This is a genomic window from Mesorhizobium sp. GW821-FHT07A06 (assembly GCF_059419085.1).
Window position 1 is genome coordinate 448,904 of the sequence record NZ_JBWKRC010000002.1, and the last position, 113,366, is coordinate 562,269.

Sequence of the window (113,366 nt, forward strand, 5' to 3'; positions counted from 1 at the left end):
GATCGGCTACCTCAGGCTCTGCGGCCTGCCGGTGCCGGATCACGCCGTCAGCGCGGCGCGGAAATTCCGCTATGCGCGCCGTGTCTTCATCGCGCCGCCCTGGCCGGAGATCTTTACGCAGGACAAAGAGCGCAAACAGACGCTCGACGAAGCCAGGCGCACCCATGACTCGGTGGCTGGCGTCTATGCCGAACTGGGGTACGAACTTGTGCCCCTGCCGCTCGTGCCGGTGGAGGAGCGCGTCCGCTTCATCATCGGCGAGGCCGGCCTTCGGGCATAAGGCCCCGTGGGCATGAAAAAGGCCGGGATGAACCCGGCCTTTTTCATGCGTTTGGTTTGCTTATTCCGCCGGCGCCTCGACCGCCTCGTGCGAGCGGCCAAGCGTGACCTTGGCCAGCGTGAACGAAATCACCGCGCAGAGCGTGATGCCGGCGACCATCGGCAGCGGCGTGCCGTCGAAGAACACCCCGGCGACGCCCATGGCGAGCGCGCCGATGGCGAAGTGCAGCGTGCCCATCAAGGCCGAAGCCGTGCCGGCGATCTCGCCATGTTCTTCCATGGCCAGCACCGAGGTGGTCGGGATAACCAGGCCGAGGAAGCCGTAGCCGACGAACAGCAGGGCCGCCATCACATCGAGCCGGTCGATACCCGCCGCCATCACCGCGAACAGCACCACCATCGTCGAGGCATAGCCGGTCACCGCGACGCGCACCACGCGCCGCAGCCCGAAACGCTCGGCCAGCACTCCCGTCAATTGCGACATGCCGATGAAGGCGACCGCATTGATCGAGAAGAACACGCTGTAGACCGAAGGCGACAGCCCGTAATGGTCGATCAGGATGAAGGACGAGCTCGACAGATAGACGAAGAAGCTCGCAATGCCGAAGCCGGCGATCGCCACGAGGCCAAGGAAATTGCGGTCCCCCATCAGGAAGCGGTAGCCGGCAAGCGCGGTTCCGAAGGAAGAACCGACGCGTTCTTCCGCAGGCCGCGTCTCCTTGAGCGAGGTCGCGAGCAGGATGGTGGCAAGGGCCGCCGCGCCGGTCACCGTCCAGAACACGGCACGCCAGCCGAAATTCTCGATGATCTGGCTGCCGGTCAGCGGCGCCAGGATCGGCGACACCGAAAACACCAGCATCAGCAAGGACATCAGCTTGGCCGCCTCATTGCCTGTGTGCAGGTCGCGCACGATCGCGCGCGGCACGGCCATGCCGGCGCTGGCGCCAAGGCCTTGCAGGAAGCGGAAGGCGATCAGCCACTCGATCGTCGGCGCCATTGCCGAACCGATGCCGCCGACCATGAACAGTGCAAGGCCGCCATAGAGCGGCAGCTTGCGGCCGACCATGTCGGAGATCGGCCCGACGACGATCTGGCCGAAACCCATCGACAGAAAGAAGATCAGCAGGCTCATCTGCACGGCGGCCGTGCCGGCGTGCAGATCCGCGCCGATCGACGGCAGAGCGGGAAGATACATGTCGATCGCGAACGGGCCGATGGCGGACAACAGGCCGAGCACGACCGCGATGCGGAGGAATTTGGGACTCATGATATTGGCTTCTTTCGAATCTGGCTGCCGCCGCCAGGCGACGTCTAACCCTAGGACGGTCCATACCGCGAGATTCCGACTCGCCGGGAGCGAATTCTATTCGTCTCCTCGATGCGAAATCTCTTTGCATCCTGTCCAGAAATTTAGACACTCTTGTCCAAATCGTCAATCACCTCTATATAGAATTTCATGAGACCGGGCGTTTCTCCTGACACTTTCCCGCCACGCGGCCACGAGGCCAAGCGCGTATCGATTGTCGACGCCGCCGCCAGCGTGTTCTGCCGCGAGGGCTTCGCCGGCGCCAACATCGACCTGATCGCCGCCGAGGCGGGCGTCTCGCGCCAAACCGTCTACAACCACCACGGCGACAAGGAAAAGCTCTTCATGGCCGTTGTGCGCGACCTCACCGAGCGCTGCAATGTGGGCATCTTCGCCACCATAGCCACCTTTCCCGACCAGCCAGGGGACCTCGAAGCCGATCTGATCGGCTTTGCCGTGCGCCTGAACCAGAACTGCATCTGCAACCGCGACGGAAAATTCCTGCGCAAGCTGATCCAGACCGAAGGTGAGCGCTATCCCGAATTGTTTGCCGAATGGCGCGAGCAAGGCCCGGGCAGGACATGGCCGGCAATCGCCGCCCGCCTCGCCCGCCTCGCCTATGGCGGCCATCTCGTAATCGATGATCCCGACGTCGCGGCGCGCCAGTTCCTCGGCCTCGTCAATGCCGAACTGCAGACCACCTTCATGCTCGGCGGCACACCGCGCGAGGACGAGGTGGTGCAATCGGCGACAAACGGCGTGCGCACCTTCCTGCGCGCTTTCGGCAAGCGGCCCACGGCGGCCAGCGCGAAAAAGCACGCCACGCTGGCTAACGCATAACATTTGCGGTTGCCATGAAGCCGGCTTGCCGATCAAATCGTTGGCAATAGTCCTCGCTTCGACGCGGCGGTGATCTATATGCGGTTTACGCCGCGCTCAAGCTTGATTACAGCTATGCGGACGATTCAACGGAACCCGACCACCACATGGCCGACGACCACATCCGCTACGACATTCTGGCCCAGGAGGCGTTGCGCGGCGTCATGCGCAAGGTCCTGGCCGAGGTCGCACGCACCGGCCTTCCCGGCAACCACCACTTCTTCATTACCTTCCTGACCGGTGCGCCCGGCGTGCGCGTGTCGTCGCGGTTGCGTGAGCGCTATCCCGAGCAGATGACCATCGTCATCCAGTTCCAGTATTGGGACCTGAAGGTGACGGACACCGGCTTCGAGGTCGGCTTGTCCTTCTCCGACGTGCCGGAGAAACTGGAAATCCCATTCTCGGCCGTGCGCGGCTTCTATGATCCCTCGGTCAATTTCGAACTCGAGTTCGACGTTAAGACCGACGCCCAGCCCGATGAGGAACCAGCCGCGCCCGCGCCCGAGCCGCTGACCATCGTCTCCGAGAAGAAGCCGAAGGCCGAGAAGAAGGCCGCCGCCGAAGCGGAGAAGAAGCCCGCCGCGGCTGAAGCCGGCACCAAGGGCGCCGAAGTGGTTTCGCTCGACGCCTTCCGCAAGAAATAGGCTCCCGGGCTCTCGCCATGGCCGACATCGTCAATCTCCGCCAGGCTCGCAAGCAGAGGGCGCGGGACGAGAAGCTGCGCGTCGCCGAACAGAACCGGATCCTGCACGGCCGTTCCAAGGCGGACAAGCAACGCGAACGGCAGGTCGCCGACAAGGCCGAAAAATTTGTCGAAGGCCATCGCCTCGAGCCGTTCGGCAAGGACGAGCAATGAGCGTTCGGCCGTGAGCGTCGTCGAAAAGCGCTCCGTGACCATTCGCGGCCATCGCACCAGCTATTCCCTCGAAAAACCCTTCTACGACGATCTCGTCGCGATCGCGGCGCAGAGAAAGCTGACGCTCGCAGCACTCGTGGCCGAAGTCGACGAGACCCGGCCCCGTGACACCAACCTGTCCTCGGCGCTGAGGCTGTACGTACTGCAGTGGGTGAAGCGCGGACCGATCTAGGCGCTCTCGACCGGGTCCGTCTTTTTCCCGCGCCTGGTGCCGAAGCCAAGCAAGGTTGAACGATCACGCTCCTCGGCCTGTTTTCTGGAGCGCACGCGCATCAGATCCTTCCAGCCGACATAGCCAACCAGCTTTGCGTCCTCGCGCGAGACGACCGGCAGATGCGACACGTTGGCCATCAACAGCTTGTCAGACAGACCTTCCAGATATTCGTCGGGAAAAGCGAGCGTTACCTTGGTTCCGGCGAGCAACTCGCCGAGCGTCGTGGTCCTGTGCGTGCCGGCACGGCGCCAGCGCAGGATCGCCGGCGGATCGATGAGACCGAGCACCTGCCCGTTGTCATCGATCACGGGAAAACTCGGATGGCGTGTCTCAGGCGCGGTCAGGAAGGCCGCCGCGCCATGCAGCGTCATCGTCGCCGGCACGCTCTCGACCTGCGACGTCATCACCTCGCGCACCCTGGTCAGCGCGAACGGATCGACACGATATTCGCGCACGAGGTGGTTCCCTCGCCTGGCGATCTTCTCGGTCAGGATCGAACGCTTCATCAGGAGCACCGTCACGGCATGCGCCGCCGCACAGGCCGCGATCAGCGGCACCAGCACATGCGTGTTGCCGGTCAACTCGACGGCGAAGAAAGTAGCCGTCAGCGGCGCGCGCATCGTGCCACCCATCGTGGCCGCCATGGCCAACAGCGCCCAGAATCCCGGATCCGCCGCGGGCAGTATCCCGGCAAGCACCGCGCCCATCGCGCCACCCATGATCAGCAGTGGCGCCAGCACGCCGCCGGATGTTCCCGAGCCGAGCGCCACCGACCAGATGATCGCCTTGACCACGAGCAGGAGAAGCGCCGCGGTGGCGATCGTGCGTCCATCCAGCATGTCGGCGATGTTGTCGTAGCCGACACCGAGTGCCCGTGGTTCGATCAAGCCGCCGATGCCGACCACCAGGCCGCCGATCATCGGCCACCACATCCAGTGGATCGGCAATTTCTGGAAGGCGTCCTCGCAGGCATAGACCATCTGGGTGAGCAGTCCCGACAACAGGCCGGCGCAGATGCCGACCAGAACCCAGCCGCCGAGCCCGGTGAACGACACCGCCATGCCGCCCTGGAACGGAAAGATCGGCCCGGGCAAATGCAGCACGGTGCGCTCGACCTCGGCCACGATGGCCGCCACCGCCACCGGAATGAAGCTGCGCGGCGTCCATTCGAACAGAAGCAGTTCCACCGCCAGCATGATCGCGGCGATCGGCGTGCCGAACACCGTGGTCATGCCCGCCGCCGCTCCCGCCACCAGCAGCGTCTTGCGCTCATTGTCGGTGACCGGCAGCATCTGCGCGATCAGCGAGCCGATCGCGCCGCCGGTCATGATGATCGGGCCCTCGGCGCCGAAGGGTCCGCCCGAGCCGATCGAAATCGCCGATGACAGCGGCTTCAGGATCGCAACCTTGGCATCGAGCTTCGAGCGCCCGAGTAGGATCGCCTCGATGGCCTCGGGAATGCCGTGGCCACGGATCTTCTCGCTGCCATAGCGTGCCATCAGGCCGATGATCAGTGCGCCTATCACCGGCACCACCACCGCGGCGTAACCGAGCGGCGTGTCCTGCAATTTCAGGTCGTCGAGCGTGAACTGGCCGAAATAGGCGATGTTGGTGGCGAGCCGGATCAGTTTCAAAAGCACGATGCCGGCGAACAACCCCGCCGTGGCGACCACCACGGCTATGGTGGCAATGGTCAAGACCCGCGCGTCGGTGGTGAAATCGCGCAAGTGACCGTTTTCGGAATGATGGGGCTTCATGGCTGGCTTTCTGGCGGCGGCCGGATCTCGGATATGTGGCACGGGCGAAGATGCCAGCCGGCTTTGTCGGCTCGCCATGTATCGTAATACGATATAAATTCAAGCCGGTCTGCACCAAAACCGTTTGAGCCTTTTGCCGGAATGGAACAAATGTCTGGAATGACGCAGCCCGGAAAATCTCGCCCCGCCATCAAACAGTCCGACTACCAGCGGCTGTCCGAGTTCCGCTACCTGATCCGCCGCTTCCTCGAATTCAGCCAGGTGCAGGCGGAAGACGCCGGCCTGACGCCGCGCCAGCACCAGGCCCTGCTGGCGATCAAGGGATTTCCGGGCGGCGGACCGGTGACGGTTGGCGACCTGGCGGAACGCCTGCGCATCCGCCACCACAGTGCCGTCGAACTGGTCAATCGCCTCAGCGAGGCGGGCCTGGTCACACGGGATCAGGACAAGGATGACCACCGCCGTGTACTGCTGCGGCTGACCGAGCGCGCCGACGATTGCCTGGCTGAACTGTCGGCGGCGCATCTCGACGAGCTTTCTCGCATCGAACCCATGCTGCGGCGCCTGCTCGACCAGGGTCGCGAGTGACGCGCAGGCGTCTTGCGCCGGATGGCATGGTGATTTTTTGCGGCGCCCGAATCCTTTGACCTCGCCGCAACGTCCAGGGGATGAAGGCCTCAAAGGGAGAGACGCAATCGAAAGGAAGCCCAGCGATGAAACGTCATCTGATACGCTACAAGACCAAACCCGAACGAGCCGACGAGAATGAGCGGCTGATCAAGGCGGTCTTCCAGGAATTGCATGACAAATCGCCGGACGGCGTTCGCTACATGACCTTGCGATCCGGCGACGGGACTTTCGTCCATCTGGTCGAGACGGAAACCGATGCCCATGCCGAGATCATCACCGGATTGGCCGCATTCGAGGCTTTTCAAAACGGCATCAGGGATCGCTGCAGCGAACGTCCGCAACGCGACGAGATGACCGTGGTGGGCAGCTATCGGATGCTGGATGAGTGACAGGGGCAGACGGCGTCATCGAACGGGAGGCTTATGAACATTCCCATTCCCGGCGAGCAGCATCGGCTCTTTGAGCGCCTGTCTGGGGAATTGCGCCCCAAGCTGCACCGCTATTGTGCCCGCATGACGGGCTCGGTCATCGACGGCGAGGACGTGCTGCAGGAGGCGCTGGCCAAGGCATTCGAGGCGTTGCCCAACGCCGGCCCGATCGCCAATCCGGAAGGCTGGCTGTTTCGCATCGCGCACAATACGGCGCTCGATTTCCTGCGCCGGCGCTCCCGCGAAAAGACCACCGCCGATGAGGACCCCGACATGATCGTCGACCCGGTAAACCCCACCATCGATCGTCAGGCCGCGGCCGCCGGGCTGCATACCTTCATGCGTCTTCCCGTCGCACAGCGAAGCAGCGTCGTCATGATGGACGTCCTGGGCTATTCCCTGCAGGAGATCAGCGCGATGCTCGACACCAGCATTCCTGCAACCAAGGCGGCACTGCATCGCGGCCGCGACCGGCTGCGCCGGATCGCCGACGAACCGGACGACCGCCCTCTTCCCAGGCTGGGCGCCACTGAACGACTGCTGCTCGATGCTTACATCGACCGCTTCAATGCCCGTGATTTCGACGCGGTGCGCGACATGCTGGCGCAAGAGGTGCGGTTGGAACTGGTGGCCAGGACACGGCTCAACGGCCGCAAGGACGTCGGCACCTACTTCAACAACTATTCCCGGGTGCAGGATTGGCGTCTTGTGCCGGGCTTCGTCGAAAACAGGCCGGCAATCCTTGTCCGCGATCCTGGCAACCCAATGGCGCGACCCGCCTATTTCATCCTGCTGGCCTGGCAGGACGGCAAGCTCGCCGCCATCCGCGATTTCCGCCACGCCCGCTACGTTGCCGACGGTGCCGAGTTGTTCGTTCCCTGAGACGATCGCCCTTCGGGAGAGCAACTGGGAAGGCCTGTCCTACTGCCCTACTGCAACGACTTCAGCAGATTGTCGATCGTGAACGGATTGGACTTCGGCTTGGCCGGCGGTGGATTGTCGTTGGCCTCAGGCAGCGGCGCACGCTCGACCTTGGGTGCCTGTTCCGCGGCCTTGCGTTCGGCCTCGAGCCTGGCCTTTTCCCGCGAAGCAACGCGCAGCGCTTCTTCCGCCTTCTGCCGCTCCTGTTCGGCCTGTGCCTTGGCGGCTTCGTCGGCGGCTTGCTGCTCGGCCGCGGCCTTTGCCTTGGCGTCGGCATCGGCCTGGGCTTTCGCCTCTTCGTCGGCCTTCGCCTTCGCCTCCGCTTCAGCCTGGGCCTGGGCGTCAGCCTCCGCTTTCGCCTTGGCGTCCGCCTCGGCTTTCAGCCGCGCCGCTTCCTCCTGCCGGCGCAACTCTTCGGCGGCCTTGTCGCGCGCGTCCTGCAGCGCCGCGTAGTAGCGCACCTCGCGCCGCAGCCTCTGCTTTTCGAGCAGCGCCGCCTGCATCGCCTCGACGCGCTGCTGCTCTCTTTCCAGCGCGCGCTGGGTCAGGAACTGCGCCAGCGGCTCGCTGTCGAACCGCCGCGTGACGGCGCCGAAAGGCCCTTCGGCGGTGAAATTGACGACCGGCTCCGAACCGACCAGTGCCTCGTCGCCTGGCCGATAGGTGATCGCGCCCTTGGCGGAGACCGTGCTGGTGTTGAGATCCGCCGTGATGTCGGTGGACAGGGTCGCCGCGGGATTTTCAAGGCTGATCGGCGGCGCCCGCAGCGTGCCGCCGGCAATCGTGAAGGCGATGTCGGCATCCTTGGCGGCGAAACTGCCATCGGCCGCGATCCCGGGCGCGAAGCCGGCGGTCTTTGCCACGTCGATGTCGCGCCCGATCGCATCCGCCTTGGCCAGGAAGGCGCTGAACGCATCGGGATTGACGCCGGCGATCTGCAAGCTTCTCAGCGTCGCGGTACCGGAGCCGGACAGAGCGGCGATCATCGCATCGACCGACTTGCCGCTGGTCGACAGCGTCGTCGAGAAATCGCCGATGCCGCCAACGCCGGCATCCGGCAACACGTTCGCCAGGTCGGCGCCCGCCAGTTTCATCTGGCCGGTGAAGAGCCCGGTGCCTTCATTGTTCTTCAGCTCGAACAGGCCGGTCAACGCACCACCAAGAAGCTTCGCCTTGAGGTCCGAAACCCGGATGCCTTCCTTGTCGAGCTTGAGCGAAAAGGCGGCGTCATAGGCGGTGGCGAACGGTCCGGCGGCAAGCGCTGATGTCGTCAGGTCGAGGTCGGCCGTGAACGGCAGGCTGGATTTCTGGCTGAAGGGCGAGGACGGCCAAACGCCGCCCTTGTCGCTCGCGCTCTTGTCGGCCCCGTTCTTCTTGTCGACAAGGAAAGCGGAATCGCCGAACAGCGCCACGGCCATCGGATCGAGATCGAGCTCATCGAGCGCCAGCGCGCCGGCCAGATGCGGAACGCCGTCCTTGGTGTCGATATTGACGTCGCCGGAGACCGCCGCTTCGTTGACGGCGCCGCTGACACTGTCCAGCACCAGCAGCCCGTTGCCATAGTCGCCCTGGGCCGAGAGCGACGTCGACATGCCCGCTCCCATGCCCGGCAGGCCGATGCCTGTCGTCATCAGCCAGGGTTCGATGTCGGCGGCATCGAGGTCGATCTTGCCTTTGGCGGTTGGCCCTTGCGGCGTGTCGGCGATCGTCCCTTCGAAGCCGGCCTTGAAATCGTTGCCGACAAGGCTGAAAGTCGTCGCGAGACCGCCGCCAAGCGTGCCTTTGGCCTGGATGTCGGTGTGTGCCTCGCCCAGCATGCCAAGCGGCAGCGCCGGCAGGCCGTAAAGCGCCAGCAGTGCCGTGGCATCCGGGTTCTTGGCGTTGAAGGTCAGCGTCACCGGTGCCTCAAGCAGTCTGTCCAGCGCGCCCTTCCCCGACAGCGAAGCCGAAAAGGCCGAGCCTCCGGCGTTACCCTGCCCGCTTACTGCCAATCCCGTCGTGCCGTCGCCATTGTCGGCGGCGCTCGCCACAAGGTCGACACGGGCATCCTGGAACAGGTCCGGATAAGCGGCGGCACGGCTCGACAGCCCCTTCAGCACCGCACTGTCGGGATAATGCTGCGTGGCAACGTCGATCAGCGGCTTGAGGTCGACAGCGACGACGGAAGCGTCGAGCTTGCCGGTGGGGCTGGCCGGAAAATCCTTGATCCGGCCCGTGGCGCTGATCGAGGCGCCCGCCAGCCCGCCGACCGACAACCGGTCGACTTCAAGCAAACCGTCACGCAGCCTGAGCGCGGTGTCGACCGTGTCGGCGGTCAACCCGCCGGCACTGACCGGCCCGGCCTTGATCTGGAAATCGAGATCGCGGTCGGCGAAGCGGTTGGCCCCCTTGTCGCTGACGAAGATCGAGGCGAAGGCCGCCAGCCCATCGACGTCAAGCTCGCCGCCTTCAAGCCGCATCAGCACCGATGGCCTGGCTTCGTCAGGCTGGCTGGAATCGATGCGTCCGGAAAACTTCGCCTTGCCCAGGATCAGTTCGAGGTCGCTGAAGGCCTGGCGCTTCTCGGAGAGATCGACCTTGGCCTTGAAGCCGGCGGCGGGCAGACGGCGGATCGCCTCGTCGACATCCTTCGACAGCCAGGCGGCAAAACCGGATGGCTGCGCCACAGCCAGCAGCAGCGAGCCGGTGAAGCCGAAATGGTCCTCGACGCTCAGCATGCCATTGGCCTCCAGCGTCGTGCGGCCGGGCAAGGTCGCGGCGAGTGATTTCACCGACCAGCCCCCTTCGACCGGCTCGGCGGAAAGATGGACGTCGCGGACCGTCGTATCGCCGGCCACCACCGCCGGCAGCTTCACCTCGACGGTGCCGGGTATGGTCGGCTTCGGCAGCCCGAGCAGCGCTTGCTCCAGCCCGGCAATGCGCTGTTCGAGCGTCAGGCCGGCCCCGGCCTGGGCGCCGACCGCCTCGTCGAACTGTACCTGCGCGCCATTGGCCTCGATGGCGAAGCTGGGCTTCTGGCCGAGATCGACCGAGGCCTTGCCGTCGGCTGTATAGGGGTTGTCCAGCGGCCCGGTCTCGAAGCGGAATTCGTCGACGCCGAGCTTCTGGTGGTCGAGCGAGAACTTGCCGTTCAGCCGGAAACCCGGATCGGGCTTGCCGGCGCTGACCTTCACCGGCTCGCCATCGTTGCCGCGCAGTTGGGCGCTGTTCTTGTCGGCGCCAGAAATCTTGAACTGGCCGGAATAGACGGCGGCGCCGTTGACGATGCCGGCATTGCCGTCGGTCTCGATGACCAGCGGATAAGCATCGGGATCGGCCTTCAGCCGCAGCCGCATCTGGCCATTGCCTTCGGCCTTGCCGGTCGACGCCGCCACAGTGGTGCGCAACCCGTCCAGCCGCAACGTGCCGTCCATGCGCCATGGGCCGGCCAGCGACTTGGCCGAAATGGTCGAGTTGATTTCGGAAAAGACGTGGCTGCGCCCGCCCGCTGCATGGCGCAGTTCGACCTGCCCCTCCGTCACCGTCAGCTTCTCGATCGAGATCTGGTTGAGATCGAAGGGCGAGGATGGCCGTATCGCCCAGTCGACCGTGCCGTCATTGGCAATATCGATGGTTGCCTTCGGGTGCACCAGCCGCATGTCGAAGATCAGCACCTCGCCGCGCAGGAAGGGTGCCAGTTCCGCATCCATCGAAAACGTCTCGACGGTCATGGCCGGCTGGCCGTTGGGGCCACCGGCGACGGCGACGTTGGAGAACGTCACCGAGGGGAATGGCAACAGCCTGGCCGTGGCGTCGCCCTGCACGGTCACCTTGCGGCCGAGGACGGCGCTTGCCTCGCGCTCGAACTGAGCGCGGTAGCCGGTCCAGTCGACAAAATACGGTCCCACCAGCGCCGCGCACAGCACCAGAACGAACAAGCCACCGAAGATCACGAACAGGCGTGCGAGCATCAGCTCCGAACAGGTTGATTGAAATTCTGCCGCACTCTACCCGCATCCGCGTGTCGATAAAGAGGCAATTCATCCAGTATTGCGTCATCCCGGGCGATCTGAAACAAATCCGGGAAAAGCGGAGATTATCGGATGTCGAGCAAGAATTGGGACCGTGTGCCGATCGATGCGCAGAGCGTCGATGCTCCGCTTTCGCAATCGGCGATTTTCCTCGTCGTCACGGTCGCCGCGGAACAGCCGGCCCTGGCCAAGGTTTGTTCCGTGCTCGGCGAGCTTGACGACCTGGTCAAGACTGTCGGGTTCCGCGACCTCGGCGGCCACCTGTCGTGCATTTCCGGCATCGGCCGCGATCTCTGGGACCGTCTCAGCCCGGGCCGGCGGCCGCTGGAACTGAAACCATTCGCGCCGATCAAGGGAGCGGTCCACTCGGCGCCCTCGACACCGGGGGACCTCCTCTTCCACATCCGGTCCGAACGGCCCGACATGTGCTTCGAGTTCGAGCGTATCCTGCTCGACAGGCTTGGTCCCGATGTGACCGTCGTCGACGAGGTGACGGGCTTCCGCTACTTCGATGCCCGCGACCTGCTCGGCTTCGTCGACGGCACCGCCAACCCGACCGGCCTCGACTTGCCCGCCTCGGCACTCGTGGGCGACGAAGATGGCGACTTTGCCGGCGGCAGCTATGTCGTCGTCCAGAAATATCTGCACGATATGCAGGCCTGGGCGCGCATTCCGACGCCCGAGCAGGAGGCGATCATCGGCCGAACCAAGATCGACAACATCGAGATCGATGATGACGACGCGCCACGCAAATCGCACAAGTCGCTGGCCACGATCGAGGATGCAGACGGCAATGAATACGACATATTGCGCGACAACATGCCGTTCGGCAGGCCCGGGCAGAACGAGTTCGGCACCTACTTCATCGGCTATAGCAGGTACCTCTGGGTCACCGAGAAAATGCTGCAGCGCATGTATGTCGGCGACCCGCCGGGGGCTTACGACCGGCTGCTCGACGTCTCGACACCGCAGACCGGCACGACATTCTTCGCGCCAACCCGTCCCATGCTGCAAACCCTTGTCCAGAACGCGCAGGACCAAATTCCCGCCGCACGGTAAAGCGGCGGGCCGACAGCCATTGTCCGCAGGGACCTCAGCGTGCGTCGCGCTTGGCTTGCGCCACCTTGGCTGCCTTGCGCTGCCGGCCGAGTTCGGCCGGACGGACCAGCTTTGGCGCCCGCTCATTGGCCACGGCCCGCATGCCGTTGTGAGCTGTGCGTGAATTGTGCGCGGGACCATCCGCTGCCGCACCTTGCTTCAAGGCCAGCGCCTTGCGTGCGTTCCCGACCAGGGAAACGCGGGCCGCCAGTTGGCGTCGCCGTTCGGCCTCGCCATTCAGCCGCCGCATGGCCATGGCCAGTACCGCCAGCTTCACCTGCGAGCCACCATCGGACTTTGAAGGTGTAGTGCCTTTCGGCGCACCCTTGCCACGGATCTCGCGCCGACGGCGGTGCGCTTCGGTCTGCGCCTTGTCGCGCCGCTCCCGCAGCAGCTTGACCAGACCGGAAAGGTCGGCGTCGGAAAGGTCCTGCACCGCCGGATGGTGCGACTTTTCCACCAGTTCCCTTTCATCGGCGCTCAGCGCGCGCGCTTCTTCCTTGCGTGAAATGGCCATCACGGTCCTCCTCAGCTGACGTGCCTGTTCTTTCAGGCCGCCTCGGAGCGTCGGCCCGAATGGTGGCGCGGTCAAGACGAGCCTTTTCGTGAGGCCCTACCCCATATCGGGCAATATCTTGCCGGGGTTCATGATGTTTTGCGGGTCCAGCGCCTGCTTGATGGTGCGCATGATGTCGACGCCGTGGCCGAGTTCGCGGCGCAGGAAGCCGATCTTGCCCTGGCCAATGCCGTGCTCGCCGGTGCAGGTGCCATCCATGGCGATCGCCCGCAGATTGAGCCGCGCGACGAACTTTTCCGACAGCGCGATCTCGTTCGGGTCGTTCACATCCATCAGCACCAGCACGTGGAAATTGCCGTCGCCGGCATGGCCGACGATCGGCGCGATCAGGCCCATCTCGGCGATGTCGGCTTCGGTTTCGGTGACACATTCGGCAAAGCGCGAGATCGGCACGCACACGTCGGTCGACAGGCCCTTGGCGCCCGGCCGCAGCGTCAGCGACGACCAGTAGGCATCGTGCCTGGCCTTCCACAGTTTGGTGCGCTCCTCGGCAACGCTGGTCCACAGGAACGGGCCGCCGCCATTTTCCTCGGCGATCATGCCGAACGTCTCGGCTTGCTCGGCTACGCTGGCGTCGCTGCCATGGAACTCGACGAACAGGCACGGGCTCTCGGGATAGTCGAGCTTGGAATAATTCTTCATCGCCCGCATCTGCAACCCGTTGACCAGTTCGATGCGCGCCACCGGAATACCCATCTGGATCGTCGCGATGACGGCGTTGCAGGCCGCCTCTACGCTCGGGAACGGACAGACGCCGCCCGAGATTGCCTGCGGAATGCCTTGCAGCTTCAATGTCAGCGAAGTGATGATGCCGAGTGTGCCTTCCGAGCCGACCAGCAGCCTGGTCAAATCGTAGCCGGCCGAACTCTTTTTGGCCCGCTTGCCGGTCGTCACCGTCTCGCCGTCCGCCATGACCGCCGTCAGCGACAGCACGTTCTCGCGCATCGTGCCGTAGCGCACCGCATTGGTGCCGGAAGCCCGCGTCGCCGCCATGCCGCCAAGCGAGGCATTGGCGCCCGGATCGATCGGAAAGAACAGGCCGGTGTCGCGCAGATGCCGGTTCAGATCCTCGCGTGTCACGCCAGGCTCGACCGTGCAGTCGAGATCTTGCGGGTTGACCGAAAGAATACGGTTCATGCGCGACATGTCGACCGAGATGCCGCCGCCCGGCGCGTTGGTGTGGCCTTCCAGCGAGGAGCCGACACCGAAGGCGATGACCGGCACGCGATGCGCCGCGCAGGCGCGCACGATCTCCTGCACCTCGGCCGTCGTCTCCGGGAAAGCGACGCCGTCGGGCGCCTGCGTCGGGATATAGGTGGTGGTGTGCGCGTGCTGCGAGCGGATGGCCTGCCCCGTCTGGAAGCGCTCGCCCAGCTGTTGCTTGAGGATGCCGAGCACCGCCGCGATGCCTTCCTCGTTGCGTTCGACCGGATTGAGGTCGCTCAGAGCCATGAATTCCTCCGCGAATGGACCAGCGCCCACGCTTGTTTTGCAGCTATGGATGCCTAAAGCAATTCCGGGAAAAGTGCGAAGCGCTTTTCCTGGGAAAGCCGCATGCGCATTCCCTGGGGAATTGCGTCAGAACAAAAGAGCCTCCGCAGTCACACTCTGTCCAGCACCAGAACAAGGAAGTTTCGATGCCCATCCCCGCCCCCTTCGTCTCCAGGCCCATGGACATCGAGAAAGACTGGATCGATTACAACGGCCATCTCAACATGGCCTATTACAACGTCCTGTTCGACCGCTGCTCGGATGAGGCTTTCGAGGCGATGGGCATGGGGCTGGACTATGTGAAGGGGCGCCGTCTCACCATCTACACCGCCGAGGTCCATGTCTGCTACGTCCAGGAACTGCATCTCGACCACAAGGTCACGGTCTCCTTCCAACTCATCGACCATGACGCGAAGCGGCTCAGGTCCTATCAGGAAATCCGCCATGTCGACGGCTGGCTCGCCGCCACTTCCGAGACGCTGTCGCTGCATGTCGACATGGCGGGGCCGAAGGTCGCGCCCTTCCCCGCCGATGTGCTGGCCAGGATCGAAGCCATGCGCGCCGCCCATTCGGTGCTGCCCATGCCGGAGCGCGCCGGCCGCGCGATCGGCATCAAACGCAAGTAGGGCGAAGCCGATATCCATGCGGATTCGGCACGGCGAGGCATTGGGTCTGACTTCAAAGCCACACCCTGAACTCAAAATCGCGGAGCCCCCGATATCCACCGGCAGCGGTGCTTGAAGCGGGTTTGGACCGGCATTAACCTTACCGAGGTTTTAACGGGAACAAGCCAATTGAGCCGTTGAACGACTCAGCGGAGCGGTCGAAAACCATCCGCATAGAGCTGTTTACGAGCGGCGGGGCGAAGCCGGTTCGAGGGACGTGCATGAAAACCGACATCAAGGTCGAGGTGGACAGGCTGGCCGCTGATCCGCGCATATCGGACTATGATTTCTGGCGATCGATCAAGAACGTCGACAATGAAATCTTCCATATCGCCAACAACAACGAGCCGATCCCGTTCGACATGATCCGCTGGCGCAGCATTTTGAAGCGCGCCCGCCTGAAGCGCGGCCACGCATAGCGTCCGCGAGTCGGCATCAGAAAAATCGGGCGACCGAATGGGTCGTACCGTTTCACGGCGGTCGCCTGACTGCCGCCAGCGGTGAACGTGCCGCCACCGGCGATGACTGGATGATGGCCGTATTCGTCATCGCATAGGGGATGATGCGGTCGATCACCCGTTCGAGTTCGGCCACCGAGCCGACATGGGCGAGCGCGATGAAGCAATCCTCGCCGGTCACCCGGTCGCATTGGGCGATCTCCGGCAGCTCGAGAATGATGTCGGCGACGATCGACAATTGTCCCGGCACCGGCCGGATGCGCAGCCACGCCGACAGCGTCAGGCCAAGCGCGGCGGGATTGATCCGGACGCAATAGGCTTCGATGACACCATTCTCCTGCAGCCGCTTGATGCGCTCGGCGACACTGGGCGCCGACAGGCCGACCGAGCGCGCAAGCTCCGCCGTGCTGGTGCGCGCATCCGTTTCCAGCAGGCGCAGGATTTTCACATCCGCCGCGTCGAGATCGGCATTTTCAGTTCGAAGGCGCTTCAACGAAAACTCCTTTCTTTCGGGAGCGAAATTGCCGGAGAATTCGGCCATTCGCCATATCAAGTAGAAAAACTGCCTGCGATACTGATCCGATGAACGATCAGACGCAAGCGCCAGCTGCCGGCCCTGCCATCAACGGCCCCGTGCTCGACACCCTGGCGGGAAGGTTGCCGCCGCATGTCTGGTTCGGCGTCAGCGCAATCTTCCACTATCTCGGCCCGGCCTTCGCGGTGCTGCTGTTTCCGCATGTCGGCGTTTTCGGCATGGCGTGGCTGCGCATCGCCACAGCGGCGCTGATCTTCGCGTCGCTGACGCGCCCCTGGCGAAGCTTCACTCGCGCCGATCCCGCAACGCGCCTGCTGCTGCTGGCTTTCGGCGCCTGCCTGGCGGTGATGAATTGCTCGTTCTACCTTGCGCTCGACCGCTTGCCGATCTCGCTGGTGGCGGCGATCGAATTCGTCGGCACCATCGGCGTCGCGCTCGTCGGCCTCAGGAGCGTCCGCAACCTGACTGCCCTTGCCGTCGCGGTTGCCGGCACCTTGATGCTCATCGACGTCAGATGGTCCGATGATCCCGTCGGCCTGTTCTGGGCCTTCCTCAACGGCGCGCTGTTTGTCGGCTACATCGTGCTCGGCCACCGCGTCGCCCGTTCCGGCGCCGGCGACGGCATTGCGGGCCTCGGCGCCGCCATGGCGGTCGCCTTCGTCGTCGTGCTGCCAATCGGCTTCGCGGATGCGCTGCCCGCCTTTTTCTCACCGACGCTGCTGGTCGCCGCCATCGGCGTCGGTATCTGCTCCTCGGTCATTCCCTATATCTGCGACCAGCTTGCCATGTCGCGGTTGCCGCGCTCGAGTTTCGCCCTGATGCTGTCGCTGCTGCCGGTCACGGCAACGCTGATCGGCATCGTCGTGCTGCGCCAGATTCCGAGCCTGATCGATTGCCTCGGCATCGCACTGGTGGTTGCCGGTGTCGCCTTTCACAAGCCTGCGCCCAGCGGCTAGTCGCAGGAAAGCCTTTATCTTCAACTGCTTGCAGAACTGCCGAGTCGGTTCCCGATCTCGCCTGACTGCGACAAGACGCTTAAGATTGAACCAATTTCGCCTTTAAGCCGTTGTCCCCTACGAAAACGGCTTGGAGTGACACCATGGACTGGAAACGGACCAGGGAGCCTGCCGACGCTTGGCACATGACGGATGACCTTCATGTCGAGCATGGCAAGGGCGACCCGTTCGCGGCGGCGATTCGCGCTACCCGTATGTCGATGATCATCACCGATCCTCGGCGGCCTGATAACCCGATTGTCTTTGCCAATGACGCTTTCCTGCGGCTGACCGGCTATGAGCGACAGGAAGTGCTGGGCAAGAACTGCCGCTTCCTGCAGGGGCCGAAAACCGACAAGGCCGCTGTCGAGCAAATCCGCGCGGCGATCGCGGACAACGCCGATGTCAGCGTCGACATCCTGAATTATCGCAAGGATGGTTCGACCTTTTGGAACGCGCTCTACATCAGCCCTGTCTCCAACGACAAAGGCGAGGTGCAGTTCTTTTTCGCCTCGCAACTCGATGTCTCGGATCGCAAGCGCTCGGAACATCGCATCACCGCCGACAAGGATCGCTTCGAGAAAGCGGTGAAGGAACGCACCGCCGAGCTGGAAGCAGCCCTTGAGGCGCAAACCACCTTGCTGCACGAAGTCGATCATCGGGTGAAAAACAATCTGCAGATGATCTCATCGCTCATCATCATGCAGCGCCGGACCATAAAGGATGAAGCGATCAGGCATTCGTTGACCACCATGCTGGAGCGCATCGAGGCACTCAGCACCGTGCATCGCCGGCTCTACCAGTCGAAGGATGTCAGCCGGTTCGACGTCTCGGATTTCGCCAAGGACCTGGTGACGGATCTTCTGACGGCGTCGGGGCGATCCGGGATCAAGTCGAACCTTGAACTCGAACCCATTGTGATTTCGGCAGAGAAGGCGACGCCTGTCGCGCTGATGGTCAATGAACTCGTCACCAATGCCTTGAAGCATGCTTTCAAGGAAGGGCCGGACGGGACCACGGCGGGCCGTATCGGCATCAAGATGAGCCAGCCCGACGGCCATTTCAACATCGAGGTCTCGGACGATGGCGTCGGCATGGCCGAAGCCAATGGCGATGCCTCGTTCGGCATGCGGCTGATCAAATCGCTCGCCCGCCAGTTGCACGCCGATATCGAATGGCGTGACGCCGGCCCCGGCACCAAGGTCGTGATCTCGATGCCAAACGAACCGCAGCAAAAAGGACACTCCCATGACTGAACCACTCAAGGTCCTGATCGTCGAGGACGAAGCGCTGTTGGCGATGGAACTGGAAAGCCTTGTCGAGGAAGCCGGCCATAGCGTCGTCGGCTGGGCGACGTCTTCGGCGGAAGCAAAAAGCATGGTCGAGTCCACGGATGCCGACATCGCCTTTGTCGACATCCACCTTACCGACGGTCCGACCGGCGTCGACGTGGCCCACTATATCGGCGAAAAGAAACGTTCGATGGTGGTGTTCATGACCGCCAATCCGAAGCGAATCCCCGACCATTTCGCCGGCGCTATCGGCGTCATCGCCAAGCCCTATACGATGAACGGGCTGACGTCGGCGTTGCGGTACCTGCAGGAGGGCGTGCGCCGCCCGCCTCCGGTTTCGACACGTCCAGCCGGATTCACCCTGTCGCCGGCCTACGCGGCGGTCTGGGCGCCAGCGGCCTGACGTCCTACGCCAGTTTCTCCTTCAGGAAGGCGATCGTCCTGCCCCAGGCGAGATCGGCCGCCTTCTTGTCATAACGCGCGGCCGACGTATCGTTGTTGAAGGCATGGTTGGCGCCTTCATAAACATAGACCGTGTATTCGACATGCGCGGCATCGAGCTCCTTCTTGAAGGCGTCGATGCCGGCATTGGTGCGATCGTCGAGGCCGGCATAGTGCAGCAGCAGCGCGGCCTTGATCTTCGACACATCGGCGGCCTTCGGCTGCATGCCGTAATAGGCGACGCTCGCCGCGAGATCCGGCGCTTTGACGGCCAGCATGTTGGCCGTGCCGCCGCCCCAGCAGAAGCCAATGGCGCCGACCTTGCCATTGCCGTCCTTGTCGGCCTTCAGGAAAGCGACGGTCGCGACGCCGTTGGCGACAGTCTGCGCCGGGTCGAGCTTCGTGAACATGTCACGCGCCTTGTCCTCATCGGCGGGTGTGCCGCCAAGCGGCGACAGGAAGTCCGGCGCCAGCGCCACGAACCCCTCCAGCGCCACGCGCCGGGCGACGTCGCGTATATGCGGGTTGAGCCCCCTGTTTTCATGGATGACGATGACGGAGCCGAGCTTGCCGGCCTGGTTTGCCGGTTTGACCAGATAGCCCTTCATCTCGCCGCCGCTGCCCGGATAGGTGATCTCCTCGCCTTTCACCCGCGGATCGTTGTCGGCGACGATTGCCGCGTGGGCGGAGTTCGCCGCCAGCATCGGCGCGATCGCGGCCGCCGCGGCACCCGATCCGGCAAGCCTGGTCAGCTGTTCCATGAAGCGCCGGCGGTCGAGCGTCAGATGCGTGTATTCGTCATAGGCGTCGATCATCGCCTGGGTGATGGCGGGCTTGTCGGTGGCGGTGGATTTGGTCATCGGCGCACTCCTCGGTCTCGCTATCTCGATGCGACGTCCCGTCGTTCGCAAGATAGGGGTGGGCCTTGCATCGTCCAGTCACGGAGCGGTGACGCCCCGTCTCTCCGGCAAGGCGCGGCGCCATCATCCCAATTGGCGTCATCACAATTTTGTCATCGACGACAAATCTTGATGGCACCGCCACAATAGTGGGGGAAACTGACCATACGGCCGCCCCATGGCGCGGCCACGGTCCTGAAAGGATCGATCTGAAAGGAAGCCGCCGATGACCATGCCCTCGCCGATCCTGGCAACCGCCTTTATCGTTGCCGCAGCCGCGATCCTGGCGATGCGCGCGGCCTTTGTAGCGGCGAGCCGGAAGTCCATGGTCAAGGTCCGCGTCCGCCAGCGCCATCCGGCAAACACGAAAACCAAAGGTTGAGGTGAAGTCATGGACGTACAGGATATCGTGAACACCGTTTCGCAGAAGGCCGGCCTTGACCAGGCAACGACGGAAAAGGTCGTCGGCACCATTTTCTCGGTACTGGAGCACGAGGCGGAAGGCACCAGCGCCTCATCCTTCTTCGCCAAGATTCCGGGCGCCGATGCACTGGCACAGAAATATGACGTCATGGCCGCCGCCCCTGCCGGCGGCGGTGGCGGCTTCCTGTCCTCGCTGCAAGGCGCGCTTGGCGGCGTTCTCAGCGAGAAGGCAGGCGCGCTGGTCAACGGCCTCGCTGCCCTCAAGGCATCCGGCCTCGATCTGGCGCAGATCCAGAAGGCTGGCGAGACGCTGGTCCAGCAAGCCGAAGCCGCGGCCGGCCCCGATCTGACCAACCAGGTGCTGGGCTCGGTGCCCAGCCTGAAAAGCCATCTCGGGCTCGGCTGATCGTCAATTCGCCGAGCTTGCCCCTAGGCAACCCACTGCCTACTTGGGCAGCGCGTAAGCCATCACATAATCCCCTGGCTTGGTGCCGACCGAGCCGTGGCCGCCGGCGACGATGACCACGAACTGGCGTCCGTCGGCGACCGTATAGGTCATCGGCGTCGACTGACCGCCGGCAGGCAGCCGCGCCCGCCAGAGCTGCTTGCCCGACGTCAGGTCGTAGGCGCGCAGATAATCGTCGACCGCGGCACCAAGGAAGGCGACGCCACCGGCGGTGATCATCGGCCCGCCAATGCCGGGCACCCCGACCTTCAGCGGCAGCGGCAGTGGCGTCATGTCGTAGACGGTGCCGTTGCGGTGCTTGTAGTTGATCGTGCCGGTCCTGAGATCCACCCCGGCGACATACCCCCACGGTGGCGCCTGGCAGGGAACGCCGAGGGGAGACAGGAACGGCCCCATCACAACCGCATAGGGCGCGCCTTCATTGCGGTTGAGCCCCTGCTCGCTGCCCTTGGTGTCGTCGCCCGGCGCCGGCACGTCGGCGCGCGGAACGAGCCTGGACGTGAAGGCGAGATAGGTCGGCATGCCGAACATCACCTGCCGCACCGGATCGACCGCCACGCCACCCCAGTTGAAGGTGCCGAAATTACCGGGATAGATCAGCGATCCCTGCACCGAGGGCGGCGTATAGCGGCCTTCGTAGCGCAGTTTGTGGAAGGCGATGCGGCAGGCCAGCTGGTCGAACATGGTGATCCCCCACATGTCGGCTTCGATCAGCGGCTTCGGGTTGAAGGAGAGATCGGACGAAGGCTGCGTCGGCGACGCATGGTCGCCCTCGATGGCGCCGCCGGGCGCCGGCACTTCCTTGACCGCGATCACCGGCTCGCCGGTGCGCCGGTCGAGCACATAGAGGTCGCCCTGCTTGGTCGGCCCGACCAGCGCGGGCACGATCGTGCCGTCGGCCTTGGTGATGTCGATCAGGCTCGGCTGCGCCGGCACGTCCATGTCCCACAGGTCGTGGTGCACGGTCTGCCGCACCCATTTCAACTGCCCGGTATTGAGATCGAGCGCGGTGATCGAGGAGGAGAACTTCTCGACATTGGCGCTGCGTCCGGCGCCGAGCTGGTCCGGCGTCTGGTTGCCGAGCGGCACGTAAAGCAGGCCAAGCTTCTCGTCGGCGCTCGGCGTCGACCACATGTTGGGCGAGTTGGCGGTGTAGGTCTGGCCGGCCGGCAGCGGCGTCGTCTGGTCCGGATTGCCGGAATCCCAGTTCCACAGCAGCTTGCCCGTGCTCGCATCATAGGCGCGGATAACGCCCGACGGCTCCTGCGTCGAATAATTGTCGTTGACCGCGCCGCCGACGATGATCTTGCCGCCCGCGATCAGCGGCGCCGAGGTCGAATAGTAATAGCCTGATTTCGGGTATGGCATGTTGGTCAAGAGATTGAGTGTGCCGGCCTCGGCGAAGGCGGGACAGACCTGCCCGTTGGCGGCGTCGAGCGCGATCAGCCGGGCATCCGAGGTCGGCAGGTAGACGCGGGTCGCGCAAGGCTGGCCGGCGGCGCCGGCGGCATCGGCATAATAGGACACGCCGCGGCAGGTCTGGTGCTGGCGGTCCTTGTCGAGCTTGATCTTGGGGTCGTAGCGCCATTTTTCCTTGCCGGTCGCGGCGTCGACCGCGATGGCGAAATTGTGCGGCGTGCATATATAGAGTGTGTCGCCGATCTTGAGCGGTGTCACCTGGTATGTGGTCTCGCCGACATCGTCCGGCCCCTTCACGTCGCCGGTGCGATAGGTCCAGGCCGGCTGCAGATTGGCGACATTGTCCGGCGTGATCTGGTCGAGCGGCGAATAGCGCTGGCCGAATTGCGTGCGGCCATAGAAGTGCCACTCGCCGGCCGGCACGTCGCCGCCGAGATTGGCGTTGGGGGTCACCTTGTCGGTGTCAAGCGCGCCGGCGATGTCCTTCGGGTCCGTGGTCATCGAATAGCCGGCCACCGCCAGTGAGGCCAGCACGGCCAGGATCAGCGGCGCGCGCCCGTCAGGACCGGCAAGGCCCCGCCGCGCCCACGGCGTCAGCAGCCATAGCGCCACCAGCACGATGATGCCGCCGCGCGGGCCGAGTTCCCACCAGTCGAAGCCGGTTTCCCACACCGCCCAGGCCAGCGTGCCGAGCACGATCGCCGCGTAGAGCCACAGCGCGGTGGAGCGGCGCCGGTAGAACAGCCATGCGGTGATCAGGAACGCGAGGCCCGATATGATGTAGTACCAGCTGCCGCCCAGCGAGGCCAGCCAGATGCCGCCAGCGCCAATTGTCAGACCGAGGAGAAAGAGAACAAGGGAGGTGATGGTTACAGCCAAGATGATACTCCTTCGACTGTTGCGCGCTTCTCGCGGCCATGGGCAACCCGGCATTGCGTTCCTGCCCGGCACACAACTTTCTCCCGCCCGCCTCGCCTGTCAAGCTTGTGCCACGGGCCCAGGGGCAGTGCTCGGTCTAGCTGCAAATGCGCGGCGGGTTGAGCGTCATGCGTGCCAAGGTGGCCGGATAAGCGGCTTTACCGGGAACAAAACGTAGACAGTTCTGGTCTTTCCCAACCGAATCACTACATTCGGGGACGATGTCCGGCTTTTCCGAAGACATGCCCTTTTTCGACGAACCCAATGCGCGGCCCACGGCCCCGTCGGGCATTGCCGCGCGCGCCATGGCTGCCCGCGGCGGCCACAACAATGCGCCGGACTATCTCCGGGGGCTGAATCCGGAACAAAGGCTGGCGGTGGAGACCACCGAGGGTCCTGTTCTGGTGCTGGCCGGCGCCGGCACCGGCAAGACGCGCGTGCTCACCACCCGCATCGCCCATATTCTCGCCACGGGGAAAGCCTTCCCCTCGCAGATTCTGGCCGTGACCTTCACCAACAAGGCCGCGCGCGAGATGAAACAGCGCATCGGGATTCTGATCGGCGAAGGCAATGTCGAGGGCATGCCGTGGCTGGGCACCTTCCACTCGATCGGCGTGAAGCTGCTGCGCCGCCATGCTGAGCTCGCGGGTCTGCGTTCCGACTTCACCATCCTCGACACCGACGATGTCGTGCGGCTGATCAAGCAGCTGATCCAGGCCGAGGGCCTCGACGACAAGCGCTGGCCGGCCAAACAGTTCGCGCAGATGATCGACGGCTGGAAGAACAAGGGTCTCGGCCCCGCCGAAATCCCCGAGGGCGACGCACGCAGCTTCGCCAACGGCAAGGGCCGCGAGCTCTACAAGGCCTATCAGGAGCGGCTGCAGACGCTGAACGCCTGCGACTTCGGCGACCTGCTCTGTCACCCGATCCGCATCTTCCGGGCCAATCCGGATGTGCTGAAGGACTATCACCGGCGCTTCAAATACATCCTCGTCGACGAATACCAGGACACCAACACCGCCCAGTACATGTGGCTGCGCCTGCTGGCACAGCGGTCGGACAGCGGGCGTGGGTCAACGTCGACGGATCTGCGATCGGCCGAAGGCCGCAAGCCCGACCAGGCGTCGGCCGGCCAGGCCGCCCCCGCGGAGGCCCGCGAGCGAAGCTCGCGTGCGGCCGTGAGCGAAAACAAAGTCAACATCTGCTGCGTCGGCGACGACGATCAGTCGATCTATGGCTGGCGCGGCGCCGAGGTCGACAACATCCTGCGCTTCGACAAGGATTTTCCCGGCGCCACCATCATAAGGCTCGAGCGCAACTACCGCTCGACCGCGCATATACTCGGCGCTGCTTCGCATCTCATCGCCCACAATGAGGGCCGTTTCGGCAAGACGCTGTTTACTGACCGCAACGACCCCGAGGACGGCAAGGTCAATGTCCACGCCGCCTGGGATTCCGAGGAGGAAGCCCGTGCCATCGGCGAGACCATCGAGGCCTATCAGCGCCAGAAGCATAATCTCAACGACATGGCGATCCTGGTGCGGGCGTCCTTCCAGATGCGCGCCTTCGAGGACCGCTTCATCACGCTCGGCCTGAACTACCGCGTTATCGGCGGCCCGCGCTTCTACGAGCGCATGGAAATCCGCGACGCGCTGGCCTTCTTCCGCGTCGTTGCCAACAGCGGCGACGACCTCGCCTTCGAGCGCATCGTCAATGTGCCGAAGCGCGGCCTGGGCGAAGCCACCATCCGCCAGATCCACGACACGGCGCGCGCCCTGCGCATTCCGATGCTGGAGGCCGCCGGCAATCTCGCCGAAAGCGACGAGTTGAAGCCGAAGCCGCGCGCCGCTTTGCGCGAAGTGGCCGCCAATTTCGAGCGCTGGCAGAAGGCGCTGGAAACCAAGCCGCACACCGAGCTCGCCGAGACCATTCTCGAGGAGAGCGGCTATACCGACATGTGGAAGAACGACCGCTCGGCCGAAGCGCCGGGTCGGCTGGAGAACCTGAAGGAACTGATCCGCTCCATGGAGGAATACGAGTCGCTGCGCTCGTTCCTCGAACATGTGGCGCTGGTCATGGATGCCGAGCAGAATGCCGGGCAGGACGCCGTCTCCATCATGACACTGCATTCGGCCAAGGGCCTCGAATTCGAGACGGTTTTCCTCCCCGGCTGGGAGGAAGGCCTCTTTCCCCACCAGCGCGCGCTCGATGAGGGCGGCCGCTCCGGGCTGGAGGAAGAGCGCCGGCTGGCCTATGTCGGCCTCACCCGGGCCAAGAAGAACCTGCATATCTGGTTCGTCTCCAACCGCCTCATCCACGGGCTCTGGCAATCGACCATCCCGTCGCGCTTCCTCGAGGAGCTGCCGGAGGCCCATGTCGAGGTCGCGGAAAGCGGCAACAGCTATGGCGGCTATGGCAATTCCTACGGCGGCGGCTCATTCGCCTCCGGCCGCGGCGGCCGCCAGAACCCCTACGGCGCGTCGCGCTTCGACAATGTTGGCGCCAACAATGGCGGCACCGAGAAATCCGGCGCCTTCTCCAACACCTATTCTACGCCCGGCTGGCAGCGCGCGCAGGCCAACCGCACCGAGGCGACAGACCGCAACTGGGGTTCGCGCTCCGGCCACCAGGTCGAGCGCATCGGCTATGGCGAGACAGACAGCGGCTACGGCGCCGGCCGCACGAGCGTAAAGGGCCGCACCATCGACGGCGAACTGGTCGCCAAATCCGTCTCCGACACGCCGTCCGCCTTCAGCGTCGGCGACCGCGTCTTCCACCAGAAGTTCGGCAACGGCAATATCTCGGCCATCGAGGGCAACAAGCTGACCATCGACTTCGACAAGGCAGGGCAGAAACGCGTGCTGGACGGGTTCGTCGCGGCGGTGTGAACCGAACCCTGCGGGCTTCGCGCAAAGCCGGCGAAGGCAATCAATCCACCTTCTTCTCCCCCCGCTCGCCGGCCTTGACGATATCGCCCGTCGTGAACAGGATTTCCTTCAGTTCCGCCCGCCAGTCCTTCTTCTGGCGCAGCAGGAATTCCAGATCCATGCCGAAATGCTTGAACTCCTCGCCTTGTGCGTTCTTCATGATCGCCTTGGCCTGAGGGTCCTTCTCCACCGAAATGCGCTGTTCGTACCAGCCGATCGCTTCCGCCTCCTCGATCAGCGAGGTGATCATGCGGGCAAAGGTCCGCACCTTCTGCGGCAGTTCTTCAGGCGGCTCGTGATACTGGTCGAAACCCATGTCGTCCTCCGTGGTTCACTCCATGAATGCCTGGGAATGGTGCCGGTTCCGCATCATCGCTGCAATTCGGCCAATGCCCTTTCCAGCGGCGCCGACGAAATCTGGATCGGTCCGGAGAACGCCACATCCATGTCCAGGATCAGGTAGATCGCCCCGGCGATCAGCGCGGCCGACACTATGAGGGTTCCGGCGGTGATTGTATTCTTCGGTGCCCTGAACCCGAAACTGGCGAAGATCAGCGCCAGCCAGGTGACCAGCATGGCGATCAGCGGCCAGGGAATCGTACCCTCCGACTGCTCGACAAGGACCCAGCGCAGTTCCAGCACCTTCTGCAGGCGCTGGCGTCCATCCTGCAGAAGGGAACCGCGTACAGCGTCGGGAGGGGTCAGCCCATTCAGCCGCACACCAATCTCCGTCAGCAGGCGTTCGGACAGCTGATTGGCGGCGATGGTCGTTTCGCTATCTTGCGACGAGGTCTCCACCACCCGCTGCACATAGGCGACCAATGGTTGGCGCACCGCGTCGGTTTCCGGGCCATACTGGCGCAAGGTCCTGTCGAGCAGGATCAGCTCCGTCGCATAGGCGTGCACGTTGTGATCGATCGATTCGAAGGTGTTCTTGGCCGAGTTGATCATCAGGCCGAGTATCAGCGAGGTCATGACCCCGAACAGATTGGCGGCGAGCCTAACCACCGTGTTCGTGTCGTCATCACGATGCCTGGCCGGCAATCTCGGCCAGATCGTCATGCTGGCGAACGCCGACGCCGCCAGGCACAGGAAAATCACCAATGCGATCAAGGCTTCGCGCATGAAGCGCATTTCTGCACGGGACGCACCAATTGCCAATGCCAGGGCGACCCATCGAAGGCGAAAGTCGAGGGTATTCGTGGTTCCAATGCGATATGGCAGCGCCTTGCCGGGCCAAAAGGTGGCACGCTAGTGTCCTCTTGTCCGCAAACAGGGCAATTCGAGCAGCAAGGAGGTCGGCATGTCTGGAAGATCATCCTTGCCGCTCCTCTGGCGCCGGCCGCTGCTGCCGGCCCTGCTTGTGCTGCTGGCGGCGGCGATCTTCCTCGCCGACACGATCACCAATCTGGAGATCGCGGTCGCGGTCTTCTATGTCGCCATTGTCCTGATCGCGGTGCGCTATCTCGACCAGCGCGGCGTGGCGATGGTCGCGGCGGCCTGCATGGCGCTGACCGTGCTGAGTTTTTTCCTCACGCGGGCGGGTTCGGTGCCGGCAGGCGTGATCAACTGCGCCATCAGCCTGGTGGCGATCGCCGTCACCGCCTATCTGGCGCTGCGCACCGCCGCCGCTGAGGCGTCCGCCCGCGAAGCACAGGCACAGCTCGCCCACATCACGCGGGTGACGATGCTGGGCGAGTTGACGGCCTCGATCGCCCACGAACTCAACCAGCCGCTGGCGGCGATCGTGTTGAACGGCAACGCCGCCCGGCGCTGGCTGGCGGCTGGCAACCCGGATGAGGCCGGCAAGGCGGCCGAGCGCATCGTCAGGGATGCCGAACGCGCCAGTGACCTGATCAGGCGCCTGCGCGACCTGACGCGCAAGGCAGCCGGCAAGGCCGTCCGGCTGGATGTCAATCAGCTGATAGCCGAGACGCTGACCCTGGTGGAGAACGAGGCCGGCAGAAGCCATGTCTCCTTGCGGACAGAACTCGCCGGCAAGCTGCCTCGAGCCGAGGCCGACCCGGTGCAGATCCAGCAGGTCATCCTCAACCTCATTCTCAACGCGATCGAGGCGACGAGCGGCGAGCAGGAGCGCGACGTGACAATCGTCACCAGTGCCGGCAAGCCCGGCGAGATCGTGATCGAAGTCCGCGATTCAGGCCGTGGCCTGAGCGGCGTCCAGCTCGACCATGTCTTCGACGCCTTCTACACCACCAAGCCCGAGGGCCTGGGCATGGGGCTTGCCATCAGCCGCTCGATCATCGAAAGCCATGGCGGACGCATCTGGGCCCAGCCGGCAATGCCGCGCGGTGCCGCATTCTTCTTTTTGCTGCCGGCAGGCCGGACAGGATCGCGCGGGTCGAACCAATGAAGCAAGCCAGCGGATCGGAAACGAGCAAACCGGAACAGATCGTTTTCGTCATCGACGACGATCCCGCCATGCGCGAGGCGCTCGACAGCCTGCTGCGCTCGGTCGGGCTGGATATCAGCTGCTTCGGTTCGGTCGCCGAATTCCTGGGAGCGCCGCGGCCGGACATCCCCTCCTGCCTTGTGCTGGACGTGCGCCTGCCCGGCAAAAGCGGCATGGACTTCCAGAAAGAGCTCCCTCGTTCCGATGCGCCGCTGCCCGTGATCATCATGACCGGTCACGGCGATATCGCCATGTCGGTGCAGGCGATGAAGACCGGAGCCGTCGATTTCCTGCCAAAACCGTTCCGAGAACAGGACCTGCTCGATGCCATAGCCGCCGCCCTGGACAAGGACCGGTCGCGGCGGGCGCAGAAAGCCGAGATTGATATCCTGCGCGAACGCCTGGCGACGCTGAGCGAAGGCGAGCGCGGCGTCGTCGCGCTGGTGGTCCAGGGACGGCTCAACAAGCAGGTCGCCGGCGATCTCGGCGTCAGCGAGATCACCGTCAAGGTCCGCCGCGCCCGCGCCATGCGCAAGATGCAGGCCGGCTCGCTGGCCGAACTCATCAAAATGGCCGCCAAGCTCGGAATCTGACCCCTTCAAGCCGGCGGATAAACCGTTATTTTCCAATGCGTTGCCAGCGCGTCCCTTTCCACGGGATCTGCCTCCTTATGCCTTGGTATCAAGCCATATACCTAAGATTCCGGCGCTCGCGTTGACACGCTGCAAGCCATGGGCGTAAGGCGGCGTGGCTTCGGCTGACCGAGGCATCAACTCGAGATCGAACAGGTTATGGACAGCTATCCCAGTCGCTGTCCGGATCCAGCCCCAGGCACGGTCCGGACACTGGCCCCATCAACAGATTTGGTTTCCGGCATGTGGCGCCGGTCGGGCCTCGGCAGGGCATAACCCGCCTGCGGCTCGCCCTGCCGTCCCGCCGGACCGCGAGAGGTGAGCCATGAACACCAATGTCATTCCCTTCCGCGCGCGCCCCTTCGCGCGCTCCGCTTCAACTGTACGGCCGTCTGTTGCAACAACGCGCGGCCTGGCAGGCGAGGCCGGCTTCACCATGCCGCCGACCCGGCTCGTCTGCGTCTGGCGACGCGGCACGGTGAGCGGCCGCCTGGAGTGCCGCTGGACGCAGGAGCAAAAACCCGTTTCCGAAGAGGGCGTCAGTCGTCGAACGGCCCTGCCACGGCACGCCGCCTGAGCCCCTCTTCGACGCCGTCCAAACCTCCGCGCTGACGGCCGCGCCCTGGCGCCCGGCGCGACCGCCTCCCGGTCGAAGCCTTTCGCATGCCCGCAACCATCCGGGCTTTCTCCCATACCGCAATCGGCCCATCATCCGGAGGCCCGTCATGATCTTCCTGCCTCACAACCGCAATTCCCTGGGCGAGGCCGCGGCCCTCGCGCGTGGACGCATCGCTCCCAACATCTACGACACCGTCGCCTTCGCCATGCTGGTGGCCTTGCTGGTGCTTCTGGCGCATGGCGCCGCCGGCATGCGCGCGCCAACGACACTGCTCACCACCTCGCCGGTGACGCTCGATCTCGCCAACCTGCCGGAATACGCGCTGCGCACCACGCTGCGCATGTTCGCCGCCATCATCGTGTCGCTGATCTTCACCTTCACCGTGGCGACGCTGGCCGCCAAGAGCCGCCGTGCCGAGATGGTGATCATTCCCGCGCTCGACATCCTGCAATCAGTGCCGGTGCTGGGCTTCCTGACCTTCACCGTCACCTTCTTCATGGGCCTGTTTCCCGGCAGCCAGCTCGGCGCTGAATGCGCGGCTATCTTCGCCATCTTCACCAGCCAGGCCTGGAACATGGCGTTCTCGTTCTACCAGTCGCTGCGCACGGTGCCGGGCGACCTCGACGAGGTCAGCCGTGGCTTCGGCCTGTCGGCCTGGCAGCGGTTCTGGCGGCTGGAGGCGCCGTTCGCGGCCCCCGGCCTGGTCTGGAACACGATGATGTCGATGTCCGGCGGCTGGTTCTTCGTCGTCGCCTCGGAAGCCATCACCGTCGGCAACACCACCGTGCAACTGCCTGGCATCGGCTCATGGCTGGCGCTCGCCATCGACAAGCAGGATTTCAGGGCCGTCGCCTGGGCCGTGATGGCCATGGGCGTGCTCATCCTGCTCTATGACCAATTGCTGTTCCGGCCCGTTGTCGCCTGGGCCGACAAGTTCCGTTTCGAGCAGACCGCCGGGCAGGAAAAGCCCCGCTCCTGGGTCTACGATATCCTGCGCCGGGCCCGGTTGCTGCAGACCGTGGGATTGCCGATCGTATGGCTCTGGCAGCGCGCCATGCTGCTACGACTGGGCAAGCGTGCCATGCCGGCAGCGTCCGCCGCATCGCGCCGCTTCTCGCGCGCGCTCGACATCGCCTGGCTGGGACTGGTGCTGATTGTGGCCCTGTGGGGCGTGGTCGAGACGGTCCTGTATCTCAGGCAGACCCTTGGCTGGAACGATGTGGCCGAAGCCTTCAGCGGTGGCCTGCTCACCTTGCTGCGCGTGGTCGTGCTGATCGCCGTGGCCAGCGTGATCTGGGTGCCGATCGGCGTCTGGATCGGCTTGCGGCCGGCGGTCGCCGAACGCGTACAGCCGCTGGCGCAATTCCTCGCCGCCTTCCCCGCCAACGTACTGTTCCCGTTCGCGGTGATCGCCATCGTTGCCACCGGCGCCAACCCCAGCATCTGGCTGTCGCCGCTGATGGTGCTGGGCACGCAATGGTACATCCTGTTCAACGTCATCGCCGGCGCCAGCGCCTTCCCTTCCGATCTCAAGGAGGCAGCCAGGGTCTTCAAGATACGGTCCTGGTCGTGGTGGAAGAACGTCATGCTGCCGGGGATTTTCCCCTATTACATCACTGGCGCGCTGACCGCCTCCGGCGGTTCGTGGAACGCCTCGATCGTCGCCGAACTGGCAAGCTGGGGCAACACCAGGCTCGAAGCCTTCGGGCTCGGCTCCTACATCGCCAAGGCCACCGAGGCCGGCGATTTTCCGCGCGTCATCCTCGGCATCGCCGTGATGTCGCTCTTCGTCACCCTCTTCAACCGCACCCTCTGGCGTCCGCTCTATGTCTACGCCGAACGCCGCATGCGGCTCGACTGACCCCCACTCTTTCAGGAGACTGATCATGAACCAGGCTGTCATCACCCAAGCTGTCATCACCAAGGACCGGCCGCTCGTCGAAGTCCATGGCGTCTGCCAGACCTATGACAAGGGCAGCGCCGGCAAGCTCATCGTCCTCGATCAGGTCGGGCTGACGCTGGGTTCCGGCGAGATCGTCGGCCTGCTTGGCCGCTCCGGGTCCGGCAAGTCTACTTTGCTGCGCTCGATCGCCGGCCTGATCCGGCCGAGCCAGGGCGCCATCACCTTCGAGGGCAAGGCTGTCTCCGGCACGCCGGACGGCATCGCCATGGTCTTTCAGAGTTTTGCGTTGTTTCCCTGGCTGACGGTCCTGCAGAATGTCGAACTCGGGCTCGAGGCACAGGGCGTCTCGCCGGCAGTGCGCCGCAAGCGCGCGCTGTCGGCCATCGACCTGATCGGCCTCGACGGTTTCGAGAACGCCTATCCGAAGGAGCTGTCGGGCGGCATGCGCCAGCGCGTCGGGCTCGCCCGCGCCCTCGTGGTGCATCCCAAGGTGCTGTTGATGGACGAGCCGTTCTCGGCGCTCGACGTGCTGACGGCCGAGACGCTGCGCACCGACCTGCTCGACCTCTGGTCGGAAGGCCGCATGCCGATCGAGTCGATCCTGATGGTGACGCACAACATCGAGGAGGCGGTGCTGATGTGCGACCGCGTGCTGATCTTCTCGTCCAATCCGGGCCGCGTCGTCGCCGAGCTCAGGATCGACCTACCGCAGCCGCGCAACCGGCTGGATCCGGCGTTCCGCGCGCTGGTCGAGGACATCTATGCCCGCATGACCGCCAGGAAGGAGCCGGGCAGCCCTGCCCGCGACGGCGTCTTCCCGGGTTCGGGCATCGCCATGGTGCTGCCGCGCGTTTCGACCAACCTGCTCGCGGGCCTGATCGAGGCGGTCGCGGCGGCGCCTTACAAGGGGCATGCCGATCTGCCGCCGCTGGCCGCCAGCCTGCAGCTCGAAATCGATGACCTGTTCCCAATCGCCGAAACGCTTCAGTTGCTGCGCTTTGCCGAACTGGCCGAGGGCGACATCCAATTGACCCTGGCCGGCAAACGCTTCGCCGAAAGCGAGGTCGACGCGCGAAAGCAATTGTTCGCGCAGCAGCTCGCGACCTATGTGCCGCTGGCCGGCCACATCCGCCGCGTGCTCGACGAACGCGCCAACCACAAGGCGCCAGCCCGCCGCTTCCGCGACCAACTGGAGGACCACATGTCCGAGGGCTATGCCGACCAGACGGTGCGCGCCGTCATCAGCTGGGCTCGCTATGCCGAATATTTTGCCTATGACGAGGAGAGCGATCTTTTCACGCTCGACAACCCGACATGAGCAATCCCAGGATAAGTGCGAAGCGGTTTTCCAGGGAAAGCGCATTTCTCTTGCTTTGCGCAATTCCCAAAGGTGTCGCGGCTACCGCTCACGAAACCGGTGCCGCGCCGCCCTCTTCGGTGCGCCGCGCGATGAATTCGTCGAGCACGCCTGATGTGGCCGCAGCCGATGCCGGCGGCTCGAAATCGGCAACCGCGCGCCGCCAGACCCCGGTGGCGCGTTCGCTCGCCGTCTTCGATCCACTTTGCGTCCAGTTGCCGAAGTTCGACCAGTCGGCCACCAGCGGTTCGTAGAAGGCGGTGCGGTAGCGCGCCATGGTGTGGCCAGCCGAGAAGAAATGGCCGCCCGGTTGCACTTCGGCGATCGCCTCGAAGCCGATCGCATCCTCGTCGCCCGGCGTCGCGGCGCAGAGTTCGGCGACCGTCTGCAGCGCCTCGATGTCGGTGATCATCTTCTCGAAGGAGACGCTCAAGCCGCCTTCCAGCCAGCCGGCGGCATGGATGCACATCGTCGCTCCGGCCAGCACCGAGCCCCACAGCGCGAACTGCGTTTCGTGTGCTGCCTGCGCGTCCGAGATGTTGGCGGCACTGCCGCCGCCGGACCGCCAGGGCAGTCCGGTGAAGCGCGCCAGCTGGCCGGCACCCAGCGTTGCCTTGACATGCTCCGGCGTGCCGAAGGCCGGCGCTCCGGATTTCATGTCGACATTGGAGGAGAAGGAGCCGTAGACGACCGGCGCGCCGGGCCGCACGATCTGCGCCAGCGTCAGGCCCGCCAGCGCCTCGGCATGCTGCAGCGCCAGCGCGCCGGCGACCGTGATCGGCGCCATTGCACCCGCTAGGCAGAACGGCGTGATGACGGAGACCTGGCCGGCCCTGGCGAAATCGATGATGCCTTGCGCCATTGGAATGTCGAGCTGGCGCGGCGAGTTGGTGTTGATGACGGTGTAGCAATGCGCGTTTGCCAGGAACTCGTCCTGCGACAGGCCACGCGCCAGCCGGATCATCTCGAAACCGTCCTCGACCTGCGGCGTGCCGCGCGCGAAGACGAACGGGAACTTGTCGGACAGCGTCAGTTGCGCGCGGTTGACGGCATAGTGGCGAAAGCGGTTGTCGACATCCTGCGGTTCGATGCAGGGGCCTAGCATGTGCAATACGTCGAAATGCTGCACCAGCCGCAGCAGATCCTCGAAATCGGCCAGCGTGCCCGGCCGCCGGCCACGTTCGAGATCGGTGACGTTGGGCGCGCCGCACCCGGCCAGGAAGGTCATCGACCCGAGTTCCAGCGTCAGGTCGCGGGAACGGTCGCCGGCTTGGGCATGGATCGACTTCGGCGCCGAGGCGAGAGCCGCCACCACCATGTCGCGGCCGATGCGTACCATGTCGGTATCCGGGTCGACCAGCGCGCCGGCACTGGCGAAATGGTCACGCGCCTGCGGCAGCAGCACCTTGATGCCGAGCTCCTCCAGAACGCGCAGCGCCGTGTCGTGGATCGAAGCCACCTGGTCATCCGAAAAGACCGGCTGCGGCAGGAACGGGTTCTTCAGCGACCGGTAATTGGGCCGGCGGCTGCTCTCGCTGCCGGCCTCGCCGGTGCGTCCACGCCGGCGCTCGCGCCTGCTGTCTCGTGCCGCGTCATCGACCATCGAAAATCCTCCTCATTGCCGCATCGCCTTGCCCGAGGGATCGTAGGGCGAGGCCGCGATAATCCGTGCCGGTCGTTCGACGCCGACAATGTGCACCGAAAGTGCGGCCCCCTCCTCGGCAAAATCGTCGTCGACCAACGCCAGCGCGACGCTCTTGCCGATCGTGTAGCCAAAACCGCCCGAAGTGACGAAGCCGACGCGCCGGCCGTCGCGCCAGACCGGCTCGAAGCCGCTGGCGTCGGCATCGAGCGCATCGATCTCCAGCGTCACGATCCGCCGCGAGGTGCCTGCCTGGCGTTCCGTCAGTGCCGCCTCGCGACCGACGAAATCGCCCTTGTCGAAGGCGATGAAGCGGTCGAGGCCGGTCTCGCCTGGCGTGTAGCCCTGCGTGAATTCGCGTGACCAGATGCCGAAGCTTTTCTCCAACCTGAGCGCATTGAGCGCGTAGTAGCCGACCTCGGCCAGGCCAAGATCTTCACCGGCCGCAAGCAGCGTGTCGCGCAGCGTGGCATGCATGGTTACCGGGCAACTGATCTCGAAGCCGAGCTCGCCGGCGATAGAGAGGCGGGCAACCCGCGCCCGCACCATGCCGATGTCGAACGTGCCGCAAGCCATGAACGGCAGTGCGGCGGCGGAGACGTCCTGATGTGTTGTACGCTCCAGGATTTTCCGCGCATTCGGCCCGGTCAGCAGGAAGCCGCCCGTTGCGTCGGAAATGTCGGTAACCGCGACGCCCTCTCCTGCCTGGCTCTCGAACCAGCGCATGTGGAATTCCCTGAGATAGTAGGAACCCATCAGCCAATAATCGTCGCCGCCCCAGTTGATTACCGTGAGGTCGCCCTTCAGCCGCCCGTCCGGCCCGAGCATCGGCGCCAGCCGCGCCTGTCCCGCCTTCGGCAGCTTGCATGCCAGCAGCCGGTCGAGCCATGCCTCCGCATTCGCGCCGGACACCGCATAACGTGAATAGGCCGAGATATCGACGAGGCCAGCGGCACGCCGGACCTGCAGCGCCTCGTCGCCGACGATGTCGAAGGCGTTGGACCGCTTGAGCGTGGTGTTTTCGCGAAACCCCATCGGCGCGAAATAGGCCGGGATCTCCAGCCCCCACGATGCGGTCCACTCGCAACCCGCGGCACTCATGCCGTCATAGGCGCCGGGGCGTTTCATGGGCCTGCCGGCTGGCAGACGCTCATTGGGAAAGGTCATGACGAAACGGCGCGAATAGAACTGCCGCGTCGTCTGCTTCAGATATTCGCGATTGGCGGCGAAGGCGCCATAGCGGGCGATGTCCATGCCGAAAATGTCGGCCTGCGGCTCGCCGTAAATCATCCATTCGGCCAGCGATTTGCCGACGCCGCCGCCCTGGCTGAAGCCGGCCATGACGCCGCAGGCGACCCAGTAGTTTTTCAGGCCGCGCACCGGTCCGACGATAGGGTTGCCGTCCGGCGTGAAGGTGAAGGCGCCGTTGACCCATTTGCGGATGCCGGCGCTCGCCAGGCAGGGAAAGCGCTCATGCGCCTTGGCGAGTTCGGGACTGATCCGGTCGATGTCTTCCGGGATCAGCTCGATCCCGTAGTCCCAAGGCGCGCCGTCCATGTTCCAGTGCTTCGGGTTCTGCTCGTAGACGCCAAGCAGCACGCCCTTGCGTTCCTGGCGCAGGTAGGAGAAGCCGTCGAGGTCGACGGCGATGCCGATCTCCCGGTCAAGTGCCGCGATCTCCGGAATGTCCTCGGTGACGAAATAATGGTGCTCCATCGGCGTCACCGGCAGGTCGACGCCGGCCATGCGTCCGAGCTGCTTGGCCCAGAGCCCGCCGGCGTTGACGACATGCTCGGCGACGATGGTGCCCTGTTCGGTGACGACGTCCCAGCGACCGTCCGCGCGGGACTTCAATTCGACGACACGGTTGCGCAGGATCACCTCGGCCCCGCGCTTCTTCGCGGCGCCCGCATAGGCATGCGTGGTGCCGTAGGGGTCGAGATGGCCTTCGTTGGAATCATGCAGGCCGCCGAGCACGCCGGAGACATCGACGATCGGGCAGATCGCCTTGATCTCTTCGGGGGTCACCAGCCGCGCGGTTTCGATGCCGACCGACTGGAACACCGCCCAGGCCGATTTCAGCCACTCCCAACGCTGGGGGTCGCTGGCGATGTTGACGCCGCCGGTCATGTGCAGGCCGATGTCCTGGCCGGACTCGGCCTCGATCTCGCGATAGAGCTTGATGGTGTAATCCTGCAGCGCCGCGACGTTGGGATCGGCATTGAGCGCATGAAACCCGGCCGCCGCGTGCCAGGTCGAACCGGCCGTCAATTCGGCGCGCTCGATCAGTGCGACATCGGACCAGCCGAACCGCGTCAGATGGTAGAGCACCGAGGCGCCGACCACCCCACCCCCGATGACGACTGCGCGGTAGTGCGGCTTCAAGGCTTCCCTCCCGGTCTGTCAGAAGCCGCACCATATACGCGCTGTACATAAGTGTCTAGTGATGCGCCTGCTGACTCAAAATGGATTCGGGGTGATCTAATTCTCGCCCCGAGCGCACGTCCTCGCAGGGCAATGAACAAGCGGGCGGCATACGTGCCGCGCTGTCACGCAAGCATCATGTTCGCGCCGTAGACCGCTTTCGGGGAGCGGCGCGCGGCATCATCGATGTGCCGCCTCCTTGAGCTTTTTTCGTTCTTCGGCCGCTCCGTCACATCCGTCACCAAGAGGTCCATCCATGATACACCTGCACCGAACCGTCGCGCTCGGCGTCGCGCTGACCTTGTTCACCGCCTTGACGCCGGCGCTCGCCGACAGCACCGCGACCGTCGGCGCCACCAGCTTTGTCAACAAGGGCCTGGTGGGCGTTGGCCGCATTCCTGCCGCCCAGCGCGACAAGTTCGGCGAGACGTTCGGCTCAGGCTCCGGCATGTCGATCGACGTCGCCGGCTGGACGCATGACGCGGGCACCTACAAGGGTTCGCTCTGGTTGCTGCCGGACCGCGGTTACAACGTCGCCGGCACCACGGACTACCGGCCGCGCCTCAACACCATCGGCATCGAGTTCACGCCGGCGGCACCGGGTGCTGCTGGCCAGGAACAGACAGGCGTGAAGGCAACGCTTGCCGACACCTTGCTGCTCACCGACGACAAGGGCACTGATGCCACCGGCCTCGATCCGCTGTCGGATGTGCGCGCCGCGGCTGGCGACATGCCGATGCTGCCCGCCGCCACCAACGGCAAGCTCGCCCTCGACAACGAGGCGGTCGTGCGGCTGCCCGACGGTTCGATGTTCGTCTCCGATGAATATGGCCCGAATATCTACCGGTTCTCGGCGCAAGGCCGCCTGATGTCGGCGACCCAGCCGCCGGCGGCCCTGGTGCCGATGCGCAAGGGCGCACCGAACTTCTCCTCTGACAATCCCGGTCCAGGTGCCGCCGACCCCGATCCGAAGGATCCCGATACCGGGCGCCAGAACAACCAGGGCCTGGAAGGCATGGCGATGACGCCGGACGGCAAGTTCCTGATCGCCGTGCTGCAATCGGCGACCAGGCAGGACGGTGGCGATTCAGCTTCGACCCGGCAGAACACACGGGCGCTGGTCTATGACGCCTCCGACCTCGCCCATCTCAAGCTGGCGCACGAATATGTCGTGCCGCTGCCTGTGTTCAAGGACGCCAAGGGCAAGACCAAGGTCGCCGCCCAGAGCGAGATCGTGGCGTTGTCGGATACGGCGTTCCTGATGCTGGCGCGCGACAGCGGCAACGGCCAGGGCCTGAAGGGCGATACGTCGCTCTACCGCGAAATCAGCATCGTCGATGTCTCGTCCGCCACCGACATTGCCGGCGGTCCTTTCGATGCCGCTGACAAGCCGCTCGCCCCCAAGGGCGTACTCGACCCGTCGGTGACGCCGGCCAAGCTGACGCCGTTCATCGACATCAACGACAATGCCGAGCTTGGCCGCTTCGGCCTGCACAATGGCGCCCCCAACGACCAAAACAACCTGTCCGAGAAGTGGGAAGCGATGTCGCTGGCCAGCGTGCTCGATCCGAAGCTGCCCGACGATTATTTCCTGTTCGTCGCCAATGACAACGACTTCCTTGCCCAGGACGGTTTCCAGGTCGGGGCGCCCTACAAGGCCGACGACGGCGCCGATGTCGACACCATGTTCCTGGTCTATCAGGTCACGCTTCCCGGCCTCGCCAAGAAGTAACGCCTGAAAAGGCGGGCGCCCAGCGCGCCCGCCTCAACGACGTCAAACGGCTGACCGTGAGGACGCCTATTTCAAGAACTCCGCGTCCTTCGGCACGCCCGCGTCGATCGGCTCTGCCGTCCTGCTCGACACAGCCATGATCTTGCCGGCAGCCGACAGGTTCGGTCGAACGAAGACCTGTGCGGGGCCGTTGACGCGGCTGTAGAGGTCGATGATGTCCTGGTTCATGAAGCGCACGCAGCCCGGCGACGCGTTCTTCCCGATGGAATCCCACTCTGGCGTGCCATGCAGCCGGTACATCGTGTCCTTGCCGTCGCGGAAGAGATAGAGGGCGCGGGCGCCCAGCGGGCTCTGCGGGCCGGGCGGCATGCCGTCCTTGTATTTCGCCAGTTCCGGCCGGCGCTGGATCATTTCCGGCGGCGGCGTCCACACCGGCCACTTCTTCCGCGCCTGCACCACCGCGCTGCCGGTCCATCCAAAACCGGCCTTGCCGAGGCTGACACCGTAGCGATGGCCTTGCCGCCGTCGCGCACCAGATACAGGCACCAGATACAGGAAGTGCTCGGAGACATCGACGACGATGGTGCCGGGTTTCTCTCCGGTCGGGTCGGCCACGATCTGGCGCACGAACTTCGGATCGAGCCTGGCCACCGGGATTGCCGGCAGCTGATAACCCTCATCGGTGCGCGCCGCGTACATGCTTGCGGCATCGCCGAACGCCGCATCGGGCGGCGCCGCGGCCACCGGTGGCGGTGGCGTCGCCACATCCGTCGTGGTGCAGGCCGAAAGAGCCATGGAGGCCGCGCTCAAAGCGGACGCACCCAGAAAAGCGCGCCGGCTCAGGCGCTCGGAAAACAGCGGAATATCGGACATGATCCCCCCGGCTTGTCCATATTTGATAAGGATATGCGGATCCCACGCCTGGGGATCAATACCCATTCCGGGAGCTTTGAGAACATGATCGGACCAAGGCAAGTCCAGGAAGATGCGTTCGGTCTGCCGGGCAGAGCGCATAGCGCTTTCCCCCTTTGTAATTGCGTCGAACAGGGCGATTGAGCGGTTCGCCGCTTCGTGAAGCTGTGAACCGCTCAAGATACGCCAAGCGGAATTTTCCGACGCCGCATCGACCTGTGCCGTTGAATCGGCAATCATCGCGGACCGAGTTGGGATAAGCCTCCAGCCATGACCGAAAAAATGCCCACGCGCCGGCGCACCGGCGACCTGACCAGCGGCCCGATCCCACGCACGCTGCTGCTGTTTGCCTTGCCGGTGTTGGGCTCCAACGTGCTGCAGTCGCTCAACGGGTCCATCAATGCCGTCTGGGTCGGCCGTTTCCTTGGCGAATCGGCGCTGACGGCCACCTCCAACGCCAACCTCGTCCTGTTCCTGATCCTGGGCACGGTGTTCGGCATCGGCATGGCGGCGACCATCCTGGTGGCGCAGTCGGTCGGTGCCCGCGATCTGCCCGAGGCGCGCCGCATCGTCGGCACCAGCGCCACCTTCTTCTTCCTCGTTTCCATAGTCTTCGCGGTATGCGGCTGGATCTGGGTCGACGCCATCCTCAACACGCTTGGCACACCGGCGGACGCCTTGCCGCTGGCGCGGTCCTATCTGCGCATCATCTTCATCGCCGTGCCGATGATGAACCTTCTGTCCTTCGTCATGACCGTGCTGCGCGGCGCCGGCGATTCGCGTACGCCCTTCTTCTTCATGGCGCTGGCGGTCGTGCTCGATATCGTGCTCAACCCCCTGCTGATCCGCGGCATCGGCCCCTTCCCCGAACTCGGCATCGCCGGATCGGCGACTTCGACGCTGATCGGTCAGACCGTGAGCGTCATCGCCATCCTTGTCGTGCTCTATGCGCGCAAGCATCCGCTGCGGCTGGCCGGCGCCAATCTCACGCTGCTGTGGCCCGACCCCGCCTTGCTGCGCATTGTCGTCTTCAAGGGCGTGCCGATGGGGCTGCAGATGATCGTCATCTCGGCGGCGGCGCTGACGGTGATGGGCATCGTCAATTCCTACGGCTCGCAAGTAGCCGCCGCCTACGGCATCGCCGCGCAGCTGTGGACCTACATCCAGATGCCGGCGCTCGCCATCGGTGCCGCGGTCTCCTCGATGGCGGCGCAGAATGTCGGCGCCGGCCGCTGGGACCGGATCGGCCGCGTCGCCGCCTCCGGCGTCGGCTTCAACCTTGTCCTGACCGGCGCTCTCGTTGCGCTGTTGTGGCTCTTCGACCGCTCGATCCTCAGCCTGTTCCTGAGCAGCGACAGCGCGGCGATTGATATCGCCGCCCATATCAACACCGTGGCGTCCTGGTCGTTCATCCTGTTCGGCGTCACCATCGTGCTGTTCGCCACGGTGCGCGCCACCGGTGCGGTAATGCCGCCGCTGATCATCCTGGTGATCTCGGTGCTCGTCATACGCACCGGCTTTGCCTATTTCATGCGCGGCGTGATCGGCGAGGAAGCGTTGTGGTGGAGTTTTCCGGCTGGCTCGATCACCTCGCTGGTTCTGGCCGCGGCCTATTACCGCTTCGGCGGCTGGCGCACCATGCACATGATCGAGGACAGGCCGGCCGCCGGCGAGCCGCCGGATACCGGGCTTGGCGTGCCGCGTGAGCGCGCGAACATGGCGCCTGAAACGCCGAACGGCTGATCACCGACAAGGAAAAAAGGGCCGCGGATGACGCAGCCCTTTTTCGTTACGGCATTCGAGATCTGCCCTATTTGCAGGGAAAGCCGGGCGCGATCTTGCACTTGCCGGGCCGCGGCTTGTGCGGCGGGCGATGGTGCGGAGGACGGTGATGGGGCGGCTTGTGCCAGTGCGGCGGCCGATGATGCGGCGGACGAACGATGACGATCGGCGGACGAACGACATGGGCGCGCGAAAGATAACCGGAACTGGCCCAGCCGCTGACACCACCGCCATGGATCCGGCACCAACCCGGCTGGCAGCCGGCCACGTCGACCCTGAAGCCAGCCGGCAACGTCCCGACCCTGGCGTATCCGGCGCCGGGCCCGCTACGCACGTTGAGATTTGTCGTGGTGTGGGCGCTGTAGGCGAAGGCCGCGGCGGATGTTCCGAAGACGGCGGCCAGAATGGTCGCTATCGCAAGCAGAAATCGAAATCTCATCAGTCCCTCCATTCGGTCCCCGGCCGTTCGACGGCTCGACCAAGGGTTGCATTAAAAGGGAGAGAAAACAGCGGGAAAGTCAACAACCGGCCAAGGCCGATCATCACATCGGCAACTTCGGCAAGGGAGTTTTCCCGGACATGGTTGAGGAATTTCCCGAGTGCCGTTTATCGGCCCGGAAACTTCCGCTAACAGTTTACTGTCTTTCGACAATTCATTGCGGGCGGAGGCGGTGAGCATGGGCAAAGGCAGGGTCGAGGCATTCACCGACGGCGTGGTGGCCATCATCATCACCATCATGGTGCTGGACCTCAAGGTGCCGGAGGGCGAGGACTTTTCCGCCCTGGCGCCGCAATTGCCGATCTTCCTGTGCTACGTGCTCTCATTCATCAATGTCGGCATCTACTGGAACAATCTGCACAACATGTTCCACACCGTGCAGCGCGTCGATGGTGGCGTGCTGTGGGCAAACCTGCATCTGTTGTTCTGGTTGTCCCTGATGCCGGTAACGACGGCTTTCATGGGCGAGAACCATTTCGCCACGGTTCCGGTCGCGGTCTACGGTTTCGATCTTGCAATGTGTGCGACCGCCTACGGCATCCTGGTCATCGCCCTGCACCGTCTGCATGGGCCGGATACCGCCTTCGCCAAGGCAATCGGCAGTGACCGCAAGGGAAGGCTTTCGCTTGCCGGCTACCTGGCGGCGATCGCGCTTGCCTTCCTCAACCGGTGGATCGGCGTGGGCCTCTATGTTGCCATCGCCCTGGTGTGGCTGGTGCCGGACACGCGCTTTTCGCGCGTTCTCGAGAAATAGCGCGGGAAACCAGCCTTATTTACGCATCGCCTTTAGCTTTTCCGCCACCGAAGCGGCAAGGTCGGCATAGCGCTCCTCCAGCCGTTCGGCTGCCTTGATGATCGAGAAATCATGGCCGAATTTCTCCAGCGCCATACGCAGTTTCTCGACGAATTCGGCCTGCTTTTCCAACGCCGAGAACAGCGTCTTCACCTGGGCTTCGCTGATATCGGGGTTGGCCAGCATCTGCGGCACCTCTCGCCCCATCTGATCGCCGGTGGCGGTCTGTTCCTTCAGAATTGCGACCCAATCCGTCAATAGAAAATCTCCATTACCAAGATAGCATGCGCAGCCTCGACCAGCCCGGTCAACCCGGACACGTGCCGACGCAGGCTTGCGCAAGCCTGTTCCGGCACTAAGTTCTGCGCCATCGAGAAAAGGATCCCGTTGCTCATGATCACCGACGCCGAAATCCAGACCGCCCTGCCCGCGCTCAGCCCCGGCAACACCGCCGTCATCACCGGCGCCGCGAGCGGCATTGGGCTGGCGGCCGCCAAACGACTTGCGTTGATGGGCATGAGGATCGTGCTCGCGGACATCGCCGGGACCCGCCTTGACGATGCCTCCCGGGCAGTCTCGGCCATTGCCGGCGACGACGCCGTGCTTGCCGTTGCATCGGACGTTTCGAAGGCCGATGAGGTCGATCGTCTCGCCGACCGGGCATTCGGCGCCTTCGGCGAGATTTCGCTGCTGATGAACAATGCCGGTGTCGGCGATAACCCGGGCAAGCCCTGGGAAAACCGTGATGCGTGGAAGCGGCTGCTCGACATCAATTTCTGGGGTGTCGTGCATGGCGTGGAGGCCTTCGCGCCACGCATGCTGGCATCGGCCAGACCGGGCCTGATCCTCAACACCGGCTCCAAACAAGGCATCACCACGCCGCCCGGCAACCTTGCCTACAATGTCTCCAAGGCAGGCGTGAAGACATTCACCGAAGGCCTGGCGCATGCGCTACGCAACGAGCCTGGTGCCCGCCTGTCGGCGCATCTGCTCATCCCCGGCTTCACCTATACCGGCCTCACCGAGGGTGCTACGGAAAAACCGGCCGGTGCCTGGACCGGCGAGCAGGTTGTTGATTTCATGTTGGAATCGCTGGTCAGCGGCGATTTCTACATCCTGTGTCCGGACAATGACGTGGCGCGCCCCGTGGACGAAAAGCGCATGGCCTGGGCGATCGGCGACATCATCGAAAACCGCCCCGCCTTGTCGCGCTGGCACCCGGACCACAAGGATGCCTTCGCGGCCTTCATGAAAAACTGATCTTCACGTCCTCAGGCCGCACGCTTCTTCGGAGCTCGTTTTTGCGCCACGGCCTTCTTCGCGGCCATGGCGGCGATCTTTTCGTCATGCCGTCGCGCCGCCCGTTCGCATTTGTCGCGGATCTCCTCGACCTCGGATTCCGTCAGGTGCTCGATGCCGATGAAGCGGTTGTGGCCCTCGCTGACGCGGATCAGTTCATCGAGCTTGGCCTGGATCGCCGCGCCGTCGCGGTTCTGGGTGTTCTGGATGAGAAACACCATCAGGAAGGTGATGATGGTCGTGCCGGTGTTGATCACCAATTGCCAGGTGTCCGAGAAGCCGAAGAACGGCCCGCTTGCCGCCCAGACGACGACGATCAGGCCACAGGCGGCGAAGGTCAGCGGTAGGCCGGCTATGTGGGCGACCCAGTTGGCGACCTTGGTGAAAAGCTTTTCCATCTGTCGAGAACCCTCAATGGCTGCCGCGATGAGAAACAACCGACGACCGTTCCAGGTTCCCACCGGCAACAAATACGTCAGGCGCAATTGAATGCACGCAATGGGAGCATTCTACGGAAAACACACCTTATCGGTTTAATGTCATGGTAACCATGCAGGCAGAGAGCCTGTTCCTTCCGCTTCACGGCGGTTTAACTCCAGCCCCTTCCGCCGCGCCACCCCCGCATGGCGGAAGGGGTTTCCAGAAAAGCGCCGACCGGCACACTGACAGACGGTCGACTCCGCCTCCCGCAACTTGCTTCGCAGCCTGTGCGCCATGAGTGGTTCGCCGCTTCCTTGAGACGGTGACTCTTCTAAGCGGCGTCGTTTTCCCAACGGTCGAGGAAGGCCTCGATCGGCATTGCCTGGATGTCGGGAACCGCCCTGGCGAGTTTCTCGACCGGCCAGTCCCACCAGGCGAGCGCTTCGATCCGTGCCGCGACAGCCGGGGGAAAGCGCCGTCGCAGCGGCTTCGCCGGCACGCCGACGACGATCATGTAGGACGGTACGTCCTGCGTCACCACCGCGTTGGCTCCGATGACAGCACCATTGCCGACAGTGATGCCAGGCATGATCACCGCGCCGTGGCCGACCCAGACGTCATGGCCGATGGTCACGGCATTCGCTCGCCGCCGCTCGCGGAACGCGGCATCGACGCCCAGCCAACGAAAATACTCGTTCGGCCGATAGCTGACCTTGTGCTGCGTCAGCCGCTCGATCGGATGTTCCAGCGCATTGATGCGGCTGTTGGCGGCGATCGAGCAGAATTTGCCGATGCTCGTATAGATCGCCTCGGCATGGCGCTCGAAATAGGAGAAGTCGCCGACGCTCACTTCGCGCAGCACCACCCGCTCGCCGATCGAGGCGTAGCGGCCAAGCTTGCATGCCTTGAGTTCCGCGGTCGGATGGATGCGCGGCTCGGGGTCCTTGAGGACGAGGTCTTCGGAACGGTCCATGCGGCGGCTTTACGTCAGAGCAATTGCTCCCGCAAGGCAGGAGCAATTGCCCGAGGGGCAATCAGCACGAATGACGTCCACCCCGCCTAGTTCGGCTTGCCCTTGCTCCACACCACGTTCTGGCCGTAGAGCGGCACTGTCGTGACCGACATTTTCGCCGAGCCGTTCTGCACCTGGCGGGAATGCGAGAGGTAGATCAACGTCTCGTTGGCCTTGTCGTAGATGCGGTTCACCACCTGTTTCTTCCAGATCAGGCTGAGGCCTTGCTTGAACACCTCCTCGCCACCCTCGCTCATGTCGATGTCGCCGATCGTAATAGGGCCGGTCTGGCGGCAGGAGATCGAGGAATCGCTGGGATCCTCGAACCAGTTGCCCTTGTGCAGGCGGTCGATGACGCTGCGGTCGAAATAGGCGACATGGCAGGTCACGCCATCCACCTTGGGGTCCTTGATCGCGTCGATCTTGATGTCGTTGCCGACCCAGTCGACGCCCACCTTGCCGACCTCCTCGGCGACGGCGCCGCCGGCGCCGAGCGCAAGGCATGCGGCCAAGGCGCCGCCGATCACTTTTCGCCCAATCAGTTTGCGCAAAGGAGGTCTCCCGCGGTTCGAGTTGCCGGTGTCAGGTGGGGCGCGTTGTGCCGCTTTGCAAGCAAACGCGTCAACACCACCACGGTTGCGGCAACGCGGCACTTTGCCTGCGCGGGGCCGAACCGCTAAGACTGTCGCACCGGCGCGGCATTGAGCCGGCGCGATGATTTCTGCGGACGGACTTTTCTGATGATGCGTTCTATCCTGGTCGGTATTCTCGTCCTGATGGCGGCCGGCATCGGCTGGCTGACCTTCGACTGGTATCGCGGCCACTATGGCGGCGAACCGTTCGGCGCACCCTTCACCCTGGTCGACCAGAAGGGCGCGCCGATAACCGAGGCGGCATTCAGGGGCCAGCCGAGTGTCGTCTTCTTCGGCTTCACCCACTGCCCCGAGGTTTGCCCGACCACGCTGTTCGAGCTCTCCGGCTGGCTGAAGACGCTCGGCGACGACGGCAAGACCCTGCACGCCTATTTCGTCTCGGTCGACCCGGAGCGTGATACGCCGGCGGTGATGAATGCCTATGTCAGCAACTTCTCCGACCGCATCACCGGCATCACAGGCGACCCGGACAAGGTCCATGCCATGGCAAAGTCGTTCGGCATCTACTGGAAGAAGGTTGATACCGGCGACGGCGACTATACGATGGACCACACCGCCTCGGTGCTGCTGCTCAACGGCAAGGGCGACTTCGCCGGCACGATCGCCTATGGCGAAAGCGCCAGCACCGCGGTCGAAAAGCTGAAGCGTCTTGCCGCGAAGGGCTAGAGTTTGATCCCGAAAAGTGGAAACCCGTTTTCTCGGACAAACGGTTCCGGTTGAAGATCAAACTCGAAGAAGAAACTCCCGATGACCCAGACGCGGCTCCATTTCACCACCGGAAAGATCGAGGCGGAGCGCGTCTTCGCGGCGCTTGAGTTAGCCTTCGAGGATGAAGGCTTGCCGATTGCCGTGCTCGAAGTCGACGAGGACAAGGACATCCACGAGGTCTCGCTCTACGCCGATGGCGATGTCGACGCCGTCGAGGCGCGGGTGAAGGACATTCTTGCCGGCCTCGCTTTGTCGAAGCCGGTCGAGCGCGAGGCACTGCCCGACATCGACTGGGTGGCGCGTTCGCTGGAAGGCCTGAAACCGGTGCGTGCCGGCCGTTTCTTCGTCCACGGTGGACATGATCGCACAAAGCGTCACAGCGGCGAACTCGCCATCGAGATCGAGGCAGGCCTCGCCTTCGGCACCGGCCACCATGGCACCACCGCCGGCTGCCTGGAAATGCTGGAGAAGGTGGTGCGGCGCGAGCATCCCCGCAATGCGCTCGACCTCGGCACCGGAAGCGCGGTGCTGGCCATCGCCGTCGCCAAGCTGGCGCATATACCGGTGCTCGCCACCGACATCGATCCTGTGGCGGTGAAGGTCGCCGCCGCCAATGCGCGGCTCAACCATGTCAAGACGCTTGTCGAAACGGTGACCGCGCCGGGCTTTCACCACCCGATCTTCGGCAAGCGTGCTCCCTTCGATCTCATCGTCGCCAACATATTGGCGCGGCCGCTGATGCGGCTGGCGCCGCAAATGGCCAGGCATATCGCGCCCGGCGGCTCGATCGTGCTGTCAGGCATTCTCGATCGCCAGCGCGACGCCGTCATCTCGGCCTATGTCGGCCAGAATTTCAGGCACGTGCGCACCTTGCACCGCGAAGGCTGGGTGACGATCCATCTCAAGCATTGAGACAGGGCGAGCACCGCAGCGCCTGCAATCGCAAGATCCATTTCCCAAATTGTTGCCAAAAGCCAAAACTCCGCCGACCGGAGTCGGCGGAGCCTTGAATGCTGTTTTCTACCAGCTTCAGACGCCTGTGAGGGAAACAGGCCTTTCAGAACTTCGCCACGGCATGGATGTTCCACCCCAACAGCAAAAAGCCCGGTCGCCGCTTAGAACTTAATGCCCAAATTGGCCTTGAAGCCGTTGTCGAAGGCATCCGGCCCGAACTGGCCGGCATAGGACAAGCCGAGTGTCGCGTTTCGGGCCAGTTGCACGTCGAAGCCGGCTTCGACCAACATCGCATCCCTGGCGATCGGCGCACCGGCGATTGTGAAGTCGTCGCCGCCGGCAAAGGCGACGGTCGACAGCGGTGTCACATCGCCGAAGGCATGGCGCCAGCCGAACATGCCGCGCGCGGTCGCCGCTACGCCGCCAATGGTGATGTCGGTGGACGCTCTGACGCCGAGCGTGGTGAAGGTCGCATCCGACGACGAACTGCCGCTGGTCAGCGCCGCGGCGCCGCCGCTCTCCGCGAAGCCGTCTGTGTGCAGGTTCGCGTAAGCGAGATTGGCGAAGGGCTCGAAGGCAAATGGCCCTGCATCGGTCTTGTAGGCCAGCTCGCCGAAGGCTTGCGCAGTCGCGGCGTCGTAGTCGGCCGACAGGCCGTCGGTGAAGCCCTGGAACGCGACTGAACGTGACGTCGAGATCCGGTGCCAGGTGTAGGCGGCGCCGGTGCGGAAGGCGATGGCGCCCCAATTGGTCCCGCCATAGAGGCCAAGATGGTAATTGTAGCTGTCGCCCGACGAGGCCCTGTCGTCGGCATTGAAGCTGGTGCGGCTGTAGCCGCCGACCACGCCGATGCGCCAGTCGCCGGCCAAGCCGTCGGCACCGACCAGCAGGCCGCCCGTCGACCGGTCGAAGGCGGCCGCATTGCCGTCGCCGTCGGCACCGCCCCAGGAGCCGAATCCCTGCGACCAGACGGCGAAGCGGTCTGTGTCGGCGGCGACCGGCTGAACACCGTCCTCGCCATAGGCCATGACCGGCAGCGAAGCGGTCTTGCCGCTGTCGCCAAAGGCACCACGCAGGCGCCCCGTCACCGCGTCCTGCAGGAAGTGGCTGTCCTGGAGGAGCATGCCCTTGGCCGAGGCATGGACCTCGCCCGAAAGCTGGTCGAAAGCGGCCTGCGCCGCAGCGTCGCTTGGCAAGCCAAGCACCGCGCTGACCAAGGCGCTGCTGGCTGCACCGTCCAGCCCCGCGCCGGTGGCGATCTGGTTCGGCGTCAGGCCGGCGGAGCCGAAGCTTTTTGTCTGGTTGACGTCGACATAGGCATGGGTTGCGTCGGATGTGGTGCTCAAACTGACGAAGGCGGAGACCTGTGGATCACCCACCAGGGTGAACGCTCCGCTGACGCTGGCGGCCCGGAGCACCGTGTAGCGGGTGCCTGCGACCAGGCCACTCAGCCCGATATTGGTCACCGTCAAGCCGGCGCCACTGGCAATGGTAGCGGCACCGGATGCGTCGATCAGATCCGAAAGACCAGCCGAATTGAGTTCCACCGCATAGGTCGAGCCGGCCTCGAACTTGGCGGTCCCGTTGACGGTCAGCGTGCCGATCGCATTGTTGCCGGGCGCGACCGTACCGGAAGCATCGAATGAGGCAACCGTGCCGCCGCCGGCAAGCGTGGCGCCACTGTCGACTGTAACGGCAGAACTGGCCAGCGAACCTGAGACCAGCAAGGTGCCGGCCTTCACCTTGGTCCCGCCCGACAACGCGTTCGTACCCGACAGCTCGAACGCACCCGTCCCGTCCTTGATCAGCCCGCCGCTGCCGGTGATGTTGCCGGAAAATACCGTCGAGCCATTGTTGCCTCCGGTCGTCAGCTTGCCTGTTCCGCCGTCAACCGTTCCCGCGCCGGCAAGCGAACCGATCACCTGGCTGAAATTGTTGAGATCAAGCGTTGCGCCGCTTGCCACCGTATAGGCGCTGTTCGCGCTGAAGATGTTGGTCGTGGCCGCCTTCAGCGTGCCTTGGGCGACATCGGTGGCCGTAGCGTAATTGTTGTTGCCGGCGTAACCGTCAACCGTCAGCGTTCCCGCGCCGGTTTTGGTGAATGTCCCGCTTGGCGTATCATTGTCCCCCATGCTGGCGGTCGTGTTGACGTCGAAGCCGTTCGTGTCGATGGTACCGCCCGCAGCGCCAAAAAGGATCGAGACGTTCGCAAGGTTGAGGTTTGCACCCGCCTGCAACGTGCCGCCATCCAGTGTGGTCGGACCCGTGCCCAGCGCGTGATCGGCCGTGACCCGGATCGTTCCCTCATCGATGATGGCGCCGGAGCTGAAACTGTTGCCGTTGTTGGTCAAAACAAGCGTGCCGGCGCCGGTCTTGACGATCGCGGTTGGATCGCTGAATTCCGAAATCTGACCGGCATAGGTTCCGGTTGCCCCCGAGCCGACATTCAGGTTCATGCCGGCATACATGGTCAGGTCGTTGTTGATCGTGATGCCGTTCTGGATGTCGATGGTCGTGCCGCCGTTGGCGTAGACAGCCCCCGTCCCAAGCGCCGCATTGTTGCCCAGGCTGAGCGTACCACCATAGAGGTTGGTGCCGCCAGTGTAGGTGTTTGCGCCATTCAAGGTCAGCAAGCCGTCACCGCTCTTGGTGAGGCTTGCGCCGGAGATCACTCCATCGGCCGTAAAATGAGCACCGGCATCGACCGTGACGACAGTGTCGGAAACGAAATTGAAACTGGCGCCGGCGTCCAGGTCGGAAATGAAATTGTTCGTCTGCACGTTGATCGAGGCCTGCCCAGAGGCCTGGAAATTCAAAACGCCGCTTGAAAACCGGTAACCGCCGGAGGTGCTCGTGGCATTCAAGTTCAGCGTGCCGACCGTATAGGGTCCACCAGTCAGGAGAACGGTATAGCCGAGCCCCTGGTCCGGCGCATCATGGTTGAAGTTCGCGACCGCCTCGACGCCGTCGGGAACCGTTGCGGGAGTCCAGTTCGCAGCCGAACCCCAATCGCCGCTGTTGTGAGCGAAATCCTCGGCCGAGGCGCCACCTGACATGATCGGCGTTACAGCGGCCGCAATCAGCCCGGCCATCAGCAGAGCCGGAAGCGACGTGGACGACCGAAGCGAGCCCGCAAGCCGCGCATTCACCTCGCCATCGCCTTTGGCACGCGCTGCGGAAACAGAATATCTCATCCACAATCCCCCCGACCAACCATCCATTGGCTGAATCGACCCTTTAAGCCCGTGGCGACGCTACGAAACCCGCTGCCGAGAGACAAGCGAATGTAAGCCGTATAGATTACCGGAACCAAGCAACACGGAGCCCAGACAAGAAATCAGAGCAAATCCGTCGCGAATTTGCATCGATCAACAGTTGGCCACACCAGACGCCAGACCGCGAACAAGCACGGTTTTTGCCGACTGACTGGCTCAAGACATAGTCCTCATTTTCAACATCGACCCTGCAAACGGCGCGCGGCCGGCATCATCACTTTCAACAGCGTGCCGGAACTGGCCCCGAAACCAACCTTGACCGGAAGGCCCCCACCCCCGGCTGTCAAGACAAGAAAACCCGAACCAGATAACTTGCCATGCGAAGTGACGCACGCTCAAAAAGCAGGCGTTGCTGACTTTTTCTGGTTACAATTCCCGTGTGCTGGCGGGCAGCGCAGCAAAGCCGCGTTGTGTCGGGGATGAACAACGACAAGCCAGCCCTCGTACTGCGGCTGGACCAGCCCCATCTGGTTGTCAGCCAGGCGGCGCTGTAGCAGTTTTCGCCGGTCGGGAAATCGATTCCGCTTTCCCGACCCATAGGCTACGGTCGCGCGACTACCAAGGAGGCCCACCATGTTCCAGACCTTCGATTCCGCCGGCGACCCGGCAGTCGGAAAGCCGCGCGTGGCGCTGCTGCGCCAATGGTTGGCCGCGAATGGCCTTGATGGTTTTATCGTGCCACGCGCGGACGAGCATCAGGGCGAATATGTCGCCGATCGTTCGGCACGGCTGAAATGGCTGACCGGCTTCAGCGGCTCGGCCGGTGTCGCCATCGTGCTTCGCGACCGCGCCTTCGTCTTCGTCGACGGGCGCTACACGCTGCAGGTGCGCAATGAGGTCGATCTCGACATTTTTTCGATCGAAAGCCTGGTCGACAACCCGCCCGCCGTCTGGCTCAAGGATAATATCGGCAAAGGCGCGCGGCTCGGCTTCGATCCATGGCTGCACACGATCGGCGAGGTCAAGGCGCTGCAGGCCTCGGCCGACAAGACCGGCGCCGTGCTGGTGCCGCTCGACAAAAACCCGATCGACATCATCTGGAAGGATCAGCCCACCGCACCCGTGACCCCGGTCGAGCTGCACCCGATCGGCTTTGCCGGCGAGCTCGCCAAGGACAAGCTGGCGCGGCTGGCAACGGCGATCGGCAGGGACGGCGCCACCCATGCGGTGCTGACCGACCCCTCTTCCATCGCCTGGGTCTTCAACATCCGCGGCGGCGACGTGCCGCACACGCCGCTGGCGCTCGGCTTCGCCATCCTGGCCGCCGACGGGTCGCACCAGCTGTTCATGGACAAGCGCAAATTCTCGCGCCAGGTCGCGGCCTATCTCACCCAGCTCGCCGATCCGCATGAGCCCGGCGAATTCGAGGCGGCGATCGCAGCGCTTGCCAAGGGCGGCGCCAAGATCGCGCTCGACCCGGTGCTTGCGGCCGACAGGCTGCGCATGCTGGTCGAGGACAATGGCGGTACGGTGATTGCCGCGCCCGACCCGGCCCGCATCCCGCGCGCCACCAAGAACCAGGCCGAGATCGCCGGCTCGCGCGCCGCCCATCGTCGGGACGGCGCGGCGGTGGCGAAGCTTTTGTGCTGGCTGGAGCGGCAGAAGCCCGGCTCGCTCGACGAGATCGCGGTGGTCACCCGGCTGGAAGAGAGCCGCCGGCAGACCGGCGAGGAAACACAGATGCCGCTGCGCGACATCTCCTTCGATACCATTTCCGGCGCCGGCCCGAATGGCGCCATCATGCACTACCGCGTGTCGCGCGCCACCAGCCGCAAGCTCCAGGCCGGCGAGCTGTTCCTGCTCGATTCCGGCGCGCAATATCAGGACGGCACCACCGACATCACCCGCACCGTGCCGATCGGCCAACCGACCGAGGAGATGCGCGAGCGCTTCACGCTGGTGCTGAAAGGCATGATCGGCATTTCCACGTTGCGGTTCCCCGCCGGCACGCGCGGTTCGGAGATCGACGCCGTCGCCCGCATGGCGCTGTGGAAGCATGGCTGCGACTTCGCCCACGGCACCGGCCATGGCGTCGGCTCGTATCTGGCCGTGCATGAAGGACCCCAGCGCATTGCCCGCACCGGCACAGAAAAGCTGCTCGAAGGCATGATGCTGTCCAACGAGCCGGGTTACTACAAGGAAGGCGCCTATGGCATCCGCATCGAGAATCTCATCCTGGTGACGCCGCCTGAACAGATCGAGGGCGGCGACATCGCCATGCACGGCTTCGAGACGCTGACGCTGGCGCCGATCGACATCAGGCTGGTGCGCTCAGACCTGCTGACGCGCGAGGAACTGCATTGGCTCGACGCCTACCATGCCCGTGTGCTGGCCGAGATCGGACCGATGCTCGACGGCGAAACCCTGGCCTGGCTGGAAAAGGCGACAGCACCGCTGCCCCATGACGCGAAGATTTGAGGCGGCCTATATTCAGCTTGGAAGGCTGGCGCTGCCAACGGCCCAAACCGATCGCGCCAACGAGATCATCCCACGAATTGCCGCGCCACGATCAGCACCGCGGCGCCAGCCAAAAACATCGCCATTAGCCCGCCGCGCAGCGAGACCACGGCGGTAACCACCAGTGCGGCCCATTCCGCCGGTCCGGCATTCAACAGTTCAGGCGCCACCAGCGTCGTCAGAACCGCCGCCGGCACCGCATTGAGGCCTGCTTCCACGCGCGGATGAATGTTCTCGAAGCGGGAGATGACCAGATGTCCGCCGACGCGCGTGAGATAAGTGGCGATCGCGCCCGCGATGATGATCCAGAACGTCGTGCTCATGGCCGCTCTCCAACGCCGCTATGGTGCGGCGGCAGGATGACGGCGAGCAGAACGCCGGCAACAGCGCCGATCGAGACATGCCAGGGCGAGCCAACCGTCTTGTAGGCGATGATGGACGCCGCGGCGCTGGCGATGACCACCGGCAGCCACAGCGGCCGTTTGCGAAAGCCCATGACGAGGCCAAGAAAATAGATCGGCAGCAGGAAATCGATACCCAGCGCGTGCGTATCGGGGATCAGCTTTCCGAACACCGCGCCAAGCGCGCTTTCGACGATCCAGAACAGATAGACCGGCAGGCCGAGCCCCAGATACCAGGCAAAGCTGACGGTCTGGCCCGATTGCGCCCGCGCTTCTGTCACGGCGTATTGCGGATCGGTGAGGATGAAGTAGCCGAGAGCTTGGCTGATGACGGGCCAGTGCGCGATGCGCCGGCCGATGCCGGCCGAGTAGAGCACATGGCGGAAGTTGACGGCGAAGATCGACAGCACGATCAGCCACGGCGCGACATGCTGGCCGAACAGCTGGATGCCGACCATCTGGCTGGCGCCGCCGAAGACAAGCGCGCTCATCAGGAAGGCTTCGAAGACAGAGAAACCCTGGTCAACGGCAAGCGCCCCGAACAGCACCGCGAACGGCGCCGACGCCACCACGACAGGCATGGAGAGCCGCACGCCTTGCCAGAAGTCGCTCTTGCCGCCGCTCTGCGAGATCACGTCCGTCGCCATCGACCACTCCTGATGCATCTCGCCCAAAGTGCGTAGCGTTTTGGGAATACGACATGCACAACAACAAGGAGTGGCGGTATGTAGGTGGCACTCCGTGCCTTGTCACACGAATTCGCTTGAGCCAAACGATCAGCGGAAATGATCGTCACCGCGGGATCAGTCTTTCGCCGCGCCACCCTCTATCTCCCTGCCCCAGTCGAGCAGCGGCTTGGAACGCATGACGAAATCGACGAGTTCCTCGACCAGCGCGGACGTATGGATTCCCGCTGGATCGATGACGTGCTGGACCACGAAATGCCGGTTGCGGATGGCCTCGGCCAAATCGGGATCGCTTATATGCTCGAAGCCGCGCGGCGTCCGCTTCATGCGACCCTCCGCCTCCAGCCCAAGCCGGTCCTTCTTCAAGGCGGCCGCCAGGCCGCGAAATGTATCCGGCCGCGTTGCGATCGCCTTGCGCATGGCGAGCAGCAAGGCCGGCTCCGGGTTCCACCAGGCGACGTCGGCAAAACAACGCTCCAGCCCGATATGAACATAAAAGACGCCTTGCGACATCTTGGTGCCGTCCGGTGACAGGATGGCCGAGACATGCCGGTTGTAGGGCCGTTTGTCCTTGGCGAAGCGCACATCGCGATTGATGCGGAACAGCGATTTCTTGCGGTCGCCGCGCAGGCCAAGTCCGGCATCGGCGAAACGCTGCGTCAGCGTGTCGACGAGATCGCCCAGGGGATCGCGCAGTTCCTGTTCGAACAAATCGCGGTTTTCCAGGAACCACTCCCGGCTCTGATGGAAATCCAGTGCCTTCAGGAACGGAATGGCCTTCGGGCCGAACCCTTTGAACGCTCCGTCCATCACGCCTTGCCGACCCGCTGCAGCCAGGTGTCCTCGTCGATCACTTCGACGCCGAGTTCACCGGCAAGCTTGAGCTTGGAGCCGGCACCCGGTCCCGCCACCACCAGATCGGTCTTGGCCGAAACCGAACCGGCGACCTTGGCGCCGAGACGCTCGGCCATCGCCTTGGCTTCGGAACGGGTCATCTTTTCCAGCGAGCCGGTAAAGACGATGGTCTTGCCCGCGACCTCGCTGTCGGCCGAGACGGTGACGATATACGGCTTCGGCTTGACCTGTTCGAGCAGCTTGTCGAGCACGTCGTCATTGCGCTCATTGCCGAAGAAGTCGCGCAGCGCGTCGATCACCGTGTCGCCAATGCCGTTGATCGACGGGAAAACGGCATGCGGATCCTCCGCCGCCGCCGTCTCCTTGCCGACGCGGATCAGTTCCTCGATGGTCGAGAAGGTCTTTGCAAGCACGGCCGCCGTCGTCTCGCCGATATGGCGGATGCCGAGCGCGAAGATGAAGCGGTCGAGCTCCGGTTCGCGGCGCGAATCGATCGCCGCGAACAGCTTGTCGAGGCCCTCATAGTTGCGATCCTCGACGCTGCGCACATTCTTGCGCGTCTTGCCGGACGCCGCCTCGCGCTGCCTGGCCTGCTCCTCTCGCCGCTCGGCAAGCGCCTTGGTGACGGCGGGTCGACGGTCCCGGAGCGTGAAGATATCGGCGGCTGTCTTGATCAGTCCGGCATTGAAGAAGGTGTCGATGTTCTCCGCGCCCAGACCCTCGATATCCAGGGCGCCACGTGACACGAAATGGCGCAATCGCTCCACGGCTTGTGCCGCGCAGATCAGCTCGCCCGTACAGCGCCGCCGGGAATCCTCCTTGCCGGTCTTCTCGTTGATCTCGCGCGTCGCCGGTGATCCGCAAACCGGACAGGTGTGCGGGAACTCGTAAGGCACGGCATTGGCAGGACGCTTGTCGACGACGACGCTGACGATCTGCGGGATGACGTCCCCTGCGCGCTGGATCACCACCGTGTCGCCGATGCGCACATCGATGCCGTCGCGGATCGGCAGGCCGTTGCTGTCGAAACCCTTGATGTAATCCTCATTGTGCAGCGTGACGTTCTCGACCACGACACCGCCGACGGTGACAGGGGCCAGCCGCGCGACCGGCGCCAGCGTGCCGGTGCGGCCGACCTGTATGTCGATCTTCTCGACCGTCGTCATTGCCTGTTCGGCCGGGAATTTATGGGCGACGGCCCAGCGCGGCTCGCCGGTGACGAAACCCCAGCGGCGCTGCAGCTCCAACTGGTCGACCTTGTAGACGACGCCGTCAATGTCATAGCCGAGCGACGAGCGCTGCTCCTCGATCAGATGATAATGCGCCACCAGTTCCTCGACCGACTTCGCCCGCACCATCAAGGGGCTGATCTTGAACCCCCAGTCGGCGAATTTTTGCACCGATTCGTACTGGGTCGGCGCCGGATCCGCCGTCGTGAAGCCCCAGGCATAGGCGAAGAACTTGAGGTTGCGGGTGGCGGTGACGGAGGGATCCTTCTGGCGCAGCGAGCCGGCCGCCGTGTTGCGCGGATTGACGTAATCCTGGCCGCCGGCCGCCGCCGAACGCTGCTTCAGCGCCTCGAATTCCGCATAGGTCATGTAGACCTCGCCGCGTATCTCGATGATTTCGGGCCAGCCCGAGCCTTTCAGCCTGGCGGGGATGTCGGCGATGGTCCTGAGATTGGCGGTGATATCCTCGCCCACGGCACCATCGCCGCGCGTCGCGCCTTGCACGAACACGCCCTTTTCGTAGCGCAGCGACGCCGACAGCCCGTCGATCTTCGGCTCGGCGGTGAAAGCGATGTCGAGATCCTTGTCGCGGTCGAAGAAGCGCCGGCCGCGCTCGATGAAATCAGCGACGTCCTCGTCGGTATAGGCCTTGGCGAGGCTGAGCATCGGCACGGCATGGCGCACCTTGGCAAAACCCTCCGCCGGCGGTGCGCCCACCCTGCGCGACGGCGAATCCTCGCGCACCAGCCCCGGAAAGCGCTGTTCGATGGCAAGATTGCGTCGCGTAAGCGCGTCATATTCGGCATCCGTGATGATCGGCGCGTCCTCGGTATGGTAGCGCCGGTCGTGCTCGGCGATCTCCTCCGCAAGGCGCTTCAGCTCTGCTTCAGCCTCGCTTTCGCTGAGCGAATCGACAGGTTTTTCCGACATGCTTTTGTCCCCGAACGGTGGCGCGTCACAATAGATCAGGATTTTGGGAAAATCATTCCCGACCAGCAGCATGGAGCCATATCCTGACTCGATCCGTGACGCCGGATATTGTTACGCCGCGTTTGTGTTTTCGCGCAGCAGCCGCTCGGCGGCCGCGCGTGCCTCGTCGGTGATCGTTGCGCCGGCCAGCATGCGGGCGATCTCTTCCTGCCGTGCCGTCCTGTCCATCTCGGCGATGCCGGTCGCCACACGATCGGCGCCGCCCGATTTGGAGATCAGGAAATGCGTCGCCGCGCGCGCCGCCACCTGCGGCGCGTGGGTCACCGACAGCACCTGCACGCGCTTCGACAGCCGCGCCAGCCTCTGGCCGATGGCGTCTGCCACGGCGCCACCGACGCCGGTGTCGATTTCGTCGAAAACCAGTGTCGGCGCCGAGCCACGGTCGGCCAGCGCCACCTTCAACGCCAGCAGGAAGCGCGACAGCTCGCCGCCGGACGCCACCTTCATCATCGGCCCGGGCCGCGTGCCGGGATTGGTGCGCACCCAGAACTCGATCTGGTCTATGCCCTCTTCCATGCGGGTCTCGGCCTCGCTCTTCATCTCGACGATGAAGGCTGCGCGTTCGAGCTTCAGCGCGGGCAATTCGGCCATCACGGCCTTGGTCAGGCCAACGGCCGCCGCGTGACGAAGCGAGGAAAGCTGCGCGGCGGCGATGTCATAGGCTTCACGCGCCGCGGCGGCCTGCTTTTCCAGCCCATGCAGCCGCTCCTCGCCAGCGTCGAGATCGGCGAGGTCCGCCACCATCGTGTCGCGCAATTGCGCCAGATCGTCGACCGCAACGCTGTGCTTGCGTGAAGCCGCGCGCAGCGAAAACAGCCGTTCCTCCGCCTTCTCCAGTCGCTGCGGGTCATATTCGGTGGCTCGAAGTGCTGCCTCGACGCCAGACTGTGCCGCGTCGAGAGACAACATGGCTTCGTCGAGCGACTTGACCACGTCCTCGAGCAGGCCCGGCGCCTCCGTCGCCTTGCGCTGCAGGCGCCTCAGCAGGCTGGCGAGTTGCGGCAAGGGTGACGACGGACCGGACAGCACATCCTGCGCATCATGGATTTCGGAAGCGATCTTCTCGGCGCGCATCATGTGGGCGCGCAGTTCGGCAAGTTCCGTTTCCTCGCCGGGCTGCGGATCGAGCCTGGTCAGTTCCGCGACCGCGGCGCGCAGATAGTCGGCCTCGCGGGCCGCCGCCGCCACCTTGGCGCGGTGGCGCGTAAGTTCCTGCTCGCAGCCGCGCCAGTGCCGCCAGGCCTCGCCGGTCGACCGAACCGCGCCAAGATGGCCGCCGAAGGCGTCGAGCACATCCCGGTGCGCTCCGGGATCGACCAAGGCGCGCTCATCGTGCTGGCCGTGGATTTCGACCAGCGCGCGGCCGACATCGCGCATCAGGGTCACGCTGGATGGCTGGTCGTTGACGAAGACGCGGGTGCGGCCGTCCGCCGTCTGCACGCGGCGCAGGATGATGTCGCCGTCATCCTCGATGGCGTTTTCGACGAGCAGCGCGCGCACCGGATGGTTTCGCGGCACATCGAACACGGCAATGACCTGGCCTTGTGCCGCGCCATGGCGCACCAGCGAGGCGTCGCCACGCGCGCCAAGCGCCAGCGACAGGGCATCGAGCAGGATGGATTTGCCGGCGCCGGTTTCGCCCGTCAGCACGGAAAGGCCCGGCTGGAAGTCGATATCCAGCTTCTCGATCAGGACGATATCGCGGATCGACAGTCTGGAAAGCATCAGAACCCGGACCTCAAGCAATTCCAGGAAAAGTGCGTAACGGCTTTCCGTCCGGAATCGCGTCAACAAGAGATAGAACGGTTCAGCGGCTCAATCAAACCACAGAACCGCCCGTGGAGCGGCACGCGACCAACCGGAGTCGCAGCGCCGCACTATCTTTTTGTTTCAGCGTCGGATCAATCCGAAAATGCGCTTCGCCGCGACGCGCTCTAGAGCAATTCCAAGAAAAGTGTGAAACGGGGAATTGCGTCAAAAACAAAGAGATAGAGCGGGTCGCCGTCTCCGTTAATCGGCGAACCGCTCCAGTATCAGGCGCCGGTGATCAGCTTTCCGGCCTTGGATATCCACGATCCGGCATTCTCGCGCGGCGCCAGTCCGTTGCTCTGCAGGAGCTTGTAGGAATCCTTGTACCATGGGCTGTCGGGATAGTTGGTGCCGAGCACGGCGGCTGCCGTCTGGGCCTCCGAGGTCAGCCCCATCGCGTAATAGCTTTCGGTCAGGCGGGCGAGTGCTTCCTCGACATGGCGCGTGTTGGAATAGTTCTCCACCACGGTGCGGAAGCGCTTGACGGCGGCGATGTATTCACGGCGCTCCAGATAATAGCGCCCGATCTGCATTTCCTTGCCGGCGAGCTGGTCGTTGGCGAAGCGCATCTTCTCCTTGGCGTCGTCGACATATTCCGAATTCGGCCAGCGCGTCACGAGATCCTGCATCGTCTGCAGGGTCTGGCGTGCTTCCTTTTGATCCTGCGTCACGTCCTTGATCTGGCGATAGTAGCTCAGGCCGATGATGTACTGCGCATAGGGCGCGTCATCGGTGGACGGATAAAGCGCCAGATAGCGCTTGGCCGACGAAATAGCGTCGTCGTAGCTGCCCTTTCGATAGTCGGCGAAAGCGCCCATGACCATCGATTTACGGGCCCATTCCGAATAAGGATGCTGGCGATCGACGGCGTCGAACTTCTTGCTCGCCTCATCCAGGCGCCCCGCGTTCATGTTGGCGAGGCCCTGATTGTAGAGGACGTCGGCCGGCTCGGTTTGGTCGACATAGGTCGACAGGTCGATGTCTTTCTCCGACGACATGCAGGCCGACAGGAAGAGCGATGGAACAACCAGCGAAAGCGCCAGGAGAACAGACCGCTGGGGCGCTTTCGATTGACCGACTCGCTTGAAGAACATGATTGGATTGCGCCCTTTCGGCGTTATTTTAATGCCTCTTGCATGCTGCTGTCCCAAAATTGGTCCCCACTTTTGAGCGACATGCACTAATCGACGGCAGCAGCCATAAACCATAACCGCCTTGCCCGGCAACGCTATGTCTAGCCAATCGCGCATTTTTGTGGCGGCCGGCCTGCGCCGAGACATCCCTGCAATTTCGCCTGCTTGTGATGCATTCCTGCAACACTCGGCTCCCCCGTCACCGGGGCGAAAACGTCGCGGGCTCAGATCATCCAGGGCGCGTAGAGCGGCGCATTGACGGCGCTCATCTCCGCCGCGCGGCCACGCTCGCGGCGTGTGGTCTCGACGATCTCGAAGGCCGTGCGGTCCGACAGCAGGCGGCGCAGCGCGGCCGCGTTCAGCCTGTGGCCGCCGCGATAGGAGCGGAAACAGCCTATGAAACGGGCTCCGGCCAGCGCCAGGTCGCCCATGGCGTCGAGCGTCTTGTGACGCACGAATTCGTTGGGATAACGCAGGCCGCCCATGTTGATGACCCGGTTGTCGTCGCCAATCACCAGCGAGTTCTCGAGCGACGAGCCAAGCGCATAGCCGGCGGCCCACAGCCGTTCGACATCCTTCATGAAGCCGAAGGTGCGCGCGCGCGCGATATCACGGCGGAAAATGTCCGCATTGATATCCGAGGCGAAGAGCTGGCGGCCGATGGCCGGGCTTTCGAAATCGATCTCGATCTCGAAGCGGGTGCCGTCATAGGGCCTGAACTCGGCCCAGGATGCACCGTTCTCGATGCGGACCGGCTTGACGACCCTGATGTAGCGCCGCTTGACCTGCAACGTCTCGATGCCCGCCTGGTCTATGGCTTCCACGAAGGCGATGGCGCTGCCATCGAGGATCGGAACCTCGTGGCCATCGATTTCGATGAGGACATTGTCGATGCCGAGCCCGAGCAGCGCGGCCATGATGTGCTCGACAGTGGCGATGTGCTCGCCCGAGGGATCCCCAAGCATGGTGCAAAGGTCGGTGGCGCCGATCTCGGAAAACAGAGCGCGGAACTCGCGGCCCTGCCCTTCTCCACCGATCAGCTGGAACACGATGCCGGTATCGGCATCCGCGGGCAGGAAACTGATGGAAACTTCTTTGCCGCTGTGAACGCCGGTGCCTGTAAGCGACGCGCGCGTCTTCACTGTCGTCTGGTAGTCGTGCAAGACAATCCCCATAAGCCCGAAATGCCTAGGTCCGCTTCTCCAGCCCGAGGGCGCGGCTCTTGTGAAATCGGCAGGCAGGGCCACTTCCCCGAAATCCCGGCAGACCGACTATGGTAGGCAGCGAAGATAATGTCCCGGTCGGGAGACTCCAAATCACGGTTTCTTACTCTTTGTAACCGCGAACCGGAACATGTACGGAGCCATAACCGATTGATTTTACAGCATTTAAAACGTTAACAGGCAAGCAATTCCTTGCTTGCCTGTTAACGATTGTTACAGTCCGTTAACGGTTCAGTTGGCCTGGCGGCGCAGGAACGCCGGAATCTCCAGCTGATCGTCGTCCTGAGTCGCCCTGGTCTGCGGCGTCAGGCGGCCCTGGTCATCCAGCTGGCCGCGGCGCGGCGCGTAGAGCTGCGCGTCCTGGCTGGCAAGACGGCGCACTTCGGGAGCCGCCTGGCGCAGCTTGGGCTCGCGCGGCTGGGCTGGCTGCAGCCGTGCCGGCTCCTCTTCGCGGCGGGTCAGGCCATTGGTCAGGCGCTTCAACAGACCCATCGGTCCGCTGTTGTTCTCGTGGTCCGCCGGACGGCTCTTGGCGTCCACCTCGGCCTTGACCACCGGCGGGAAGTCCTCGACGCGCGGCATGCGCTGCGGCGCCATCGCCACCGGCTGCGGGACCTCACGCAGTATTTCGCGCGGCTGCGGGGCCGGCTGCATCATCTGCTGGACGACCGGCTGCGGCATGGGCTGCGGCTGTGCCGGGGGCGCCTGGAAGATCTTGCTCTGCGGGCGGAAATCATCCGCATGGGCGACCGGGGCCGGGCGAGCCTGCGCCATGGCCGCGGCGTTCGCCTCGGCCAGCTGGATGGCCTCGGCGACCGGGTCGGCGGCACGCGGCTCATAGACAGGCTGCTGGACTGGTGCCGGGCGGCTTTCCACCGCGGCCACGGCCGGACGGGCGGCCGGCTTCTGCGGCGCCGTACGGATCGAGATCGGCGCGGCTGCAATTTCAGCCGCCGACTTGTCGATGCCGGTGGCGACGACCGAGACTCGGATGACGCCTTCGAGTTCCTCGTCGAAGGTGGCGCCCAGGATGATGTTGGCGTCCTGGTCGACTTCCTCGCGGATGCGGGTCGCCGCTTCGTCGACTTCGAACAGGGTCAGGTCGCGGCCGCCGGTGATCGAGATCAGCAGGCCCTTGGCGCCCTTCATCGAGGTCTCGTCGAGCAGCGGGTTGGCGATCGCGGCTTCGGCGGCGGCCATCGCGCGGCCCTCGCCCGAAGCCTCGCCGGTGCCCATCATCGCCTTGCCCATCTCGCGCATCACCGAGCGCACGTCGGCGAAGTCGAGGTTGATCAGGCCTTCCTTGACCATCAGGTCGGTGATGCAGGCAACACCGGAATAGAGCACCTGGTCGGCCATGGCGAAGGCATCGGCGAAGGTGGTCTTGTCATTGGCCAGCCGGAACAGGTTCTGGTTGGGGATGACGATCAGCGTGTCGACGCATTTCTGCAGTTCCTCGATGCCCATGTCGGCCGTCTTCATGCGGCGCTGGCCCTCGAAGTGGAACGGCTTGGTGACGACGCCGACGGTGAGGATACCCTTCTCGCGCGCGGCGCGGGCAACAACCGGAGCAGCACCGGTGCCGGTGCCGCCGCCCATGCCGGCGGTGACGAAGCACATATGGGTGTTGGACAGGTGATCGATGATCTCGTCGATGCATTCTTCCGCCGCCGCGCGACCGACTTCCGGCTGCGAGCCGGCGCCGAGGCCTTCGGTGACATGCGCGCCAAGCTGGATCAGCCGGTCGGCCTTCGACATGGTCAGCGCCTGCGCGTCGGTGTTGGCCACGACGAACTCGACACCGCGCAAGCCCGCGGTGATCATGTTGTTCACGGCATTGCCGCCGCCGCCGCCCACACCGAACACGGTGATGCGCGGCTTAAGCTCGGTGATGTCCGGCTTCTGCAGATTGATGGTCATTGTCTCCGTCCTTTGCCTTTCACGCCGCTTCGCCGCCGCGGCCGCCTATGGGGCTGTCCCCGTCAATTAGAAACTGTCTCTCAACCACTGACTCATGCGATGCAGTTTTCCACCCGTTCCAGTCATCCTGAGACCGGAAATGCCTTTCGCCGGATGGCTCTCGAAACTCGCCATCTGCGGATAGATCAGAAGCCCGACGGCGGCCGAGAACGCCGGCCCCTTCGCCGCTTCGGGCAGGCCCGCCACGCCGAGCGGACGGCCGATGCGCACATTGCGCCCCAGGATGCGGCGCGCCGCTTCCGGCAGGCCGGCCAGCTGGCTGGCGCCGCCGGTAAGCACGACGCGCTTGCCGACCGCATTGCCGTAGCCGGATTTGTTCAGCCGGTCGCGCAGCAATTCGAGCGTCTCGTCGATGCGGGCGCGCACGATGCGCGTCATCACCGAACGCGGTATCTGCAGCGGCACGTCGCCGTCATCGCCGATCGGCTGGATCGAGACCAGGTCGCGGTCGTCGGCGCTGCCCGGCAACGCCGAACCATGCATCACCTTGAGCCGCTCGGCGGCATCGAGCGAGGTGGAGAGCCCCTTGGCCATGTCGAGCGTGACGTGGTTGCCACCGATCGCGATGGCATCGCCATGGACGAACTTGCCTTCCGAAAACACCGAGATCGTGGTCGTGCCGCCGCCCATGTCGATGCAGGCAGCACCCAGCTCCAGCTCGTCATCGACGAGCGCCGCCAGTCCGCTGGCATAGGGCGTCGCCACCATGCGCTCGACCGACAGATGCGAGCGGTTGATGGAGAGCTCGAGATTGCGCATTGGTGCCGCGTCCCCCGTCAGCACATGCATGTCGACGCCGAGCGCGTCGCCGACCATGCCGCGCGGATCGCGCACCCCGCGTTCGGCATCCAGCGAGAAGCCGACGGGCAACGAATGGATCACCTCGCGCTCGGCCTTGAGCGCCTGCTTGGCGCCGGCGCCGAGCACCCGCTTGATGTCGGCCTCATCCGCCTCATGGCCGCCGAGATTGATGGTCGCGGAGAAAGCTTCGCTCTTCAGCCGGCCGGCGGTCATGTTGACGATGAGCGAATCGACCGTCAGTCCCGCCATGCGCTCGGCGGCATCGACCGACAGCCGGATGGCATGCTCGGCCCGGTCGAGATCGACGACCACGCCTGACTTCACGCCTTGCGACTTCTGGTGGCCGATGCCGATCACCTGGATACGGTGCGAGCGGCCGCGCAAGAGCTTGCCGTCATCGTTCGGCTTGAGCTTGGCCACCATGCAGCAGACCTTGTTCGAGCCGACGTCCAGCACCGTGAGGGTGCCGGACCGGCGCGACGAGGCATCGCCAGAACCGCCAAGCCAGCTCATATCTTCGTCTCCGGCTTGCGCTTGAGGGTTTTCGGCTTCTCGTTGAGGGCGGCCTCGCGCTGAGTCGCCGCCTCGGGCGTCAGCTCGACGACCAGCCGGTCGGTGAGCCGCATGTCGACTGCGGCGATGTCGCGCGACAGCAGCCCCTTGTCATGATCCATCTTGATCAGTTCGGCGAGCGCCTGGTCCTCGTCATTCTCGGGCAGCTTGACCGTGATGCCATTGTCCAGCTTCAGGTCCCAGCGCCGGTCGCCGACGCGGATATAGCCTTTCACGCGGCTCGCGAAGTCGGGATATTTCTCGATCTTGGCCAGGAAGTCGGGCGCCTTGGCCGGCGCGCCCTCGCCGATCAGCAGCGGCAGCAGCACCTGCTTGCCGCCGGAGAACGGCGCGATGACGGCACCATCCCTCTCGATGACCGAGAGATCATTGCCCTGCTGCCAGAGCGCGAAGGCCTCGCGTTCCTCGACGCGCACTTCCAGCGTATGCGGGTAGACCTTGCGCACCGCCGCCATCTCGATCCAGGGCAGGCCGGAAATGCGCTCGCGCGCGGCCTCGGCATCGAAGCCGATCAGCGACGTCCAGCCATCAAGTTCGAGCCTGTCGAGAATGTCGATCTCGGAGGTCTGGCGATTGCCGACCACCTTGACTTGATCGACGGCAAAGCCGGTGCGGGCAGTGATGCTCTGGATGATGCCATCTGCGTGGCCGCCGAGATAGGCGCCATAGGCGCCACTCGAAGCGAGCAGCACCGCCGACATCATCGCCGCGGAGAAACGCGGCGCCTCGAATTCACCGTCACCAAGGCGCGCCAGGATGCGCACCGGGCGGCGAAGCACGCGCGGCAGCACGAAATGGCCCGATGACAGCGACAAGCCGAACAGCGACGGCCCAGCCGCGCCCCTCTCCTTGCCTTGTCCCCATTTCAACGCAGACACGAAGCGTCCTCCACCATCCAACTCAACAATTCACCAAACGAATGCCCGGCATGGGCTGCGATTTCAGGCACCAAAGACGTCGGCGTCATGCCCGGCTGAGTGTTGACCTCGAGCCATACAACCTCGCCATTTTCGGAGTGACGATCGTCATAACGGAAGTCCGACCGGGAAACGCCCCGACAGCCGACAGCTTGGTGAGCCTTGAGCGCCAGTGTCTGTATTTTTTGGTAAATATTCGGTGAAACTTTTGCGGGGCATTCGTGTTTTGATCCGCCCGCGACATATTTTGAATCGTAATCGTAGAAGGAATGCCCCGTCGGAATGATCTCGCAGACACCAAGCGCCACGTCACCCATGACGGCGCAGGTCAGCTCCCGCCCATGGATATAGCGCTCGACCATGACGGTATCGCCATATTTCCACTCGGACGACCCAACGACCTGCGGCGGATGAGACTGCCCCTCGGAGACGATAACGACACCGAAGCTCGACCCCTCGCTGACCGGCTTGATCACATAGGGCGGCTTCATCGGGTGCTTGTTCTGGATGGCAAAGCGATTGGCGACCTTCGATTCGGCAACGGGAACGCCGAGCGACTTGACGACCCTCTTCGCCTGCTCCTTGTTCATGGCGAGCGCCGAGGCGAGCACGCCGGAATGAGTATAGGGAATGCCGAGATATTCGAGGATACCCTGGATGGTACCATCCTCGCCGAAGGGACCATGCAACGCATTGAAGGCGACGTCAGGCTTGAGTTCGGCAAGCACGGAGCCGACATCGCGCCCCACATCGACGCGGGTGACCTGATAGCCTTCCTTCTCCAGAGCATCGGCACAGGCCTTTCCGGAAGACAGGGACACGGGCCGCTCGGACGAAAAACCTCCCAGCAGGACGGCCACATGCTTGCTTTTCATTCCCCGTCATCCCCTCTCACGGCGGACCAAAAACCAAGATTTCCGCAACATTGAGTCCGAGTCTCCCGGCAGGATGCCCCCCCCAGACGGAAAACGCGGGTAACGCGTCGAACGACTCAAATCAGGAAACGCTTTCGAGCAGAGAATCAGAGAGTTGATTCACTGGCAAGTACTTATGATTCCGAGAGATTCACTTTCTGAGAAAATGGATGCGAAAACCGCGTCACTGAGTCCCCGGAGCAACGGTTTGTGCGTTCTGGGAACGCGTTGAAGTTCATCCATCACATGAACTTCAACCGGCGCTAAAGCAGCTGGCCCAAAAATTCCTGCACTGCATGTCCGGCACGGAAATTGCCGATGCGCTTGATCTCCCACTGCAACCGGATGCCGGAATGTTCGAGCACCCGCGCACGCACCGTCTCGCCAAGATATTCGAGGTCGTAACCGGTCGCCGTGCCGGTGTTGATCATGAAATTGCAGTGCATCGGCGACATCTGCGCGCCACCGATCATCAGGCCGCGGCAGCCCGCCTTGTCGATCTCCTTCCAGGCCGACGTGCCTTCCGGGTTCTTGAAGGTCGAGCCCCCGGTCTTCTCGCGGATCGGCTGCACGGTCTCGCGATGGTTTTGCACCGCATCCATCGCCGCCTTGATCGTGGCCTTGTCCTCGGCGAAGCCCTCGAACACGGCCGATGTGAAGATCAGCCCGGCGGGCGCCGCCGAATGGCGATAGGCATAGCCCATCTCGGCATTGCTCAGCCTCTGGACATTGCCCTTGCGGTCGAGCGCGCGCACCTCGATGACGCGCTCGCGCGTCTCGACGCCATTGGCGCCGGCATTCATCCTGAGCGCGCCGCCAACGGCGCCCGGAATGCCGTGATAGAAATGGAAGCCGCCAATGCCCGCTTCCAGCGCCAGGGCGGCCACGCGCTTGTCGGGCGTCGCCGCGCCGGCCTTTATCCTGATCGGTGAAACGACCTCCGCCTCGCCAAAGCCCTTGGCCGAAAGCCTGATGACGAAGCCCGGAATGCCGCCATCCCTGACCAGCAGGTTCGAGCCGATGCCAACGACGGTGAGAGGTATCTCTTCAGGAACCGCGCGCAGGAACGCGGCAAGATCTTCTTCGTCCGCCGGCTGGAACAGCACCTCGGCCAGGCCGCCGGCGCGGAACCAGGTGATCTTGTCCATCTCGGCATTCGGCGTGAGACGGCCGCGCAGGCCGGCAAGCCGGTCGCCGAGTCCGTCGATCAGGGCCTGGCCGTGCATCATGAGGCGGCAAGCTCCTTGGGCAAGGCATAGGCCCATTGGGTGATGTTGCCGGCACCAAGAAAGACAACGAAATCACCAGGCTTGGCCAAATCGCGGATGATTGGCGCGATATCGGCCGGCCCCTCTATGTAGCGCGCGTCGCGGTGACCGCCAGCGCGGATGCGCGACACCAGTTCGTCCGACGTGACACCGTCGATCGGATCTTCGCCGGCAGCGTAGACAGGCGCGACCAGCACCGTATCGGCGTCGTTGAAGCAGGCCGAAAACTCGTTGAACAAATCATGCAGCCGGGTGAAACGGTGCGGCTGGGCGATGGCGATGACGCGGCCCTTGGTGGCGCTGCGCGCCGCCTTCAGCACCGCCGAGATCTCGACCGGATGGTGGCCGTAATCGTCGAACACGTCGACGCCGTTCCAGGACCCCGTATGGGTGAAGCGGCGCTTGACACCGGCGAAGGACGACAGGCCCTTCTTGATCGCCTCGGCGGACAGGCCGAGCTCATGCGCGACGGCGATCGCCGCGGTGGCGTTCGAGACATTGTGCCGGCCGGGCATCGGCAGGCGCAGGCCGTCTATCGTCTTCTGGCTGCCGGTCTTGCGGTCGCGGATCACCACGTCGAACTCGGAGGTCGCGCCGGCCATGCGGTGGTTGGTGAAGCGCACATCGGCCTGCGCGTTTTCGCCATAGGTGATGACGCGGCGGTCCTCGATGCGGCCGACCAGCGCCTGGACTTCCGGGTGGTCGGTGCACATCACGCCGAAGCCGTAGAAAGGTACGTTCTCGACGAACTGGCGGAACGCCTCGCGCACATTGTCGAAACTGCCATAGTGGTCGAGATGCTCGGGATCGATGTTGGTGACCACGGCGATGTCGGCGGGCAACTTGAGGAAGGTGCCGTCGCTCTCGTCGGCTTCGACCACCATCCACTCGCCATCGCCCATGCGGGCATTGGTGCCATAGGCATTGATGATGCCGCCATTGATGACGGTCGGATCGAGCCCGCCGGCTTCGAGCAAGGTCGCGACCATCGAGGTCGTCGTCGTCTTGCCGTGCGTGCCGCCGATCGCCACCGCCTGGCGGAAGCGCATCAGCTCGGCCAGCATCTCGGCGCGACGCACGATGGGGAGTAATTTTTCCCGCGCGGCCTTCAGCTCCGGATTGGATTTCTTGATCGCCGTCGAAACGACGATGACCTCGGCGTCGCCGAGATTCTCGGCCTTGTGGCCGACGAAGCATTCGATGCCCTTGTCACGCAGCCGCTGCACATTGGCGCTGTCGGCCTGGTCGGACCCTTGCACCTTGTAGCCGAGATTGTGCAGCACCTCGGCAATGCCGCTCATGCCGATGCCGCCAATGCCGATGAAATGCACAAGGCCGATGGTCTGCGGCATCTTCATGCGTGCGTCCCCTTCTTGAAATCCGATACGCTTTTGCGGGACGCAATAGCCTCTGTGAGATCGGCGAGCAACCGTGCCGCGTCGGGCCTGCCGGCCGATTTCGCGCCAGCGGCCATCGCCGCCAGCCGATCGGGATTGTCCATCAGACCGCCAACCAAGGCAGCGATACGCTCGGGCGACAGCGTCGATTGCGGATGCACCTCGCCGCCACCGGCGGCGGCAAGGGCAGCCGCGTTCGCCGCCTGATCGTGGTCGAGCGCATAGGGATAGGGCACCAGCAGCGCCGGCCGGCCGATGACGGCGATTTCCGAGACGGTCGAGGCGCCGGAGCGCGAAATCACCAGATGCGCCGCCGCCAGGCGCGCCGCCATGTCGGTGAAGAAGGGCGAGACCTCGACGGCGACGCCAAGGGCGGCATAGGCCGCCTTGACCCGCGCCACATCATCGGCGCGCGCCTGCTGGGTGATCGCAAGCCGCTTGCGCTGCGCATCCGAAAGCAGTGCGATAGCCCCCGGCATGGCATCGGAGAAGAATTGGGCGCCCTGGCTGCCGCCGAACACCAGCAGGCGGAAGGGCTGCTCCCCGGTCGACGCCACATAGGGCATCTTGGCCGCTTCCAGCACAGCCGGTCTGACGGGATTGCCTGTCGTCACCGTCTTGGCACCAGCGGCGCTCGAATCCTGCGGCAGGAAGCCGCCGGCGATGGCATCGACACGGCCGGCCAGTGCCCGGTTGGCGCGCCCCATCACCGCGTTCTGCTCGTGGATCAGCGTCGGCACCTTGCGCCGCGTCGCCGCATAGAGCGGTGGCAGGGTCGGGTAGCCGCCGAAGCCGACCACCGCGTCCGGCTTGATCCTGCCGATAATGGCGGAGGCCTGGCGCACGCCGCGCCAGATTTTCCAGAAGGCGCCGAGCACGGCGATGGGATTCTTCGAACCCATCGTCGCCGACTGGATCGGATGGATGGCGGTGGCCGGAAAGTGGCCTGCAAACCGCTCGGCGCGTTCGTCGGTCGCCAACTGCACCGTCCAGCCGCGCTCGATCAGCTCATGCGCCAGCGCCTCGGCCGGAAACAGATGTCCGCCGGTTCCGCCCGCCGCGAGAAGGATGACACCCCTCGCCATGTCACTCCGCCGGCAGGGCGCGTTGCGGCAGCGTAAAGCCCATCTGCTTGCGCTTTTCCGGCCGCTTGCGCGTCAGCGCCAGCACCATACCCATCGAGATGGCGATGGCGATCTGCGAGGAGCCGCCATAGGAGATGAAGGGCAGCGTCATGCCCTTGGCCGGAACCAGCTGCAGGTTGACGCACATGTTGATGACGGCCTGCAGGCCGAACACGGTGACGAGGCCGCCGACCGCATAGCGGGTGAAATCGTCATGTTCCTTGAGCGCTGTGTTGAGGCCGCGCAGCACGATGAAGGCAAAGATCGACATGATGAAGAAGCACATGATCAGCCCGAATTCCTCGCCCGCGACCGAGAAGACGAAGTCGGCATGGCTGTCGGGGATGACCCGCTTGACCGTACCCTCGCCCGGCCCGACGCCGAACCAGCCGCCATTGATCAGCGCGTCGCGTCCCATGTCGACCTGGAACGTGTCGCCTTCGCCGGTGAGGAACTTGTCGATGCGCAAGGCGACGTGCGGAAACACCGTGTAGGCGGCGAAGACACCGCCGACGCCGGCGGCACCCAGCACGATGATCCACAGCCAGGGCAGCCCCGCCATGAAGAACATGATGCCCCAGGTGCCGGTCGTCAGCATGGTCTGGCCCAGGTCGGGCTGCGCCACCAGCAGCGACACGACCAGCACCAGGAGCAGCATGGCGAACAGATTGCCCGGAATGTCGGGCTGGCGCTTGTGCTCGGCGAACAGCCAGGCGCACATGATGACGAAGGCCGGCTTCAGGAATTCCGACGGCTGGATCGACAGGCCGGCGAGCGAGACCCAGCGCCGCGCCCCCTTCACCTCGACGCCGACATAGAGCACCGCCACCATCAGCACCAGCATCAGGCACAGCATGATCAGCGACATGCGCCGGATCTCCCTGGAATCGAGGAAGGAGACGGCCAGCATCACACCGAGCGCCGGCACGGTGAAGATGATCTGCCTGGTGGCGAAGTGGAAACTGTCGAGGCCGATACGTTCGGCCACCGCCGGGCTGGCGGCGAAGGACAAGACGATGCCGAGCCCCATCAGCGACAGGAACGCCGCCAGGAACCAGCGATCGATCGTCCACCACCAGGTCGCGACGGGACTTTTATCGAGACGGCTCTGCATTATCGTGCCCCTCCGATGGGTTTGACGCCATCTATAGCGCTCGCAGCTTGCCTGAAGGCTTCGCCGCGAACTTCGAAATTCTTGAACTGGTCGAAACTCGCGCAGGCCGGGGACAGCAGCACCACCACCTCGCCGCTGTCGTCGCTGGCCGCATCATGCGCGGCATGCGCGACCGCGGCGGCCAGCGTGCCTGAAATCTCGTAGGGCACGGCCTCGCCCAGTGTCGCCGAAAAGGCGGGCGCCGCCTCGCCGATCAGATAGGCCTTGGCGATGCGCGGGAAGAAGCCGCGCAGCGGCTCGATGCCGCCTTCCTTGGGCAGGCCGCCCGCGATCCAGTAGATACGGGGAAAGCTCGACAGGGCGGGTGCCGCCGCGTCGGCGTTGGTTGCCTTGGAGTCGTTGACGAACAGCACATGGTCCTTGCGGCCGACCTGCTCCATGCGGTGGGCGAGACCCGGGAAGCTTTCGAGCCCCGACTGGATCTCGCCGAGGTCCAGCCCGACTTTCAGGCAAGCTGCGACGGCGGCCAGCGCGTTCTGCGCATTATGCTGGCCGCGCAGCGAGCCTATGCCTTCGAGGAAGGCGACGCGGCTATAGCGGCCGTGCACGGCTTCCATCAGATTGGTGCCGTCGGCGAAATAGCCGTCGGTCAGCGGCAACCGCTTGGAAATGCGGATGACCTGCCGCCCTGCCCGCTCCAGCCGCTCGGCGATCTGTGCGCACCAGGAATCGTCGATGCCGATGATCGCCGTCTCGCTGCCGGCCACCAGCCGCTCCTTGATCGAGGCGTAGTGCTGCATGGTGCCGTGGCGATCGAGATGGTCCGGCGTCAGGTTGAGCAGGATGCCTGCGGTCGGGTTGATCGAGGGCGCAAGGTCGATCTGGTAGGATGAGCATTCGACGACATAGTGCCGATCGGGCTTCGGCGGATCGAGCGTCATCACCGCGCGGCCGATATTGCCGCCCATCTGGGTATCGCGGCCGGAAGCCGTCAGGATATGCGCTGTCAGCGCGGTCGTGGTCGACTTGCCGTTGGTGCCGGTGATGGCGATGAAGGGCGCCGTTGGCGCGCTGAGCGTCCGCTCCCGGCAGAACAGTTCGATATCACCGATCACCTCGACGCCGGCGCCACGCGCCAATTCCACCGTCCAGTGCGGCTTGGGATGGGTCAGCGGCACGCCCGGCGACAGCACGAAGGCCGAGAATTTCGCCCAGTCGGCGCCGCGCAGGTCGGCTGTGGCGATGCCGGTGGCCGCCGCCTTGGCGACGCTGTCGGGATTATCGTCCCAGGCCAGCACCTGCGCGCCGCCCTCGATCAGCGCGCGCGCCGTCGCGATCCCCGAACCGCCGAGCCCGAAGAGCGAAACCTGCTTGCCTGCGAAGGATGCGGCGGGGATCAACGGGGGGCTCCTATCTGAGCTTCAGGGTCGACAGGCCGACCAGCGCCAGGATCACGGCGATGATCCAGAACCGGATCACCACCTGGCTTTCGGTCCAGCCGAGCTTTTCGAAATGATGGTGGATCGGCGCCATCAGGAACACCCGCTTGCCGGTCATCTTGAAGTAGCCGACCTGGATGATGACCGACAGGATTTCCACGACAAACAATCCGCCGACGATGACCAGCACGATCTCGTGCTTGGTGGCGACCGCCACCGTGCCGATCAGGCCGCCCATGGCCAGCGAACCGGTGTCGCCCATGAAGATCGCCGCCGGCGGCGCGTTGAACCAGAGGAAGCCGAGGCCGGCGCCGATGACAGCGCCCAGCACGACCGCCAGTTCACCGGTGCCGGGAACAAAATGGATCTGCAGATATTCAGCGAACACCGCATTGCCCGAGAGATAGGCGATGACGCCGAAGGAGGCCGCCGCGATCATGATAGGCACGATCGCCAGACCGTCGAGGCCATCGGTCAGGTTCACCGCATTGCCCGCGCCGACGATGACGAAGCAGGAGAACGGAATGAAGAACCAGCCGAGGTTGATGATGAATTCCTTGGCGAAGGGGAATGTCAGCGACGACGAGAACGGCGCCTGGCCGTTATGCATGATTGCCCAGGCGGCGATGCCGGCAATGACGAATTCGAGCGCCAGCCGTGCCTTGCCGGAGAAGCCGAGATGCGACTGCTTCGTCACCTTCAGATAATCGTCATAGAAGCCGATCGAACCGAAACCCAGCGTCACCAGAAGCACCACCCAGACATAGATGCTCGACAGGTTCGCCCATAAAAGCGATGAGCCGATGATGCCCGACAGGATCATCAGGCCGCCCATGGTCGGCGTGCCGGCTTTCTTGAAATGCGTTTGCGGTCCATCGGCGCGGATCGGCTGGCCCTTGCCCTGGCGCAGCCTCAGCGAATTGATGATGGTCGGCCCAAAGATGAAGACGATCAGCGCCGACGTGATCAGCGCCCCGCCGGTGCGGAAGGTGATGTAGCGGAAGACGTTGAAGACGGAGACCCTGTCCGCGAAATCAACCAGCAGTGTAAACATGCGCTTTCGTCCCCCGACTTGACCTAGGTCAGTTTGCTGGTTGTCGTTTCAGCCGGGAACTTCCCCAGCAGCGCATCGACCAGTTTTGCAAAACCGATGCCCTTCGACGATTTGATCATCACCACGTCGCCCGGCCTCAGTGCGGCAAGCAGCACCGGCTTCAGTTCCTCGACGCCGGCGCGGTATTCTGTCCTGATGTCGCTTGGCAGCGCTTCCGCCAGCGCCCGCATTTCCGGCCCGCCGAGAAAGACGGTCTGGGTGCCGGTGCCGACGATGAGATCGGCCAGTGCGGCATGCAGCTTGGCCGAATGTTCGCCGAGTTCGAGCATGTCGCCGAGCACGGCGATGCGGCGGCCCTCGCCCGTCACCGGCGTTGCGTTGAGCAGTGCCATGGCCGCCGCCATCGAGGCCGGATTGGCGTTATAGCTCTCGTCGATCAGCGTGATCGAGCCACCGGGGTGACCCGAAGCCGAGCCACCGGGGTGGCGCAGCACATGGCGTTTTCCGCGGCCGCGCTCGGCCGAGAGATCGACAAGGGCCAGTGCTACCTTGTCGAGGTCGGCGCCGACCAGCTGCGCCGCGCCCAGTACCGCCAGCACGTTCTGCACCATGTGCCGGCCGGGTGCACCGATACGGGCGATCATGTCATGGCCATTGATCCTGGCCGCGATGTCGGAATGGTCGGCATGCAACTCGCACTTGGTGAGCTTGAAGGTCGAGCGCGCATTTTCGCCAAAGCCGTAGACATGCTCGACGCCGGCGGCATGCGCCATCTTGTCGAGAAGCTTGAAGCGCGCATCGTCGCGGTTGAGAACCGCGGCACCCTCGGGCTCCAGCCCTTCGAAAATCTCGGCCTTGGCCTTGGCGATCTCGTCCAGATTGCGGAAGAAGCCGAGATGGGCGGCCGCGATCATGGTGACGATGGCGACATGCGGCCGCACCATCTTCACCAGCGGCCGGATCTCGTCAGGGTGGTTCATGCCGATCTCGAACACGGCATAGTCGCAATCGGCGGGCATGCGTGCCAGGGTCAGCGGCACGCCCCAATGGTTGTTGAAGGACTGCGCCGAGGCGTGCACCTTGCCGACCGCCGAAAGCACATGGCGCAGCGCTTCCTTGGTGGTGGTCTTGCCGGCCGAACCGGTGACGGCGATGATCTTGGCTTGCGAGCGGCTCCGCGATGCGACGCCGAGCTTTTCCAGTGCGACCAGCACGTCCTCGACGACGATGATCGGCGCCGTCAGCCGGCCGAGCGACGGCAGCTTGCCTTCCGCCACCACCAGCACGCCGGCGCCGGCCTTGATGGCCGCGGTGGCGAAGTCGTGACCGTCCATGGCCTCGCCCTTGATGGCGAAGAAGGCGTCACCCGGCTGCAGGCTGCGGCTATCGATCGAAATGCCCGATATGCCTTCGGGCATGGGCCCGAGCGGCCGCCCGTCCATGGCGGCAACCAGCGCTTCGGAGGTCCACAGCAAACTCATGCGGCACGCTCCCGCAAAGCGGCGCGGACTTCCTCATGATCTGAAAAATGCAGGGTTTCGGAGCCGATCGTCTGGCCTTCCTCATGGCCCTTGCCGGCCACGATCAGCGTGTCGCCGGCATCAAGCATGCCGACGGCCTCGTGGATCGCCTTGCGCCGGTCGCCGATCTCGATGGCGCCTGGTGCGGCGGCCATGATGGCGGCGCGGATCGTTTCGGGCACTTCGGAGCGCGGATTGTCGTCGGTGACGATGACGACATCGGCGAGCCGGGTCGCGATCTCGCCCATGATCGGCCTTTTTCCCCGGTCGCGGTCGCCGCCGCAGCCGAACACGACCATGACGCGGCCCGTCGTGAACGGCCGCACCGAGGCCAGCACATTTTCCAGCGCATCGGGCTTGTGGGCATAGTCGACATAGACCGGCGCGCCACTGGCGGTGGTCCCGACGAGATCGAGCCGGCCCGGCGCGCCCTTCAATTTCTCCAGGGACATCAAGGCTTTGGCGACAGGTATTCCCGTGGAAATGGCAAGCCCCGCCGAAACCAGCGCATTCGAAATCTGGAAATCGCCGGCCAGCGGCAGGTCGATTTCGTAAAGCACGCCCTCGGCCTCCACTTCAGCGCGCTGGCGATGACGTTCGTGCTCGACGCGCTTCAGCGTGAGGAAATCGCCATGGCGGCCAACCGTCAGCACGTCGAGCCCGGCGGCTCGCGCAGCCTGGATGGTCGGCGCCGACCACGGATCGTCGGCGAAGATGACCGCCGGCGCGCCTTTCGGCAGCAGCGTGTCGAACAGGCGCAGCTTGGCGCGGTGATAATCCTCGACCGTCGGATGGTAATCCATATGGTCGCGGCCGAGATTGGTGAAGCCGCCAGCCGCCAGCTTCACCCCGTCAAGCCGGCGCTGGTCGAGGCCGTGGCTGGAAGCCTCCATCGAAGCGTGGGTGACGCCGGCATCGGCCAATTCCCTGAGCAACTGGTGCAAGGCGACCGGATCGGGCGTGGTCAGCGAGCCATATTCGTTGCGGCCCGGCGCCACCACGCCGGTGGTGCCGATCGAGGCCGCGGCATAGCCCGCCTGCTCCCAGATCTGCCTGGTGAAGGCGGCGACCGAGGTCTTGCCGCTGGTGCCGGTCACCGCCACCATGGTTTGCGGCTGCCTGCCGAAATAGCGGGAAGCACTCAGCGCCAGCGCCAGGCGCGGATCATCGACCGCTAGCACCGGAACCGGCAGTCCGGCAACGCCTTTGCTCGTCACGATCGCAAGCGCGCCGCGCCTGGCCGCGTCGGCAGCGTAGGCCGCGCCGTCCGCCTTGGTACCGGCGAGCGCAAAAAAGACGACGCCGGGCTTTACCTGCCGGGAATCGGACGAAATCCCGGTAACCTCCAGATCGGCGGAAGCTGTTCCTTCGACTGGCAGGACACCGGCTAGATCTCTGAGCTTCATCGAGTTCCGTTCACCGCAATAAAATAGCGCGCAGTCGCCGGCGCGCCCCAAGAATCACTCATAGGAAACCAACGTTGCACCATTTTCATGGCTGAAATCTGGTTTCACGCCAAGCATGGCCGCGGAACGCCTGATGATATTGCCGGCCATTACCCCTGCATTCGCGGCCGCGACGTCCGTCATGCCAGGCTTTTCAGGGTGCGGGGCGTCGGCAATCGTGAAGACGAGGTATTGCGGGTCGTCCATCGGGAAGGCGGCGACGAACGTATTGAAATTCAAGTCCTTCGAGTAGCGGCCGTTGATGACCTTCTCGGCCGTTCCGGTCTTGCCGCCAACGCGGTAGCCGGGGACCCTGGCGTTTCTGGCCGAGCCCTTCTCGGCGTTGAGCGAATAGAGGTAGCGCATGCCCTCGACCGTCTTTTCGCTCACGACCCTCTTGGCGGTGGCCATCGCTTCCGCCTGCGTACGCACCAGGAAGGTCGGGTTCATCAGGAAGCCGCCATTCATCAGCGCCGCGCAGCCGACGGCAGCCTGCAGGGGCGTCGTCGATACGCCGTGGCCGAAGGCGATCGTGAACGAATTGACCTGTTTCCAGACCTTCGGCTCAGTCGGGCGGGCGACTTCCGGCAGTTCGGTCTGCATCCTCTCCAGAATGCCAAGGCGATGCAGGAATTCCCGGTGCCCCTCGATGCCGACCAATTCGGCCTCCCTGGCCGACCCGATGTTGGACGAATAGAGGAACACTTCCGGCAACGACAGCACACGGTTCTTGCCGTGGAAATCGTGAATGGCCTGATGGCCGACCCGGATCGGATGCGAGGCATCGAAACGGCTATTCATCGTCGCCTTGCCGGAATCGAGCGCCATCGCCGAGGTGAAGCTCTTGAAGGTCGAACCCATCTCGTAGAGGCCGGCCGACATCCGGTTCAGCCGGTCCTTCTCCTGTGCATTGTAAGGATTGTTCGGATCAAAATCCGGCACCGAGGCCATGGCCACCACTTCGCCGGTCTTGACGTTGAGCACGACGGCGCCGGCGCCCAGGGCGCGGTAGCGCTCCAGGCCAGCGGCGATCTCGTCGCGCACCACGTGCTGGACGCGCAGATCGATGGAAAGCTTCACCGGCTTGAGATCCTTGGCCACCGCCAGGCCCGACGCCTGCAGGTCGCTCAGCCCCTGCTCGTCGATATATTTCTCCATGCCGGAGATGCCCTGGTTGTCGATGTTGGTCAGGCCGACAATGTAGGACGAGGTCTCGCCGCTCGGATAGAAACGGCGCTTCTCCGTGCGAAAGCCGAAACCGGGAATGCCGAGCTGCATGATATCGGCCTGCTGCTTGGGCGTCAGCTGCCGCTGCAGCCAGACGAATCCGGCGCCGCTCTTGAGCTTGTGGTAGGTCTGCTCGTAATCGATCTCGGGCAGCACGGTCGACAGTTTCTCGATCGCCTCGTCGGCATCGACGATGCGGCGCGGCTCCGCGAACAGCGACGCTGTCTTGATGTCGGTCGCCAGCACTTCGCCGTTGCGATCGACAATGTCGGGCCGCGAGGCGGTGACCCGGCTCTGCGGTCCTCCCGACAGATCTGGCGTCTGGAAGCCGAGATAGACAAGCCGGCCTGAAATGGTCGAGAAGATGCCGAAGAACACCGCCATCGTCATCACGATGCGCGCCTTGCCCTTGCCGCCTGTCGCCTTGCGGGCGCCCTCGACGACGATCGATCCGTCCTCACCCGTCCTGGCGCGACGCCTCAGCAGTTTGCCGATCATTGGGCGATGCCTCCGGTGACGACGGGGTCCTTGTCGCCCGAGGGCGCCTTGTCGGAATTGTCGGCCATGGCGCCTTGACGTCCGTTCAGGATGTCCTGGATATCCAGGGCCTTTGCCGGAAGATCGCCCAGGCCCACGATCTGGCGTGCGCTGACCGGCTCGAGCGCGAGCTGCGACTTGTAGAGTTCGGTCAGCTTCTGCAGCCGCGACGGCTGGGTGAGCAGGCTCCAGTCGGCCTTGAGCAGGTCGATCGTCTCCTCCTCATAGCGGATCTGGGTATGGATTTTCTGCACCGCCGCCAACTGATCCTCGGCCTCGCGCTTGGTCTTGTAGGTCAGGGCCGCCGCCGAAACCATGACGGCGATCAGGACAATGTCGCTGGTACGGAACACGTGCTTACCTCTCCCCCGGCAGGTTGATGCCGGGAAGTTTTGGAAGGCCGAAAATCGAAAAATCGCCGGCACGCGCCGGTGCCTCGGTGCGGATCGCCGCGCGCAACCTGGCCGAACGGGCACGCGGATTGGCCGCTGTCTCGGCATCACCTGGCGTCACGCCGCCGCCGGCCTTGCGGAAGGTCGCGGTGCGCGCCTGCGCCTCGGGCAAATGACGCGAGCCGGTGGCGACGTCGGCCCGGTCGGCGATGAAACGCTTGACGATGCGGTCTTCCAGCGAATGGAACGTCACCACCACCAGGCGCCCGCCCGGCTTCAATGCGCGTTCGGCCGCGAACAGGGCCTTGGCCAATTCGCCAAGTTCGTCATTGACGTAGATGCGCAGCGCCTGGAACACTCGGGTGGCAGGATGGATCTTGTCCTTCGGCGCGCGGCCGATATGCGTCTCGATGGCGTCCGCCAGTTCCAGCGTGCGCTCGAATGGCCGCTTCTCACGGCGCGCCTCGATCATGCGGGCGATGCGGCCGGCGTGACGCTCCTCGCCGAGGAAGCCGAAGATGCGGGCAAGGTCGCCCGGCTTGAAGCTGTTGACGACGTCGGCGGCGCTGAGGCCCGCCTGCGCCATGCGCATGTCGAGCGGCCCGTCGGTGCGGAAGGAAAAGCCGCGCCCGGCCTGGTCGAGCTGCATGGACGACACGCCAATGTCGAGCACGATGCCGTCGACACTTTCGACATGTTCGTCCAGCGTCGAGAACGGCGCCTGCACCAGCCGCAGCCTGCCGCCCGATTGCGCCTCGAGATCGCGTCCGGCCGCGATGGCGTCGGGATCGCGGTCGATCGCCACGACGGACGCCCCGGTCGCCAGAATGGCTTTTGTGTAGCCGCCGGCGCCGAACGTGCCGTCGATGATGATGTCGCCCGCCGCCGGCGCCAGTGCCTCGAGCACTTCGCCAAGGAGGACCGGAATGTGGCGGACCGGTCCGCCAACGGCGTGCCCACCTACAGCGTGAGGAAGGTCATCGCCGTGGCCCACCGTCATTCCGGTCGCTCCCCAGGCTTCGTCCCCTGCCGAAGCTGCAAAAGCCGGGCCCGTGCCTGCGCCCCATAGGCAGCAAGCCGCCCCGGCTCCCAGATCTGAAAGAAATTGCCGCGCCCGACAAAGGCCACCTCCGCCGAAATGCCGGTGTGCTCGCGGATGAAATCGGTCATCGTGATGCGGCCGTCCTGATCGAGTTTCAGGAAGGTCCCGTCGCCATGACAGAAGAAGGACATGTCGTCCGCCGTCTGCAGGAACGGATCTTCCTGCGCGATGCGCTGCTCGTAGCGGTCGAGCAGGTCGAGCCCGCCGACATCCATCGCCGGCAGGTCGAGGCAGCGCAGTGCGTAGAGTTCCGAATAGCCGCGTTTCTGCACGACGGCGCGGAAATGCGCCGGAACGGACACCCGCCCCTTCGCATCGATCCTGCTCACCGTGTTCGACAGAAACCGGTCCATTAAACGCTACAGCCGCTTGCGCCGCCGCACCCCTCTTCATTGTCTCGCACGCGCCGCCGCAGCGCGTTCCCTGCCCCGCATCAGCCGCGTCCACACAGGCAAAAATCGGCAAAAGCGCAGCCGCCGCGGCTGCCCGATTGGCGTACGCTTTACACTGACGCGGAACGAAGGCTTTGATGTCTGAATGGGATATCATGGGGTACTATGGGCGTCAACGGGAATAGGCTTCACAAACACGCGCATCGCGACCAATCCGAGCAGCCTTGACGGCACGTCTCGTCTTTATGGTCTATTAAGCCTAACGAAGCGTTTAGAGCCCTCTGGCCCAAAAGACCTGGGCTTGCCGCGGATCACCCGCCCGCATAGCGTCGAGCGACGTCTTCCGCCCAAAACAAGGATCAAGCCATGTCCGAGACGGCAAAGTCACGCGCCGCCGAACTGTCCCATTTGCGCAGCCGCGATTTCGCCGACGGCGACCCGATCCCCTTGCCGCTGACCATGGCTTCGATCTTTCACACGCCGGGCGTCGAGACCGGCATCGATCAATATGGCCGTTACGACAATCCGACCTGGCGTGCCGTGGAACATGTGCTCGGCCATCTGGAAGATGCGCAATGCGTGAGTTTTCCCTCCGGAATGGCGGCAATTTCGTCGGTGTTTTTCGCGCTCCTGAAATCGGGCGATCGCGTGCTCCTGCCGGCGGACGGCTATCACGCCACGCGTGCGATGGCCGAACGCTTCCTGACGCCGCTCGGCATGGTTTGCGACACCAGGCCGACGCCGACCTTCCTTGATGGCGGCTTCGCAGGCTATTCGCTTGTCTTCGTGGAAACCCCGTCCAATCCGCGGCTGGACATTTGCGACATCTCGGCCATCGCCAAGGCTGTCCACGAACAAAACGGGGTTCTTGTCGTCGACAACACGACGATGACGCCGTTCGGCCAGCGCCCGCTCGACTTCGGCGCCGATATCGTCGTCTCCGCCGACACCAAGGCGGTCAACGGGCACTCGGACGTGCTGTTCGGCCACGTCGCCAGCCGGAACGCCGACATCGTCACCAAGGTGACGGACTGGCGCGCAATGGCCGGCGGCATTCCCGGACCGTTCGAAGCGTGGCTGGTGCATCGCGGCCTCGAAACACTCGAGGTGCGCTTCGACCGCATGTGTTCTTCGGCCGAAACGATCGCGCAACGGCTGAAGGAACACCGCGCGGTGCGTGGCCTGCGTTTTCCCGGTTTGAACGGCGACCCCTCGCACAACCTTGCCCGCGCCCAGATGGAGCGCTTCGGCTTCCTCATTTCCTTCGAACTCGCCTCGGAGGAGAAGGCCGAGGATTTCATCAACAATTGCCCGCTGATAGAGGCCGCGACCTCCTTCGGCGGCGTCCACACCTCAGCCGAGCGGCGTTTGAAGCGAGGCGATGCGGTGCCGCCGGGCTTCGTCCGCCTTTCGGTCGGCTGTGAGCCGGGGGAAGAGCTTTGGAAGGCCATCGAGACGTCGCTGGACAGGATCAGCCGCTGACGAACCAGTCACGCACCGAGGTCGTCAGCCTCGATGTTGCGATGGCCGTGCAGCACGCGGACGATTTCGATCGCGTCACCGCGGACCCGATAAAGAATAAGATAGTCACCGAGGACCAGGTGACGGATGCCTGGCGCGATATCCTCACGTGGCGCGCCTGGGAAGGGATAGGTGGCCAGTTGCTGCCACCGTGCCTCGATGCGGTCGAGTTGTCGATCGGCTGCAGTCTCGCTGTCGTCGGCAATATGTTGCCAAATCGCAATCAGATCTTCTTCTGCGCGTGCGCTCCGGACAATGGGCAACAGATTCCTGCTGCGTCGTCAGAACGCAAGCGCCTCCGCGCCTCGGCCTTGATGTCATCCATGGACGCGAATCGACCCGGTCCGCTGTCGATCCCCCCTGCACCAGTTTGCGCAATTCCTCGACCGTGTAGCCGAGCAGGTCGCGACGATCCTTCCATTGCCGCAGCGCGTCGCGGATGACCTCGCTCGCCGAGGCATATTCGCCGGCGGCGACCACATCGTCCACCGCTTGCGCCAGTTCCGGGGAAAGCGTGATGCTGCGCTTGTCGACCTGTCCCATGACGGGGCTCCTGATATCGTTCTCGAACCATGGTACGATTAATCGCACCAGCTTCAAGCGACTGGCTGAGCCGGGCCTATGGACAAACATTTGAAAAGGCTTGAATCGACAGGCGCGCCCGAGGGCGCAACCTGCTGATCTCAAAGGATTCTTTTCGAGGCGAAACTGCCAGCTGGCCTGTAAGCCGGGTTCTGTATGGCCCTCGCCTCTTGCGGGACGAGAACGTGGCGGCCATTCATCTTGGGCGCATGTTGCCATGCGCCTCACGCAACCTACCCGGACGGTGAGCCGGAAACAGCCCTCGAGGGTTTCCCCTCGCACCGCCCCTATTCGGTTTTGCTCCCGGTGGGGTTTACCGTGCCGCTCCTGTTGCCAGTCGCGCGGTGGGCTCTTACCCCACCCTTTCACCCTTACCCCGACAAGTCGTGGCGGTTTGCTTTCTGTGGCACTTTCCCTGGGGTCGCCCCCGCCGGCCATTAACCGGCACCGTGTCTCCATGGAGCCCGGACTTTCCTCACTCGCGGCCTTTCGGCGTTTGCGAGTGCGGCCGCCCAGCCAGCTGGCAAGGCGTATAAAGGGGTTCAGCCGGGAAAACGCAAATGAAAAAGCCGGCTTGTCCGCCGGCTCTCGCAACTTGCGGTCAAAGCGCCGCCATCTGAACCTTGACCTTGCTGCAATAGGCGGCCGAGATGGGGTTCATGCGCGTCGCGGCATGGCCGGCATTGTATTTCAGGATCGTGCCGCAGGTCGTGCCACCGCCAAGATTCTGTGCCAAAGCGAGGTACTTCATGCCGTATTTGATGTTGGTGTCGGGATCGAACAGGCCTTTGGCCGAGCCGTTATAGCCCATCATCCGCGCCGTCGCCGGCTTGATCTGCATCAGGCCGATCTCGCCGGCGCCGCCGACCATGTTCGGCCGGTAGTTGCTCTCGATCTTGATGACGGCGTGCGCCAGCGACACCGGAACGCCGTAGCTTGCCGCATAGCGGGCAACGATCGCTGAATACTGGCCGCCGCTGGCTACCGCCGCCGTCGACGCGGCGACATTCCTGAGGCCGATCGAGGCCGTCGTCGTCATGTCGATGGTCTTGCGGCCACGCTTCGTCTGCCTTTTGGGGGTGGATTTCTGCGCCTTGGCCCAGCTGGCCTTTTCCACCTTGGCGGAAGCCTGCTTCGTCGTTGCCTTCGCACTCTTGCTGCTTTTGGCCGAAATGGCCTTGCCCTTGGCGGTCGCAATGACCACCCCCTGATCGGCCCGTGGGCTCAACGGCGCGGCGTCAGCCGCACTGAAGGCAAAAGTCATTACGCCGGCAGCAAGAGCTGCCGTTACAACGGTCAATTTCTGCATGTGATCCTGTTCTGTCTGGACCGTTCGAAGATCTTCGCACGGCGCGGCTTGATTAGTATCGGAACATCCGGGGGGAAAGACGTCCGACAAACTGTACGAATTGCCCTTTGAAGCCCGATTTGGCGCCAATGAAGGCGAGGCAAGTCACTTTGAGTGACAGTTTGTAACCTGATTCAGGGAGAAGATTACTTGGGCAGCGCCTTGACCCTGGGTCAGCCGCTTATGGAAGCAAGCAATTTTTGCAGCGTGCGCATCGTCGAGCCGTCGGCCAGCCCGTCAACCAGGCGGGGTCGGAAATGCCGTTGGAAGGCCTCGACGACAATCCTTGTCTGGTGGTCGAAAATGCCCGATATCTCAACACCATAGCCATAGAGCGCCAGCATCGACTGCAGTGCCTCGACATCGGCACCGTTGTCGCCGGGCTTCAGCGCGGCTCCGCGCCTGACGGGTGCCGCCGGCACCAGATGGCCGACACCGGCCTCGAACAGAGCAGTCCATGGGAACTTCTCGCCCGGATCGATCTTGCGACCCGGTGCCACATCGGAATGCGCCAGCACGCGCCTGGCGGGGATCGCATGCCGCCCGGCAATCCCCTTGCACAGGCCGATCACCGCATTGATCTGGCGACGGCGGAAGCCGGGATAGCCCAGCGAATGTCCAGGATTGACGATCTCGATGCCGACCGAGCAGGAATTGATGTCGGTGCGCCCGAACCAGGAGCTCTTGCCGGCGTGCCACGCGCGGTCGCTTTCCCTGACCATCTGCACGATGTGGCCGTTCTCATGGACGAGATAATGCGACGAGACTTCGCTCGCCGGATCGCACAGCCATGCCTCCGCCCCGGCCCCTGTCGCCATGCCGGTATAGTGCAGCACGATCATGTCGGGCTTCAGCATATCGCGCCTTGGCCCGAAATTCGGCGACACCCTGACCTCGGCGCTCGGCTCGTCAGGCAGGAAGCCGCTCATACGTGTCGCAGGCCCCGCTCGATCATTTCATAGGCGGCGTTGATCGCGGCGACCCTGGTCGTCGCGATCTTGATGAATTCCTGCGGCAGGCCGCGCGCGATCAGCCGGTCCGGGTGATTGTCGGAAACCAGCTTGCGATACCGCTTCTTGACCTCCTCGAACGGCTTGCCGCGCTCGATGCCGAGCACGACGTAGGGATCGCCGGCGCCAAGATTGACGTGGCGGGCCAGGATCGATTCGTAATGCGCTTCGTCGATCCGGAATATCTCGGCGATACGGTGCAGGAAGATGCCTTCGCGCTCGTGCACCAGCCCATCGGCCTTGGCGATATGGAACAGGCCGTCGAGTATGTCTTCCAGCATGACGCAATTGGAATGACCGGAACCGCACAGCTGTGCCATGCGCTCGGCATAGGTTTCGAACCCGGCCACGTCCTTCTGGGCGAGATCGAACAGCCTTGCGACGTTGCGCGTCTCCTTCGGCGGCACCTCGAATATTTCCTGGAAGGCGCGCACCTCGTCCTGGGTGACGATGCCGTCTGCCTTGGCCATCTTGGCCGATAGCGCGATCATCGCCACCGAGAAGGCGACGCGGCGGCGCAGATCCGCATCTCCGGAGAATACCGTGCGCACAGCCTCGACGACGTCGGCAACGCCCGACGTCGCTGAAGACGATACCCGAGTGATAAATTCGCCGAGGCGATCCCAAATCGACATGGCCCGCTTCATAGAGCCAACCGGTCCCCGCTATCAAGCCAATAACGGCCTGTCCGGGTCCGTGATCGAGAGGCACTTTGTCGGTCTGGCTACCCCTAGCAAGAAAAGGCCGGCGAAACGCCGGCCCTTCCTCCCAAGACACTTTTACTGCTTACAAACTACTGCGCGGGCGCAGGAGCGGGCGTTGCCGGAGCCGGCTCGGCAGGCTTGGTCGAATTGTCAGCCGGTGCCGCGGGCTTCATCGGCTGCTCGGCAGCCGGCGGATTGGTGCTCTGCGTGGTGGTCTTGTCGGTGCCGCTGTCGCTGCAGGCTGCGACGCCCAGCAGGGCAAGGGCGGACACGGAAGCTAGAATGAGCTTTTTCATAATATCTCTCCTTCAATACACGCCCGAATTGCGTGAGCGCTCGGACAGACAATGCACCACGCGGTCATGAGTTTCGTAACGTTGCGTTTCTGCATGTAACATCAACGGGATGCGTTGCTGCCGGCGCGTTGGCGCATTAACAACGAAACCTGAAACGAAATGCCGGAGACGACAGCCATGGCCGCGAAATGGGATTTCTGGATCGATCGCGGCGGCACCTTCACGGATGTCATCGGCCGTGACCCGCAAGGGCGGCTGCACCCGCGCAAACTGCTTTCGGAAAACCCCGAAGCCTATGCCGATGCCGCCATCCAGGGCATCCGCGACCTGCTCGGCGTTGAATCGGGCGCCACGATCCCATCCGGCCTGATCGGCGATATCAAGATGGGCACCACGGTCGCGACCAACGCGCTTCTGGAGCGCAAGGGCGACCGCGTGCTCCTGCTCATCACCAAGGGGTTTCGCGATGCGCTCAGGATCGCCTACCAGGCGCGGCCCGATATCTTCGCCAAGGAAATCATCCTTCCCGAGCAGCTCTATGAGCGCGTCATCGAGATCGACGAACGCGTGCTGGCCGATGGCTGCGTCGAACGGCTGCTCGACATCGCCGCTTGCCGGCCGGCGATCGAGCAGGCGAAGGCCGACGGCATCGATGCCGTCGCAATCGTGTTCATGCACGCCTGGAAATACCCCGACCACGAGAAGGCGGTGGCAAAGGTCTGCCGCAAGCTGGGTTTCAGCCAGGTCTCGGTCAGCCACGAGGTCTCGCCGCTGATCAAGCTGGTCGGCCGCGGCGACACCACCGTGGTCGACGCCTATCTGTCGCCCATCCTGTCGCGGTATGTGCGGAAGGTCGGGCTAGAGCTCGGCGTCCTCTCCCCTCTCGAGTTGGGGCGATCGGCCGAAGGCCGGGAAAGAGCCAACGATTTGGCTTTTTCAGCAACGAACGCCCGGAACCATAGCGAAGGGAAAGCCGCGAAGCAGCCAGAGGGGGTCCTCTCGGAAGGCAGAACGTTGAGCCCGGTTGAACCGACCCCACCCGGCGGCTTCGCCGCGACCCTCCCCTCAAGGGGAAGGGAAAGTCCCCATCTCATGTTCATGATGTCCTCGGGTGGCCTCACCGCCGCCGACATGTTCCAGGGCAAGGACGCGCTGCTGTCGGGTCCGGCTGGCGGCGTTGTCGGCATGGTCGAGACGGCGAAGCTCGCCGGCTTCGACAAGGTCATCGGCTTCGACATGGGCGGTACGTCCACCGACGTCGCCCACTATGATGGCGAGTACGAACGCGCTTTCGACACGGAGGTCGCCGGCGTGCGCGTCCGCGCCCCGATGATGCGCATCCACACCGTCGCCGCCGGCGGTGGTTCGATCCTGCATTACGAGGCCGGCCGTTTTCGCGCCGGACCGGACTCCGCGGGCGCCAATCCCGGCCCCGCCGCCTACCGGCGCGGCGGCCCGCTGGCCGTCACCGACGCCAACGTGATGCTCGGCAAGCTGCAGCCCGATTTCTTCCCGGCGATCTTCGGTCCCGGCCAGGACCAGCCGCTCGACGTCGGAACGGTGCGCGCGAAATTCGCGGCCCTTGCCGCCGAAATCGGCGATGGCCGCTCGCCGGAGGCGGTTGCCGAAGGCTTCGTCACCATCGCCGTCGAGAACATGGCCAACGCCATCAAGAAGATTTCCGTGCAGCGCGGCTACGACGTCACCGAATATCTACTGAACTGCTTCGGCGGCGCCGGCGGCCAGCACGCATGCCTGGTCGCCGATGCGCTCGGCATGGAGGCGGTGCTGATCCATCCCTTCTCCGGCCTGCTTTCGGCTTACGGGATCGGCCTGGCGTCCGTCTTTGCCTCGCGCCAGCAGGCATTGCTCAAGCCGCTTGCCGAAGAATCCAGAACGGAGATCGGCAGCCTCATCGCCATCCTGAAAAAGGCCGTCATCGCCGAGCTTGCGGCCCAAGGGATCGCCGAGGACAAGGTTGCGACCAGGCCCGTGCTGCACATCCGCTATGACGGCACCGACACGACACTGCCGGTGAATTTCGAAAGCGACTCGATTTTCCAGGCGAAGCGCGATTTCGAAATCGCCCACAAGGCGCAATTCGGCTTCGTCTATGACGACAAGCCGATGATCGTCGAGACGGTCGGCGTCGAGGGCAGCGAAATAGACGAGAGCAGCGCCGAAGCCTATGCGCCTGCCGGACCTGCGAGGATTGAAGCTGGCGCTTCTGGAACGCGGCGCATCTACACCGAAGGCCGGTGGCATGAAGCCGGCATCCATCGTCGCGAAAACCTGCGCCCATCCAATCTGGTCCCAGGCCCCGCTCTGATCATCGAACCCAACCAGACCATCGTTGTCGAACCGGGCTGGCGGGCCGAAATCACCAACCTCAACCACGTCGTCATCCGCCGCACCGAAAGGAAGGCGCGGGCCGCCGCCCTCGGCACATCGGCCGACCCGGTGATGCTCGAAGTCTTCAACAACCTGTTCATGTCGATCGCCGAGCAGATGGGTGTCACGCTGCAGAACACCGCCTACTCCGTCAACATCAAGGAAAGGCTGGATTTTTCCTGCGCCGTCTTCGACCACACCGGAGCGCTGGTCGCCAACGCGCCGCATATGCCGGTGCACCTCGGCTCGATGGACCGTTCGGTCGAAACCATCATCCGGCTGAACTCCGGCGACATCCACCCCGGCGACGTCTTTGCCCTCAACGCGCCTTATAATGGCGGCACGCATCTGCCCGACATCACGGTGGTGACGCCCGTCTTTTCCCTCCCCCTTGAGGGGAGGGTGGCCGCGCAGCGGCCGGGTGGGGTCCTCTCAGAAGGCACCGCAAGGGCGCCGAGCCCGGTCGATCCGACCCCCTCCGGCAGCTTCGCTGCCACCTCCCCCTCAAGGGGGGAGGAAATTCTCTTCTACGTTGCCTCGCGCGGCCATCATGCCGATATCGGCGGCACGGCGCCTGGCTCGATGACGCCGCTGGCCACCACGGTGGACGAAGAAGGCGTGCTGTTCGACAATTTCCGCATCGTCGACCGCGGCCGCTTCCGCGAGACGGAGCTGCAGACGCTGCTGACCGATCACCCCTACCCGGCCCGCAACCCGCATCAGAACATCGCCGACCTCAAGGCGCAGATCGCCGCCAACGAGAAAGGCGTCGCCGAGTTGCGCAAGATGGTCGCGCATTTCGGCCTCGATGTCGTCGAGGCCTATATGGGCCATGTCCAGGACAACGCCGCCGAAAGCGTGCGGCGGGTGATCGAGCGGCTGCCGGACACATCGGCCTATGAATATCCCACAGATACCGGCCAGGTGATCAAGGTGAAGATATCGGTCGACCGGCAAAAGCGCGAAGCGACGGTCGACTTCACCGGCACATCACCTGTCATGAAGAACAATTTCAACGCGCCGGAGCCCGTCGCCCGCGCGGCGGTCCTCTACGCCTTCCGCGTCATGGTCGAGGACATGATCCCGATGAATGCCGGGTGCCTCAGGCCAATCAACATCATCATTCCCGACGGCTGCATGCTGAAGCCCGCCTACCCTGCCGCTGTCGTCGCAGGCAATGTCGAGACCTCGCAGCATGTCACCAATGCGCTGTTCGGCGCCATGGGCGCCATGGCCAATGCGCAGGGAACGATGAACAATTTGACCTTCGGCAACAAGAAGTACCAGTACTACGAGACGATCTGTTCCGGCTCGCCGGCCGGTCATATGAACTCCGGCCGAGGCTTTGCCGGCACCTCCGGCGTGCATACCCACATGACCAATTCGCGCCTCACCGATCCCGAGGTGCTGGAACTGCGCTTTCCCGTGGTGCTGGAGGATTTCCACATCCGCGAGGGCTCCGGCGGCAAGGGTAAGTGGGATGCCGGCGACGGCACCAAACGCACCATACGCTTCCTCGAGAAGATGGAATGCGCGATCCTGTCCTCGCACCGCAACCGCCCGCCGCAGGGATTGGACGGTGGCGAGGATGGCGAGGTCGGCTCCACCAAGGTGCGCCGCAAGGACGGGACGGTCGACGTGCTGAAGGCCTGCGACCAGACCATGCTTGATGCCGGTGAGGCAGTTATCCTGACGACGCCGACACCGGGTGGGTTTGGCAAGCTGTAAAGAACACGTCAACAGCCTGTCACCGGCCTGTCATGACCCTGCGCTACCCGCTTGCGCCAAAGCAAATGGGGAATCACTTTGTCATGACGGACGTCTCCTCGGATCTGGTTTTTCGCCGCGGCAAGGAAGTTGGAAAGGCCGTCTACCAGAACCGCGCGCTTTCCAAAGCCGGCATCTCGGAGCGGCTGTTCGCCCTTCTGTTCTCCGGCCTCGTCTATCCGCAGATCTGGGAAGACCCCGATGTCGACATGGAGGCGATGCAGCTTGGCCAGGGTCACCGCATCGTCACGATCGCTTCCGGCGGCTGCAACATCCTGGCCTATCTCACCCGCTCGCCGGCACGGATCGACGCCGTCGACCTCAACGCCGCGCACATCGCGCTGAACCGCATGAAGCTGGAGGCGGTGCGCCGCCTGCCCTCGCAGGGCGACCTGTTCCGCTTCTTCGGCGCCGCCGACACCAGCCACAATTCGCAAGCCTATGACCGTTTCATCGCGCCGCATCTCGACCCGGTGAGCCGCCACTACTGGGAGCGCCGCAACTGGCGCGGCATCAGGCGCATCGGTGTCTTCGACCGCAATTTCTACCAGACCGGCCTGCTTGGCCTGTTCATCGCCATGGGCCACCGCACAGCCAAATTCTTCGGCGTCAACCCGGCCCGCATGATGGAAGCCAGGAACATCGGCGAACAGCGCCGCTTCTTCAACGAGGAGCTGGCGCCGGTCTTCGACAAGAAGCTGCTGAAATGGGCGACGTCGCGCAAGGCTTCGCTCTTCGGCCTCGGCATTCCGCCGGCGCAGTATGATTCCCTGATCACCTCCGGCGATGGCACCATGGCCAGCGTGCTGAAGGCCCGGCTGGAAAAGCTCGCCTGCGACTTTCCCCTGGAAAACAATTACTTCGCCTGGCAGGCCTTTGCACGCCGCTATCCAAATCCCGGCGAGGCCGCCCTGCCCGCCTATCTGGAAAAGCAGAACTACGACACCATCCGCGGCAATGTCGACCGCGTCGCGATCCACCATGCCAATCTGATCGAATTCCTGGCCGGCAAGGATGCCGGCACGGTCGACCGCTTCATCCTGCTCGACGCGCAGGATTGGATGACCGATGATCAGCTCAATGCGCTGTGGTCGGAAATCAGCCGCACCGCCTCCGCTGGGGCCCGCGTCATCTTCCGCACAGCCGCCGAACCCAGCCTGCTGCCGGGCCGTGTCTCGACCTCTCTGCTCGATCAGTGGGACTATCAGGACGAGGCGTCGCGCGAATTCTCGGCCCGCGATCGCTCGGCCATCTATGGTGGCTTCCACCTCTATGTGAAGCGCCCGGCATGAGCACGACGGAGCTACCGGCCAGCCCCGAATTCAAGGCCAGCCACGCCGAACTGATGGACGGCGTCTATCGCTGGCAACGCCATATCTACGACCTGACCCGCAAATACTACCTGCTCGGCCGCGACCGGCTGATCGATGGACTGGATGTACCGGCGGGCGGCACCGTGCTGGAACTCGGCTGCGGCACCGGCCGCAACATCATCCTCGCCGCCCGTCGCTATCCCGACGCCCGCTTTTTCGGCCTCGATATCTCGGCCGAGATGCTGGAGACCGCCCGCAAGGCGATCGACCGCGAAGGCCTGTCCGGCCGCGTCACGCTGGCACGGGGCGACGCCACCGATTTCGATGCGGGCTCCCTCTACGGCATCGAGCGCTTCGACCGCGTCTTCGTGTCCTATTCGCTGTCGATGATCCCGGGATGGGAAAAGACGGTGTCGGCAGCCCTTGCTGCGCTGGCCCCCAACGGCTCGCTGCATGTCGTCGATTTCGGTCAGCAGGAAGGCCTGCCCAACTGGTTCCAGACTCTGCTGCGCGGCTGGCTGAGGAAATTTCACGTCTCGCCACGTGAATCGCTGCGCGAGGTTCTGGAATCGGAATCTCGGCGAACCGGCGCAACCTTCCGTTTCCGCACGCTTTATCGCGGCTATGCCTGGCTGGCGGTGATCGGGCCGCGCAACCTTGCCTCCCCCCTCGATGGAGGAGGTCGCGCCGAAGGCGCGGGTGGGGATGAAGCGCTAGGCACCCCACCCCGGCGCTGCGCGCCGACCCTCCCCATCAAGGGGAGGGTAAAGAGAGCTAATGCAGCGCCTTCACCAGCGCGCCCACCATCGTCTGCGGCCGGTAGCCAAGCTTGGCCGGGGTCAGCCCGAGCCGTACCACCACCAATCGCTCCGACGGAATGATGGTGACCGTCTGGCCGTCATGGCCTTCCATCCAGTAGGTATCCTTGGGCAGGCCTGCCGCGACACCGGCGCCGGGGCTGTCCTCGTCGCCCGGCGCCTCGATCCACAACTGGCCCTTGCCGTAGACCTTCGAGGCCGGCGCCGGCTCGCGCATCCAGTCGACGAAGCCGGCCGGCAGGATTTGGTTGCCGTTCCAGACCCCGCCTTGCAGCAGGAACTGCCCGAAGCGGGCCCAATCATGCGCCGTGGCGTAGAGATAGGATGAGCCGACGAACGTGCCCTGCTCGTCGGTTTCGAGCACGGCGCTGTGCATGCCGAGCGGCTCGAACAGCGCCGTGCGCGGCCATGTCAGCGCCTTGGCCTTGTCGCCGATCGCATCCTGCCACAGCCGCGACAGCATCACCGCGGTGCCGCTCGAATAGGAGAACACCTTGCCGACCTCGCCCACCAACGGCTTGGATATGGCAAAGCCCGCCATGTCGGGCTCGAGATAGAGCATGCGCGTGACGTCGGCGACGTCGCCATAATCCTCGTTGAACTGCAGCCCGCTCGACATCGCCATCATGTCGGCAAGGCTGATGGCGGCGCGGCCATCCGCCTTCCACGGCGCGAACAGGCCCTTGTTGTCGACGGCCATCTTGCCGTCCTTGACCAGCGTGCCGATGATGGCGGCGTTCACCGTCTTGGTCATCGACCAGCCAAGCAGCGGCGTCTTGGCGGAAAAACCGTTGCCATAGCGTTCGGCGACGACGCGGCCGTTCTTGACCACGACCACCGCGCGCATGCCGGTACCGGTCAGCGCCGCGTCGTCCAGCAGCTTGCCGATCACCGGATCCTGCGATGCCTCGACCCGCTCGCCCTCGGGCCACAGCGTGTCCTGGCTGGCAGCCGACGTTTCGCCATGGACCGCCGTGCGCCGCGCCTTGCCGACATCGCCGTCGGGTATCGAGGCGCAGCCCAATCCATCGCGGGAAACCGCCTCGCTTTTGCCGAGGAAGCCAAGCAGGCCGGCGGAGACCGTGCCCCGGTTCTTGTCGACCGAGACCCGCATCAGCCGCAGCAGCGGGTGTCCGGGCGCCTGCACGTCGACGGCAAGCACCTCATTGGGATCGCGCCCGGCTATGAAGACGTTGGAGCAGACGATCTTGGCCGAATAGCCGGAGCCGACGCGGATCAGTTCGGGTGGCGCGATGTAAAGCCAGGCAAACAGCGCGACGACCGCCAGCACGATCAGGCCAAGCACCCATCTGACGATCTTGACGACGATCCGCATCCGCATCCTCCCGGGCTTTCGCCCGACCTTATGTCATCGATTTGCCGCCATTGCTTCCGCAAATCGGGATACTTGTCGAGCGCCGTCAACGGATTATCAACCATGATCGGCGATCACGGGGGATGCATGCCGCCCAAGACCGCATAGCGGTTTTGGGACAACGACATGCACAGAAATGGATATGCTGGGCGATGCTGTGGGGCGATCGCCTGGAGGGGGCTCGACCAGTCGTCGGCCATCGGTTCACAGACCCATCAGCGACCGGCTGATTCCGGCTTGGAAGTTGCGATGCGCCGTCTTGCGGCCCTTTTCATGCTGACACTGCTTGGCGCCTGCTCGACGGTGGACGATCTCTCGCCGCTGTCGCCGTCCGCTTCCAGTAGCCCGACGGTGGCCGTGCGCGCGCCGCGCTTCGCCGATTCCAAGCCGCATGAATGGGACAGTGGCGCGCCCTGGAACTATGCCGTCCACGGCACCGACGTGTCGAAATACCAGACCTCGGTCGATTGGCCGACCGCCAAGGCCAGCGGCATTTCCTTCGCCTTCATCAAGGCGACGGAGGGTGGCGACCGCTTCGATGAGTATTTCAACGAGCACTGGTCGCGCACGAAGGCCGCCGGCGTTCCGCGCGCGGCCTATCATTTCTTCTATTTCTGCACTCCGGCCGCCCAGCAGGCACGCTGGTTCATCCAGAATGTTCCCGTCGACCGATCCGCCATGCCGCCGGTGCTCGACATGGAATGGAACCCGAAATCCCCGACCTGCAGGTTACGACCCGACCCGGCAAAGGTGCGCGCGGAAATGACCACCTTCCTCGAAATCGTCGAGCGGCACTACGGCAAGAAGCCGATCATCTACACCTCGGTCGATTTCTTCGACGACAACGAGCTCTCGAGCTTCCGCGGTTACCCCTACTGGCTACGCTCCGTCGCCGGCCACCCGCGCGAGAAGTATGGCAGCCATCCCTTCACCTTCTGGCAGTACACCGGCACCGGCATCGTTCCGGGCATGACCGGCAAGTCCGACATCAACGTCTTCAACGGCAGCGAGGCCGCCTGGAACAAATGGCTGCGGCAGAACACCCGCTGAACCAGGTTCAACGGCAGCGAATCCTCGGCCAAAGCACTCCAGCAGGATTCCCGTTGAACCGGGTTCAACGGCAGCTAGGTCTTTGATCAAATCACTCCAGCAGGGTTCCCGTTGAACCGGGTTCAACGCCAGCCGAGCCGCCTTGAACAAGGAACTGTGGCAGAAGAACCGTTGACACCGGGCCTGCCGCCTGCTTTTCGACACAGCCAGCGGCAAAAAAGTGCAACCGCTGGTAATTCGGGGCGTTGGGCTTCCAGCCAATCACGACAATGCCCTCTTCGTTTCGGAAGGAAGCTGATGCGACTGCGTTCCCAAGCCCTCGCGGCGCTATTCCTGTGCGCCACGGCCCTGCCGGCGATGGCACAGGAATGCGGCGGCGACTTCGAAACCTGGAAACAGGGCGTGGCGGCGGAAGCCAAGGCGGCCGGTGTCGGCGCCATCGGCCTCGACGCGCTTGAAGATGCCACCTTTGACCAGAGGGCGCTGGCGCGCGACCGCGCCCAGGGCGTCTTCACCCAGACCTTCATCGAATTTTCCAACCGCATGATCTCCGCCTACCGCCTGAAGCAAGGTGCGGCGAACATGAAGAAATACGCCGACATCTTCGCCCGTGCCGACCAGCAGTTCGGCGTCCAGGCGCCTGTCATCACCGCCTTCTGGGCGCTCGAAACCGATTTCGGCGCCGTGCAGGGCGATTTCCACACGCTGAGCGCGCTGGTGACGCTTTCGCATGATTGCCGCCGCCCGCAACTTTTCCGCCAACAGTTGGTGCCGCTTCTGGAGTTGATCGACCGTGGCGTGCTGCCGGCCGACGTCAAGGGCGCCTGGGCCGGCGAAATCGGTCAGACGCAGATCCTGCCTTCGGACTATCTGGCGCGTGGCGTCGATGGCGACGGCGACGGCAAGATCGACCTGCGCAACAGCGTGCCCGACGTGATCATGACCACCGCCAACAAAGTGCTGTCGCGCGGCTGGAAGCGTGACGAACCCTGGATCCAGGAAGTGCGGGTGCCCGATGAGATGCCCTGGGACCAGACCGGGCGCACCAACAAATTGCCGCTGACACAGTGGGCGCAGTGGGGCGTCACCAATCCGGACGGCTCGCCGCTCGTCGACAAGGGCCTCAAGGCCGGCCTTGCGCTGCCCATGGGCCGCAAGGGGCCAGCCTTCCTGACCTATGACAATTTCGATGTCTATCTCGAATGGAACCAGTCCTTCACCTACGCGCTGACCGCGGCCAATCTCGCCGCGAGGCTCGCCGGCGCGCCGCCGCTTGATCCGCGCAACCCCGAACAAGGCCTCGACAACGAGCAGATGAAGGCGCTGCAGACCAAACTCGAAGCCCGGGGCTACGACGTCGGCACTGTCGACGGCATTCTGGGCACCAACACGCGCGAAGCCATCCGCAAGGAACAGATGCGGCTCGGCCTGCCGGTGGACGGCTGGCCGACGCCGGACCTGTTGGGGAAGCTGTGAAGGTAGTGAGTAGTGAGTGGTGGAATTTAGAGAATTCCCTACTGACGACTACTGACTACTGACTACTCACTCTCGTTCCTAATCCGCCATCGTCTCCAAACTCGCGAATCCCTGCGGCGCGTCGCCCTCGTCGAACGGCGTCGTCACCTCGACGAAGGTGTCGGGATAAAAGCCGTTGAAGCGGGTCCTGAGCGACAGCGAATAGGCGCCGATATGGCCGATCTCGATCCAGTCGCCGGTGTCGACGGTTTCCGGCAGCCAGAATGGCCTCGACAGGATATCGACGGAATCGCAGGTCGCGCCGCAGACCTTGAACGGCACGATCTTGCTCTCATCGCCATTGCGGGTCCTGATCGCCGGATCGGGAATGAAGCGCGCCGGCAGCGTGATCTTGCCGGTCCAGGAATCCGACAGCGACGCCCAGATGCCGTCATTGATGTAGAGCCGTTTGCCCTTGCGCAGCAGCACCCGCACGATCAGCGACAGGCAGCGCGCCACGATCACCCTGCCCGGCTCGGCCACCAGCGGCATCTGGTCGAACTGGTACTCTTTCAGGTCGCCGGAAAGCCGCGACATGATCTGGCCGAGCGAGGGCATCTCGATCTGCTTGCGGTTGGGATCATGGCCGTATTCGGCGGGAAAGCCGCCGCCGACGTCGAGCCCCGCAATATCGAAGGCCAGCCGGTTGCGCACCCAGTCGGCCGAAGCCAGCGCCCGCTCATAGGTATCTGGATCCTCGATCTGGCTGCCGACGTGGAAACACAGGCCCACCTTGTAGCCCGTACGGTTCAGCCGTTCCGCCAGTTCCACGGCATAGGCCGGACCGGCGCCGAACTTCTTCGACAGCTCGTAGGCGGCATGCCCCTTGGTCTGCACCCGCACGAACACGCTGACCGAGCCCGGGTCGATGTCGAGTGCCCGCACCACCCGGGTCAGCTTGGTGATCTCGTCCTCATGGTCGAGCGAGATGACGCGGATGCCGTATTTCTCCAGCGCCAGCTTGATATCCGACTGCGCCTTGACCGGATGCATGTAGAGCATCTCGGCATCGGGCGAGACGGCGCGCACGGCCGCGAATTCGCCGGGTGAAGCGACGTCGAAGGCGGTGACGCCGGCCTCGACCAGCGTCTTCAGCACGATCTGCTCGCCATTGGTCTTGACCGCATAGGCGGTCTTGCCGGGAAACATACCCATGAACTGCCTGGCATCGGCCTTCAGCACCCGCGGGCGGAAGCAATAGACGGGATCGTCCGGGCGAAGCGCCAGAGCCGCCTCGCGGGCATTCTCGAATCGCTGCATTGACGAATCCTCGACTTCAGCCTGCGCACAATTAATCCAAGCTAGCGGCTAATGAAAACAATTCTGTGTCTCGTGCCTTTGACGCAGCGGCGCTAATTTTTGGCGGCATCGTTTGCCGCCGATCAGGTTTCGGGTGGCCCTTATCGCCGGAACGGATATGCCTTGTGTCTGACCGGCTTGCATCCGGGCCGGCATTACGGCCTGTCTTGGGGGAGGACGATAGACATGGCCATAGCCGCGACATCAGCACCGCGCGGACCGATGACGCTTGCCGACTGGGGGCAATTGCTGCTGCTCGGCGCGATCTGGGGTGGCTCGTTCTTCTTCGCCCGCATCGCCGTGGCCGAACTTCATCCGCTGGTGCTGGTGCTGTTTCGCGTCGCCATCGCGGCGATCGCGCTGCAGCTCTATCTCGGCCTGCGCGGCCCCTCGTTCCGCCTTGCGCTTCCGCATGCCGGCCTGTTCTTCCTGCTGGCCTTCACCAACAACGTCGTCCCCTTCTCGCTGATCTTCGCCGGCCAGACCGAGCTTGGCGCCGGCGTCGCCTCGGTGCTCAACGCAACCACGCCGTTCTGGACGCTGATCCTCGCCAACGCGATGACATCGGACGAAAAGCTCTCCTGGAACAAGCTGGCCGGCATCGCGCTCGGCGTTGCCGGCACCGCCGTGATGATCGGTCCCGGCCTGCTCGCCGGGCTTGGCGGCCCGGTCTGGGCGAAATTCGCGCTGATCGGCGCCTCGCTGTCCTATGGCATTGCGCTGATGATCGCCCGCCGGTTCAAGGGCGTGCCCTCGCCGGTCATCGCCACCGGGCAACTGACCGCCTCGACCATCATCATGATCCCCATTGTGCTCTTCACATACGGCCCGGCCGGACTGTTCTCGGCCTCGCCGCCGGTCTGGGCGGCGGTGCTGGCACTGGCTCTCCTGTCCACCGCCTTTGCCTATATCCTCTATTTCAACCTCGTTGCCTCCGCCGGCGCCACCAACGCTTCGCTGGTCACGCTGATCGTTCCGGCCAGCGCCATGCTGCTCGGTTTTCTGTTCCTCGGCGAACGCCTGGAGTTGTTCGAGATCGGCGGCGTGGTGCTGATCGGACTTGGTCTTCTCACAATCGACGGACGCGTGCTTGGAAGGCGGTAGGCTGAACCGCATTGGCGCGAAAATCGAAATCGACTTCGTGACGGTAGCGCTGCCATGACACGCTCGCGACACCATCCCGCCACAATTTATTCACAGGTCTGAAGCGGGTTTTTGCCCAGAAGTTTCAACGGCTAACGGCAAAACCGACGTCGCAAATCTGGCAATTACGTCGCAATGCAGCACATTTTCCGCTTGCCTGTGGCACAAATGAACCTAGACTCCTAGGCATAGCTCTTTAAGAGGAGGCTATGTCATGGGACTTACGAGGCCAATCAACGCATTGATGATTTGTGCTGCGTTTGCTTTCATCGGCGCCCTCATTATGGGCGTCCTTCCCTGAACCCGCCAAAACGGGGAAGACCAGCACCAGATAGTCCAAGCAATTCGAAAGGCCGGGTTTTACCCGGCCTTTTGCTTTTGGCCCTGCCTCACGCGGCAGCCGAACCCGCCACCTCCGCCTCGTGCGAGCGGATGCCGATCATGTGGCAGATGGCAAAGACGAGGTCGGCGCGGTTCATCGTGTAGAAGTGGAAGTCGCCGACGCCGCGCTCGACCAGGTCCAGCACCTGCTCGGCGGCGACCGCCGATGCCACCAGCGCATGGGTCTGCGGGTCGTTCTGCAGGCCGTCGAAGCGCTCCGCCAGCCATGCCGGCACCAGCGCGCCGCAGCGCGCCGAGAAATTGGCGACCTGGGTGAAATTGTGCACCGGCAGGATGCCGGGCACGATCGGGATGTAGATGCCGGCGCGGCGCGCGCGCTCGACATAGCGCTCGTAGAGATCATTGTCGAAGAAGAACTGGGTGATCGCCCGCGTCGCGCCATTGTCGACCTTGCGCTTCAGCATGTCGATATCGGTGGCGAAGTCAGGACTTTCCGGATGCTTCTCCGGATAGGCCGAGACCGAAATGTCGAAATCGCCGGCGTCCTTCAGCGCTCCCACCAGTTCCGCACCGTTGGCATAGCCGTCCGGATGCGGGCGATAGGCGGTGCCCACGCCAGCGGCCGGATCGCCGCGCAAGGCGACGAAGCGCTTCACGCCCATATCGGCGAATTCCTGGATCACGGCGTCCACCTGATGGCGGGCCGCGTCGACGCAGGTCATGTGCGCGGCCGGCGTGAGGCTCGTCTCGTTCAGGATACGGCTGATGGTGCGCGCCGTGCGCTCGCGCGTCGAGCCGCCGGCGCCGTAGGTCACCGAAACGAATTTCGGCTTCAGCGGCTCCAGCCGCGTGACCGTATCCCAGAGGCGCGCCTCCATCTCGTCGTTCTTGGGCGGGAAGAATTCGAAGGAAACCCGGACCTTGTCGCCAATGTCGGGGCGGCGGGAAAAGCGGAACTGGTTCATCAGGCGATTTCCCCTATCGAACTTACTTTGCTCTGCTGGCTGTCATTGGCAGGATCGGCGATCAGCAGGCGCCGGTCGCGGCCAAGCCACAGCTTGACTGTGAGCCTGGCCTCGTTGCCGCCCCGCGGCTCGAACTCCTGGGCATCCTCGAGATCGAGGCCCGCCTCGGCAAACCACTCGCCGATCTGCCGGTCGGAAAAGCCGAGCCTGACATGCGCGTGCTCGTCACGCAGGAATTCCAGCGTGTGCGGCGCGAAGTCGACGATGACCAGCCGGCCCGACGGGCGCAACAGCCGCGCTGCTTCGTGGATGGCGCGGGCGGGATCGTCGAGATAGTGCAGCACCTGGTGGATGGTGACGAGATCGAAGGCGTCACGCTCCACCGGCGGCGAGAAGATATCGCCCTGCCGCACCTGCGCGTTGGAAACGCCGGCCTTGTCGAGATTGGCGCGCGCAACGGTCAGCATTTCGCGCGACATGTCGATGCCGACGCCGCGCCGGTAGAGCGGCGAGAAGATTTCGAGCAGCCGGCCGGTGCCGGTGCCGAGGTCCAGCATCGACTGGAACGGCCGCTTGCCGACCAGCTTCAGCATCGCGGCCTCGACCGCGCGGTCCGGCACATGCAGGGAGCGGATATGGTCCCAGCTTGCGGCATTCACGGAAAAATACTCCGCCGCCCGGTCCTGCCGCTTGCGCTTGACCGAGGCCAGGCGCTCGAGATCGCGCTCGACCTGCGGATCGGCGCCGCGAATGCTGGAAACCAGCCCCATGACAAAGTCCCGCGCGGAATCGGCATCCGACAGGCGGAAGAAAGCCCACGACCCCTCCTGGTAACGGCCGATCAGCCCGGCCTCCAGCAAGAGCTTCAGGTGCCGCGAGACGCGCGGCTGCGACTGGCCGAGAATTTCGGTAAGATCGGAAACGGTGAGGTCGCCGCGCGACAACAGTGCCAATATGCGCAGGCGGCTGGATTCGGCCGCCGCCTTCAGCGTATCCACCATGGTGTCGAGCGAGACATGCATCCGCGTATTCTCTTTTCAGCGCATCAGATTTGAAAAAGATATAAACATATGTTTATGTCGATTTTCAAAACCTTGCAAGCGCTATGTCGCTTCCGGACAAGAAAATGCCGCATGCGTGATTTCCCGGTGCATATCGCCCAAAAACGTGTAGCGGTCTTGGGACTGGCACCAACACAGAGATGGCAGAATGACCGCACCGCGTGAGATGTTCGAGGCGCGCGAAGGTGAGCAGAGGCTGGAACAGAACCCGGCTGCAATGCCCGCGGATGGCGGCGTCGTCTTCATTGGCCGCATCGCCTCGCCATGGACCACACGCGAGACCTGCCCGAAAAACATGCGCGCGGCCCGCGAAGCCGGCCGGCCGGCGGTGCTGACCATCGACGCGCCCTATCGCGGCGGCTTGCAGGGCCTTGAGCGCGCCAGCCACGTCGTCATCCTGTCCTGGCTGCATCACGCGCCGCGGAATCTGATTGTTCAGAAACCGCGCCATGCGGCTGAAGCAAAAGGCGTATTCGGCCTGCGCTCCCCTGCCCGGCCGAACCCGATCGGCCTGCATATGGCAAAACTTGTCGGGCTCGATATCGGCACCGGGCGCATCGATATCGACGCCATCGATGCGCTTGACGGCACCCCGGTCATCGACATCAAGCCTTACTTCGCCTCGACCGACGCCGTACCGGAGGCGACCATGGAAGGGCGCGAGGAGCGATGACGGCGCCGACCGGCCGCCGCCGCGCCATCGCCAAGGCACTGACGGCGCTCCTGCCGCTGGCGCCTTACGCCGACATGGAAAAGATCCGCGCTGACGCCGGCTCGGTGCATATGAAGACCTTGCCGCCGACGATCGCGGTGTGGCTGGCGACGATCGCCCACATCCGCCACATGCACACCGATTACGAAAAACTGCTGGCCGAGGGATATGACCGCGACTCCGCACGCTTCTTCGTCATCGAGCAGACCAACATGGTGCTCACCCGCTGGCGGGCGACACGCCTGCTCGACGCCGACGACGAGGATGAGTGAGGCGGCAGGGTCTGTTTATTTTCGCTTCAGCACGGCAACCGCGTTGTAGGGCTGGCCGTCAGCCTGGCCCACCCAGGTCCAGGACAGGTTCCCCTTGAAAACCCGGACGGTGATGTCGCCGCCATCGATGCATTTGTCCTGGCCGTAAGTGATGCTTTCATGGAACTCAGCGGATGTCTCATCCCGCGACGTCTGCGACAGCGACCCGCCGCAGCCGAGTGACGGATAATCGATCGATGCGCCATCATCCGTGATCGTCATGGCGATCGACCAGTCGGCCCCGGCATCACCCGACGGGCTCTGGTGACCACTGCCGACCCAGGTGCCGGCCAGCGTCCGCGCCGGCGCGTTCACCGAGCAAGGCAGGTTCTGGAAGATCGGGGGCAGTTCGCTGCCGGTCTTCTCGCAGCGATAGGTCTGGCCGTTCTGGCAGAGTTCGTCGCCTTGTTTCACGCATTGTGCGCCGGCTTCGCCCGCCACGGCGAAAATCATCATGGTTGCGATGACGGTCCCAAGCCTGACCATATCCCCTCCCATTCCAAGCTGCCGGATCATAGGGCAACTCCAATCCGGTGTATCGGCCAGATCATGGAGGACGAACAGCGCCTGATGGCTGGCTCTATCGCTTCTGTCCGGCGCCGATAGCCTGCAGATCCGCCTTGTGCGAGAGGAGGCCGCGATGACCCGGACGAAGGCAACAGAGGACCCGGCGCGACTGCCGCTGGTTGGCGATCGCCATGTCGACCCGCATTCCTATCCCGATGGCATCGCCTTCCTCGATGGTCAGTACCTGCCGATGTCGCAGGCCAAGGTGTCGGTGCTGGATTGGGGATTTCTGCACTCGGATGCCACCTACGATACGGTGCATGTCTGGGACGGCCGCTTCTTCCGGCTTGACCTGCATCTCGACCGCTTCTTCGGCGGGCTCGAAAAGCTGCGCATGACGATCCCCTTCGATCGCGAAGGCGTGGCCGAGATCCTGCACAATTGCGTCGCGCTGTCGGGCCATCGCGCCGCCTATGTCGAGATGCTGTGCACCCGCGGCGCCTCGCCGACCTTCAGCCGCGATCCGCGCCAGGCGATCAATCGCTTCATGGCTTTCGCGGTCCAGTTCGGCTCGGTCGCCAATGCCGAGCAGTTGCGGCGCGGCCTGCACGTCGCCATCAGCGACAAGGTGCGTATCCCGCCGGCTTCGATCGATCCCGCGATCAAGAACTATCACTGGCTCGACCTGGTGCGCGGCCTCTACGATGCCTATGACCGCGACGCCGAGACCGCGCTCATTCTCGACTTCAACGGCAATGTCGCCGAGGGCCCGGGCTTCAACGTCTTCTGCGTCAAGGATGGGAGACTGTCGACGCCGGCCATCGGCGTGCTGCCCGGCATCACCCGCCGCACCGTTTTCGATCTCTGTGGCGAGGAAGGGCTCACCGCCGAGGCTGCCGATATCAGCGTCGCCGCGCTAAAGGCGGCCGACGAGGTCTTCATCACCTCGACCGCCGGCGGCATCATGCCGGTGACGCGGATCGACGGCGCGGCCATCGCCGATGGCAAGGTCGGGGCCGTCACCAGCAGGCTGATGGCGCTCTATTGGCGAAAGCACGATCACCCGGCGTGGTCGAGCCCCGTGAAATATCCCTGATACCGGGCCGTCCTGTTCAAAAAAGATTTCCCCTCTCCTCTGGAAAATCAAGGGACGGACTGTATATGCGCGAAAGCGGAGAAGCCTCCGCTTTCGCTAAAATCGCGCCCTCAGGGGCAAGGAACCCACATCATGACATCAAAGGTTTGGTTCATCACCGGATCGTCGAAGGGTTTTGGCCGCGTCTGGGCCGAGGCCGCATTGGCGCGTGGCGACCGCGTTGCCGCGACCGCCCGTGACGCCGGCACGCTCGCCGATCTGGTCGAGAAATATGGCGACAACATTGCCGCGATAAAGCTGGACGTCACCGACAAGAAAGCTGTCGACGCCGCCATCGCCGAGGCGCACAAGCGCTTCGGCCGGCTCGACGTGGTCATCAACAATGCCGGCTATGGCCATTTCGGCGCCATCGAGGAAGTCAGCGAACAGGAAGCCCGCGACCAGATCGAAACCAATGTGTTCGGCGCGCTCTGGGTCACGCAGGCAGCCCTGCCGATCATGCGGTCGCAGAGGTCCGGCCACATCATCCAGATCTCGTCGATCGGCGGCGTCAATGCCTTTGCCTCGCTCGGCCTCTACCACGCCTCGAAATGGGCGCTGGAAGCCTTCAGCCAGTCACTCAGCATCGAGGTCGCGGAGTTCGGCATTCATGTCACGCTGGTCGAGCCGGGTGGCTTTTCCACCGACTGGTCCGGCGCCTCCGCCAAGGTCTCCAAGCCTATCGAGGCCTATGCGCCTGCCCGTGCCAAGATGGCCGAGCGCCGCGCCAACTCGGTCGCCGGCGATCCCGAGGCGACCGGCCCGGCGATGCTGGCCATCGTCGACGCCGCCGAGCCGCCGCTGCGCGTGTTCTTCGGCGATGGCGGCCTGCCGATGATCCGCCAGGAATACGCCAACCGCCTCGCCACCTGGGACAAGTGGGACCACGTGTCCGTCATGGCGCAAGGCGCCAACAAGAACCGCAAGGGCTGAGGCCCGGCACTCTTGCTACGCCGCCCAAGGGCGGCGTAGCCCTTGCTCTCAGGCCCGATAGATCCACTGCTCCGGCACCCGCGCGGAAATCTCTTCGCCGGCCTTGATCGTTCCCGGCTTCTCGACCCAGGCGACCACGCCCCGCAGCCGCTTCGCCGCTTTCGGGAACAACAATGCGCCAGCTTCGATGTCGGCCATCCCGGAATTTTGAGCAATTGACCGCCCGGCGATGCGGCATGGTCCGTTCTGGGCGTCGACCTTGAGGGTGACACCATCCTTGAAGAACAGCAGCGTGCCAGCCGGCAGCATCGACAGATGCGGCACGCCTTCGATCACCAGATTGGCGCCGATCCATTCCGGCCTGATCTCGGCCAGCCCCATCCGCTCGGCGACAATGGCCAGTTCATCCCCGGCCACGATCGACACTTGCCGCTCGTTGCGCATTTCGGTGCCGCGCGGATACCAGGGTTCGCGTCCTCCCGAACGCCGCGTCGCGCCGGCATGGAAATCGCCCCATATGCCGTCGAAGCCCAGCCGCAATTCCTTCACCGGGCGTGTCTGGAAATGATCCGCCGGCGCGGCATAAAGCGCGGCCGCGCGGGCGGAAAGCTTCTTTGCCGGGATGATTTCGACCGGCTTTTCGGCCTCGGGGAAGAGATCCAGCATGGCTTCATTCCTTGGATGACGCGCCCTGGTTTTGCCCTTCGTCCGGCAGGGCCGCAAGAGCGGTTTGGGCCAAAAGGCGCAACTCTTCAACCGATGCGCCGTCGCGCGCCTGGATCGACATGCCGTTCATGACGCCGGCAATGTATTTGGCGAGACTCTCGACGGAGAGCTCTTGCGGCAGTTCACCCGCTGCCCTGCCCCTGGCCAGCCGCTGCGCGATCGCCGCCTCGCTCGCCTTGCGATAGGCCTTGAGTTCATCCGCGATGCCTTGCGCCTGCGGCGAGGCCGCCAGCGCGCCGCTGACGAACAGGCATCCGCCCGGCTTGCCGGGCCTGGAATAGGCCTCCGCCGCCCCCATGAGCAACCGCCGGATCGCCTCGCGCGTCGGTACCGGCGCACTCAGCGCCTCCAGCGCAAACCCTATCTCGGTCTCGTGGTAGCGTGTCAGCGCCTTGCGGAACAAGGTCTCCTTGTCGGTGAAAGCATTGTAGATCTGCGGCGGCGTCAGCCCCATCGCTTCACGCAGCATGGCAAGCGACGTCGCCTCATAGCCATGCTCCCAGAACAGATGCATCGCCGCATCCAGTGCCCGGTCGGGGTCGAACGCACGGGGACGACCGCCCCTGGCCTTTTCCGAGTTATCCATAGTGATCGATACGAAACCTGTTGACTTGCCTGTTTCGCATAACGTAACAATTGATACGAAACATGGCAAGCCGGAAGACGATCCGTCAGGCAAGGCCGTGCAACCCGAGGACAAGGAGAGCCCAGATGCCAATCACCGTGACCGCGCCGGAAGGTGTACTGACAGAGGCCGGAGAGCGCGAAATCCTGCCGCGCCTCAGCGCTGCCCTGATCGATGCCTCCGGCGCTACGGGCAATTCCTTCTTCACGTCGATCGTCGGCGGCACGGTCCATGTCCTGCCGTCCCGCCACATCTATGCCGGCGGTGCCAACCGGCCTGTCGTCATGGTGGAGTTGAAATTGCCCAATATCGGCCTTGGCTCGGTTGAAGCCCGCAAGGCCTTCATCGCCACCGCCGCCGGGATTGTCGCCGATCTCTGCGTCCCGGAGCACAAGCCCGAAAACACCTGGATCAACATCGTCAACGCACCCGACGGCGGCTGGGGCATCGGCGACAGGCAATATACGGGCGATGCGCTTATCGCCGCCGTCACCGCCGCGGCGCACTGAAATGATAGGGAACGACAGGATGCGGCTCTCCCCTTCGCTGTTCTTCACCACCAACTGCGAGCCGGCACTGGCCTTCTACGAAGAGTGCGGGCTCGGTCGGGCAACCATCCTGTTGCGCTGGGGCGACAACGGAATGCCGGTTCGGACAGAAGCCATGCACGGAAAGATCCTGCATGCGCGCTTCGAAGGTCCCGGCGTGCTGTTTCATGCCTCCGACAATGACGATGCGGAGCCGATGAAAGGCTCCGCCATGATGCTGGAATTCGACGACCTGGCCGCCATGCGGGAGCTTTTCCAACGCATGGCCGCCGGCGGCCGCGTCACCGTGCCCCTGGCGCGGCAATATTGGGGAAGCAGTTTCGGCATGTTGGTCGACGCCTATGGCGTTCAATGGATGTTCAGCTGTTCCAGCGAGTGAGGATAAGGATCACGATCTTCTTACCGGAAATGGAACTGGCGCCGCATTGCCGCCGCGTCGGCTCGCTCTCATGGTGCTCGACTGCATGTCGCCCAAAAGGAGTCCCGGTTTTGGGAGCGCGGCCTGCATGAAACAAGGACCGGAGGTTCGGCATGCGACCGGTGACGGTAATCACGCTGCTCTGGCTGATTTGGGTGCTCACGTGGATTGCGGCCGCGGCGTGGGCTGATCCAGCTCAGAAACGCGCCACCATCGGGGCTGAGGTCCGCTATCGTGTCTTCTGGCTGGCCGGCACCATCCTGCTGTTCGTTCCGGCGCATGGCTATGAAGGCAGGTTGAGATTGTGGACCCCAACCCTCGCCGAGGCCTGGGCTTGCATTGCCCTGATCGCCATCGGGCTGATCTTCTCGTGGTGGGCGCGCATTCATCTGGGCAGGTTGTGGTCGGCCTCGGTCACTTCCAAGGCAGACCATCGCATCGTCGATACCGGCCCCTATGGCCTGGTCCGGCATCCGATCTACACAGGGCTGCTGTTGGCGGTGCTCGCCACAATGGCGGCAAAGGGCACGATCTGGGGTATTGCGGGCGCGGCCCTGCTCATCATCGGCGTCGTCATGAAGGCAAGGCTCGAGGAACGCTTCCTGCGCGGCGAACTGGGCCCCGCCTATGACGATTACGCACGGCGGGTGCCGATGCTGGTGCCCTTCACACCGGCCTGACACGTTGGAACGCCGGCTTGCTCCGATCTGCCGGCCGCGCTGCTTTCCCGAAAATGGTCGACGGCGCCGCCGATTTGAACCCAATCATGTTTCGACTGCTCGAAGATCGACCGCGCTGGCGAAGGATATTTCGGATCCGAAAGCGCGCCGATGGCGACGCCGATCATTGACGGCAGCCTGTCGGCTATCCAGTAGACGGTCGATCCGCAGTTCGGACAAAAGTAGTTGTGGACCTTGCCGCCGCTTGCCGCATCGCGGGTGAATTCCTTCGCGGTTCCAGAGATGGCGACAGCGTCAGCCGGATAAAAGGCGCCGACGCCGAAGGGGGCGCCGGTTCGGCGCTGGCAATCGAGGCAATGGCAGGCGACAACCAGTTTTGATGGTCCTGTCAGCGCCAGCGTGAGGGCACCGCAGCTGCATCGGGCATCGGCCATTGGAACGCTCCTTTCTGAAACGGGATCGCGTTGCTCCCAGGCACAGATACCCCCGACACAGGCTGTGCGAGGGTCAGGTCAGGTTGAAACGGAATAGAGACGGCGCGAAGCGGCCCGGCTGAGGACGAAAGCCCGAATGGGCTTTCAGGTCGGCATCACCGCGACGTTGCTTAGAGCATCCGGATGAGCGCGCCGCCGATCGAATACCCCGCGCCAAAGGCGCAGATCAAGCCGAAATCGCCGGGCTTCATGTCGGCATGGTTCTCCGACAGCGCCACGATGGCGCCGGCGCCCGCGGTGTTGCCCAGCCGCTCCAGCACCATCGGCGCACGGTCATGATCGACGTCGTGGCCAAAGGAAAGCTTCAGGATCATGGCATTCATGCGCGCATTGGCCTGGTGCAGCCAGAAGCGCCGGACCGCCTGAGGGGTCAGCCCGTGCTCGGCCAGGAATTCGACGATGAACTTCTGGCCGGCGACGGTGACTTCCTTGAACACCTTGTTGCCGACCTGCTTGATCAAATTGCCTTCCAGGTTGATCATGTAGGGATCGTCCTGGGCGGTGCGCGTGTGATAGCCGAGATTGGTGCGGATGTTGTTCGACATCTGCGTCCAGATGCGTGTGTCCAGCACCTCGAAGCGCCCCGGCCGTTTGTCGCCCTTGGCAAGTCCCTCCACCACCAGCGACACCGAGGCGTCGCCAAAGATGAAATGTGTCTGCCGGTCGCGGAAATTGAGATGGCCGGTGATGATTTCCGGCGTGGTCACCAGGATGCGTTTGTGCGCGCCAGAGCGCACCAGATTGACGGCCATGTGAAGGGCCGCGGCGGCGGACGAACAGCCAAGCCCCATGTCGAAGCCCGCGCCCCTTGTCCCCAGCGCTTCCTGCATTTCGATGGCGATCGCCGGATAGGGCCGCTGGTGGTGCGAAGCCGAGCAGATGATCAGGTCGATCTGCGACGGCTCAAGCCCGGCATGGTCGAGCGCCTTCCTGGCCGAGGCGATGCCGAATTCCGCTTCCAGCGACAGCGCATCGTCGGGCCGCGCCGGAATGCGCGGCGTCATGCGGGTTGGATCGAGTATGCCTTCGCGCTCGATCACATGACGGGATTTCACACCCGAGGCATGAACGATGAAGTCGCTGTCGGATTTCTGCAGCAGCGCCTCGCCGGTGACCTGGCGGCGTGCGTTCTCGGTGTCGACCCAGCTGTTGAAGCTCTCGACCAGCTCTTCATTGGTGATGACAGCTTCAGGAATTTCAGCGCCGATGCCGCTGATGATGACGCGATGCATGTTTCAGTCCGTCCCATCCGCAGGCGTTGCGGCTTCATGTGGGCGCCGAAACGCTTCGGCGCAACACTTTTCTCATCCGGCCGGTTTACGCCGGCTTAAATCAAGGTTTCAGACTGGCCTGACCCGCTTTCACCAGGCGCACAGCTTGGCGTTCGTCTGCGGGTTGTTCCAGCAGGCGCCGTCGTCGCGGCTGCGCACATACTGTCCCGGCAACGGCACGTTGCGGCGGCCGAGATTGACGTAGCCATAGGCAAAACCCGGCCCGTCGATCTCCAGCACATAGGTCGGATAGCCCGGCGCCGAGATGCGGAAGCTGCCCGCACCATCGATCATGCGGTAGCTGCACGGGAAATACCCGTCATCCGTGGTGAAGCAGCGCGCCCGCTTGGCTTCGGCCGAAACCGAAAACGCCAGAAGTGCCGCCGCGCATACGCCACCGCCGCAAAGCAATCTTTTCAAAGTCATCACTCCCCCCTGCCATGCGGGCCATCGTCGCCCGCGCGATGAGTTGGCATGGCGGTCAAACCGGGTCAAGCGGCCGCGTCAGGGCCCAAGAAAAGTGGATAATTCTTTCCTAGCCGGCCCTTTTGGCGACTATGAAAATTCGCGGGAAGCGTAGCAGAACCTTGCCGTTTGCCGTTTTGGGATAGGCCTTGGCGATCTTGGCCGTGTAGCTGTCGAGGAACAGCTTGCGCTCTTCCGCCTCCAGCGGATCGAGGAACGGCTTCAGCCCGGTCGCCTTGACCCACTCGACGATCGCCTCGGCATCGGCCAGCGGATGATTGTAGATGGTGTGCCAGATATCGAGCCGGTCGCTGAGCGGCGACAACAGGTCGTAGTAGAACGACACCGGCGGCAGCGGCGCGCGCGCCGCGCCCTTTATCCTTGCCGCAAACGGCATTTCGGCGGCGGTCTCACGCATCAGCCGATGCGAATCCTCGGCCATATTGTCGGGCATCTGGATCGCCAGCGCACCGCCGGGCGCGAGGAAGCCCATCAGCCGCTGAAACACCGAAGGGTGCTCGGGCAGCCACTGGAACACCGCATTGGCAAAGATGACATTGACCGGCTCGGCCGGCCGCCATGTCGAAGCATCGGCGAGGTCGAAGCTGACATTGGGCAGGCGCGCCCTCGCCTTCTCGATCATGTCGGGAGAGGTGTCGAAACCGCTCACCTGCGCATCCGGCCAGCGCTCTACCAGGAGCTCGGTGGAATTGCCCGGTCCGCAGCCGATGTCGACGACCCGGCGCGGGAAATCGACCGGCACCTGTGCCGCCAGGTCTCGCGCGGGCCGCGTGCGCTCATCCTCGAATTTCAGATATTGGGCGGCGGACCAGTCAGCCATTTGAACTCCTCATGTGGTTTGAGAATTCGCCGCCCCTATGGTCCCCTACCGCGTCAGCCGCTTGTGCGTCATGCGGTGCGGGGCCGCCGCTTCGGCGCCCAGGCGCCGCAGCTTGTCCTTCTCATATTCCTCGAAATTGCCTTCGAACCATTCGACATGCGCATCGCCTTCGAAGGCCAGCATGTGGGTCGCCATGCGGTCGAGGAACATGCGATCGTGGCTGATGATGACGGCGCAGCCGGCATAGGCTTCGAGCGCGTCTTCCAGCGCTCCCAGCGTTTCGGTGTCGAGGTCGTTGGTCGGTTCGTCGAGCAGCAGGACATTGCCGCCATTCTTCAACATCTTGGCCAGATGCACGCGGTTGCGCTGGCCGCCGGAGAGGTTGCCGACCTTCTGCTGCTGGTCGCCGCCACGGAAGTTGAAGGACGAGCAATAGGCGCGGCTGTTGATCTCGTGCTTGCCGAGCTTGATGATTTCGGCGCCGCCGGAGATTTCTTCCCACACGGTCTTGTTTCCATCCAGTGCATCGCGGCTCTGGTCGACATAGCCCAGCTTGACCGTCTCGCCGATGCGCACGGTGCCTGCATCCGGCTTCTCCTGGCCGGTGAAGGTCTTGAACAGCGTCGTCTTGCCGGCGCCGTTCGGGCCGATGACGCCGACGATGCCGCCCGGCGGCAGCCGAAACGACAGGTTCTCGATCAGAAGCTCGTCGCCAAAGCCCTTGTTGAGGCCTTCGACCTCGATGACCACATTGCCGAGACGCTCGCTCGAGGGAATGACGATCTGCGTATCGGTCGGCTTGCGGTTCTGCGACTGCTCGACCAGTTCCTCATAGGCCTTGATACGCGCCTTCGACTTGGTCTGGCGTGCCTTCGGGCTCGACTGGATCCATTCGCGCTCGCGCCAGATCGACTTCTGGCGGGCGTCGTCCTCGCGGCCTTCCTGGATCAGGCGCTTGGCCTTGGCGTCGAGATATCTGGTGTAGTTGCCCTCGTAGGGAATGCCGCGGCCGCGGTCGAGTTCGAGGATCCAGCCGGTGACATTGTCGAGGAAGTAGCGGTCGTGGGTGATGATCAGCACCGAACCCGGATAGTCGCGCAGGTGCTTTTCGAGCCACGCCGTGGTCTCGGCGTCGAGATGGTTGGTCGGTTCGTCGAGCAGCAGCAGGTCGGGCTGTTCGAGCAGCAGCCGGCAGAGAGCCACGCGGCGGCGCTCGCCGCCCGACAGGTTGGTAACTTCGGAGTCAGGCGGCGGACATTGCAGCGCGTCCATCGCCATCTCGACCTGCTGGTCGAGATCCCAAAGGTTGAGCCGGTCCATCTCATCCTGGAGCTTGGCGGACTCGTCCGCCGTCTCGTCGGAATAGTTCATCATCAGCTCGTTGTAGCGCTCGATGATGGCGGTCTTCCTGCCGACGCCGTCCATGACGTTTTCACGCACGGTCTTGGAGTTGTCGAGATGCGGCTCCTGCGCCAGGTAGCCGACGGTGGCACCTTCGGCCAGCCATGCCTCGCCCTGGAACTCCTTGTCGAGCCCGGCCATGATGCGCAGGATCGTCGACTTGCCCGAGCCGTTCGGCCCGAGAATGCCGATCTTGGCGTCCGGGTAGAAGGACAGATGAACGTTATCGAGCACCTTCTTGGTGCCATAGGCCTTCGACAGGCCGGACATGTGATAGATGAACTGGCGTGCCACGCGCGCTTTCCCTGAAACTGACTGAATTGTCGATTTGAATGGAGGTTGGCCGCTATGTAGGCGATGCGGCGGCGAACGGCAATCGCTTTTGCCAGATCAAGCCGACCACACGAACTAAGTGCGCGCCGCCTCCTGAAGTTTTCCATCGGCAACGAGCCGCTGAAAGCTCCGGTTAACCCTTCCGCGTCAAAAGAGGATCGGGGTGGAATCGCCGGCTGGCCGCGATTCCTGGAAAGAGAGCGGATCGACGGCATTGCTGAACAGTTTCCTGCTCCTTGCCGAAGCGATCGTCTACTTCAGCGTCATGGTGACGCTTTTTCGCTTCAGGAAGCGCATTGGTCTGGGCGTTTTCGTCTGCGCGCTCGGCGTCATGCACTTCCTGGAAACCTATCTCGCCAGCGTCTTTTATGTCGCCTTGCCATTCGGCATGGTTTCGCCGGGCTCGGCGGTGCTGTTTTCGGGCAAGCTGGTGATGCTCCTCCTGCTCTACATGAAGGAGGACGCCGCCACCGTACGCCAGCCGATCTACGGCCTGCTGCTCGGCAATGCGCTG

At 64.0% G+C, this 113,366-nt stretch carries 103 protein-coding genes, 1 other RNA gene and 2 pseudogenes (2 of these 106 running past the window's edge); 43 read left to right on the forward strand and 63 right to left on the reverse strand.

Features of this window, described 5'->3' with window-relative positions:
• Positions 1-280, forward strand: the 3' portion of a protein-coding gene (locus AC07SZ_RS07650) for an AAA family ATPase (protein ID WP_494913870.1). Its footprint begins 275 nt before the window's first position; 280 of the gene's 555 nt are visible here — the last part of the coding sequence; the start codon falls outside the window, past its left edge; the stop codon is at positions 278-280.
• A 60-nt stretch (positions 281-340) separates the two neighbouring features.
• On the opposite strand, the gene AC07SZ_RS07655 is transcribed toward AC07SZ_RS07650, so the two are convergent.
• Positions 341-1,546 carry a multidrug effflux MFS transporter gene (locus AC07SZ_RS07655; protein WP_056573119.1) on the reverse strand — a complete coding sequence of 402 codons (1,206 nt, stop codon included), beginning with the start codon at positions 1,544-1,546 and terminating at the stop codon, positions 341-343.
• A 189-nt stretch (positions 1,547-1,735) separates the two neighbouring features.
• Between AC07SZ_RS07655 and AC07SZ_RS07660 the strand changes: the two genes are divergently transcribed.
• The 4 genes from AC07SZ_RS07660 (at position 1,736) to AC07SZ_RS07675 (ending at position 3,552) form a co-directional block, all read left to right on the forward strand.
• Entirely contained in the window at positions 1,736-2,425 is a 690-nt protein-coding gene (locus tag AC07SZ_RS07660) for a TetR/AcrR family transcriptional regulator (RefSeq protein ID WP_056573122.1), read from the forward strand.
• Between the two features lie 146 nt (positions 2,426-2,571).
• Positions 2,572-3,108: an SspB family protein gene (locus tag AC07SZ_RS07665; RefSeq protein WP_056573125.1), complete on the forward strand. Its 537-nt coding sequence runs from the start codon at positions 2,572-2,574 to the stop codon at positions 3,106-3,108.
• A 17-nt stretch (positions 3,109-3,125) separates the two neighbouring features.
• A complete protein-coding gene (locus tag AC07SZ_RS07670; RefSeq protein WP_494913871.1) occupies positions 3,126-3,320 on the forward strand; it encodes a DUF4169 family protein in 195 nt (64 codons plus the stop codon).
• A gap of 10 nt (positions 3,321-3,330) precedes the next feature.
• The gene (locus tag AC07SZ_RS07675) at positions 3,331-3,552 is read left to right on the forward strand and encodes a ribbon-helix-helix domain-containing protein (protein ID WP_056573132.1); all 222 of its coding nucleotides are present in this window, start codon (positions 3,331-3,333) and stop codon (positions 3,550-3,552) included.
• Here the strand turns inward: AC07SZ_RS07675 and AC07SZ_RS07680 are convergent.
• A complete protein-coding gene (locus AC07SZ_RS07680) occupies positions 3,549-5,351 on the reverse strand; it encodes a chloride channel protein (RefSeq protein ID WP_494913872.1) in 1,803 nt (600 codons plus the stop codon). The genes AC07SZ_RS07675 and AC07SZ_RS07680 overlap by 4 nt on opposite strands.
• A 150-nt stretch (positions 5,352-5,501) precedes the next feature.
• Between AC07SZ_RS07680 and AC07SZ_RS07685 the strand changes: the two genes are divergently transcribed.
• The 3 genes from AC07SZ_RS07685 (at position 5,502) to AC07SZ_RS07695 (ending at position 7,291) form a co-directional block, all read left to right on the forward strand.
• Positions 5,502-5,939 carry a MarR family winged helix-turn-helix transcriptional regulator gene (locus tag AC07SZ_RS07685; protein ID WP_056573138.1) on the forward strand — a complete coding sequence of 146 codons (438 nt, stop codon included), beginning with the start codon at positions 5,502-5,504 and terminating at the stop codon, positions 5,937-5,939.
• Between the two features lie 125 nt (positions 5,940-6,064).
• The gene (locus tag AC07SZ_RS07690) at positions 6,065-6,370 is read left to right on the forward strand and encodes a hypothetical protein (protein ID WP_056573141.1); all 306 of its coding nucleotides are present in this window, start codon (positions 6,065-6,067) and stop codon (positions 6,368-6,370) included.
• Positions 6,371-6,403: 33 nt separating this feature from the next.
• Positions 6,404-7,291, forward strand: a complete 888-nt coding sequence (locus AC07SZ_RS07695; protein ID WP_494913873.1) for a sigma-70 family RNA polymerase sigma factor — start codon at positions 6,404-6,406, stop codon at positions 7,289-7,291.
• Positions 7,292-7,338: 47 nt separating this feature from the next.
• On the opposite strand, the gene AC07SZ_RS07700 is transcribed toward AC07SZ_RS07695, so the two are convergent.
• Complete coding sequence (locus tag AC07SZ_RS07700; protein WP_494913874.1) at positions 7,339-11,280, reverse strand: AsmA family protein; 3,942 nt, start codon at positions 11,278-11,280, stop codon at positions 7,339-7,341.
• A 132-nt stretch (positions 11,281-11,412) separates the two neighbouring features.
• Between AC07SZ_RS07700 and AC07SZ_RS07705 the strand changes: the two genes are divergently transcribed.
• A complete protein-coding gene (locus AC07SZ_RS07705) occupies positions 11,413-12,399 on the forward strand; it encodes a Dyp-type peroxidase (RefSeq protein WP_494913875.1) in 987 nt (328 codons plus the stop codon).
• Between the two features lie 34 nt (positions 12,400-12,433).
• On the opposite strand, the gene AC07SZ_RS07710 is transcribed toward AC07SZ_RS07705, so the two are convergent.
• Complete coding sequence (locus tag AC07SZ_RS07710) at positions 12,434-12,955, reverse strand: hypothetical protein (protein WP_056573519.1); 522 nt, start codon at positions 12,953-12,955, stop codon at positions 12,434-12,436.
• Between the two features lie 96 nt (positions 12,956-13,051).
• Complete coding sequence (locus AC07SZ_RS07715; RefSeq protein ID WP_494913876.1) at positions 13,052-14,467, reverse strand: FAD-binding oxidoreductase; 1,416 nt, start codon at positions 14,465-14,467, stop codon at positions 13,052-13,054.
• Between the two features lie 185 nt (positions 14,468-14,652).
• On the opposite strand from AC07SZ_RS07715, the gene AC07SZ_RS07720 reads away from it, so the two are divergent.
• Together AC07SZ_RS07720 and AC07SZ_RS07725 are read left to right on the forward strand one after the other, a co-directional pair.
• The gene (locus tag AC07SZ_RS07720) at positions 14,653-15,132 is read left to right on the forward strand and encodes a thioesterase family protein (RefSeq protein ID WP_056573155.1); all 480 of its coding nucleotides are present in this window, start codon (positions 14,653-14,655) and stop codon (positions 15,130-15,132) included.
• 260 nt (positions 15,133-15,392) lie between these two features.
• Positions 15,393-15,590 (forward strand): hypothetical protein, encoded by a 198-nt coding sequence (locus tag AC07SZ_RS07725; RefSeq protein ID WP_056573157.1) that lies wholly within the window; start codon positions 15,393-15,395, stop codon positions 15,588-15,590.
• Between the two features lie 52 nt (positions 15,591-15,642).
• Here the strand turns inward: AC07SZ_RS07725 and AC07SZ_RS07730 are convergent, their stop codons facing one another.
• On the reverse strand, positions 15,643-16,122 hold the full coding sequence (locus AC07SZ_RS07730) for an Lrp/AsnC family transcriptional regulator (RefSeq protein WP_494913877.1): 480 nt from the start codon (positions 16,120-16,122) through the stop codon (positions 15,643-15,645).
• A gap of 89 nt (positions 16,123-16,211) precedes the next feature.
• On the opposite strand from AC07SZ_RS07730, the gene AC07SZ_RS07735 reads away from it, so the two are divergent.
• The 3 genes from AC07SZ_RS07735 (at position 16,212) to AC07SZ_RS07745 (ending at position 18,854) form a co-directional block, all read left to right on the forward strand.
• Positions 16,212-17,120, forward strand: a complete 909-nt coding sequence (locus tag AC07SZ_RS07735) for an EamA family transporter (protein WP_494913878.1) — start codon at positions 16,212-16,214, stop codon at positions 17,118-17,120.
• Positions 17,121-17,263: 143 nt separating this feature from the next.
• Positions 17,264-18,415, forward strand: coding sequence for a PAS domain-containing protein (locus tag AC07SZ_RS07740; RefSeq protein ID WP_281410905.1), 1,152 nt, complete (start codon positions 17,264-17,266; stop codon positions 18,413-18,415).
• Entirely contained in the window at positions 18,408-18,854 is a 447-nt protein-coding gene (locus AC07SZ_RS07745) for a response regulator (protein WP_056573166.1), read from the forward strand. Before AC07SZ_RS07740 ends, AC07SZ_RS07745 begins: the two co-directional genes overlap by 8 nt.
• A 4-nt stretch (positions 18,855-18,858) precedes the next feature.
• Here the strand turns inward: AC07SZ_RS07745 and AC07SZ_RS07750 are convergent, their stop codons facing one another.
• Together AC07SZ_RS07750 and AC07SZ_RS07755 are read right to left on the reverse strand one after the other, a co-directional pair.
• A complete protein-coding gene (locus AC07SZ_RS07750) occupies positions 18,859-19,752 on the reverse strand; it encodes a dienelactone hydrolase family protein (protein ID WP_494913879.1) in 894 nt (297 codons plus the stop codon).
• 141 nt (positions 19,753-19,893) lie between these two features.
• Positions 19,894-20,124, reverse strand: coding sequence for a hypothetical protein (locus AC07SZ_RS07755; RefSeq protein WP_494913880.1), 231 nt, complete (start codon positions 20,122-20,124; stop codon positions 19,894-19,896).
• 58 nt (positions 20,125-20,182) lie between these two features.
• Here AC07SZ_RS07755 and AC07SZ_RS07760 point away from each other — a divergent pair, with 58 nt between their 5' ends.
• On the forward strand, positions 20,183-20,620 hold the full coding sequence (locus tag AC07SZ_RS07760; protein ID WP_494913881.1) for a hypothetical protein: 438 nt from the start codon (positions 20,183-20,185) through the stop codon (positions 20,618-20,620).
• 39 nt (positions 20,621-20,659) lie between these two features.
• Here AC07SZ_RS07760 and AC07SZ_RS07765 read toward each other — a convergent pair whose 3' ends face one another.
• Positions 20,660-22,978 (reverse strand): glucose/quinate/shikimate family membrane-bound PQQ-dependent dehydrogenase, encoded by a 2,319-nt coding sequence (locus AC07SZ_RS07765; protein WP_281410904.1) that lies wholly within the window; start codon positions 22,976-22,978, stop codon positions 20,660-20,662.
• Positions 22,979-23,238: 260 nt separating this feature from the next.
• Here AC07SZ_RS07765 and AC07SZ_RS07770 point away from each other — a divergent pair, with 260 nt between their 5' ends.
• Positions 23,239-25,905: an ATP-dependent helicase gene (locus tag AC07SZ_RS07770; protein WP_056573177.1), complete on the forward strand. Its 2,667-nt coding sequence runs from the start codon at positions 23,239-23,241 to the stop codon at positions 25,903-25,905.
• 40 nt (positions 25,906-25,945) lie between these two features.
• Here AC07SZ_RS07770 and AC07SZ_RS07775 read toward each other — a convergent pair whose 3' ends face one another.
• The gene (locus tag AC07SZ_RS07775) at positions 25,946-26,260 is read right to left on the reverse strand and encodes a ferritin family protein (protein ID WP_056573180.1); all 315 of its coding nucleotides are present in this window, start codon (positions 26,258-26,260) and stop codon (positions 25,946-25,948) included.
• A 53-nt stretch (positions 26,261-26,313) separates the two neighbouring features.
• On the reverse strand, positions 26,314-27,069 hold the full coding sequence (locus AC07SZ_RS07780; protein ID WP_056573522.1) for a bestrophin-like domain: 756 nt from the start codon (positions 27,067-27,069) through the stop codon (positions 26,314-26,316).
• 178 nt (positions 27,070-27,247) lie between these two features.
• On the opposite strand from AC07SZ_RS07780, the gene AC07SZ_RS07785 reads away from it, so the two are divergent.
• From AC07SZ_RS07785 to AC07SZ_RS07805, 5 genes are all read left to right on the forward strand, one after another.
• On the forward strand, positions 27,248-28,318 hold the full coding sequence (locus AC07SZ_RS07785) for a sensor histidine kinase (protein WP_494913882.1): 1,071 nt from the start codon (positions 27,248-27,250) through the stop codon (positions 28,316-28,318).
• A complete protein-coding gene (locus tag AC07SZ_RS07790) occupies positions 28,315-28,950 on the forward strand; it encodes a response regulator transcription factor (RefSeq protein WP_494913883.1) in 636 nt (211 codons plus the stop codon). The genes AC07SZ_RS07785 and AC07SZ_RS07790 overlap by 4 nt, the downstream gene beginning before the upstream one ends.
• 364 nt (positions 28,951-29,314) lie before the next feature.
• Positions 29,315-29,566 carry a hypothetical protein gene (locus AC07SZ_RS07795; RefSeq protein WP_494913884.1) on the forward strand — a complete coding sequence of 84 codons (252 nt, stop codon included), beginning with the start codon at positions 29,315-29,317 and terminating at the stop codon, positions 29,564-29,566.
• 148 nt (positions 29,567-29,714) lie between these two features.
• On the forward strand, positions 29,715-31,469 hold the full coding sequence (locus tag AC07SZ_RS07800) for an ABC transporter permease (RefSeq protein WP_494913885.1): 1,755 nt from the start codon (positions 29,715-29,717) through the stop codon (positions 31,467-31,469).
• A gap of 25 nt (positions 31,470-31,494) precedes the next feature.
• Positions 31,495-32,829 carry an ABC transporter ATP-binding protein gene (locus AC07SZ_RS07805; protein WP_494913886.1) on the forward strand — a complete coding sequence of 445 codons (1,335 nt, stop codon included), beginning with the start codon at positions 31,495-31,497 and terminating at the stop codon, positions 32,827-32,829.
• An 88-nt stretch (positions 32,830-32,917) separates the two neighbouring features.
• On the opposite strand, the gene AC07SZ_RS07810 is transcribed toward AC07SZ_RS07805, so the two are convergent.
• The 3 genes from AC07SZ_RS07810 to AC07SZ_RS07820 form a co-directional block, all read right to left on the reverse strand.
• Positions 32,918-34,471, reverse strand: a complete 1,554-nt coding sequence (locus AC07SZ_RS07810) for a trimethylamine methyltransferase family protein (protein WP_494913887.1) — start codon at positions 34,469-34,471, stop codon at positions 32,918-32,920.
• Between the two features lie 12 nt (positions 34,472-34,483).
• Positions 34,484-36,895: a GcvT family protein gene (locus AC07SZ_RS07815; protein WP_494913888.1), complete on the reverse strand. Its 2,412-nt coding sequence runs from the start codon at positions 36,893-36,895 to the stop codon at positions 34,484-34,486.
• A 164-nt stretch (positions 36,896-37,059) separates the two neighbouring features.
• The gene (locus AC07SZ_RS07820; RefSeq protein ID WP_494913889.1) at positions 37,060-37,188 is read right to left on the reverse strand and encodes a hypothetical protein; all 129 of its coding nucleotides are present in this window, start codon (positions 37,186-37,188) and stop codon (positions 37,060-37,062) included.
• A gap of 2 nt (positions 37,189-37,190) precedes the next feature.
• Here AC07SZ_RS07820 and AC07SZ_RS07825 point away from each other — a divergent pair, with 2 nt between their 5' ends.
• Entirely contained in the window at positions 37,191-38,666 is a 1,476-nt protein-coding gene (locus AC07SZ_RS07825; RefSeq protein WP_494913890.1) for an esterase-like activity of phytase family protein, read from the forward strand.
• A 66-nt stretch (positions 38,667-38,732) separates the two neighbouring features.
• On the opposite strand, the gene AC07SZ_RS07830 is transcribed toward AC07SZ_RS07825, so the two are convergent.
• Positions 38,733-39,539 (reverse strand): L,D-transpeptidase, encoded by an 807-nt coding sequence (locus tag AC07SZ_RS07830; RefSeq protein WP_494913891.1) that lies wholly within the window; start codon positions 39,537-39,539, stop codon positions 38,733-38,735.
• Positions 39,540-39,848: 309 nt separating this feature from the next.
• Between AC07SZ_RS07830 and AC07SZ_RS07835 the strand changes: the two genes are divergently transcribed.
• A complete protein-coding gene (locus tag AC07SZ_RS07835) occupies positions 39,849-41,321 on the forward strand; it encodes an MATE family efflux transporter (protein WP_056573207.1) in 1,473 nt (490 codons plus the stop codon).
• Positions 41,322-41,388: 67 nt separating this feature from the next.
• Here AC07SZ_RS07835 and AC07SZ_RS07840 read toward each other — a convergent pair whose 3' ends face one another.
• Positions 41,389-41,799: an SH3 domain-containing protein gene (locus AC07SZ_RS07840; protein ID WP_494913892.1), complete on the reverse strand. Its 411-nt coding sequence runs from the start codon at positions 41,797-41,799 to the stop codon at positions 41,389-41,391.
• Between the two features lie 238 nt (positions 41,800-42,037).
• On the opposite strand from AC07SZ_RS07840, the gene AC07SZ_RS07845 reads away from it, so the two are divergent.
• On the forward strand, positions 42,038-42,613 hold the full coding sequence (locus AC07SZ_RS07845) for a TMEM175 family protein (RefSeq protein ID WP_056573210.1): 576 nt from the start codon (positions 42,038-42,040) through the stop codon (positions 42,611-42,613).
• A 15-nt stretch (positions 42,614-42,628) separates the two neighbouring features.
• On the opposite strand, the gene AC07SZ_RS07850 is transcribed toward AC07SZ_RS07845, so the two are convergent.
• Positions 42,629-42,910, reverse strand: coding sequence for a hypothetical protein (locus AC07SZ_RS07850; RefSeq protein WP_023668298.1), 282 nt, complete (start codon positions 42,908-42,910; stop codon positions 42,629-42,631).
• A 135-nt stretch (positions 42,911-43,045) separates the two neighbouring features.
• On the opposite strand from AC07SZ_RS07850, the gene AC07SZ_RS07855 reads away from it, so the two are divergent.
• On the forward strand, positions 43,046-43,912 hold the full coding sequence (locus AC07SZ_RS07855; RefSeq protein ID WP_056573217.1) for an SDR family NAD(P)-dependent oxidoreductase: 867 nt from the start codon (positions 43,046-43,048) through the stop codon (positions 43,910-43,912).
• 11 nt (positions 43,913-43,923) lie between these two features.
• Here the strand turns inward: AC07SZ_RS07855 and AC07SZ_RS07860 are convergent, their stop codons facing one another.
• From AC07SZ_RS07860 to AC07SZ_RS07870, 3 genes are all read right to left on the reverse strand, one after another.
• Entirely contained in the window at positions 43,924-44,349 is a 426-nt protein-coding gene (locus tag AC07SZ_RS07860; RefSeq protein ID WP_056573219.1) for a low affinity iron permease family protein, read from the reverse strand.
• A 353-nt stretch (positions 44,350-44,702) separates the two neighbouring features.
• Positions 44,703-45,344, reverse strand: coding sequence for a DapH/DapD/GlmU-related protein (locus AC07SZ_RS07865; RefSeq protein WP_494913893.1), 642 nt, complete (start codon positions 45,342-45,344; stop codon positions 44,703-44,705).
• 86 nt (positions 45,345-45,430) lie between these two features.
• Positions 45,431-45,934 carry a CreA family protein gene (locus tag AC07SZ_RS07870; RefSeq protein WP_494913894.1) on the reverse strand — a complete coding sequence of 168 codons (504 nt, stop codon included), beginning with the start codon at positions 45,932-45,934 and terminating at the stop codon, positions 45,431-45,433.
• Positions 45,935-46,123: 189 nt separating this feature from the next.
• On the opposite strand from AC07SZ_RS07870, the gene AC07SZ_RS07875 reads away from it, so the two are divergent.
• A complete protein-coding gene (locus AC07SZ_RS07875) occupies positions 46,124-46,702 on the forward strand; it encodes an SCO family protein (RefSeq protein WP_056573228.1) in 579 nt (192 codons plus the stop codon).
• 81 nt (positions 46,703-46,783) lie between these two features.
• Positions 46,784-47,656 (forward strand): 50S ribosomal protein L11 methyltransferase, encoded by an 873-nt coding sequence (locus tag AC07SZ_RS07880; RefSeq protein WP_494913895.1) that lies wholly within the window; start codon positions 46,784-46,786, stop codon positions 47,654-47,656.
• A gap of 203 nt (positions 47,657-47,859) precedes the next feature.
• Here the strand turns inward: AC07SZ_RS07880 and AC07SZ_RS07885 are convergent, their stop codons facing one another.
• A complete protein-coding gene (locus AC07SZ_RS07885) occupies positions 47,860-50,790 on the reverse strand; it encodes an autotransporter outer membrane beta-barrel domain-containing protein (RefSeq protein ID WP_494913896.1) in 2,931 nt (976 codons plus the stop codon).
• Between the two features lie 756 nt (positions 50,791-51,546).
• Here AC07SZ_RS07885 and AC07SZ_RS07890 point away from each other — a divergent pair.
• Positions 51,547-53,391: an aminopeptidase P family protein gene (locus tag AC07SZ_RS07890; protein ID WP_494913897.1), complete on the forward strand. Its 1,845-nt coding sequence runs from the start codon at positions 51,547-51,549 to the stop codon at positions 53,389-53,391.
• A gap of 65 nt (positions 53,392-53,456) precedes the next feature.
• On the opposite strand, the gene AC07SZ_RS07895 is transcribed toward AC07SZ_RS07890, so the two are convergent.
• The 23 genes from AC07SZ_RS07895 to mraZ all read right to left on the reverse strand — a co-directional run bounded on the left by AC07SZ_RS07895 (position 53,457) and on the right by mraZ (position 80,913).
• The gene (locus AC07SZ_RS07895) at positions 53,457-53,753 is read right to left on the reverse strand and encodes an AzlD family protein (protein ID WP_494913898.1); all 297 of its coding nucleotides are present in this window, start codon (positions 53,751-53,753) and stop codon (positions 53,457-53,459) included.
• Positions 53,750-54,478, reverse strand: a complete 729-nt coding sequence (locus tag AC07SZ_RS07900) for an AzlC family ABC transporter permease (RefSeq protein ID WP_056573530.1) — start codon at positions 54,476-54,478, stop codon at positions 53,750-53,752. The genes AC07SZ_RS07895 and AC07SZ_RS07900 overlap by 4 nt, the downstream gene beginning before the upstream one ends.
• Positions 54,479-54,634: 156 nt before the next feature.
• Positions 54,635-55,327 (reverse strand): DUF2461 domain-containing protein, encoded by a 693-nt coding sequence (locus tag AC07SZ_RS07905; RefSeq protein WP_056573241.1) that lies wholly within the window; start codon positions 55,325-55,327, stop codon positions 54,635-54,637.
• Positions 55,327-57,531: an NAD-dependent DNA ligase LigA gene (ligA, locus tag AC07SZ_RS07910; protein ID WP_056573533.1), complete on the reverse strand. Its 2,205-nt coding sequence runs from the start codon at positions 57,529-57,531 to the stop codon at positions 55,327-55,329. Before ligA ends, AC07SZ_RS07905 begins: the two co-directional genes overlap by 1 nt.
• Before the next feature lie 111 nt (positions 57,532-57,642).
• Positions 57,643-59,316: a DNA repair protein RecN gene (recN, locus tag AC07SZ_RS07915; protein WP_056573244.1), complete on the reverse strand. Its 1,674-nt coding sequence runs from the start codon at positions 59,314-59,316 to the stop codon at positions 57,643-57,645.
• Between the two features lie 308 nt (positions 59,317-59,624).
• Entirely contained in the window at positions 59,625-60,494 is an 870-nt protein-coding gene (locus AC07SZ_RS07920) for an outer membrane protein assembly factor BamD (RefSeq protein WP_056573247.1), read from the reverse strand.
• A 263-nt stretch (positions 60,495-60,757) separates the two neighbouring features.
• Complete coding sequence (gene lpxC, locus AC07SZ_RS07925; protein WP_056573250.1) at positions 60,758-61,708, reverse strand: UDP-3-O-acyl-N-acetylglucosamine deacetylase; 951 nt, start codon at positions 61,706-61,708, stop codon at positions 60,758-60,760.
• Between the two features lie 279 nt (positions 61,709-61,987).
• A complete protein-coding gene (gene ftsZ, locus AC07SZ_RS07930; protein ID WP_056573252.1) occupies positions 61,988-63,676 on the reverse strand; it encodes a cell division protein FtsZ in 1,689 nt (562 codons plus the stop codon).
• 66 nt (positions 63,677-63,742) lie between these two features.
• Positions 63,743-65,050 (reverse strand): cell division protein FtsA, encoded by a 1,308-nt coding sequence (gene ftsA, locus AC07SZ_RS07935; RefSeq protein WP_010910249.1) that lies wholly within the window; start codon positions 65,048-65,050, stop codon positions 63,743-63,745.
• On the reverse strand, positions 65,047-65,988 hold the full coding sequence (locus AC07SZ_RS07940) for a cell division protein FtsQ/DivIB (RefSeq protein WP_056573255.1): 942 nt from the start codon (positions 65,986-65,988) through the stop codon (positions 65,047-65,049). The genes ftsA and AC07SZ_RS07940 overlap by 4 nt, the downstream gene beginning before the upstream one ends.
• A complete protein-coding gene (locus tag AC07SZ_RS07945) occupies positions 65,976-66,902 on the reverse strand; it encodes a D-alanine--D-alanine ligase (protein ID WP_056573258.1) in 927 nt (308 codons plus the stop codon). Before AC07SZ_RS07945 ends, AC07SZ_RS07940 begins: the two co-directional genes overlap by 13 nt.
• Positions 66,903-67,204: 302 nt before the next feature.
• Positions 67,205-68,170, reverse strand: a complete 966-nt coding sequence (murB, locus tag AC07SZ_RS07950; protein WP_494913899.1) for a UDP-N-acetylmuramate dehydrogenase — start codon at positions 68,168-68,170, stop codon at positions 67,205-67,207.
• Positions 68,167-69,567 carry a UDP-N-acetylmuramate--L-alanine ligase gene (gene murC / locus AC07SZ_RS07955; protein ID WP_494913900.1) on the reverse strand — a complete coding sequence of 467 codons (1,401 nt, stop codon included), beginning with the start codon at positions 69,565-69,567 and terminating at the stop codon, positions 68,167-68,169. The genes murB and murC overlap by 4 nt, the downstream gene beginning before the upstream one ends.
• Positions 69,564-70,691 (reverse strand): undecaprenyldiphospho-muramoylpentapeptide beta-N-acetylglucosaminyltransferase, encoded by a 1,128-nt coding sequence (gene murG / locus AC07SZ_RS07960; RefSeq protein WP_494913901.1) that lies wholly within the window; start codon positions 70,689-70,691, stop codon positions 69,564-69,566. Before murG ends, murC begins: the two co-directional genes overlap by 4 nt.
• A gap of 1 nt (position 70,692) precedes the next feature.
• The gene (gene ftsW / locus AC07SZ_RS07965) at positions 70,693-71,844 is read right to left on the reverse strand and encodes a putative lipid II flippase FtsW (protein WP_056573273.1); all 1,152 of its coding nucleotides are present in this window, start codon (positions 71,842-71,844) and stop codon (positions 70,693-70,695) included.
• Positions 71,844-73,244: a UDP-N-acetylmuramoyl-L-alanine--D-glutamate ligase gene (murD, locus tag AC07SZ_RS07970; protein WP_056573275.1), complete on the reverse strand. Its 1,401-nt coding sequence runs from the start codon at positions 73,242-73,244 to the stop codon at positions 71,844-71,846. Before murD ends, ftsW begins: the two co-directional genes overlap by 1 nt.
• A gap of 10 nt (positions 73,245-73,254) precedes the next feature.
• Entirely contained in the window at positions 73,255-74,337 is a 1,083-nt protein-coding gene (gene mraY / locus AC07SZ_RS07975; RefSeq protein ID WP_056573280.1) for a phospho-N-acetylmuramoyl-pentapeptide-transferase, read from the reverse strand.
• 23 nt (positions 74,338-74,360) lie between these two features.
• Positions 74,361-75,818, reverse strand: coding sequence for a UDP-N-acetylmuramoylalanyl-D-glutamyl-2,6-diaminopimelate--D-alanyl-D-alanine ligase (locus AC07SZ_RS07980; protein ID WP_494913902.1), 1,458 nt, complete (start codon positions 75,816-75,818; stop codon positions 74,361-74,363).
• Positions 75,815-77,263 carry a UDP-N-acetylmuramoyl-L-alanyl-D-glutamate--2,6-diaminopimelate ligase gene (locus AC07SZ_RS07985; protein ID WP_494913903.1) on the reverse strand — a complete coding sequence of 483 codons (1,449 nt, stop codon included), beginning with the start codon at positions 77,261-77,263 and terminating at the stop codon, positions 75,815-75,817. Before AC07SZ_RS07985 ends, AC07SZ_RS07980 begins: the two co-directional genes overlap by 4 nt.
• 54 nt (positions 77,264-77,317) lie before the next feature.
• Positions 77,318-79,027: a peptidoglycan D,D-transpeptidase FtsI family protein gene (locus AC07SZ_RS07990; protein ID WP_494913904.1), complete on the reverse strand. Its 1,710-nt coding sequence runs from the start codon at positions 79,025-79,027 to the stop codon at positions 77,318-77,320.
• Complete coding sequence (gene ftsL / locus AC07SZ_RS07995) at positions 79,024-79,419, reverse strand: cell division protein FtsL (protein WP_056573294.1); 396 nt, start codon at positions 79,417-79,419, stop codon at positions 79,024-79,026. Before ftsL ends, AC07SZ_RS07990 begins: the two co-directional genes overlap by 4 nt.
• Positions 79,420-79,423: 4 nt before the next feature.
• Positions 79,424-80,458, reverse strand: coding sequence for a 16S rRNA (cytosine(1402)-N(4))-methyltransferase RsmH (gene rsmH, locus AC07SZ_RS08000; protein ID WP_494913905.1), 1,035 nt, complete (start codon positions 80,456-80,458; stop codon positions 79,424-79,426).
• Positions 80,455-80,913, reverse strand: coding sequence for a division/cell wall cluster transcriptional repressor MraZ (mraZ, locus tag AC07SZ_RS08005; protein ID WP_056573299.1), 459 nt, complete (start codon positions 80,911-80,913; stop codon positions 80,455-80,457). The genes rsmH and mraZ overlap by 4 nt, the downstream gene beginning before the upstream one ends.
• Positions 80,914-81,318: 405 nt before the next feature.
• On the opposite strand from mraZ, the gene AC07SZ_RS08010 reads away from it, so the two are divergent.
• Positions 81,319-82,434 (forward strand): cystathionine gamma-lyase, encoded by a 1,116-nt coding sequence (locus AC07SZ_RS08010; protein ID WP_494913906.1) that lies wholly within the window; start codon positions 81,319-81,321, stop codon positions 82,432-82,434.
• An 8-nt stretch (positions 82,435-82,442) separates the two neighbouring features.
• On the opposite strand, the gene AC07SZ_RS08015 is transcribed toward AC07SZ_RS08010, so the two are convergent.
• The 7 genes from AC07SZ_RS08015 to AC07SZ_RS08045 form a co-directional block, all read right to left on the reverse strand.
• On the reverse strand, positions 82,443-82,697 hold the full coding sequence (locus AC07SZ_RS08015; RefSeq protein WP_244494107.1) for a type II toxin-antitoxin system RelE/ParE family toxin: 255 nt from the start codon (positions 82,695-82,697) through the stop codon (positions 82,443-82,445).
• The gene (locus AC07SZ_RS08020) at positions 82,579-83,106 is read right to left on the reverse strand and encodes a ribbon-helix-helix domain-containing protein (RefSeq protein WP_320412014.1); all 528 of its coding nucleotides are present in this window, start codon (positions 83,104-83,106) and stop codon (positions 82,579-82,581) included. The genes AC07SZ_RS08015 and AC07SZ_RS08020 overlap by 119 nt, the downstream gene beginning before the upstream one ends.
• Before the next feature lie 74 nt (positions 83,107-83,180).
• Positions 83,181-83,579: RNase P RNA component class A (gene rnpB / locus AC07SZ_RS08025), an RNA gene on the reverse strand.
• Positions 83,580-83,656: 77 nt separating this feature from the next.
• Positions 83,657-84,364, reverse strand: coding sequence for a lytic transglycosylase domain-containing protein (locus AC07SZ_RS08030; RefSeq protein ID WP_056573308.1), 708 nt, complete (start codon positions 84,362-84,364; stop codon positions 83,657-83,659).
• A gap of 212 nt (positions 84,365-84,576) precedes the next feature.
• Entirely contained in the window at positions 84,577-85,332 is a 756-nt protein-coding gene (locus tag AC07SZ_RS08035; protein ID WP_494913907.1) for a peptidoglycan recognition protein family protein, read from the reverse strand.
• The gene (locus tag AC07SZ_RS08040) at positions 85,329-86,048 is read right to left on the reverse strand and encodes a J domain-containing protein (protein WP_056573535.1); all 720 of its coding nucleotides are present in this window, start codon (positions 86,046-86,048) and stop codon (positions 85,329-85,331) included. Before AC07SZ_RS08040 ends, AC07SZ_RS08035 begins: the two co-directional genes overlap by 4 nt.
• A 158-nt stretch (positions 86,049-86,206) precedes the next feature.
• Positions 86,207-86,413, reverse strand: a complete 207-nt coding sequence (locus AC07SZ_RS08045) for a hypothetical protein (protein ID WP_027044745.1) — start codon at positions 86,411-86,413, stop codon at positions 86,207-86,209.
• 177 nt (positions 86,414-86,590) lie between these two features.
• On the opposite strand from AC07SZ_RS08045, the gene AC07SZ_RS08050 reads away from it, so the two are divergent.
• From AC07SZ_RS08050 to AC07SZ_RS08060, 3 genes and pseudogenes are all read left to right on the forward strand, one after another.
• Positions 86,591-90,532: a hydantoinase B/oxoprolinase family protein gene (locus AC07SZ_RS08050; RefSeq protein ID WP_494913908.1), complete on the forward strand. Its 3,942-nt coding sequence runs from the start codon at positions 86,591-86,593 to the stop codon at positions 90,530-90,532.
• A 32-nt stretch (positions 90,533-90,564) separates the two neighbouring features.
• Positions 90,565-91,863, forward strand: a complete 1,299-nt coding sequence (locus AC07SZ_RS08055; protein ID WP_494913909.1) for a BtaA family protein — start codon at positions 90,565-90,567, stop codon at positions 91,861-91,863.
• A pseudogene (locus tag AC07SZ_RS08060) lies at positions 91,860-92,528 on the forward strand (class I SAM-dependent methyltransferase); the annotation flags it as partial. The gene AC07SZ_RS08055 and the pseudogene AC07SZ_RS08060, both read left to right, overlap by 4 nt.
• Before the next feature lie 130 nt (positions 92,529-92,658).
• Here AC07SZ_RS08060 and AC07SZ_RS08065 read toward each other — a convergent pair.
• On the reverse strand, positions 92,659-94,038 hold the full coding sequence (locus AC07SZ_RS08065; RefSeq protein ID WP_494913910.1) for a serine hydrolase domain-containing protein: 1,380 nt from the start codon (positions 94,036-94,038) through the stop codon (positions 92,659-92,661).
• Positions 94,039-94,326: 288 nt separating this feature from the next.
• Between AC07SZ_RS08065 and AC07SZ_RS08070 the strand changes: the two genes are divergently transcribed.
• Positions 94,327-95,127 carry a glycoside hydrolase family 25 protein gene (locus AC07SZ_RS08070; RefSeq protein ID WP_494913911.1) on the forward strand — a complete coding sequence of 267 codons (801 nt, stop codon included), beginning with the start codon at positions 94,327-94,329 and terminating at the stop codon, positions 95,125-95,127.
• 297 nt (positions 95,128-95,424) lie between these two features.
• The gene (locus AC07SZ_RS08075) at positions 95,425-96,603 is read left to right on the forward strand and encodes a lytic murein transglycosylase (RefSeq protein ID WP_056573329.1); all 1,179 of its coding nucleotides are present in this window, start codon (positions 95,425-95,427) and stop codon (positions 96,601-96,603) included.
• 78 nt (positions 96,604-96,681) lie between these two features.
• Here the strand turns inward: AC07SZ_RS08075 and AC07SZ_RS08080 are convergent, their stop codons facing one another.
• Positions 96,682-97,902, reverse strand: coding sequence for an alanine racemase (locus AC07SZ_RS08080; RefSeq protein ID WP_056573332.1), 1,221 nt, complete (start codon positions 97,900-97,902; stop codon positions 96,682-96,684).
• Positions 97,903-98,127: 225 nt separating this feature from the next.
• Between AC07SZ_RS08080 and AC07SZ_RS08085 the strand changes: the two genes are divergently transcribed.
• On the forward strand, positions 98,128-99,045 hold the full coding sequence (locus AC07SZ_RS08085; RefSeq protein WP_056573335.1) for a DMT family transporter: 918 nt from the start codon (positions 98,128-98,130) through the stop codon (positions 99,043-99,045).
• A 428-nt stretch (positions 99,046-99,473) separates the two neighbouring features.
• Here the strand turns inward: AC07SZ_RS08085 and metF are convergent, their stop codons facing one another.
• Together metF and AC07SZ_RS08095 are read right to left on the reverse strand one after the other, a co-directional pair.
• Positions 99,474-100,391 (reverse strand): methylenetetrahydrofolate reductase [NAD(P)H], encoded by a 918-nt coding sequence (gene metF / locus AC07SZ_RS08090; RefSeq protein WP_140775777.1) that lies wholly within the window; start codon positions 100,389-100,391, stop codon positions 99,474-99,476.
• On the reverse strand, positions 100,391-101,413 hold the full coding sequence (locus AC07SZ_RS08095; protein ID WP_056573343.1) for an ArsR/SmtB family transcription factor: 1,023 nt from the start codon (positions 101,411-101,413) through the stop codon (positions 100,391-100,393). The genes metF and AC07SZ_RS08095 overlap by 1 nt, the downstream gene beginning before the upstream one ends.
• Before the next feature lie 187 nt (positions 101,414-101,600).
• On the opposite strand from AC07SZ_RS08095, the gene tsaA reads away from it, so the two are divergent.
• Positions 101,601-102,125, forward strand: a complete 525-nt coding sequence (gene tsaA, locus AC07SZ_RS08100; protein ID WP_494913912.1) for a tRNA (N6-threonylcarbamoyladenosine(37)-N6)-methyltransferase TrmO — start codon at positions 101,601-101,603, stop codon at positions 102,123-102,125.
• The gene (locus AC07SZ_RS08105; protein ID WP_056573349.1) at positions 102,122-102,436 is read left to right on the forward strand and encodes a DUF2293 domain-containing protein; all 315 of its coding nucleotides are present in this window, start codon (positions 102,122-102,124) and stop codon (positions 102,434-102,436) included. Before tsaA ends, AC07SZ_RS08105 begins: the two co-directional genes overlap by 4 nt.
• Positions 102,437-102,451: 15 nt before the next feature.
• Here the strand turns inward: AC07SZ_RS08105 and AC07SZ_RS08110 are convergent, their stop codons facing one another.
• Entirely contained in the window at positions 102,452-102,961 is a 510-nt protein-coding gene (locus AC07SZ_RS08110) for a hypothetical protein (RefSeq protein ID WP_494913913.1), read from the reverse strand.
• A 154-nt stretch (positions 102,962-103,115) separates the two neighbouring features.
• Here AC07SZ_RS08110 and AC07SZ_RS08115 point away from each other — a divergent pair, with 154 nt between their 5' ends.
• Together AC07SZ_RS08115 and AC07SZ_RS08120 are read left to right on the forward strand one after the other, a co-directional pair.
• Complete coding sequence (locus AC07SZ_RS08115; protein WP_172373211.1) at positions 103,116-104,078, forward strand: D-amino acid aminotransferase; 963 nt, start codon at positions 103,116-103,118, stop codon at positions 104,076-104,078.
• Positions 104,079-104,210: 132 nt separating this feature from the next.
• Positions 104,211-105,050, forward strand: a complete 840-nt coding sequence (locus AC07SZ_RS08120; protein ID WP_494913914.1) for an SDR family oxidoreductase — start codon at positions 104,211-104,213, stop codon at positions 105,048-105,050.
• Between the two features lie 48 nt (positions 105,051-105,098).
• Here AC07SZ_RS08120 and AC07SZ_RS08125 read toward each other — a convergent pair whose 3' ends face one another.
• Positions 105,099-105,716: an MOSC domain-containing protein gene (locus tag AC07SZ_RS08125; RefSeq protein ID WP_494913915.1), complete on the reverse strand. Its 618-nt coding sequence runs from the start codon at positions 105,714-105,716 to the stop codon at positions 105,099-105,101.
• A 4-nt stretch (positions 105,717-105,720) separates the two neighbouring features.
• Positions 105,721-106,290, reverse strand: coding sequence for a TetR/AcrR family transcriptional regulator (locus AC07SZ_RS08130; RefSeq protein ID WP_494913916.1), 570 nt, complete (start codon positions 106,288-106,290; stop codon positions 105,721-105,723).
• Between the two features lie 197 nt (positions 106,291-106,487).
• Here AC07SZ_RS08130 and AC07SZ_RS08135 point away from each other — a divergent pair, with 197 nt between their 5' ends.
• The 3 genes from AC07SZ_RS08135 to AC07SZ_RS08145 all read left to right on the forward strand — a co-directional run bounded on the left by AC07SZ_RS08135 (position 106,488) and on the right by AC07SZ_RS08145 (position 108,047).
• A complete protein-coding gene (locus AC07SZ_RS08135; protein ID WP_494913917.1) occupies positions 106,488-106,910 on the forward strand; it encodes a hypothetical protein in 423 nt (140 codons plus the stop codon).
• 19 nt (positions 106,911-106,929) lie between these two features.
• Positions 106,930-107,328, forward strand: a complete 399-nt coding sequence (locus AC07SZ_RS08140) for a VOC family protein (RefSeq protein ID WP_494913918.1) — start codon at positions 106,930-106,932, stop codon at positions 107,326-107,328.
• Positions 107,329-107,480: 152 nt separating this feature from the next.
• A complete protein-coding gene (locus AC07SZ_RS08145) occupies positions 107,481-108,047 on the forward strand; it encodes a methyltransferase family protein (RefSeq protein ID WP_494913919.1) in 567 nt (188 codons plus the stop codon).
• Between the two features lie 23 nt (positions 108,048-108,070).
• On the opposite strand, the pseudogene AC07SZ_RS08150 reads toward AC07SZ_RS08145, so the two are convergent.
• The 5 genes and pseudogenes from AC07SZ_RS08150 to ettA all read right to left on the reverse strand — a co-directional run.
• Positions 108,071-108,481: pseudogene (locus AC07SZ_RS08150) on the reverse strand (GFA family protein); the annotation flags it as partial.
• Between the two features lie 170 nt (positions 108,482-108,651).
• Positions 108,652-109,773: a beta-ketoacyl-ACP synthase III gene (locus AC07SZ_RS08155; RefSeq protein WP_172349781.1), complete on the reverse strand. Its 1,122-nt coding sequence runs from the start codon at positions 109,771-109,773 to the stop codon at positions 108,652-108,654.
• A gap of 129 nt (positions 109,774-109,902) precedes the next feature.
• On the reverse strand, positions 109,903-110,238 hold the full coding sequence (locus tag AC07SZ_RS08160; protein WP_494913920.1) for a hypothetical protein: 336 nt from the start codon (positions 110,236-110,238) through the stop codon (positions 109,903-109,905).
• A gap of 109 nt (positions 110,239-110,347) precedes the next feature.
• Positions 110,348-111,118, reverse strand: a complete 771-nt coding sequence (tam, locus tag AC07SZ_RS08165; RefSeq protein WP_494913921.1) for a trans-aconitate 2-methyltransferase — start codon at positions 111,116-111,118, stop codon at positions 110,348-110,350.
• Positions 111,119-111,163: 45 nt separating this feature from the next.
• Positions 111,164-112,813 (reverse strand): energy-dependent translational throttle protein EttA, encoded by a 1,650-nt coding sequence (ettA, locus tag AC07SZ_RS08170; protein ID WP_494913922.1) that lies wholly within the window; start codon positions 112,811-112,813, stop codon positions 111,164-111,166.
• Positions 112,814-113,066: 253 nt separating this feature from the next.
• Here ettA and AC07SZ_RS08175 point away from each other — a divergent pair, with 253 nt between their 5' ends.
• Positions 113,067-113,366 carry the 5' end (the start) of a GGDEF domain-containing protein gene (locus AC07SZ_RS08175; protein ID WP_494914164.1) on the forward strand. Its footprint extends 987 nt past the window's final position, so 300 of the gene's 1,287 nt are visible here — the first part of the coding sequence; its start codon is at positions 113,067-113,069; its stop codon lies beyond the right edge, outside the window.

Coding starts and splice junctions, on each gene's coding strand:
- AC07SZ_RS07655 (WP_056573119.1), bottom strand. CDS start 1,546: ATGAGTCCCAAATTCCTCCGCATCGCGGTCGTGCTCGGCCTGTTGTCC.
- AC07SZ_RS07660 (WP_056573122.1), top strand. CDS start 1,736: ATGAGACCGGGCGTTTCTCCTGACACTTTCCCGCCACGCGGCCACGAG.
- AC07SZ_RS07665 (WP_056573125.1), top strand. CDS start 2,572: ATGGCCGACGACCACATCCGCTACGACATTCTGGCCCAGGAGGCGTTG.
- AC07SZ_RS07670 (WP_494913871.1), top strand. CDS start 3,126: ATGGCCGACATCGTCAATCTCCGCCAGGCTCGCAAGCAGAGGGCGCGG.
- AC07SZ_RS07680 (WP_494913872.1), bottom strand. CDS start 5,351: ATGAAGCCCCATCATTCCGAAAACGGTCACTTGCGCGATTTCACCACC.
- AC07SZ_RS07685 (WP_056573138.1), top strand. CDS start 5,502: ATGTCTGGAATGACGCAGCCCGGAAAATCTCGCCCCGCCATCAAACAG.
- AC07SZ_RS07690 (WP_056573141.1), top strand. CDS start 6,065: ATGAAACGTCATCTGATACGCTACAAGACCAAACCCGAACGAGCCGAC.
- AC07SZ_RS07695 (WP_494913873.1), top strand. CDS start 6,404: ATGAACATTCCCATTCCCGGCGAGCAGCATCGGCTCTTTGAGCGCCTG.
- AC07SZ_RS07700 (WP_494913874.1), bottom strand. CDS start 11,280: ATGCTCGCACGCCTGTTCGTGATCTTCGGTGGCTTGTTCGTTCTGGTG.
- AC07SZ_RS07705 (WP_494913875.1), top strand. CDS start 11,413: ATGTCGAGCAAGAATTGGGACCGTGTGCCGATCGATGCGCAGAGCGTC.
- AC07SZ_RS07710 (WP_056573519.1), bottom strand. CDS start 12,955: ATGGCCATTTCACGCAAGGAAGAAGCGCGCGCGCTGAGCGCCGATGAA.
- AC07SZ_RS07715 (WP_494913876.1), bottom strand. CDS start 14,467: ATGGCTCTGAGCGACCTCAATCCGGTCGAACGCAACGAGGAAGGCATC.
- AC07SZ_RS07720 (WP_056573155.1), top strand. CDS start 14,653: ATGCCCATCCCCGCCCCCTTCGTCTCCAGGCCCATGGACATCGAGAAA.
- AC07SZ_RS07725 (WP_056573157.1), top strand. CDS start 15,393: ATGAAAACCGACATCAAGGTCGAGGTGGACAGGCTGGCCGCTGATCCG.
- AC07SZ_RS07735 (WP_494913878.1), top strand. CDS start 16,212: ATGAACGATCAGACGCAAGCGCCAGCTGCCGGCCCTGCCATCAACGGC.
- AC07SZ_RS07740 (WP_281410905.1), top strand. CDS start 17,264: ATGGACTGGAAACGGACCAGGGAGCCTGCCGACGCTTGGCACATGACG.
- AC07SZ_RS07745 (WP_056573166.1), top strand. CDS start 18,408: ATGACTGAACCACTCAAGGTCCTGATCGTCGAGGACGAAGCGCTGTTG.
- AC07SZ_RS07750 (WP_494913879.1), bottom strand. CDS start 19,752: ATGACCAAATCCACCGCCACCGACAAGCCCGCCATCACCCAGGCGATG.
- AC07SZ_RS07760 (WP_494913881.1), top strand. CDS start 20,183: ATGGACGTACAGGATATCGTGAACACCGTTTCGCAGAAGGCCGGCCTT.
- AC07SZ_RS07770 (WP_056573177.1), top strand. CDS start 23,239: ATGTCCGGCTTTTCCGAAGACATGCCCTTTTTCGACGAACCCAATGCG.
- AC07SZ_RS07775 (WP_056573180.1), bottom strand. CDS start 26,260: ATGGGTTTCGACCAGTATCACGAGCCGCCTGAAGAACTGCCGCAGAAG.
- AC07SZ_RS07780 (WP_056573522.1), bottom strand. CDS start 27,069: ATGCGCGAAGCCTTGATCGCATTGGTGATTTTCCTGTGCCTGGCGGCG.
- AC07SZ_RS07785 (WP_494913882.1), top strand. CDS start 27,248: ATGTCTGGAAGATCATCCTTGCCGCTCCTCTGGCGCCGGCCGCTGCTG.
- AC07SZ_RS07790 (WP_494913883.1), top strand. CDS start 28,315: ATGAAGCAAGCCAGCGGATCGGAAACGAGCAAACCGGAACAGATCGTT.
- AC07SZ_RS07795 (WP_494913884.1), top strand. CDS start 29,315: ATGAACACCAATGTCATTCCCTTCCGCGCGCGCCCCTTCGCGCGCTCC.
- AC07SZ_RS07800 (WP_494913885.1), top strand. CDS start 29,715: ATGATCTTCCTGCCTCACAACCGCAATTCCCTGGGCGAGGCCGCGGCC.
- AC07SZ_RS07805 (WP_494913886.1), top strand. CDS start 31,495: ATGAACCAGGCTGTCATCACCCAAGCTGTCATCACCAAGGACCGGCCG.
- AC07SZ_RS07810 (WP_494913887.1), bottom strand. CDS start 34,471: ATGGTCGATGACGCGGCACGAGACAGCAGGCGCGAGCGCCGGCGTGGA.
- AC07SZ_RS07820 (WP_494913889.1), bottom strand. CDS start 37,188: ATGGACCTCTTGGTGACGGATGTGACGGAGCGGCCGAAGAACGAAAAA.
- AC07SZ_RS07825 (WP_494913890.1), top strand. CDS start 37,191: ATGATACACCTGCACCGAACCGTCGCGCTCGGCGTCGCGCTGACCTTG.
- AC07SZ_RS07830 (WP_494913891.1), bottom strand. CDS start 39,539: ATGTCCGATATTCCGCTGTTTTCCGAGCGCCTGAGCCGGCGCGCTTTT.
- AC07SZ_RS07835 (WP_056573207.1), top strand. CDS start 39,849: ATGACCGAAAAAATGCCCACGCGCCGGCGCACCGGCGACCTGACCAGC.
- AC07SZ_RS07840 (WP_494913892.1), bottom strand. CDS start 41,799: ATGAGATTTCGATTTCTGCTTGCGATAGCGACCATTCTGGCCGCCGTC.
- AC07SZ_RS07845 (WP_056573210.1), top strand. CDS start 42,038: ATGGGCAAAGGCAGGGTCGAGGCATTCACCGACGGCGTGGTGGCCATC.
- AC07SZ_RS07855 (WP_056573217.1), top strand. CDS start 43,046: ATGATCACCGACGCCGAAATCCAGACCGCCCTGCCCGCGCTCAGCCCC.
- AC07SZ_RS07860 (WP_056573219.1), bottom strand. CDS start 44,349: ATGGAAAAGCTTTTCACCAAGGTCGCCAACTGGGTCGCCCACATAGCC.
- AC07SZ_RS07865 (WP_494913893.1), bottom strand. CDS start 45,344: ATGGACCGTTCCGAAGACCTCGTCCTCAAGGACCCCGAGCCGCGCATC.
- AC07SZ_RS07875 (WP_056573228.1), top strand. CDS start 46,124: ATGATGCGTTCTATCCTGGTCGGTATTCTCGTCCTGATGGCGGCCGGC.
- AC07SZ_RS07880 (WP_494913895.1), top strand. CDS start 46,784: ATGACCCAGACGCGGCTCCATTTCACCACCGGAAAGATCGAGGCGGAG.
- AC07SZ_RS07885 (WP_494913896.1), bottom strand. CDS start 50,790: ATGGCCGGGCTGATTGCGGCCGCTGTAACGCCGATCATGTCAGGTGGC.
- AC07SZ_RS07890 (WP_494913897.1), top strand. CDS start 51,547: ATGTTCCAGACCTTCGATTCCGCCGGCGACCCGGCAGTCGGAAAGCCG.
- AC07SZ_RS07895 (WP_494913898.1), bottom strand. CDS start 53,753: ATGAGCACGACGTTCTGGATCATCATCGCGGGCGCGATCGCCACTTAT.
- AC07SZ_RS07900 (WP_056573530.1), bottom strand. CDS start 54,478: ATGGCGACGGACGTGATCTCGCAGAGCGGCGGCAAGAGCGACTTCTGG.
- AC07SZ_RS07905 (WP_056573241.1), bottom strand. CDS start 55,327: ATGGACGGAGCGTTCAAAGGGTTCGGCCCGAAGGCCATTCCGTTCCTG.
- ligA (WP_056573533.1), bottom strand. CDS start 57,531: ATGTCGGAAAAACCTGTCGATTCGCTCAGCGAAAGCGAGGCTGAAGCA.
- recN (WP_056573244.1), bottom strand. CDS start 59,316: ATGCTTTCCAGACTGTCGATCCGCGATATCGTCCTGATCGAGAAGCTG.
- AC07SZ_RS07920 (WP_056573247.1), bottom strand. CDS start 60,494: ATGTTCTTCAAGCGAGTCGGTCAATCGAAAGCGCCCCAGCGGTCTGTT.
- lpxC (WP_056573250.1), bottom strand. CDS start 61,708: ATGGGGATTGTCTTGCACGACTACCAGACGACAGTGAAGACGCGCGCG.
- ftsZ (WP_056573252.1), bottom strand. CDS start 63,676: ATGACCATCAATCTGCAGAAGCCGGACATCACCGAGCTTAAGCCGCGC.
- ftsA (WP_010910249.1), bottom strand. CDS start 65,050: ATGAGCTGGCTTGGCGGTTCTGGCGATGCCTCGTCGCGCCGGTCCGGC.
- AC07SZ_RS07945 (WP_056573258.1), bottom strand. CDS start 66,902: ATGAAAAGCAAGCATGTGGCCGTCCTGCTGGGAGGTTTTTCGTCCGAG.
- murB (WP_494913899.1), bottom strand. CDS start 68,170: ATGATGCACGGCCAGGCCCTGATCGACGGACTCGGCGACCGGCTTGCC.
- murC (WP_494913900.1), bottom strand. CDS start 69,567: ATGAAGATGCCGCAGACCATCGGCCTTGTGCATTTCATCGGCATTGGC.
- murG (WP_494913901.1), bottom strand. CDS start 70,691: ATGGCGAGGGGTGTCATCCTTCTCGCGGCGGGCGGAACCGGCGGACAT.
- ftsW (WP_056573273.1), bottom strand. CDS start 71,844: ATGCAGAGCCGTCTCGATAAAAGTCCCGTCGCGACCTGGTGGTGGACG.
- mraY (WP_056573280.1), bottom strand. CDS start 74,337: ATGTTTACACTGCTGGTTGATTTCGCGGACAGGGTCTCCGTCTTCAAC.
- AC07SZ_RS07980 (WP_494913902.1), bottom strand. CDS start 75,818: ATGAGTTTGCTGTGGACCTCCGAAGCGCTGGTTGCCGCCATGGACGGG.
- AC07SZ_RS07985 (WP_494913903.1), bottom strand. CDS start 77,263: ATGAAGCTCAGAGATCTAGCCGGTGTCCTGCCAGTCGAAGGAACAGCT.
- AC07SZ_RS07990 (WP_494913904.1), bottom strand. CDS start 79,027: ATGATCGGCAAACTGCTGAGGCGTCGCGCCAGGACGGGTGAGGACGGA.
- rsmH (WP_494913905.1), bottom strand. CDS start 80,458: ATGACGGTGGGCCACGGCGATGACCTTCCTCACGCTGTAGGTGGGCAC.
- mraZ (WP_056573299.1), bottom strand. CDS start 80,913: ATGGACCGGTTTCTGTCGAACACGGTGAGCAGGATCGATGCGAAGGGG.
- AC07SZ_RS08010 (WP_494913906.1), top strand. CDS start 81,319: ATGTCCGAGACGGCAAAGTCACGCGCCGCCGAACTGTCCCATTTGCGC.
- AC07SZ_RS08020 (WP_320412014.1), bottom strand. CDS start 83,106: ATGTTTGTCCATAGGCCCGGCTCAGCCAGTCGCTTGAAGCTGGTGCGA.
- AC07SZ_RS08030 (WP_056573308.1), bottom strand. CDS start 84,364: ATGCAGAAATTGACCGTTGTAACGGCAGCTCTTGCTGCCGGCGTAATG.
- AC07SZ_RS08035 (WP_494913907.1), bottom strand. CDS start 85,332: ATGAGCGGCTTCCTGCCTGACGAGCCGAGCGCCGAGGTCAGGGTGTCG.
- AC07SZ_RS08040 (WP_056573535.1), bottom strand. CDS start 86,048: ATGTCGATTTGGGATCGCCTCGGCGAATTTATCACTCGGGTATCGTCT.
- AC07SZ_RS08045 (WP_027044745.1), bottom strand. CDS start 86,413: ATGAAAAAGCTCATTCTAGCTTCCGTGTCCGCCCTTGCCCTGCTGGGC.
- AC07SZ_RS08050 (WP_494913908.1), top strand. CDS start 86,591: ATGGCCGCGAAATGGGATTTCTGGATCGATCGCGGCGGCACCTTCACG.
- AC07SZ_RS08055 (WP_494913909.1), top strand. CDS start 90,565: ATGACCCTGCGCTACCCGCTTGCGCCAAAGCAAATGGGGAATCACTTT.
- AC07SZ_RS08065 (WP_494913910.1), bottom strand. CDS start 94,038: ATGCGGATCGTCGTCAAGATCGTCAGATGGGTGCTTGGCCTGATCGTG.
- AC07SZ_RS08070 (WP_494913911.1), top strand. CDS start 94,327: ATGCGCCGTCTTGCGGCCCTTTTCATGCTGACACTGCTTGGCGCCTGC.
- AC07SZ_RS08075 (WP_056573329.1), top strand. CDS start 95,425: ATGCGACTGCGTTCCCAAGCCCTCGCGGCGCTATTCCTGTGCGCCACG.
- AC07SZ_RS08080 (WP_056573332.1), bottom strand. CDS start 97,902: ATGCAGCGATTCGAGAATGCCCGCGAGGCGGCTCTGGCGCTTCGCCCG.
- AC07SZ_RS08085 (WP_056573335.1), top strand. CDS start 98,128: ATGGCCATAGCCGCGACATCAGCACCGCGCGGACCGATGACGCTTGCC.
- metF (WP_140775777.1), bottom strand. CDS start 100,391: ATGAACCAGTTCCGCTTTTCCCGCCGCCCCGACATTGGCGACAAGGTC.
- AC07SZ_RS08095 (WP_056573343.1), bottom strand. CDS start 101,413: ATGCATGTCTCGCTCGACACCATGGTGGATACGCTGAAGGCGGCGGCC.
- tsaA (WP_494913912.1), top strand. CDS start 101,601: ATGACCGCACCGCGTGAGATGTTCGAGGCGCGCGAAGGTGAGCAGAGG.
- AC07SZ_RS08105 (WP_056573349.1), top strand. CDS start 102,122: ATGACGGCGCCGACCGGCCGCCGCCGCGCCATCGCCAAGGCACTGACG.
- AC07SZ_RS08110 (WP_494913913.1), bottom strand. CDS start 102,961: ATGGTCAGGCTTGGGACCGTCATCGCAACCATGATGATTTTCGCCGTG.
- AC07SZ_RS08115 (WP_172373211.1), top strand. CDS start 103,116: ATGACCCGGACGAAGGCAACAGAGGACCCGGCGCGACTGCCGCTGGTT.
- AC07SZ_RS08120 (WP_494913914.1), top strand. CDS start 104,211: ATGACATCAAAGGTTTGGTTCATCACCGGATCGTCGAAGGGTTTTGGC.
- AC07SZ_RS08125 (WP_494913915.1), bottom strand. CDS start 105,716: ATGCTGGATCTCTTCCCCGAGGCCGAAAAGCCGGTCGAAATCATCCCG.
- AC07SZ_RS08130 (WP_494913916.1), bottom strand. CDS start 106,290: ATGCATCTGTTCTGGGAGCATGGCTATGAGGCGACGTCGCTTGCCATG.
- AC07SZ_RS08135 (WP_494913917.1), top strand. CDS start 106,488: ATGCCAATCACCGTGACCGCGCCGGAAGGTGTACTGACAGAGGCCGGA.
- AC07SZ_RS08140 (WP_494913918.1), top strand. CDS start 106,930: ATGCGGCTCTCCCCTTCGCTGTTCTTCACCACCAACTGCGAGCCGGCA.
- AC07SZ_RS08145 (WP_494913919.1), top strand. CDS start 107,481: ATGCGACCGGTGACGGTAATCACGCTGCTCTGGCTGATTTGGGTGCTC.
- AC07SZ_RS08155 (WP_172349781.1), bottom strand. CDS start 109,773: ATGCATCGCGTCATCATCAGCGGCATCGGCGCTGAAATTCCTGAAGCT.
- AC07SZ_RS08160 (WP_494913920.1), bottom strand. CDS start 110,238: ATGACTTTGAAAAGATTGCTTTGCGGCGGTGGCGTATGCGCGGCGGCA.
- tam (WP_494913921.1), bottom strand. CDS start 111,118: ATGGCTGACTGGTCCGCCGCCCAATATCTGAAATTCGAGGATGAGCGC.